We start from the raw sequence: 111035 nt of genomic DNA, 5'->3' as shown, positions 1-111035 counted from the left end.
CCAGACGGTCAACGATGGTTTGCGAGGCTTCGTTCATGCCGACGATCTCGACTTCGGCCCCTTCGCGGCGGAATTTGAGCACGGCCATGTCCAGAACCGCAACCGACGAAATGTCCCAGATATGGGCGTGGGTGACGTCGATGGTGACTTTTTCCAGTGCCTCACGGAAATCGAAGGACTTCATAAAGTCCTCGGCCGAGGCAAAGAACAGCTGCCCCTCGATGTGATAGGTGCGGGCGCGGCCATCTGCGGACAGTTCCGAGCGCACAGCAAACAGCTGCGAAATCTTCCACGCAAAGAAGATGCCCGACAGCAGAACGCCGGTCAGCACCCCGATGGCAAGGTTGTGGGTCCAGACCACGACCACCACGGTCGCGATCATCACGACCGAGGACGACGCGGGGTGTTCACGCAGGTCCTTGATGGACGACCAACTAAAGGTGCCCACGGAGACCATGATCATGATCGCCACCAGCGCGGGCATCGGGATCAGGCCGACCCAGTCCCCCAGCACCACGCAAAAGATCAGCAGCATCCCGCCGGCAAAGAACGTGGACAGGCGGCCACGGCCCCCCGATTTCACGTTGATCATCGACTGGCCGATCATCGCACAGCCCGCCATACCGCCGATAAAGCCGGTGCAGAAGTTCGCTACGCCTTGGCCGATGCACTCTTGATTGCGGCTTGAGGTGGTGTCGGTCAGGTCATCCACGAGGTTCTGGGTCATCAGCGATTCCAGCAGACCCACAGCGGCCACGGCGGCGGAGTAGGGGAAAATGATCTGCAGGGTCTCGAGGTTCAGCGGCACGTCAGGCAGCAGGAACACCGGCAGGGTGTCGGGCAGGGCGCCCATATCCGCCACGGTGTGCACGTCCCACCCAAAGAAGATGGTCGCTGCCGACAGGATCAGGATGTTCACCAGCGGCGATGGGATCGCCTTGGTCACGTAGGGGAAGAGGTAAATGATCGCCAGACCAGCCGCCACCAGCGGGAAGGTCAGGAAGGGGACTTTGGACGGGTCAAGCTCTGGGAGCTGCGCCATGAAAATCAGGATCGCCAGCGCGTTCACAAAGCCGGTCATGACCGAGCGCGACACGAAGCGCATCACATAGCCCAAGCGGGCCAAGCCCGCGATCACTTGCAGCACGCCCGCCAGAACGGTCGCGGCCAGCAGGTATTCCAGCCCGTGGTCACGCACCAACGTCACCATCAGAACAGCGGTCGCGGCGGTCGCGGCGCTGATCATACCGGGGCGGCCGCCCACGATGGCAGTGATACAGGCGATAGAGAAAGAGGCATAAAGACCCACTTTGGGGTCCACACCGGCGATAATCGAAAAGGCGATCGCTTCGGGGATCAGCGCAAGGGCAACGACAAGGCCCGACAAAAGGTCGGCGCGCACATTGCCGAACCATTGCTGGCGGTAGGCGGTCAAGTTCATCTCGTGTCCGATTGTTCTGGTCCGGCCCGTTGCGGGGCCAGAGCGGTGGCAGGAGGGGTTGGCGCTAACAAAGCCAACGGACTTGCCGCAGGGTTATAGACACTTAAGACAGGGGAACAACCGCCGCGCCGCTTATCCTTGGGTCGCGGGCGCGGAAATCGAGGCGTTTTCGGCGCTCAGGGGCCCTTCTGCACGGTCAAACCGCATATAGGCGATGGCCTGACCGCCCGACTGGGTGAACAGGGTGCCAGCGGTTTTGCCATCAGCGGTCAGGATATCGGTGCCCACAGGCGCGGTGCCGTCGATGGCCACGGTCATCAGACCTTTGCGCAGTTCGGTCTTGTGTTTCATGCGGGCGGTGACCTCTTGGCCGACATAGCAGCCCTTGCGGAAATCCACGCCATTCAGGCGCTCGAACCCGGCCTCGAGGATATAGGTGTCGGGGGTCAGCTCGATGCCCGTTTCGGGGATGCAATGGGCCACGCGGATCGCATCCCAATCGCTCCCGTCATCGACCGCTACATCGCTGTACAGTCGCCAGCCCATTGCCGCATGACGCGGGTCCATCACCGCGCCCTCGGGGGCGTCACCCGTGCCGCGAGACAGTTGCAGGGCACTTTCGTTGATCTGGACGTTGGCCCGCAGTTTGTACATCGACAGGCGCTGCACCAGACCGGCGGCCAAGGGTTCGGCCACGTCCAGCAGGATCGTGTCCCCGTGTGGGACCAGCAGGAAATCGGCCAGATACTTGCCCTGCGGGTTCAAGAGGGCGGCGTACATCGCGCCGTCCTTCAGCCGGTTCATGTCATTGCTGACAAGGTTCTGCAAAAAGTCGCGGGCGTCGGGGCCGGTGATCTCGTAAATCTTGCGGGCGTGCTCGGGCATGGGAACTCCTTTGCGCCAGAGGTAGGCGCAAAGCTGCCTCAGGAAAAGACCTTAGCGCTGGAACATGGGGGTTGCTTTGAACTTCTTTTGCAAGCCCTTGTAATCGTACTCGGTCTGGACCCACTCGCGAAAGGGAATGTGGCCTTTCGCGTTGATGCGGTCCTCATAGGCGTCCAGCACGTGGTCCAGAATGCCGGTCTGGGTGTAGCGCTGGTGGAAGTGTTTCCAGCACAGCTGCTTCTTGGCCTCGGAGACCGGCACGTTTTCCTGATCCAGCAGATACAGCGCACTGGCGAACCCCGCGCGGTCCGCGCCCGATTTGCAGTGCATCACGAAGGGCTTCTGGATCGTGTCGAAGGTTTCCAGAACTTCCATGATCCGCTCGGGGCGGGGCGCCTTGCGGGCATAGAGCTTGCGGTCGATCAGTGTCATTCCCAGCGCGTCGGTCGCCTCTTTTTCAAAGAGGTAATGGGCATAGGTGTCCACGCCGCGCAGGTTCAGCACGGTGTTGATGCCCCGCTTTTTGAATTTGCGCAGACGGTACGGATCAGGCTGGTTCGAACGCCACACACCGGGGGCGATCTCTTCTTCGTTGGTCCACAGGTAGCGCAGGAACATGTGGTCGATGAACTGGAAATGCAGATGCGCCATGAACCGTTTGGACGGCGTGGAAATGTCATCCCCGAAGGAATTGCGGAACTGCACCTCGAGGTCGAAGATCCAGTCTTTGATCTTTTTCAACATTCTACCCGTCCCGAAATTTAAGCCACGTTGCCCTATCCCCTAAGTCGTGTCGAGGCAAGAGGGCAGGGGGAATTGACCTCGCCTCCGCTGCGACTAAGGTCGCGGGACAATTACACGGAGCCTGTCATGAGTCTTGCGAACGGTCGTTCCCACCTTGCTATCCCTGGTCCTTCGATCATGCCGGATCGCGTTTTGCAGGCCATGCACCAGCCCGCTCCGAATATTTACGAGGGCGCGCTGGTCGAACTGACCGCCGGTCTGGTCCCTGATCTGAAGTGGGTCGCCGGCACCCAGCACCACGTTGCCATGTATATATGTAACGGTCATGGCGTTTGGGAGGCCGCGCTGGCGAATGCTATCGCACCGGGGGAAAAGGTGCTGGTCCCGTCTTGCGGGCGGTTCGGCCACGGTTGGGCGGATTTCGCCACCCGCATGGGGATCGAGGTCGAGCTGATCGATTTCGGCAAACGCGCCCCCATGGACCTGGAGGTCGTGGGCCGCGCGCTGGAGGCCGACAAGGATCACAAGATCAAAGCCGTGCTGGCGACCCACGTGGACACCTCGTCCTCGGTGCTGAATGATATTCCGGCCCTGCGCAAACTGATGGACGATCTGGGCCATCCCGCGATGTTGTGGGCCGATTGCGTGGCATCTATGGGCTGCGACCGGTTCGAGATGGACGCGTGGGGTGTCGATCTGGCGATCACCGCCAGCCAGAAGGGCCTGATGACCCCGCCGGGCATGGCGTTCGTCTTCTTCTCGCCCAAGGCGCAGGCCGCCCACGAGGCGATGAAATCTGTATCGCCCTATTGGGACTGGAGCGCGCGGGCCTTCCCCGAGGCGTTCTATGAATTCTTTGGCGGCACCGCGCCGACCCACCATCTGTTCGCCCTGCGCGAAGCACTGAACATGATGAAGGACGAAGGCCTAGAGGCGATCTGGCGTCGCCACGACGTGCTGGCTCGCGCCCTTTGGGCTGCTGCGGATGTCTGGGGGCAGGACGGCCCGATGGAGCTGAACATCGCCGATCCCGCGTGCCGGAGCCGCGCCGTGACCTCGCTGCGCCTTGGCAGCCCGAATGCGACCGCCCTGCGCGACTGGACGGCAGCGAATGCGGGCGTGACCCTTGGCATCGGTCTGGGGATGGTCGAGATGGGCGATCCCGCGTGGCACGGGTTCTTCCGTGTGGGTCACATGGGCCACTTGAACGCCCACGGGATGATGGGCGTGATCGGGGTGATGGAAGCGGGCCTTCAGGCCCTGCAAATCCCCCACACCGGCGGGGCCGTGGCCGCCGCCGCAGGTGTCATCGCCAAAGGCTAAAGGAGTGGGTTATTCCCACTCCATCTCCTCGTAAACGCGGCCTGCGTTCTTGGTGGCTAGCTCCTCGAAGGTATCGAGGTGCTTCCACCGCTCCTGATCCACGTAATAGGCACCGGCCAGATCGCCGCCCTCATCAATATGGGCGCCGATCTTTTCCCGAAGGTCCACGAGGTAGTCATGGGTATAGCGGCGCACTTGGGCCAAGTTGGTCGGGTGCCCGTGGCCGGGGATCACATAGGTGGGGGCCAGCGGCTCCAGCTTGGTTTCCCATGTCTCGATCCAGCATTTGGTGCAGGTCCCTTGGAAGATCGGCAGCATCCGTTCGTGGAACGCGATGTCCCCCGCGATCATGATGCCCCACTGGGGAATCCAGACCTGCGTGTCGCCCGGATCATGGGCGGGACCCAAATGCAGAACCTCTATGTCCACACCCCCCAATGACACGACCTCGCGGTCGGTAAAGCTGCGGGTGGGCAGGGCGATGGTGGTCCCTTCGGCCTTGTCCTTGTTGTAGCGCTCCATGCCCTGAAGGATAAAGTCCGCCTCTTTCTTGAAGGCCTCAATGGCGTCCACATGGGCCAGAATGTCCACGCCTTGCTCGGCCCAATAGGAGTTGCCTAGCATCGCGTGGCCTTGGCCATTCTCGTTGATCACCAGCACGACGGGCTGATCGGTGATTGTCTTGATCTCGTCATGCAAAGCCTTGGCAAGGCGATAGGACGCGCCGCCATTGATCACCACAACGCCTGCGTCCGTCACGATGAAGGACAGGTTGTTGTTGTGGCCCGAGTTTTCATAGGTCGGCGGCGCCGTCGCCCCGATCGCCGAAAAGACATGAGGGATCACCTCGACCGGCTTCGAATACAGCTCGGACTGGGGGTACTGGTCGGGGATGTCCTCGCTGGACAGGGCTGCGGTGGCGCAGGCGGTCAGGGCCGCTGCGATGAAAAATCTGGTCATGTGAAATCCTCCCAGACGAATAGAAACATATGAATGTTTATTCGTAAATCGGAGAAACGCAGGGTCACTTGGGAAAACGGTTGCGGAATTAAGTGAACATGTGTTCAATTACCCGCATCCAGGGGGCTCGGGGGAGGGGCGGAATGGAACAGGTTGAAATCTTCGAGGTCGCGCCTCGGGACGGATTGCAGAACGAAAAGCGGCTGATCCCGACGGCAGAGAAGATCGCGCTGGTGGATTTGCTGTCGCAAGCAGGGTTCCGGCGGATCGAAGTTGCCAGCTTTGTCAGCCCCAAGTGGGTGCCGCAGATGGCGGACAGCGCCGAGGTGCTAGCGGGGATCACGCGGGGGCAGGGTATTTCCTATGCCGCGCTGACCCCCAACATGAAGGGGCTCGAGGGCGCCATCGCCGCCCGCGCCGATGAGATCGCCATTTTCGCCTCGGCCTCCGAGGGGTTTTCCAAGGCCAACCTGAATTGCACCATCGACGAAAGCTTTGATCGCTTCGCGCCCGTGGCCGCTGCCGCGCGCGAGGCGGGCCTGCCGGTGCGAGGCTATGTCAGTTGCGTGACGGACTGTCCCTATGATGGACAAATTGACCCAGCCGATGTGGCGCGGGTGGCCGAGCGGCTGGCCGAACTGGGGTGCTACGAGGTGTCCTTGGGGGACACGATCGGGCAGGCAGAGCCGGTGCGGCTGGGGCAGATGCTGGACACAGTACTGACCGTTTTGCCGGCGGACAAACTGGCGGGCCATTACCATGACACGGCGGGGCGCGCGCTGGCGAATATCGAGGTGTCCTTGGATAAGGGGCTGAGGGTGTTCGACGCGGCGGTGGGCGGTTTGGGCGGCTGCCCCTATGCGCCCGGTGCGGCGGGGAATGTGGCGACCGAGGCCGTCCATGCCCGTCTGACCGAACTGGGTTTCGCCACCGGCCTGAACCCTGACATCCTGACCAAAGCCGCCACCTATGCCCGCCAGATCAGAGGAGCCCCGAATGCCTGAGACCCTTCGCATCGACCGTGACGACCGCGGTGTGGCCACCATCTGGTTGACCCGCACTGACAAGCATAATGCCATGTCGGCCCTCATGATGGATGAATTGCGCCATGCGGCCGAAACGCTGGGGGCCGATGATTCCGTCCGCGTTGTGATTCTGGCTGCCGAGGGGAAATCCTTTTGCGCGGGCGGGGATTTGGGCTGGATGCGGGAACAGATGGCCGCGGACTCTGCCACTAGAATGAGCGAAGCGCGCAGGTTGGCCGATATGCTGATGGCGCTGGACCGTTTGCCGAGACCGCTGATCGGGCGGCTTCAGGGGAACGCTTTTGGCGGCGGCGTGGGCTTGGCTTCGGTCTGTGACTGTGCGATCGGGGCGGATCACATCCAAATGGGGCTTACCGAAGTCAAGCTGGGTTTGATCCCCGCGACCATCGGTCCGTATGTGATTGCCCGCATGGGCGCGGCCCGCGCGCGGCAGGTTTTCTTTCAGGGCAGGGTCTTTGGCGCAGCCGAGGCAGAGCGTCTGGGCCTGCTTGCCAGAGTGGTTTCCCCTGAAAACCTTGATGCGGCGGTCGAAGCAGAGGTCGCCCCGTACCTGCTGGCAGCCCCCGGCGCAGTGGCCCGTGCCAAGCTCTTGGTGCGGCAGCTTGGGGGCGGCGCGGATCAGGCGCAAATCGATGTTTCCGTTACAGCTTTGGCCGAGGTTTGGGAGGCAGATGAGTCGCCCGAGGGAATCGCGGCGTTCTTTGATCGCCGTCCGGCGGCGTGGACAAAGTGACCACATCCACAACGTGTGCAGGATTTTCCAGTGTACATAGGTACACAAAGGCTTTTTTCAACATTCGGCTTTATGAATAAGTGCCTGTCTGTGTTGACCCTTTGAGGGGGCAGGCGTAAGAAGCAGGCCAAGCATAGCAGCCAGTGAATGCGTCTATCGCAGGAAAGGAGCCACGCGTGGAAGAGATGCTACGGGAATACCTCCCCATTATCATCTTTCTGGCGGTCGCAATCGGCCTCGGGATCGTACTGATCCTCGCCGCAGCCATTATCGCCGTCCGCAACCCCGACCCCGAAAAGGTCAGCGCATACGAGTGTGGCTTCAACGCCTTTGACGATGCGCGTATGAAGTTCGACGTCCGGTTCTACCTCGTGTCGATCCTTTTCATCATTTTCGACCTCGAAATCGCTTTCCTGTTCCCTTGGGCCGTCGCGTTCAAGGACCTGAGCATGGCCGGTTTCTGGTCGATGATGCTGTTCCTTGGCGTGCTGACCGTCGGCTTTGCCTATGAATGGAAGAAGGGAGCACTCGAATGGGAGTGATGACCGGAGCCAACACCGCAGGTTTCGACCGTGAGGTCGCAACCCAGCAGTTGAACAAAGAGCTGCAGGACAAGGGTTTCCTGCTGACCTCGACCGAGGATATCATCAACTGGGCCCGTACCGGTTCGCTGCACTGGATGACCTTTGGTCTGGCGTGCTGCGCGGTCGAGATGATGCACACCTCGATGCCCCGCTACGACCTCGAGCGTTTCGGTACCGCACCTCGCGCGTCCCCGCGCCAGTCGGACCTGATGATCGTTGCAGGCACCCTGACCAACAAAATGGCGCCCGCGCTTCGCAAGGTTTACGACCAGATGCCCGAGCCCCGTTATGTGATCTCGATGGGCAGCTGTGCGAACGGCGGCGGCTACTACCACTACAGCTATTCGGTTGTGCGTGGCTGTGACCGCATCGTTCCCGTAGACGTCTATGTTCCCGGGTGCCCCCCGACTGCAGAAGCGCTGGTTTACGGCATCCTGCAGCTGCAGCGCAAAATCCGCCGCACCGGTACGATCGAAAGGTAAGGCCCCATGTCCGACGCTTTGAAAGAACTTGGTGCGCACATCGAAATGCAGCGTCCCGACTGTGTCATCGGTTGGGATGTCGCCTATGGCGAGCTGAACGTTGATGTGGCGCTGGCGAACATCGTGGCCTTCGTGGACTTCTTGAAGACCGATGCGACCTGCAAATTCAGCACTCTGGTGGACATCACCGCAGTGGACTACCCCGAGCGTGCCAAGCGCTTTGACGTGGTTTACCACTTCCTGTCGATGTACCAGAACCACCGTATCCGCGTGCGTGTGGCCACCCGTGAAGAGGACATCGTTCCCTCGATCACGCCGGTGCACCCCAGCGCGAACTGGTTCGAGCGCGAAATCTTCGATATGTTCGGGATCCTGTTCTCGGGTCACCCCGACCTGCGCCGCCTGCTGACCGACTACGGTTTCCGTGGCCACCCGCTGCGCAAGGACTTCCCGACCACCGGTTACACCGAAGTGCGTTACGACGAAGAGCAGAAGCGCGTCGTCTACGAACCCGTGAAACTGGTTCAGGAATACCGCCAGTTCGACTTCATGTCTCCGTGGGAAGGTGCCGAGTACATCCTGCCCGGTGACGAGAAGTCCAAGGCGAACGGTTAAGGGAAGGCTTGTGACATGATGGATGGCGCAAAATTCGACGACGCCCTGACCGGCGAACAGAAAATCCGCAACTTCAATCTGAACTTCGGCCCGCAGCACCCTGCGGCGCACGGCGTTCTGCGTCTGGTTCTGGAACTGGACGGCGAGATTGTTGAGCGTGTGGACCCCCATATCGGCCTGCTGCACCGTGGCACCGAAAAGCTGATGGAAAGCCGCACCTACCTGCAGAACCTGCCGTATCTGGACCGCCTCGACTACGTGGCGCCCATGAACCAGGAACACGCATGGTGTCTGGCGATCGAAAAGCTGACCGGCACCGTGGTTCCCCGCCGTGCGAGCCTGATCCGCGTTCTGTTCTCGGAAATCGGCCGTATTCTGAACCACCTCTTGAACGTCACCACTCAGGCGATGGACGTTGGCGCGCTGACCCCGCCGCTGTGGGGCTTTGAAGAGCGCGAGAAGCTGATGATCTTCTACGAGCGCGCTTGCGGTGCTCGTCTTCACGCGAACTACTTCCGTCCCGGTGGTGTACACCAGGACCTGCCGAACAAGCTGCTCGATGATATCGAGGATTGGGCCAAGAACGAATTCCCCCAGTTCATGGAGGACATCGACGGCCTGCTGACCGAGAACCGTATTTTCAAACAGCGTAACGCCGACATCGGTGTCGTCACCGAGGAAGACATCCTCGAGTGGGGCTTCTCGGGCGTTATGGTGCGTGGTTCGGGTCTGGCATGGGACCTGCGTCGTGCGCAGCCCTACGAGTGCTACGACGAATTCGAATTCCAGATCCCCGTTGGCAAGAACGGCGACTGCTACGACCGCTACCTCGTCCGTATGGAAGAGATGCGTCAGTCGACCAGCATCATCCTTCAGGCGATCGAGAAGCTGCGTCTGCCCGAGAACCAGGGTGACGTGCTGGCCCGTGGCAAGATGACCCCGCCGAAGCGTGGCGAGATGAAGACCTCGATGGAGGCTCTGATCCACCACTTCAAACTTTACACCGAGGGCTTCCACGTCCCCGCTGGTGAGGTTTACGCGGCGGTCGAAGCGCCCAAGGGCGAATTCGGCGTTTACATCAAGTCGGACGGTTCGAACAAACCCTACCGCGCGAAACTGCGCGCACCGGGCTTCCTGCACCTGCAGGCGATGGACAAGCTGACCCGTGGTCACCAGCTGGCCGACGTGGCCGCGATCATCGGGACCATGGACATCGTGTTCGGCGAAATCGACCGCTGATCTTCTTCACGCCCGCTCGAACGGATCGAGCGGGCGACAAACTGCTTCATAGCGGCCGCGCTTGCCAGCCAGTCGCAAGAGACCCGTAAGGACCGTAAAGATATGCTTCGCCGTCTGCATCCTGAACAACCCGCGAGCTTTGCGTTCACTCCTGACAACCAGAAGTGGGCCGAGGCGCAGATCCAGAAGTATCCCGAAGGCCGTGCCGCCAGCGCGATCATCCCGCTGCTGTGGCGTGCCCAGGAACAGCACGGCTGGCTGACCCGTCCGGCGATCGAACACGTCGCTGACATGCTGGGGATGGCGTACATCCGCGCCCTCGAAGTGGCGACCTTCTACTTCATGTTCCAGCTGCAACCCGTTGGTTCCGTTGCGCACTTCCAGATCTGCGGCACCACCAGCTGCATGATCATGGGCGCCGAGGATCTGGTTGCGGTCTGTAAGAAAAAGATCGCTTCGAAGGCGCATCAGCTGTCCGAAGACGGCAAATTCAGCTGGGAAGAGGTCGAGTGCCTTGGTGCCTGCACCAATGCGCCCATGGCCCAGATCGGCAAAGACTACTACGAAGACCTTACCCCCGCGGGTCTGGAAAAGATGATCGACGACATGGCCAAGGGCGAAGTCCCGCTGCCCGGTCCTGCCAATGGCCGCTACACCTCGGAACCCAAGAGCGGCCTGACCGCCCTGACCGAAGGCGAGCGCGAGCACCAGTACAACGGCTCGGTCCAGCGCGCCCACGACATCGGCGACACCCTCAAGCGCATCGACGGCACCGAAGTTCCGTTCTGCGCGCCTTGGCTGGACAAAGCGGCTGACCACGGTTCGCGTCTGTCCTCTCAGGCCGAAGCGGCTGCCGAAGCGCCCGCAGTAAAGCCCGTGGCTGACGACAGCGTTGCCAAGCCCGAGACCGACATCAGCAAGCCTGTCGCCGAAGAGAACAAAGGCGACGTGGTTGTGTCTGACGCGGACAAGCCCGCCACTCTGGCAGCGGCCCGCGACGGTCAGGCAGACGATCTGAAGCTGATCAAAGGCGTTGGCCCCAAGCTGGAGCAGATGCTGAACGGCATGGGCTTCTTCCACTTTGATCAGGTTGCCGCCTGGACCGACAAGGAACTGGCATGGGTCGATCAGAACCTCGAAGGGTTCAAAGGCCGCGCCAGCCGGGACGAGTGGGTTTCGCAGGCCCAGAAGCTTGCCGCAGGCGAAGAGACCGAGTTCGCCGCCCGCGCCAAGAAAGACGGCATCTACGACAACTAAGACACAGACCGGGACACAGCCACCGCCATGACCGAAGAGACCAACAAACTGGACCACACCGCCGCATGCTGGGGCATTGCGGGCGTGCTGGCTGTTGTTGTCTTCGGCATGTCGCTGTGGATGGCCGAGTTTTCGGTGATCGTCTCGCTGGCATGGACCGGGATCATGTTTCTCAGCTCTGGCATCTACCTGATGTGGATGCTGTGCCCCGAGGAACTGGGCTTTGGCGCTGAAGAGCTGTCCAAGCTGCCCCAGTCGACTGTTCTAACCAGTGAGATGTCGCCTGTGTCGCCCGTTGGTACCTCGTTCCGCATGGACGCGGGGCAGGGGGCCAAGGGCTAAGACCCGTGCCGCAGGGGCAACTGCGGCGAGAACGTTGGGGGACACCCCCCGAGCAAGGAGAAGGTTGGCGCATGAGCAGCAACCAAGACCAACATACCGCCCGTCAGGGCCGGAACCTGGCCTTGATTGTTGCCGGCACCATGCTGGTTTGGATGGCGGCGCAGTGGGTTGGTCCCCGTATGGGATTGCCGGTGCGATACGTCTTCTTGTTTGATTTCGCTGCGTTGGCGGCCTTTTTCTGGGCCATCGTCGTGGCATTCCGGATCTGGCGTACCACGCGTCACGACAATGAAAGGTGATCTCTCATGCTGAAGGATCAGGACCGCATCTTTACCAACATCTACGGGATGCAAGACCGTAGCCTGAAGGGCGCCATGAAACGCGGCCATTGGGACAACACCGCCGAAATCATCGCGCTGGGTCGCGACACGATCATCGAGCGGATGAAGGCCTCGGGTCTTCGTGGCCGTGGTGGCGCAGGCTTCCCCACCGGTCTGAAGTGGTCCTTTATGCCCAAGCAGAGCGATGGCCGTCCGTCCTATCTGGTGATCAACGCGGACGAATCCGAGCCCGGCACCTGTAAAGACCGCGAAATCATGCGTCACGACCCGCACACCCTGATTGAGGGTGCGCTGATTGCGTCGTTCGCGATGAACGCAAACACCTGCTACATCTACATCCGTGGCGAATATATCCGCGAGCGTGAAGCCCTGCAGGCGGCCATCGACGAAGCCTATGACGCGGGCCTTCTGGGCAAGAACGCGGCGAAGTCGGGTTTTGACTTTGACCTCTATCTGCACCACGGCGCGGGCGCGTATATCTGCGGCGAAGAGACTGCTCTGATCGAAAGCCTTGAAGGCAAAAAGGGCATGCCCCGTATGAAGCCGCCGTTCCCCGCGATGGCTGGTCTCTATGGTTGCCCGACCACCGTGAACAACGTGGAATCGATCGCAGTGGTTCCCACCATTCTGCGCCGCGGTCCCGAGTGGTTCGCCAGCTTTGGACGCCCGAACAACGTGGGCACCAAGCTGTTCGCAATCTCGGGTCACGTGAACAATCCCTGCGTCGTCGAAGAAGCGATGTCGATCACTTTTGAAGAGCTGATCGAAAAGCATTGCGGCGGCATCCGTGGCGGTTGGGACAACCTGCTGGCAGTTATCCCCGGTGGTTCGTCGGTGCCTTGTGTGCGCGGCGAAAAGATGCGCGACGCGATCATGGACTTCGACTACCTGCGTGGCGAACTGGGCTCGGGCCTAGGCACCGCGGCGGTCATTGTCATGGACAAGCAGACCGACATCGTCAAAGCGATCTGGCGTCTGTCCAAGTTCTACAAACACGAGAGCTGCGGTCAGTGTACCCCTTGCCGCGAAGGCACCGGCTGGATGATGCGCGTCATGGACCGTCTGGTTCGCGGCGAGGCCGAGCTGGAAGAAATCGACATGCTGTTCCAAGTGACCAAGCAGGTCGAAGGCCACACCATCTGTGCTCTGGGTGACGCGGCTGCATGGCCGATCCAGGGTCTGATCCGCAACTTCCGCGAGGAGATCGAGGATCGCATCAAGGCCCAGAAAGCGGGCCGTATCAGCGCAGCGGTTGCGGCGGAGTAAGAGCCAGTGCAGCAGCCCCTCAACCACCATCTGGCAGAGCTGAACGTCGGGCGCCTCTTGGCGCCGACTGACGATCCGCGCGTGGCCGAGTTCATGGGTGCGATTGACCGCATCAATGGCCTTGGCAAGCGGATGCCCGGCTTTGTCTGGATGATGGAAGGGTCGGGCGCACCCGGCACCGGCAATACCGAAGCCAAGATTGGCGGCGACCCCCAGTACGTCAGTAACCTGACGGTCTGGGAAGATGTCGAGACGCTGGAGAACTTTGTCTGGAACACCGTGCATCGCCAGTTCTACGAGCGTCGGACCGAATGGTTCGAAGTTCTAGGCGAGATGCATTTCGTGATGTGGTGGGTGCCTCAGGGACACCAGCCCACGCTCGAAGAGGGGCTGGAAAAGCTGGCCCACCTGCGCAAGCACGGCCCCAGCGATTTTGCGTTTGATTGGGCTTGGCTTGAGCAGGCGAAACTATACAAGGCAGGGCGCTGCGGCGCCATTGCGGCGGAGTGACCGGAATGCGTGGTCTGACAGCAACTTTCCTGATCGCGGCACTGGCCCTGTCGGCCTGTGGCAAGTCGCCCTATGAATATGCGGGCTCGAACCACAAAGCCAAGGTCAAGACCGAGCGCAGCAACCGCGCTGTGATGGTCATCCCCACCAAGAAGGTGTCGGATGGTCTGGACGGTGCCCGCGCCGCCGCTCTGTTCGAGGCCACCCGTCACTGCGTGTATTACTTTGGCACCTCCGACATCATCTGGACCATCGGCCCGGACACCCCTGACGACCAGTTGCCCATCGACGGCGAGGTTGTGACCTTTAAAGGGGAGTGCGCGGCGTGAAGGCAGGTTTCTTCATAGCAGCGCTTTTTGCGGCGGGGGCGGCTCAGGCGCGCGTTCCGCTGGCAGAGGTGAAGCCCATCAATGACGGGCTGACTGCTGTGGCCATCGCAGACCATATCCGCATCAAGTGCGACGATATCTCGGCCCGCCTCGTGGTGGCGTGGCGCTATATCGGCCAGCTCGAGGATCAGGCCAAGGCGATGGGCTATACCGATGACGAGATCGAGCATTTCGTCACCGACAAGAAAGAAAAGAAACGGGTGGCCGCTCTGGCTGCCGATTACATCCGTGCCCACAACGCCGATCCCAAGGATCCCGCAACGCTCTGCGCGCTTGGCCGCGCCGAGATCGCCGCTGGCTCTTCGATCGGCCAGCTGTTGAGGGAGAATTGAGTATGCGCAAGGCTTTCGTGATTGCTCTCGCGCTGACTGTGCCCATGGCGGCGCAGGCCCGCGACATCACCGCAGACGAAACGGTCCGCGGTTTCATGACAACTTCTGTGGTGGCCGCAAAGGTCGCGCAGGGATGCAAGAAAATTTCTGTTTCGACCGAGGGGCTTCTGACCTTGCAGGTTGATGTGACCAAGCATATCGAAGCGGAAAATTACACGGTCGAAGAAGCAGCTGCCCTGCAGGACGCTGCCTTCAACAGCCAGATCGAAGAGGCCGCTGTGGCCCTGATCAAAGAACGTGGGTTCGACCCGCAGAAATCCAAGGATCTCTGCGCGTTCGGGGCCGAAGAGATGACGAAGGGCAGTGCTGTCGGCGCTGTTCTGGAAAGCAGGTGAGAAGATGACGGAACTTCGCAAGATCATCATTGACGACAAAGAGATCGAGGTCGATCCCGCCATGACCCTGATCCAGGCCTGTGAAGAGGCCGGGGTCGAAATTCCGCGTTTCTGCTACCACGAGCGCCTGTCGATCGCTGGTAACTGCCGCATGTGTCTGGTCGAGGTTGTTGGCGGCCCGCCGAAGCCCGCAGCCAGCTGTGCGATGCAGGTCCGCGACCTGCGCCCTGGCCCCGAAGGCCAGCCGCCCGTCGTGAAAACCAACTCGCCCATGGTCAAAAAGGCCCGTGAAGGCGTGATGGAATTCCTGCTGATCAACCACCCGCTGGATTGCCCGATCTGCGACCAGGGCGGTGAATGCGACCTGCAGGACCAGGCGATGGCGTATGGCGTCGACTTCTCGCGTTACCGCGAGCCCAAGCGCGCCAGCGACAACCTGAACCTGGGCCCGCTGGTCAGCACCGCGATGACCCGCTGCATCAGCTGCACCCGCTGCGTGCGCTTTACCACCGAAGTTGCCGGCATCACCCAGATGGGTCAGACCGGCCGCGGTGAGGACAGCGAGATCACCAGCTACCTGAACGAGACGCTGGACTCGAACCTGCAGGGTAACATCATCGACTTGTGCCCGGTTGGCGCACTGACCTCGAAGCCCTATGCGTTCTCGGCCCGCCCGTGGGAACTGACCAAGACCGAAACCATCGACGTGATGGACGCTCTGGGGTCGAACATCCGCGTGGACACCAAAGGCCGCGAAGTGATGCGCATTCTGCCGCGCAACAACGACGGCGTGAACGAAGAGTGGATTTCGGACAAGACCCGCTTTGTGTGGGACGGTCTGCGCCGCCAGCGTCTGGACCGCCCTTATGTCCGTGAAAACGGCAAGCTGCGTCCGGCAACCTGGGGCGAGGCTCTGTCCACCGTCGCAAACGCGATGAAGGGCAAGAAAGTCGCCGGTCTGATCGGTGATCTGGTCTCGACCGAAGCCGCCTTTGCTTTGAAGCAACTAGTCACTGGTCTGGGTGGTTCGGTGGAATGCCGTACCGACAACGCGCGTCTGCCCATCGGCAACCGCAGCGCCTATGTCGGCACCGCCGCGATCGAAGACATCGACAGCGCGGACATGATCCTGCTGATCGGCACCAACCCCCGTAACGAAGCGCCCGTTTTGAACGCGCGTATTCGCAAAGCGTGGGCCCGCGGTGCAAACATCGGCCTGATCGGCGAAGCCGCTGACCTGACCTACGACTACGCACACATGGGCACCGACCGCGCCACCCTGGCCGATCTGGTTGCCAAGGGCGTCTCGGACGAGACCCGCGACAACAAAAAAACCCTGATCATCGTGGGGCAGGGCGCTCTGGTCGAGGCGGACGGCGAAGCCGTTCTGGCCAAGATCCAGCAGTTCGCTGCCGCGTCGAACTCGGGCGTTCTGGTTCTGCACACCGCAGCCAGCCGCGTGGGCGCGATGGACATCGGCGCAGTCACCGAGGGCGGCATGAAGGCCGCTCTGGAAGGTGCCGAAGTGATCTACAACCTCGGCGCGGACGAAGTGGAAATCGACGCAGGTGCGTTCGTGATCTATCAGGGCAGCCACGGCGACCGCGGTGCTCACCGCGCGGACGTGATCCTGCCGGGTGCCGCCTATGTTGAGGAAACCGGTCTGTTCGTGAACACCGAAGGTCGTCCGCAGCTGGCGCTGCGCGCCGCCTTCGCCCCCGGCGAGGCCAAGGAAAACTGGGCCATCCTGCGTGCTCTGTCTGCGGAACTGGGGGCAACCCAGCCTTGGGACACCATCGCGCAGCTGCGTCAGGCTCTGGTCGCCGAGGTTCCGCACCTGGCCCAGATCGACGAACTTGTTGCGAATGAACTGGTTGCACTGGAAGACAAGCCGCTGGGTAAAGCTGAAGCTGGCTTCCTGAGCGCGGTCAAGGACTTCTACCTGACCAACCCGATCGCCCGCTCGAGCGCACTGATGGCCGAACTGTCGGCCAACGCCAAAGCGCGCCGCGAACAGAAGATCGCCGCAGAATAATGCGCGGTTCGGTCGCCATATCCTGCGGCCTGATGGCCCTGTCGGTCGCGGCCTGTGCCTCGACCGAACAGGCCGAGTCTGCCCCTTTTACCCCCGAGTATGCTGGTGTTCGCACCGCGCTGCTCGAGGGCGATCTGGTTAATTTCTTGGTCGAGATGAAGGGCGCGCGGGATGCGCAGGATGTGGAAGACTATGCAGAATGTGCGGCGGCGCAATATGCGCTGATCCGCGGATACGGTTTTGCCCGCCACGTGCGGACGAATGTGGATAATCAGGGTAGCCTTTGGCGAGCAGATGCGGTTTACACCATCTCGCCGGCGCTGCCGCGCGGCCTTGCTACGATTGACGCCGAAGTCATCGTGCAGAACTGCGCAGAAAACGGAATACCGACGGTGTGAGGACCCATGGCAGACTTTTTCACCACCCCTTTGGGCGTCTTCGTCATTATCCTTGCTCAGTGCCTTGCGGTGCTGGGTTTCGTGATGATCTCGCTGCTCTTTCTGGTTTACGGCGACCGTAAAATCTGGGCAGCCGTCCAGATGCGCCGCGGCCCCAACGTGGTTGGCGTATTCGGCCTGCTGCAGTCGGTGGCTGACGCGCTGAAATACGTCACCAAAGAGATAGTTATCCCCGCAGGCTCGGACAAGGTCGTCTTCATGATGGCGCCCATGACCAGCTTTGTTCTGGCGGTTGTCGCCTGGGCCGTGATCCCCTTTGCGGACGGCTGGGTGATCTCGGACATCAACGTTGCGATCCTTTATGTCTTCGCGGTTTCCTCGCTCGAGGTTTACGGCGTGATCATGGGTGGTTGGGCGTCGAACTCGAAATACCCCTTCCTTGGCTCGCTGCGCTCGGCGGCTCAAATGATTTCGTACGAAGTCTCGATCGGTTTGATCATCATCGGCGTGATCATCTCGACCGGCTCGATGAACTTTGGTGACATCGTTCGCGCTCAGGACGGGAACTTCGGTTTCTTCAACTGGTACTGGCTGCCGCACCTGCCGATGGTCTTCCTGTTCTTCATCTCGGCGCTGGCGGAAACCAACCGTCCTCCGTTCGACCTTCCCGAAGCGGAATCGGAACTGGTTGCCGGTTATCAGGTGGAATACAGCTCGACCCCGTTCCTGCTGTTCATGGCCGGTGAATACATCGCGATCTTCCTGATGTGCGCGCTGACCTCGCTGCTGTTCTTCGGTGGCTGGCTGTCGCCGATCCCCGGTCTGCCCGATGGCGTTCTGTGGATGGTTGCGAAGATGGCGTTCTTCTTCTTCCTCTTTGCGATGGTCAAAGCGATCACCCCCCGTTACCGCTACGACCAGCTGATGCGTCTGGGCTGGAAAGTGTTCCTGCCGATGTCACTGGGTTGGGTGGTTCTGGTGTCGTTCTTTGCCAAGTTCGAACTGTTCTGGGGCGCCTATGCCCGCTGGACTGTCGGCGGCTAAGCGGACCGATTTACGCCCTGATATCAGGGCGTTATGAGACAAACTTCGGGTGGTCCCCACGGGGACAACCCAAACCGAACGAAACTTGCCGGCCTGCGCCATTCCGACTGTGGAATGGCCGGACCTCACGGAGAGAACCATGGCTGACATCGACTATACCCGCGCGGCCAAGTACTTCCTGCTCGCGGACTTTTTCAAAGGGTTCAAACTGGGCATGAAGTATTTCTTCGCGCCCAAGCCGACCGTGAACTATCCGCACGAAAAGGGCCCGCTGTCGCCCCGTTTCCGTGGTGAACACGCCCTGCGCCGTTACCCCAACGGCGAGGAACGCTGCATCGCATGTAAACTGTGCGAAGCGATCTGCCCCGCGCAGGCGATCACCATCGACGCAGAGCCCCGCGATGACGGTAGCCGCCGCACCACGCGCTATGACATCGACATGACCAAGTGCATCTACTGCGGTTTCTGCCAGGAAGCCTGCCCGGTGGACGCCATCGTCGAAGGCCCGAACTTCGAATTCGCGACCGAAACCCGCGAGGAACTGTTCTACACCAAGGAAAAACTCCTTGAGAACGGCGCCCGTTGGGAGGCCGAAATCGCCCGTAACCTTGAGCTGGACGCACCGTACCGATGACCGACGCCAAGAATATCTTCGAGCAGATGATGGCTCAGTCGCTGGAGATGGCCAAGGCCATCAATCCGGCGCTGGAAAACTTCACGCCGAAGGGCTTCGAGGCGATGTGGCCGACGGTCCCGCGGGAGATGATGGAGTTTGCCTTCGGCAAGACCATGAACCCCGAAGGTCTGGACAGCAAAACGCGGCTTCTGCTGACACTGGCGGGTTTGACCTGTCAGGGCGCGGTGGCCGAACCGCAAATCCGCCTGACCGTGCGCCACGCGCTCGAGGCAGGCGCCACCAAACAGGAGATCGCCGAGGCTATTGGCCAGATGGCGATGTTCGCGGGTATTCCCGCCATGTCCAAAGCGGCTGCAATTGCCCAAGAGGTCATGGCTGAGACAAAGGACGAACCGAAATGAGCGTAGCTGCACTATCCTTCTACCTCTTTGCGCTGAGCACCGTGATCGGTGGTCTGATGACCGTGCTTGGCCGCAACCCTGTCCACTCGGTGCTCTGGCTCATTCTGGCGTTCATTTCGTCGGCTGGCCTGTTCGTGCTGATGGGCGCGGAATTCGTGGCGATGCTGCTGGTCATCGTCTATGTGGGCGCGGTTGCCGTGCTCTTCCTTTTCGTTGTGATGATGCTGGACGTCGATTTCGCAGAGCTGAAGGCCGGTATGGCCAAGTATCTGCCGATGGCGCTTCTGATCGCTGTCATCCTGCTGATGCAGTTCGCTCTGGCGTTCGGCGCGTGGGACAGCAGCGAAATGGCCGAAGGCCTGCGTCAGGCACCGGTTGCTGCGGATGTCCAGAACACTGCGCAGCTTGGCGCTCTGATCTACGACCGCTTCTTCCTGTTGTTCCAGCTGGCCGGTCTGATCCTGCTGGTTGCGATGATCGGTGCGATTGTTCTGACCCTGCGTCACCGTCCGGATGTCAAACGCCAGAACGTTCTGGCACAGATGTACCGCGACCCGGCAAAGGCAATGGAACTCAAGGATGTGAAGCCCGGTCAGGGGCTCTGATAAATGCACGAGCTTTTGCTGTTGCTCGAGCGCTTCTGGACCACGTTCGGACTGGTTGGGGTGACAGCACTGTGGGCTCTGAAGGCGGGCGCGACCTGGATTTGCGTGCGCTGGTTTAGAAACAGACGGCGCGTCGGCTGAGGCCGGCCGCCACCAAAACGTAAACGCCCGCCGCAACGCACGGCGGGTTCACCAAGGACAAAGACCCGAGGGACGACATGATTGGTTTGGAACATTACCTGGTGGTCGCGGCGACGCTGTTCGTCATCGGCATCTTCGGCCTCTTCCTGAACCGGAAGAACGTCATCATCCTGCTGATGTCGATCGAACTGATGCTGCTGGCCGTGAACATCAACATGGTGGCTTTCTCCAGCCACTTGGGCGATCTCGTCGGTCAGGTCTTCACTCTCTTCATTCTCACGGTTGCTGCAGCAGAGGCCGCCATCGGTCTGGCCATTCTGGTCTGCTTCTTCCGGAACCGCGGCACCATCGCCGTGGAAGACGTCAACGTGATGAAAGGCTAAGGGGCCATGGAAACCATCATTCTTTTTGCCCCGCTTGTGGGGGCGCTTGTCGCCGGCTTCGGCTGGCGCTTTATCGGCGAGCAAATCGCCTGCTATCTGGCCACGGGCGTGCTGTTCTTCACTGCGCTTCTGTCGTGGATTGTATTCCTCAGCTTTGATGGCACCACTGAAACGATCAACGTGATGCGCTGGATCCAGTCCGGCGCGCTGGACACCTCTTGGGCGATCCGTCTGGACCGTCTGACCGCGATCATGCTGATCGTCATCACCAGCGTCTCGTCGCTCGTGCACCTATATAGCCTTGGCTACATGGCGCATGACGAGAACTTCCACCACGAGCACTACAAGGCGCGCTTCTTTGCGTACCTGTCGCTGTTCACCTTTGCGATGCTGATGCTCGTAACCGCCTCGAACCTCGTTCAGATGTTCTTTGGCTGGGAAGGCGTGGGTCTGGCTTCGTACCTGCTGATCGGTTTCTACTTCCGCAAGCCTTCGGCAAACGCGGCAGCGATGAAAGCGTTCGTTGTGAACCGCGTTGGTGACTTTGGCTTCGCGCTGGGGATCTTTGGTCTGTTCATGCTGACCGACAGCATCAACTTCAACGATATCTTCGCAAACGCTGAAACCATCTCGCAGACCACCATCCACTTCCTGTGGAAGGATTGGAACGCGGCTGAAATCATTGCCTTCCTGCTGTTCATCGGTGCGATGGGTAAATCGGCTCAGCTGCTGCTGCACACCTGGCTGCCCGACGCGATGGAAGGCCCGACCCCTGTGTCGGCTCTGATCCACGCGGCAACCATGGTGACCGCGGGTGTTTTCCTGGTCTGCCGTATGTCGCCGATCATGGAATTCGCACCGCACGCGACGGCCTTCATCACCGTTCTGGGTGGCACCACCGCGTTCTTTGCGGCGACCATCGGTCTGGTGCAAACCGACATCAAACGTGTGATCGCTTATTCGACCTGTTCGCAGCTTGGCTACATGTTCGTGGCTGCGGGTCTGGGTGCCTACGGTCCCGCGATGTTCCACCTGTTCACGCACGCCTTCTTCAAAGCGATGCTGTTCCTTGGTGCCGGCTCGGTCATCCACGCGATGCACCACGAGCAGGACATGATGAACTACGGTGGTCTCCGTAAGAAGATCCCGCTGACCTTTGCTGCGATGATGATCGGTACTCTGGCCATCACCGGCGTTGGCATCCCGTTCACTCACATCGGTTTCGCTGGCTTCCTGTCGAAAGACGCGATCATCGAGAGCGCCTATGCTGGTGGCAACACCTATGCCTTCTGGATGCTGGTTATCGCTGCTGCGTTCACCTCGTTCTACAGCTGGCGTCTGATCTTCCTGACCTTCTTTGGCAAACCGCGCGGCGACAAGCACGCCCATGATCATGCGCACGAAAGCCCGATGGTCATGCTGATCCCGCTGGGTGTCCTGAGCCTTGGTGCCATCTTCGCAGGTATGATCTGGCTGAACAGCTTCTTTGGCCACGCCGATCAGGTTGGCAAATTCTTCGGCATCCCTGTCGCAGAAGCTGCTGCCCACGGTGAAGAGCACGCTGCCGCAGCCACCGAAGGTCACGGCGAAGCCGCTGCCCACGGTGAAGAGGCTGCGCACACCGAAATGCCCGCAGCCGAAGGCGAGCACCACGTTGCGTTCGCTGGCAAGCCGGGCGAGGGCGCGATCTACATCGGTGCCGACAACCATGTTCTGGAAGACGCGCACGCGGTTCCGGGTTGGGTCAAGGTCAGCCCCTTCATCGCGATGCTGGGTGGTCTGATCATGTCGATCTGGTTCTACCTGATCAATCCGTCGCTGCCGGGTCGTCTGGCTGCAAACCAGCGTCCTCTGTACCTGTTCCTGCTGAACAAATGGTACTTCGACGAAATCTACGACTTCGTCTTCGTCCAGCCCGCCAAAGCCATCGGCCGCTTCTTCTGGAAGAAGGGTGACGGAGCTGTCATCGACGGAGCCATCAACGGTCTGGCAATGGGTGTTGTACCCTTCTTCACCCGCCTCGCTGGCCGCGCTCAGTCTGGCTACATCTTTGGCTATGCCTTCGCGATGGTGCTGGGTATCGCCGTACTAATCACCTGGATGACGCTCACCGGGGGAGCGAACTAATGGGAAACCTGATCTCAATCGTAACCTTCTTGCCTTTGGTGGCGGCAATTGTTCTGGCCGTCTTCCTGCGGGGCAATGACGAGGCGGCTCAGCGCAATGCCAAATGGCTGGCGCTGGTTGCCACTGCTGTCACCTTCCTGATCTCGCTCTTTATTCTGGCGGAATTCGACTCTGCGAACACCGGGTTCCAGTATGTCGAAGAGCGCGACTGGATCCTGAACCTGAAATACAAAGTGGGCGTGGACGGGATCTCGGTTCTGTTTGTCCTGCTGACCACCTTTATCATGCCGCTGGTTATTGCCTGCAGCTGGGAAATTTCGAAGCGCGTCAAGGAATACATGATTGCATTCCTTGTGCTGGAAACCCTGATGATCGGCGTGTTCGTTTCGCTGGACCTGGTTCTGTTCTACCTGTTCTTCGAAGCCTCGCTGATCCCCATGTTCCTGATCATCGGGATCTGGGGTGGCGCGAACCGCATCTACGCATCGTTCAAGTTCTTCCTCTACACCTTCTTCGGCTCGGTGCTGATGCTGGTGGCGATGGTTGCGATGTACACCGACGCGGGCACCACCGACATTCCGACCCTGCTGAACCACACCTTTGCCTCTGAAACGCTGAACCTCTTCGGCTTCCAGATCATTGGCGGTATGCAGACCCTGATGTTCCTGGCGTTCTTTGCCTCGTTCGCGGTGAAAATGCCGATGTGGCCCGTCCACACCTGGCTGCCCGACGCGCACGTTCAGGCGCCGACCGCTGGCTCGGTTGTTCTGGCGGCAATCCTGCTGAAGATGGGTGGCTACGGCTTCCTGCGCTTCAGCCTGCCGATGTTCCCCATCGGCTCGGAAATCCTGACCCCCGTGGTCTTCTGGATGTCGGCCATCGCGATTGTCTACACCTCGCTGGTTGCGCTGGTGCAGGAAGACATGAAGAAGCTGATCGCGTACTCGTCGGTCGCCCACATGGGCTACGTGACCATGGGTATCTTCACCATGAACCAGCAGGGCGTTGACGGCGCGATCTTCCAGATGCTGTCGCACGGCTTCATCTCGGGCGCGCTCTTCCTCTGCGTTGGTGTGATCTACGACCGTATGCACACCCGCGAGATCGACGCTTACGGCGGTCTGGTAAACCGTATGCCCAAATACGCGCTGGTGTTCATGCTGTTCACCATGGCCAACGTTGGTCTGCCGGGCACTTCGGGCTTCATCGGTGAATTCCTGGTCCTGATGGGCATCTTCCAAGAGAACACCTGGGTCGCTGCTGTGGCCGCATCGGGCGTGATCTTCTCGGCAGCTTATGCGCTGTGGCTCTATCGCCGCGTCGTTATGGGTGCCCTGATCAAGGAAAGCCTGAAGGCGATCACCGACATGACCACCCGCGAGCGTGCCATTTTCGCGCCGCTGATCATCATGACCCTTCTGCTGGGGGTATATCCCTCGCTGATCACCGACATCATCGGGCCGAGCGTTTCGGCTCTGATCCACAACTACGATGCGGCACTGGCGTCGGTCTCGGTAGAGACCGTCAGCCAAGTGGCCCAACACTGAGGAGGGTGGCCCGATGCAGGCTGACCTAGCAATCCTTCTGCCCGAAATCCTCTTGTCGGCTTTCGCACTGGTGGCGCTGCTTGGCGCCGTCTACACCGGCAAGGACAAACTGGCCTCGGCGCTGGTTTGGGTGACCAGCATCGTGATGCTGGTACTGGCCGCGATGATCGGTCTGGGTGATGCAACCACCCAGGTCGCTTTCGACGGTACCTTCGTGAACGACGGCTTTGCCCGCTTTGCCAAAGTCGTCATTATGGTTGCGGCCGCAGTCGTCCTGATCATGAGCCAGGAATACATGCAGCGTCGCGGCATCCTGCGCTTTGAATACCCGATCCTCGTCTGTCTGGCGTCGGTAGGGATGATGGTCATGGTTTCCGCTGGCGACCTGATCTCGCTCTACATGGGTCTCGAACTGCAATCGCTGTCGCTCTATGTCGTCGCGTCGCTGCGTCGTGACAGCGTGAAGTCGACCGAAGCCGGTATGAAGTACTTCGTGCTTGGCGCGCTCAGCTCGGGTCTGCTGCTCTATGGTGCATCGCTGACCTACGGCTTCTCGGGCACCACTTCGTTCTCGGGCATCATCCAAGCGGTTCAGGGCGAGCATCTGTCGCTCGGCGTTCTGTTCGGTCTGGTGTTCATCGTGTCCGGTCTGGCGTTCAAAGTGTCTGCGGTTCCGTTCCACATGTGGACCCCTGACGTTTACGAAGGCTCTCCGACCCCCGTCACCGCGTTCTTCGCCACCGCGCCCAAGATGGCTGCGATGGGTCTGTTCGCCCGCGTCATGCACGATGCCTTTGGCGGTGCCGTTGGCGACTGGCAGCAGGTCATCGCGTTCCTCGCGGTTCTGTCGATGTTCCTTGGTTCGATCGCTGCGATCGGTCAGTCGAACATCAAGCGTCTGATGGCATACTCGTCGATCGCCCACATGGGTTACGCTCTGATGGGTCTGGCGTCGGGTACCGCGCTGGGTGTGGAATCGATGCTGGTTTACATGGCGATCTACGTCACCATGAACGTCGGCACCTTTGCCTTCATCCTGTCGATGGAGCGTAACGGCCAGCCTGTCACCGACATCCTGTCGCTGAGCAGCCTGTCGAAATACGCGCCCGGTCGTGCCTTTGCCCTGCTGGTGCTGATGTTCAGCCTTGCTGGCGTGCCCCCGATGCTAGGCTTCTTCGGTAAACTGTACGTTCTGCGTGCCGCTTACGAAGGTGGTCTGGCGTGGCTGGCAGTTGCCGGTGTGGTCGCCTCGGTGATCGGTGCGTTCTACTACATCCGCATCGTTTACTACATGTACTTCGGCGAAGAGACCGAGGAACTGGACACCCCCCGCAACCCCGTTCTGTCGGGTTTGCTGGTGGCGTCGGCTGTGATCATGATCGCGGCAGTTGTTCTGAACCTCTTTGGCATCGACGGTGCCGCAGCGTCTGCTGCCGCGTCGCTGGTCAACTGATGATCGCGGGCCAGAGTGCATGAGCGGCTGGCCCGTTGAATACGCAAGGCGGGTGCTGTCCCGAGTGGACAGCACCAACGCCGAAGCGGCGCGGATCGCGCCCGAACTGATCCAACCCACATGGATATTGGCCCTAGAGCAGACCGCAGGTCGCGGACGGCGGGGCAGGGTGTGGGAAAATCCCAAAGGTAATTTCGCAGCGACTCTGCTGCTCAGGCCGAACGAGGCGCCGCATCTAATGGCACTGCGTTCGTTTGTGGCGGCCCTTGCCCTGCACGAGGCCTTTGTCACCGTTTCCGGCCGCCCCGAGGCCTTTGCGCTGAAGTGGCCCAATGACGTGCTGCTGAACGGCGGCAAGGTGGCGGGCATCCTCTTGGAGTCCGTTGGTGTCTTTCACGGGGTCAGCTATCTGGCGGTGGGCATTGGCGTGAACCTGATCGGCGCACCTGATCCCGCGGTGCTGGAAGAGCGCGCTGTGCGCCCCGTATCGCTGCTGTCCGAGACCGGCGCCCACGTCACCCCCGAGGAATTTCTGGACGTTCTGGCGGGTGCCTACGCGGCCTTTGAAACCCAATTCACAACCTATGGCTTCGAGCCCATCCGGCAGGCGTGGCTGGCCCGCGCGGCCAAGCTTGGCGAAGTCATCACCGCTCGCACCGGCAACACCGAGCGGGTCGGCACATTCGAGACTTTGGACGAACACGGCAATCTGGTGCTGCGCACCGCGCGGGGCCGCGAAGCGATCCCTGCCGCCGACGTCTTTTTCTAAGAGGAACAGGATATGCTCCTTGCGATCGACTGCGGGAACACGAACACCGTGTTCTCGATCTGGGATGGCACTGAATTCATTGCCACCTGGCGCACCGCCACCGAACACCAGCGCACCGCTGACCAGTATTACGTCTGGCTGACCACCCTGATGAAGCATCGCGGGATCGAGGCTGACATCACCGATGTCATCATCTCGACCACGGTGCCGCGCGTGGTGTTCAACCTGCGCGTCTTTGCGGATCGGTATTTCAACACCCGTCCGCTGGTTGTCGGCAAACCCGGCTGCGATCTGCCCGTTGACGTGCGCGTCGATCCGGGCACGCAGGTCGGCCCCGACCGTCTGGTGAACACCGTGGCCGGTTTCGACAAATTCGGCGGCGATCTGATTGTGGTGGATTTCGGCACCGCGACCACCTTTGACGTGGTGGATACGGACGGCGCCTATATCGGCGGCGTCATCGCCCCCGGCGTGAACCTGAGCCTCGAGGCGCTGCACCAGGCGGCTGCGGCATTGCCCCACGTGGACGTGTCCAAGCCCGATCGTGTAATCGGGACCAACACAGTGGCGTGTATGCAGTCGGGCGTGTTCTGGGGCTATGTTGGTCTGGTTGCGGGCATCACCCAACGGATCAAGGCAGAAAGAGACCGTCCGATGAAGGTTATTGCCACTGGCGGGCTTGCGCCCTTGTTCCAGCAAGGCGATACGCTATTTGACGCTTTCGACGAATTTCTGACGATGCACGGCCTGACCGTCATCCACGAGTACAACAAGGATAAGACGCTTGAGCAGTGAGAGACTGATCTACCTTCCCCTCGGTGGCGCGGGGGAGATCGGGATGAACGCCTATGTGTACGGCTACGGCCCCAAGGATAACGAGCGCTTTATCCTCGTGGACCTTGGCGTGACGTTCCCCGACATGGACACGACCCCCGGCGTGGATCTGATCATGCCGGACATCGCGTGGCTCGAAGAGCGCAAGAACCAGCTCGAGGCGATCATTGTCACCCACGCCCACGAGGACCACGTGGGCGCGGTCGGTCACCTCTATAACCGCCTTGGCGCGCCGATCTATGCGCGCGCCTTTACCGCCGCGATTGCCCGCCACAAGGTCGCTGAATATGGCATCCACGAAGGTGCGGTGCGCACCGTTTCCGCGTGGCCCGAGCAGATCGAACTTGGGCCGTTCAAGGTTGGCTTCGTGCCGCTGTCGCACTCGATCCCCGAAAGCTCTGCTTTGGTGATCGACACGCCTGCGGGCCGGATTTTCCACTCGGGCGATTTCAAGATCGACGCGACCCCCGTGGTCGGCGAACCCTTCGACGCCGAGATGCTGGCCGAAATCGGCGCTTCGGGCGTGCGCGCTCTGATGTGCGACTCGACCAACGTGTTCAGCACCGCTCAGGGGCGCTCCGAAGCAACCCTGAAGCCCAACCTCGAAGAGCTGATCCGTTCCCAGAAGGGGATGGTGGTTGCCACGACCTTTGCCTCGAACATCGCGCGCCTGCAGTCGCTGGCCGAGGCTGGTCAAGCCGCTGGTCGCTCGATCTGTCTGCTCGGCCGTGCCATGCGCCGTATGGTAGAAACCGCGGTTACCACGGGCATTCTGACCAACTTCCCCACGACCATTCCCGCCGAGGATGCCGTCAGTATTCCGCGCGATAACCTGATGCTGATCGTGACCGGTTCGCAGGGCGAACGCCGTGCCGCGACCGCTCAGTTGGCGCAGGGCAAGTATCTGGGTCTGACCATGAAAGAGGGCGACACGTTCCTGTTCTCCTCGAAAACCATTCCGGGGAACGAGCGTGGCGTGATCCGCATCATGAACCAGTTCTCGGAAATGGGTGTGGATGTTGTCGATGACGCGGGTGGTCTGTATCACGTGTCCGGTCACGCCAACCGTCCCGACCTGATGACCATGCACGATCTGATCAAGCCGCAGATGCTGGTCCCTATGCACGGCGAACACCGTCACCTGCGCGAGCACGCCAAACTGGCGACCGAGCGTGGTTATCAGGGCATCGTCGCCGTGAACGGCATGATGATCGACCTGACCGGCGATCAGCCCAAGGTGGTCGAGTACATCGAAACCGGCCGCACCTATCTGGATGGCTCGGTTCAGATCGGCGCGATGGACGGCATCGTCCGCGACCGTATCCGCATGGCGCTGAACGGCCACGTGACCGTCACCGTCATTCTGGACGAAGAGGATGATCCGCTGGGGGAACCCTGGTGCGAGCTGAAGGGCCTACCCGAGATGGGCCGCAGCGGCGCGCCCTTGGCCGATGTTCTGGAAGAGGATCTGTCCCAGTTCATCGGGCGGGCAGGGGCCAAAACCCTGACCGACGACGACGCCCTCGAAGAGGGGCTGCGCCGCGTGGCTCGCAAGACAGCGCTGGACGAGATCGGCAAAAAGCCCGAGGTCACCGTGGTGATCAGCCGTCTGGCCTAAGATTTCGGGTCGCCTTCGGGCGGCCCTTTTCATTTCCGGTGATCCGGCCATGAAAAAAGCGCCTCCTTTCGGGGGCGCTTTGTCATTTTCAGCGGTAGCTCTGGATCAGAGGCCGGCTGCGCGGCGCTCGTCAAAGCTGAGGGCGATAAAGCTGGGCAGGTGGTCGCCCATGCCGACGATCACGCCGCGGCCCTTGTTGCTTTCGCCCACGTGGTCAGCGGGGCTGTCGCCACGCTTGCGGCCACGGCTCGAGGACGAGCGGCTGCTGGAGCTGCTGCGCTTCTCTTCGGGCTTGGCGGCGCGCTCTTCGGGGGCCTCGCGGGGCTCGGCCGAGGCCTTGCTGCGGCTCGACGACGAACGGCTGGAGCGACGGCTGCTGCTTTCGCGGGGCTCGGGCTCGGGTTCGTTGGCGATCGGGTTCTCGAGGCGGTCGATCTGTTTCTGGATCAGTGCTTCGATTGCGGCCAGGTTCTTTTCATCGCGGGGTTCGCAGATCATCACGGCCTTGCCGTCACGGCCCGCGCGGCCGGTCCGGCCAATGCGGTGAACATAGTCCTCGGCGTGGGTGGGCACGTCGAAGTTGAACACGTGGGTTACGCTGGGAACGTCCAGACCACGGGCGGCCACATCGGACGCCACCAGGAATTTCAGCTTGCCCTCGCGGAAATCGTCCAGAGTGCGGTTACGCTGGGACTGGTCCAGATCGCCGTGGATCGGAGCCGCGTCATAGCCGTACTTTTTCAGCGACTTCGACACGATATCCACGTCGGTCTTGCGGTTACAGAAGATCACGGCGTTCTGCACGGTCTCGCCTTCGGCGTCGATCAGACGGCGCAGCAGCAGACGCTTGCGGGTACCGGTCTTGTCGCGCTTGGCGCCTTCGAAGATGCAGACGCTCTGGGCAATACGCTCGGACGCGGTGGCCTGACGGGCAACCTCGATCTTGGCGGGGGCCGACAGGAAGGTGTTGGTGATGCGCTCGATCTCGGGGGCCATGGTCGCCGAGAAGAACAGGGTCTGACGGGTAAAGGGCGTCAGGCTGAAGATACGCTCGATATCGGGGATAAAGCCCATGTCCAGCATACGGTCGGCTTCGTCCACCACCATGATCTGCACGCCGGTCAGCAGCAGTTTACCGCGCTCGAAATGGTCCAGAAGGCGGCCGGGGGTGGCGATCAGAACGTCTACACCCTTGTCGATCAGGGCTTCCTGTTCCTTGAACGAGACGCCGCCGATCAGCAGGGCCTTGGTCAGTTTCAGGTGCTTAGTATAGGTGTCAAAGTTCTCGGCCACCTGAGCCGCCAGTTCGCGGGTCGGTGCCAGAACCAGAGAGCGCGGCATCCGCGCCCGTGCACGGCCTTTGGCCAGCATGGTGATCATCGGCAGCGTGAAGCTGGCGGTTTTGCCTGTGCCCGTTTGGGCGATACCCAAAACGTCGCGCCCTTCGAGGGCGGGGGGAATCGCTCCGGCCTGAATGGGGGTCGGCGTTTCGTATCCGGCCTCTTCGATGGCTTTCAGGACTTTGGGGTCGAGCGACAGGTCAGAAAATTTCGTCATGTGTATCCGTGGTTTACGGACGCGATCTGGCCCGTAGCGGTTAAAGGGGGTGCAACGTCGCACCGACGCCCCCCGGTAGGGGCAGTTTCCGAGGGCGGGATAGCCGAAAAAGCCTTTGCGGTCAATGAGAGCGGCGTTTTACGCCCAATCTGGCCCGAATTGGCGCTTTCGGGCGCCCCTCAGGTCCAGTTTACGCATCTGTAGGCGGCCGTATCGCTCCAGCCGTTCCCGCAGGGCGGGGGTGGCCAGACAGACCTCTTCGAAGAAGCCGCGCAGGGCCTCGTCGCCGCCGTGTTCCTCGATCATGTCGAAAAGCTGGTTCAGGTTCAGCGCGTCTGGATCGGGCTTGGTGCCGGGGGGCGCAACGGGCGGCGCCAGTTCCGCGCGGTACGATCCCTTGCGGCGGCGATAGGTCAGGCTTTTGCGCCACTGGTCCCACGTGTGGGCATGCATGTGGCACAGGGTCAGGTCGGGCAGCTCGGCCTCTCCGGGGTTGAGGGTGCCGTTCTGTTCGACGTTGTGGATTTTGACCATCATGTCGGGCTGGCCCGTGCGCACAGCCATTTTCCCCGCCAGATGGGACAGGAAGCCGCCGTTCAGAAAATCCCCGTAGGTGGGGTAAATATCCCGAGTCTCGCGGCGGCGCTGATCCCATTCCAGCGCGGCAGATTTAAAGGGGGTCACGCCCTTGGGCAAATCCTGCCCTTCGGTGGACAGGGCCTCTAGCGGGCGAATGCGGGCACAGAGCGCCGCGTCGGGCAGGGCGGCCAGTTGATCACGCACGTCCCGCTCTGCCCACAGGAATTCGTCCACGTCGATATGGATCAGCCAGTCGACGTTGTTGTGCATATAGGCCCATTTCGCGTTGGCGAACTGGCGGGCCTGATGCATGGGCGGGCGCTGGTGTTCCTCTCGGGGGCGGCGCATCCGCCAGTATTTCTCGTCGCACTGGATGATCTTGACGCGGGGATTGCCGGCCAAGGCCTCTTCGGCGCGGGGGCAGGGGGTGTCCAGGTAAATGTGCAGTTCGTCCACCCCCAGTTCCAGATGATGGGCGGCAAAGCTGATGATCTCTTTGGCGTTGGCCTTGATCGTGGCGACGATGCCCCAGCGGGTCATGTTCCGCGCTCCTCTCGGCGGGCAATGCGTTCGCGCATCGTCTGGATGCGGCGGAAGACGGTGCCATTGTCTCCGTTCAGCATCTCCAGCAGATGGCAGGCCAACGGCGCGGTCACCGGATCGGCCCCCGCATCGCGCCAGAGCGGCGCCAGCATGTTGAAATCCAGCCCCCCGGATTTGAGCGAGAAATCGTCCATTTCCATCGGCAGGGGCACCTTGGCCCGTTTGCCCATGCGGTAGGGCTCGGCGGGGTCTGTGCCGCCAAAGGTGCGCTCGAATTCATATAGCTTCATCATCGAAAACAGCAGGCCAAGGGTCGCGCCCGTGCGCCGCTGCGCCTCGGTCTGGCCATGATCGGCAAAGGTCTGGAGCGAGGATACCAGCCAGCGGGCATTCAACTCGGCGATCAGGTGATCCGCGTGCTCTGCCCAAATCCGGCAGAAGAGGGCCGGCGCATGGTCCGGCCAACTGCGCCGCCGCAAATGGGCGATAAGCAGGGCGTTCAGATGCGCCAGTTTCGAGGCCCCCGCCAGTTCGACCGCCAGCGCATGGGCCTTGAACCCGAAGCTGGAGGCAGGCTTGACCAAGGGCGCGGCCGGATCGGGCATCCGCCGCGCGGCCAAGTCCGCCAGATCGCAGTCCAGCGGCGGCAGGCCTTCGCCCTCGCGCGCGGTCAGGGGATCGCGGCGCTCTTCCCAGCGGGCGTTAACCCCTTCGAAACCATCAGGATATGTAAGCTGTTTGACCATGTCCGCATCGTGCTGCGGGCCGCAAGGCGGCGCAAGCCCTCGTTTGCAGTGGGGGCCGATTTTCCCGCCCTCAGACCAGAGACACCAGCATTTCGCAGAATGCCTTCTCGTCATAAAGCTGCCCGCTGCCCTCGGCCAAGGGCAACCGCACACAAGGAATCCCGTAGTCCAAGGTAACCGCCGCACAATCGCTGACAGGCACCGAAACATCGCAGATCACATGGGTCATCAGCGCCTTGGCGGGCACCTCATGGCCCGCATCTGCACGCAACACCTTGATCAGCGCGCCGACCTGATCGCTCAGGGTCATGCCGTGGCATTCGGGGTCATTCCCCAGACTCGGGACATAAATCTTGGGCACGTTGGTTTCGGCAATCTCTTGGCCCACCCGCGCGGGCAGCAGGTTCGCCGCCACACTGGAATAGAGGCTACCGGGCGGATAGCAGATCAGATCGGCCTTGCGGATCAGGCGCTGGTTGCGCAGGGGCAAAACCACCTCTTCGGGGGGAACCTCGCCCGTGTCGTCCGCCAGAAACAGACGGCGAATGCGGGCCTTGGGGGCAGGAACCTCTTTGCCGGTGATCTCCTTTTGGCCGATCACGACACTGCCGTCCTCGTATTCCGCGCCGATATGCAGGTTCACATCGACCACAGATCGTACGGTGCCCAACACGTCCATCATCTTGGACATCATGAACAGCACGGGCTCCAGCAGACGCTCGTTCCCCAGATAGCCCCCCGCCAGCACCAGATTGCCGACACTGCCCTTGGCATAGTCGAAATCCACCGGCGCATTCTGCGCAAAGGTCTGCAAATGGGACACCACCAACATCCGCATGGGCTGGGGCACCGCCCGCACCAAGGGATGCTCGCCCGAAAGCACTTGCTCGACCTCGCATTCCAGCGCGTCAGGGCACCCCTCCAGCCCGAAGCGGTGCGAGAACAGGCGCACGATATCGGGCTGCCCCAGATCGGTCTCCTCGGCCAAGGCCATGAGCCTGCTCCGCAAATCCCCCACCGCAGGCATGCCAAAGGCCTTGCGCAACACCTCGGAACTGCCGCCGCTGTCAAATGGCGTGATCAGATGCGCCGAGTTGTGGGTATAGCGCTTCAGCTGCCGCGAAATCCCGTTCAGCGCACTGCCGCCGCTGAAAAACAGCAGCCTTGGCCCACGGTGCGGCGCACTCAGACAGCGCGCGACCCGCAGCTCGTCCGGCACGGACGCCCTACGCTGGATGGTGATGGTTTGCATGAAGCGACGAACCCGTATTCAAAGTAACAAAACAATCCCGAAACCCTAAAGCCGCCCCGCGCACCGCGCAAGTGCCGGAAAGCCAGCAAAAAGCCCGCCCCGAAGAACTCGGATGCGGGCTTCATCTTGGTCCAAATACCCTCGCCGAAGGCATCGTGGCGCCGCAAGGCGCCGCGACATCAGACCATCATTTCCTTGGTGGCGGTCAGCTTCAGCTCGGGGTGGTCGCGGACCACGCGGTCGATGTCCCACTGCATACGGGTCAGGTACACAACGTCCCCATCGTGGTCGTACGCGATGTGCTGCTTGTTCACGTTCACAAACTTTTCGACATCGGCCTTCTCACCGGCAACCCAGCGGGCGCTGGTGAACTGGCTGGCCTCGAAACGCACGGGCAGGCCGTATTCCAGCTCGATCCGGCTGGCCAGAACCTCGAACTGCAGGGCGCCCACAACGCCGACGATAAAGCCCGAGCCGATGTTCGGCTTGAACACCTTGGCCGCGCCTTCTTCGGCGAACTGCATCAGCGCCTTTTCCAGGTGCTTGGCCTTCATCGGGTCGCCCGCGCGGACACCTTGCAGAAGTTCCGGCGCAAAGCTGGGGATGCCGGTCACGCGCAGGGCTTCGCCCTCGGTCAGGGTGTCGCCGATGCGCAGCTGGCCGTGGTTCGGAATACCGATGATATCGCCGGCCCAAGCCTCTTCGGCCAGTTCGCGGTCAGCGGCCAGAAACAGCACAGGGTTCGAGATCGCCATCGGCTTTTTCGAACGCACGTGGGTCAGTTTCATCCCGCGCTTGAAGTGCCCGGAGGCCAAGCGGATGAACGCCACGCGGTCGCGGTGCTTGGGGTCCATGTTGGCCTGCACCTTGAACACGAAACCGGCGACTTTGTCCTCGTCGGGGCCGATCTGGCGGGGTTCGGCGGACTGGGGCTGGGGCTCGGGGCCGTAGGTGCCGATCCCGTCCATCAGTTCCTTGACGCCAAAGCTGTTGATCGCCGAGCCGAACCAGATCGGGGTCATGTGCCCCTCGAGCACCGCTTGGGGGTCCAAGGCAGGCAGCAGTTCACGGGCCATCTCGACCTCTTCGCGCAGCTTCTCTAGCAGCGCGGCGGGGATGTGCTGGTCCAGCAGCGGATCGTCCAGCCCCTGAATGTTGATCGACTCGGCGACCTTGTTCCGGTCGGCGCGGTCCATCAGTTCCAGACGGTCGTTCAGCATGTCATAGCAGCCCAGAAAATCCCGACCCATCCCGATCGGCCAGCTGGCAGGCGTCACGTCGATGGCAAGGTTTTCCTGAATCTCGTCAATGATTTCAAAGGTGTCGCGGCTTTCCCGGTCCATCTTGTTACAGAAGGTCAGGATGGGCAGGTCGCGCAGGCGGCACACTTCGAACAGCTTCTGGGTCTGGCTTTCCACACCCTTGGCTCCGTCGATCACCATCACGGCCGCGTCCACGGCTGTCAGGGTGCGATAGGTGTCCTCGGAGAAGTCCGAGTGACCGGGAGTATCCACCAGATTGAAGCGGAAGGTCTTGAAATCGAACGACATCGCCGATGCGCTGACCGAGATCCCGCGATCCTGTTCCATCTTCATAAAGTCGGAACGGGTGCGGCGCGCTTCGCCCTTGGCGCGGACCTGACCGGCCATCTGGATCGCACCGCCGTACAGCAGGAATTTTTCCGTCAGAGTCGTCTTGCCGGCGTCGGGGTGCGAGATGATCGCAAAGGTCCGGCGGCGGGCAATTTCAGGGGGCAGGGCGGGGCGGTTCGATGATGTATCCAGCATGGCCTGCGCATACAGCGCCGCCGTGGTTTCGGCAAGCCTGCCTTGGATATCCTAGCCCGATGAAGCGCTGCGGATCAGTTTCAGGATGTCGGGGTTGCGCAGGACGCTTTCGGGGACTTCCATCGACTGGGTGGCGCTGGCCGCATTGGTCGCGGCGTCGCCCACGCTCTGGATGATGTCCTCGGGCAGGGCGGCCTCGGTCCGCAGATCCAAAAGCAGGGTCTCGGCGGCGATGCCTTCGGCATAGATGATCTGGTGTTCGTCAAAGAGCAGCTGGAAATAATCCACAAAGCCGCCCTCGCGCCAATGGATGGTGTCGCCGTTCACCAGATGCCGCGCCTTGATCAGCACTTCGGAGCGGCCGGTCCCAAGACGGTCTTGCCGCTGATAGATAAAGAGCCGGTGTTCAGGGCTGACGATCAGGTCGTGTTCGTTGTTCAGGGTGCCCGCGGTGATCACGATGGGCGCAAAGGCCCCCGCTGCGCGCACAGTGGTCTGGCCGATCCAGCGGATCTGCTGGATGCCGCTGTCGCGTGTCAGAACGCGGTCGCCGACCTTCAGGGTTTCGATCGGGGCCTGCTTGCCCGATGCCAAGGTGATATGGGTGCCGCGCGAAAACGCCACACAGGCCACTTGGGCCAGTTTTTGGGCAGCATCGTCCTTGGAGATACCAACCAGCGTGTAATCATCCCCCGGAACCAGTCGCGCCAGCGGCAACAGGTACACCTCTTGCACGTCCGAGTCGGGGTCCAGTTCCACCAGAATCAACGCCTCGGTCGTGTCGCCACGGGGGGACATCAGGGTGATGCAGCTGTCCAGAACCGTCAGATTTCCGGCGGTCCCGACCTCGGTATCCGGGGCGATGGTGGCGCGGGCGCGTTCCTGCGGCAGGATCGACAGACGCTGCGGCGCCCCTTTTTCAAGGCAATATACATCGTCCAGCGTCAGATCATCGGCAAAGGACAGCGTGTCGCCCATGTTCGCACCGGACACCACGAGGAACTGTTCGCTCCGGAAGACGGGCAAACTCTGCGGGGGCAGGGACGTGGCGCGGGGCGTATTGCCCATGGGTGGTTTCCTTTGTCGTTCTTGTGATTACTTATTCAAGGAATGAGGGCGAATCTAGGTCAGCTTTAGGATGGAAGCGGACAGTTTCAGCCCCGTTCGTTAATAAACGACCGAAAGTCCGGTCAAATAAGCTCAAGGGGAGAGAATTTATGGATCTGGGTATCGCAGGAAAGCGGGCGCTGGTGTGCGCCTCGTCTAAGGGCTTGGGCCGTGGCTGCGCCGAGGCGCTGGCAGAGGCAGGCGTAAATTTGGTGCTGAACGCTCGCGGGTCCGAGGCGCTGGAAGCCACCGCCGCCGAAATCCGTGAAACCTATGGCGTGACCGTGGAAACCGTCGCCTGTGACATCACCACCGAAGAGGGCCGCGCTCAGGTTCTGGAAGTGGCCGGTCAGGTGGACATTCTGGTCAACAACGCAGGCGGCCCGCCCCCCGGCAGCTGGAAAGACTGGGACCGCGAGGATTTCATCAAGGCGCTCGATGCCAACATGCTGGCCCCCATCGCCCTGATCAAAGCCTTGGTCCCCGGCATGGAAGAGCGCGGCTGGGGCCGTGTGGTCAACATCACCAGCGTGTCGGTCAAATCGCCGATTGCGGCTTTGGGTCTGTCGAACTCGGCCCGTGCAGGTCTGACCGGCTATGTGGGCGGCACCTCGCGTCAGGTGGCGCCCAAGGGTGTGATCATGAACAACCTGCTGCCGGGCATTCACGCAACCGATCGCATGATCTCGCTGGATGGAAACACCGCCAAGACCGAAGGCATCACCGTCGAAGAGGCGCGCTCGCGCCGTCTGGCGGGCATTCCGACCGGCACCTATGGCGACGCCCGTGATTTCGGCGCGACTTGCGCGTTCATGTGTTCGCAGTACGCCAAGTTCATGGTGGGCCAGAACATCCTGCTGGATGGCGGCGCGACCAACACCACGATGTAATCCGGCAAACCTGCCCTGATTGGCCGCACCCCTTCGGTGCGGCCGTTTTCGTCGCTTTACTTGCAGGGCGGGGAAGGGCTTGCTATCAGCCCATGACCCGACAGAAATTGTCGGAAACCGATGAGGCCCGCATTGACCAGTACTGCCCCGATCCCGCGCCTGGAAATCCGCAACCTGATCCGCAGTTTCGAAGGGCGTCAGGTGGTCAAAGGCGTGTCGCTTCGGGTGATGCCGGGGCAGGTGACCTGTCTGCTTGGGCCTTCGGGCTGCGGGAAATCCACGACCCTGCGCATGATCGCAGGGGTAGAGATGCAGGACAGCGGCGAAATCTATGTGGATGGCAACCTGATCTGCGACACGGTGTTTCGCGTGCCGCCAGAGCGCCGCTCCATTGGCCTGATGTTTCAGGACTTTGCCCTGTTTCCGCACCTGAGCGTGGCCGAAAACGTGGCCTTTGGCCTGAAGGGCGACAAAGACGCCAAGCGCGCCCGCGTCGAGGAACTGCTCGAAAAGGTCGCGATGGCCCGCTACATCGACGCCTATCCGCACGAGCTGTCAGGCGGCGAACAGCAGCGTGTGGCGCTGGCCCGCGCCTTGGCCCCCCGTCCGCGCATCATGCTGATGGACGAGCCGTTTTCGGGTCTTGATAACCGTCTGCGCGATGACATCCGCGACGAAACGCTGGCTGTTCTGAAAGACGAGGATACCGCCGTTCTCCTGGTGACCCACGAGCCCGAAGAAGCCATGCGCATGGCCGACGAGATCGCCTTGATGCGGGACGGGCGGATCGTGCAGCAGGGCGCGCCCTATAACATATACAACAATCCCGTGGACAAGAAGGCGGTCGCTTTCTTTAGCGATATCAACGTGATCCGTGGCACTGTTAAGGGCGCCCTGACCGAAACGCCCTTTGGCCAGTTTCTGGCGCCGGGTGTGCCGGACGGGGCCGAAGTGGATATCGTGATCCGTCCCCAGCACATCCGCATCGATCTGGATCGCGGCGGCCGCGGCCCCAACCCCACGGTCGAGGACGGCACCCCCGCCCGCGGCGTCGTGGAACGTGCCCGTTTTATGGGCAAAGAAAGCCTGGTCGAGTTTCGCATGGATTATGACGGCTCGATCCTGCGCGCCACGGTTCCCGGTGTTTTCCTACCCAAACCGGGCAAACCCCTGTGGCTGATGCTGCGCCGCGACCGTTGTTTTGTGTACCCCGCAAGCCGCCAATAGGACTGTAACATCACAGTAAATTGTTGCCGATTTTCGGGGTGCGACGAAACTTCTGAAAAAAATCGGCGGTTTTGGTCTGTTTCACGCTTTTAACCCTTGGCGTGACCCCATACATATATTCTCGATGTTTGTGCGAGGCCCGGCACATCAACAGATCGGGCCCCTGCAAGGGAGAGAATACATGCTTAATAACATCGGGCTTCCTGGTCTTCTGCTGATTGCGGTCGTTGTTCTGGTGCTTTTCGGCCGTGGCAAGATCAGCTCGCTCATGGGCGAAGTCGGCAAGGGCATCACCGCCTTCAAGAAGGGCGTGAAAGACGGTTCCGACGAGATCGAGAACGATCGTCAGGTCCGCGACGTCACCCCCGCCGAAGAAAAAGACAAGGCCTAAGCCCAAATGCTTGACCTTGGCTGGAGCGAGCTGCTGCTGATCGGGATCGTGGCGTTGATCGTCGTTGGTCCCAAGGATTTGCCGATCCTGTTCCGCAATGTCGGTCAATTCGTGGGCAAGGCCAAAGGTATGGCCCGCGAGTTTTCCCGTGCGATGGAACAGGCTGCCGATGAGGCAGGGGTCAAGGACGCGGCCAACAGCTTCAAGAACGCGGCCAATTACAAGGACCTCGGTCTGGACAGCGTGAAAGACGCGGCCAAGAGCTTTGCCGACTGGAACCCTGACGCCAAGGCGAACGGCATGGACGAGGATCGCGCGGCAACCGCCCGCAAAATCCACGAGGCCACCGCCCGTTCCGCCAAAACCCGTCAGGAAGCCGAAGCCAAGGCTGCTGCCGATGCCGCCGCGCCCGCGGCCGCAACCGACAGCGCCCCCGCTGCACCGGCTGCCGCTGGCGACAGGGAATAACGGACCCCTTACATGACCAAAACCGACGAGATCGACGATACCTCGGCCCCGCTGATCGAGCATCTGGCCGAGCTTCGCACACGATTGATACACGCCATGCTGGCCTTTGTGGTTGGCATGGTGATTTGTTTCACGTTCTGGAACCCGATCTTCAACTTCCTGACCGAACCTCTGTGTTCGGCGCTTGCCGCGCGCGGGCAGGAGGATTGCGGACTGGTGCTGATCAAGCTGCAAGAAGGCTTCTTTGTTGCGGTGTCGATCTCGCTGGTGGGGGGGCTTGTGCTGTCCTTCCCCTATATCAGCTTCCAGCTGTGGCGCTTTGTGGCCCCCGGCCTCTATAAATCCGAGAAGGGGGCGTTCCTGCCTTTTCTGATCGCTTCGCCCTTTATGTTTATTCTGGGGGCGTCGTTCGCCTATTTCGTTGTGACGCCGATGGCGTTCGACTTCTTCCTTGGGTTCCAGCAACCCGGAAGCCTGATCACCGAAGATGGCGCAACCCAGCACAGCGCGATCGCCTTTATGGGCTCGGCGCAGGAATACCTGAACCTGACGATCAAGTTCATCGTCGCGTTTGGTCTGTGTTTCCAGCTGCCGGTTCTGCTGACCCTTCTGGGCAAAGCAGGCATCGTCTCGTCCGAGGGTCTGGCCGCGGTGCGCAAATATGCGGTCGTCGCGATCCTGATCCTAGCTGCTGTGGTGACCCCGCCGGACGTTATCACTCAGGTGATCCTGTTCTCGGTGGTTTACGCCCTCTACGAGGTCTCGATCTTTACCGTCCGCCGCGTCGAGAAAAAGCGCGAGGAACGTCTGCGGGCCGAAGGCTACTATGACGACGAAGAAGAGGAAGCGGACGTAGCAGAAGATCCACTGCTCAAGAACGATCCTCTGATGAAAGAGTTCGACGAGGACGAAGAGGACCGCAAGTGACCGATCCTTTGGAAAGAATTGCAGCGGCGCTGGAGCGGATAGCTCCGGCGCCGCTTGCCGCACCGAACTTTACCGCAGCGCATGCGTTCCTGTGGCAGACCAATCCGGAACGGCTGACACCGGTACACCGCGTTTCTGCGGTGAATCTGGACCTGCTCGTCGGGATCAACCGTAGCCGCGATACCCTTCTGGCCAACACCAAGCAGTTCGCACAGGGCTATCCGGCGAACAACGCGCTGCTCTGGGGCGCGCGGGGCATGGGGAAATCCAGTGTGGTCAAGGCGATCCACCAGCGGCTCGTCTCTCAGGGGATGCCGCTGAAGATCGTGGAACTGTCCCGAGAGGACCTGCCCACGGTCGCGCGCCTGCTGGACCTGTTGCGCGATGCGCCGAAATTCCGGTTTATCCTCTATTGCGATGACCTGAGTTTTTCCCACGATGATCAGCACTACAAATCGCTCAAGGCGGTTCTAGATGGCGGCATTGCGGGGCGGCCCGACAACGTGATCTTCTACGCCACCTCGAACCGCCGGCACCTGATGCCGCGCGACATGATCGAGAACGAACGCTCCAGCGCCATCAACCCCGCCGAAGCGGTCGAGGAAAAGGTGTCCCTGTCGGATCGTTTCGGTCTGTGGCTGGGCTTCCATCCCTGTTCGCAGGACGAGTTCCTCGAGATGATCTACGGCTATATCCACGCTTACGGGCTGCATGTGGACGACGAAGTGGTCCGCGCCGAGGCGATCGAATGGCAGGCTACCCGTGGGGCCCGCTCGGGCCGTGTGGCTTGGCAGTTCTTTACCGATCTGGCAGGGCGGCACGGGGCCTTCCTGTAACGCGCGACCAAGGCTTGAAACGACAAAGGCCCCTTCGATCCGAAGGGGCCTTTTCTATCGCGGGCCTTTTGCGGGGCCGGGGGGCTATCAGTTCAGATAGCCCGTGGGATCCACGCTCTCGAAACCGTCGCGCACTTCGAAGTGCAGGATCGCGGGGCTGCCCGAACGCACTTTGGCGATGGTCTGGCCGCGCTTGACGGTGTCGCCCTTCTTGACGCTGAGCGCGTCGATATAGGCATAGACGGTCAGCAGGTTGCCAGCGTGCTTGATCACAAGGATCGGCACCTGATTGGCGTCTGCGGTGATCGCAGCCACGGTGCCGTCTGCAGCGGCCTGTACCGGCGCGCCAGCGGTCGAGGCGATGTCGATGCCCTCGTTCTTGCCCTTGGCATAGTCGCGGACGATGTTGCCGTTGACGGGCCAGCCCAGACGGCCACCGGATTTTGCGGTCTGCTCGACCTTGGGTGCGGCAGGAGCGGCGACGGGGGCCGAAGCGGCCTTGGTCTCTTCCTTGGGAAGCGGCTTGGTCGAGGACGGCGGGGTCGGGGTCGGCGAGCCGTTACCGGGCGACTGCGGCTTGGCAGCGGGCGCGGTCACGGCGGGGCGCGATGCGGCGGCCTGTTCGCTGACGGGGATCAGCAGGACCTGACCTTCGCGGACGGTAAAGTTGCTGTCCAACCCGTTCCATTCGCCAAGGCTGCGCACCGACACGTTGTACTGACGGGCGATGATGAACGCGGTTTCGCCGCGAACAACCTTGTGGCGGACGGGGGTATCGCCCGCAGCCACCGCAGGCGCGGGCGCCGGAGTGGACTGCGATACGGGCGGCGAGATGGTGGTCGGCGAGTTGTCGATCGCATTGCCCGCCAGCGTGGTGATGTCCACCTGGCTGGTCGGCGCGCCAGAGCCGCCACCCAGCGTGGTGGTCTGGATGCCCGAGGGCGCGGCCAGCGTTTCGTCGATCTTGCGGGGCAGGGCCAGCAGCTCTTCGCGCTGCAGGTGATCGCCCGCGTTCAGGCCGTTATAGGCGGCCAGTTCCTGACCGCTGATGCCCAGACGGTCGGCGACCTGCTGTACGGTCTCGCCCTGACGGGCCAGCGCCACCTGATAGCTGGGATAGGAAATCACACCGCGCGCATCGGGCGTCGGGCGGGACATAGATGTCGCAACCGCGTCAGAGGTGTCGAACCCCTTGCCATAGCTGCGCATGTCCAGATCCATGCTGTTGGGGTCACACGCGGCCAGCAATCCGATACCGAACACGGCGGTCATCGCCTTGGGCAAGCGCTTATACGGGGAACGGGTCATCTCGATCATCCTCTCGTGCGGGCTCTTGTGGTCTGCGGCCAAAAAGCAGGGCCCTTGTGTACTAAAAAATCAGTTAAACCTAGTCTTTTCCGAGCCCCTCGACGAGAGGCACAAAGCGCACAGGGCGCAATTCGTCATAGTGCAGGCCGTCTTCGTCTTTGGTGACGCGGATCAGGCTCTGGACAGCGTCCGACTGACCCACGGGCAGCACCATGATACCGCCGACCTTGAGCTGCGCCAAGAGCGGGCCGGGCGGGTCCTCGGCGGCGGCGGTCAGGATGATGCGGTCAAAGGGGGCCTGTTCGGGCAGGCCAAAGCTGCCATCGGCGGTCAGGGCGGTGATGTTGTTCAGGTCCAGCCGCCGAAACAGGGCAGTGGCCTCTTTGACCAGCTTGGCGTGGCGGTCGATGGTGTAGACGCGGCGGGCCAGCTGCGACAGGATCGCGGCCTGATAGCCAGAGCCGGTGCCGACCTCCAGCACCTTGTCCCGTGGGGACAGCTTCAGGGCCTGGGTCATCAGACCGACCACCGAAGGCTGGGAAATCGTTTGCCCGCAGGCGATGGGCAGGGGCGTATCCTCGTAGGCGCGGGCCGAGAAGATGCCCTTGACGAAGTAGGAGCGGTCGATCGCCTCCATCGCGGACAGAACGCGCATGTCCGTCACCCCGTGCGAGCGCAGGGCGTACATGAACTGCATCTTCTGCTGGGCAATGTGGTCCATCGTCATCCTTGTTCGAACGCCTGTGCCAGAGGGGCCATCACATCATGGGCCGTCAGATCGGCGCGCATGGGCGTGACCGAGATATAGCCGCGCAGGTTCATATCCGCATCGCACCCTTCTTGGGTCACGGCGCGCTGGTCGCCGCCACGGGCCCACAGGAACATCCGCCCCGAGGGGGCCTTGTGAGGCTCGACCGCGAAGCAGGTGCCAAGGCGCAGGCCCTGAACAGCAGCGCGAGTGCCCTTGACCCCAGATGCGGGGACGGGCGGGAAGTTGACGTTGTAGAACATCCGGTAGGTCGGCCCCTCGGGGATTTGGGCGGCCAGCACTTTGCGGATCACTTCGGCGCCGAAAACGCGCGATGCCTCGAACGGGTCTTCGATGTCATAGTTTTCCGGCCCCAGATACTGGGACAGCGCGAACGAGGGGATGCCCTGCAGCGCCCCCTCAAGAGCGCCGCCAAGGGTGCCCGAATAGAGCGCATTTTCTGCCGAGTTGTTACCACGGTTGACGCCCGACAGGATCAGATCGGGGGGCGTGTCTTTCAGGACGTGGTGCACACCGGCCAGCACGCAATCGGCGGGGCTGCCCTCGGCCGCGAAACGGCGGGGGCCCATCTGGGCGATCATCGTGGGATGGGTGTAGCTGATGCAGTGGGCGACGCCCGACTGTTCGAACGCGGGCGCGACCACCCAGACTTCGCCATCGGGGCCAGCCAGTTCGGTCGCGATCTGTTCCAGAGCGGCCAAACCGGGCGCATTGATGCCGTCATCGTTGGTTATGAGAATGCGCATTGCCTGCCCCCGAACTTTTCCTCTGTTTGTGAATAGTTCAGGCAAGGGGGCAGGTCCAGCGTGGTCAGCCGAAAAGCTGCTCGATCAGCGTTTTGGCCACATCCATGGTGGGTGTTAGCGCTGCGCGGTCCTCGCCGGGGTGGAAACGGGCGCGGGTGGCGGTGGGCATCGGCGCGGGTTCGGCGATGACAACGCGGGGGCCCATACGCTCGGTCTCTTTCTGCCAGCTGCGGGCCAGTGCGATCTGGGTCGCCTTGGTCGCGCCGTAAACGCCGTACAGCTTCTCGCCAGCCTTGGGATCGTCAAAGAAAACGGCGGTGCCGCTCTGACCTAAAAGGGGGGAGATGTAAGGGATCAGGATGCCGGTCGCAATCGCATTGGTGGCCAGCGATTTGTCCCAGTCCTTGGGCATGATGTGATCGGCGGGGGTCAGCGCGGTGGCGTGCACGGCGGTGTGGACCCACAGGTCGATCTTGCCCCAACGCTCATAGATGCTGCGGCACAGTTGGGCCATCGCATCGCGGTTGGTGATGTCCATCGGCGCCAGCGTGGCGCTGCCGCCACGGGCCTGAATGCGGTCGTCCAGCTCTTCCAGAGCGCCGGTGGTGCGGGCCACCGCGACGATATGATAGTCCGAGGACAAAAGCTCGGACAGGGCGGCCCCGAGGCCGCGCGAGGCGCCGGTCACAAGGGCGATCTTGGGTGCGTTGGTCTGTTCCATGGGCGATCAGATTTCAGGCTTTGGCGGCGGGATCAAGATGGCATCGCTGCAATTCGGGCGGCCTGCGTCGAAAAAGAGCGGCTCTGGCAAACGCGAAACATCTATCCCGTTGACAGGATTGGAACATCGCGATGAACGTTGGGCACGTTACTTTGGGAAATTTCCGATGACCGAGATTGTACTATACGGCCACCCTGATTCCGGCCACGCCTGCAAGGTCGCTTTGGCCCTGTCGCTGGCGGGCCTGCCGCACCGCACGGTGTGGGTCGATATCTGGGCCGATCCTTCCACCCGTCCGGCCGAGTTTCTGGCCGTTAGCCCCTTGGCCGAGGTGCCGGTGCTGGTGATTGACGGCACCCCCTATTTCCAGTCGGGCGCGATCCTGATGCAAATCGCCGAGCGTTTCGGCGTTCTGGGGGGCGACACCGCCGAGGGCACCGCCCGTGGCCGCAGCATCCTGATGTGGGAGGCTAACCGGATCGGCATGTGCCTGCCCCAGCTAAAGCAGGCCAAGGTCGACAACATGGAGGGCTGGGATCCCGCCGTTATCGCGTGGCTCAAGATGCGGTACGGCGTGGATTCGGCGAACTTTACCAAGCTTCTGGGGGACAAGCCGTTCCTGCACGGCGATCAGCCCGGTTTCGGCGATTGTCAGGTCTGGGGCTATGTCCAGTGGGTCCGCGAGGCGGGCGTTGAGCCGACCGAGGTGATGCAGGGCTGGATCGACCGGATGCGCGCATTGCCCGGTATGAAAACCCCGGCCGAGTTCTTTCCGAACTAAGCGCCGCGATGCAAATCGGCTAGGGCTGTCTTGCACAGCCCCAGCTCCAGCCATTTGCAGCCTGAACACAGGGTATCCAGATCATCGGGTTGGACCCGCTGCCGGATGCGCATTTTGGCCTGACCCCATGTCAGAACCTGCCCGTTATGCAGGTCCAGCGCCGCCGCGTGGCGGGCATCCAGGGCATCGATTTCGGCTTGGTTGGTGCAGCCCTCGTCGCGCCGCTTGGGGCAGGGGGCGCAGAGCGAATCCGCAGCCTTGCGCACGCGGATCAGGGTGTGGTCGCCACCATTGGCCATAAGCCCGTTGGTGACGATCGCTGTCATGTTGGCGGTGAAACTGTCCGAATACCCTTTGCCACGATAGCCGAGGGCGCACAGGAAATGGTGGGGCCTGAAAGTCAGGCCCCGTGTCATTCCGCTGCCTTGAGCTGGAAGCCCTTTTCGATCATGTCGCGCGGGCGCACGGGATATTCCCCCGAGAAGCACGCATCGCAGAACTGCGGGCAGCTGTTGTTGCGGCCGTCTTCCTGACCGGCGGCGCGGTACAGACCATCCAGCGAGATGAACTTGAGGCTGTCTACGCCAAGGTATTCGCGCATTTCCTCTTCGCTCATGCGGGCGGCCAGCAGCTTTTCGCGGTCGGGGGTGTCCACACCGTAGAAGCAGGGCCACGCAGTCGGCGGCGACGCGATGCGGAAGTGCACCTCGGCGGCGCCAGCGTCCAGCAGCATGTCCTTGATCTTGCGGCTGGTGGTGCCGCGCACAACCGAGTCGTCGACCAGAATGACGCGCTTGCCCTTGATCAGGGCGCGGTTCACGTTCAGCTTCAGACGCACACCCATGTTCCGGATCTGCTCGGTCGGCTCGATAAAGGTCCGGCCCATGTACTGGTTGCGGATGATGCCCATGCCGTAGGGAATGCCGGATTCGTGGCTGAAGCCGATCGCAGCAGGGGTGCCGCTGTCCGGAACGGGGCAGACCAGATCCGCATCGACGGGCGCTTCGCGGGCCAGTTCGATCCCGATCTGACGGCGGGTCTCATAGACCGAGCGGCCCGACAGGATCGAGTCCGGACGCGAGAAATACACCTGTTCAAAGATGCAGAAGCGGGGCTTTGCAGCTTCGAAGGGACGGTGCGATTTCAGGTGGCCGTGTTCGATCACAACCATCTCGCCGGGCTCGACTTCGCGGATGAATTCCGCGCCGATGATGTCCAGCGCACAGGTTTCCGAGCTAAGGCAGAAGCCGTCATCGCCGATACGGCCGATGACCAGCGGGCGCACACCCAGCGGGTCACGAACGCCGATCAGCTTGGTGCGGGTCATCGCAACCACGCTGAACGCGCCCTCGACGCGGCGCAGGGCATCTTTCATACGCTCGGGTACGTTCTGCTGCAGCGAACGGGCCATCAGGTGGATGATGCATTCCGAATCCGAGCTGGACTGGAAGATCGATCCACGCTCGATCAGTTCACGGCGCAGGGCGTTGGCGTTGGTGATGTTGCCGTTGTGGGCAATGGCGGCGCCGCCCATCGAAAACTCGCCAAAGAAGGGCTGCACGTCGCGGATCGCGGTGTTCCCTTTGGAGCCGGCGGTGGAATACCGCACGTGGCCGATCGCAAGCGGACCGGGCAGCGTTTCCATCAGGCTCTGTTTGGTGAAGTTGTCGCGGACATAGCCGAAACGGCGGGCAGAGTTGAACCCTTGCTCCGGATCGTGGCTGACAATACCGCCTGCTTCCTGACCACGGTGTTGCAGCGCGTGAAGGCCAAGAGCGACAAAGTTTGCAGCGTCCTGAACTCCGACGACACCGAAGACACCGCACTCTTCGCGCAGTTTGTCATCATCGAACGGATGGGCGGGGGGCATCTGGGCGGTCAAGAGGGGTCTCCGAATCCAAGAATGGCCTAGCACGGCCCCATATAGTGGCCGCGCTCAAAAGTGTCACGAAAGGATTACATTCGTGAATGGAAGTTTATTGTTTCGTGTTCAGTTACCCGAAGGCTGACCGCAACGGCCAACCAGACCTTCGTACTGCTGGGTCACCCAGCCAAGAGCCTGCTCGGGGTTTTTGTCTTCGATCTGCTGGGCCATCTTGCTGAAAACCACCGCAGAGCGCGAATTGTTCACAACCTCGATGGTTTGCGTGGTCATGATGGTGTTGTAGAGGAAGAACGCGATCCCAACCAGCAGGATGCCGCGGATCACGCCGAACAGGAACCCTGCCGCCTGATCAATCCCGCCAAGGGCCGATTCCTGCACCAGGCTCGAGAAAACCGGCGTGAACAGGGAAACAATCACCAGTGCCAGCGCGAACACGATCGCAAAGGCGGTGATGATCGACAGCTCGCAGCTGTCCGACAGGAAGCCGCCAACCACAGGAATTTCGGTGACCAGTGGCTCTACCGCCGGGGCGAAGATGAACGCCAGCACCGCTGCAGCGATCCAGCCGGCGATGGCCAGCGCCTCGCGGACGATCCCACGAGAGAACGCCAGCAGTGCCGATAGGACAACAACGCCCGCGACCACTGCGTCAATAATCGTGAAACCTTCCATGCGTATTCCCCGCCTTGGGCGCTATCCCGCGCCGAACATGTCACCAACAAAACCGGTCAGGTCCGCAAAGCTGCGGGTTTGCATTCCGGCCGTGTCCCCGTCCTTTTTTGCTTCAGGAACGATCGCCGTTGAAAAACCAAGTTTTTGGGCTTCTTTCAACCTGTTTTCGGTCTGACCGACAGGACGTATCGCCCCAGACAGGCTAATTTCGCCAAAAACCACAGTGTCGGCGGGTAGGGCGGCATCTTCGCGGGCAGAAAGCAGGGCTGCCGCGACCGCCAGATCGGCGGCGGGTTCGGAAATCTTCATGCCGCCGGCGACGTTCAGGTACACATCAAGGCCCGTAAAGGCGATCCCGCACCGCGCCTCGAGCACCGCAAGGATCATCGCAAGGCGCGCCGAATCCCAACCGACCACCGCGCGGCGGGGCTGGGAGTGGGGGCTAGGGGCCACAAGGGCTTGTAATTCCACCAGAACAGGGCGCGTCCCCTCGATCCCCGAGAACACCACAGAGCCCGGCGTGGGCTTGCCGCGTTCCGACAAAAATAGCGCCGAGGGATTCGATACCTCGGACAGCCCGCCGCCGGTCATCTCGAACACGCCGATCTCGTCCGCGGGGCCAAAGCGGTTCTTAACGCTGCGCAGGATGCGGAACTGGTGGCCACGCTCGCCCTCGAAATAGAGGACCGTATCAACCATGTGCTCGACCACGCGGGGGCCAGCGATCTGGCCTTCTTTGGTGACGTGACCGACCAGGACGACCGCCATGCTGCGCTGCTTGGCAAAGGTGGTCAATTCATGGGCGGCAGCGCGCACCTGACTGACGCTGCCGGGGGCGCTTTCGACATGGTCGGCCCACATGGTCTGGATCGAGTCGATGATCGCCAGATCGGGCTTTTCGGTCTCCAGTGTGGTCAGGATGTCCCGCAGGTTGGTCTCGGCCCCCAGTAGAACCGGCGCATGTGACAGCCCCAGACGTTGCGCCCGCATACGAACCTGAGCGCTGGCTTCCTCGCCCGAGATATAGACGACCTTCAGCCCCGCTTCGGCAAAGCGTGCGGCGGCCTGAAGCAGCAAGGTCGATTTCCCGATCCCCGGATCACCGCCCACCAGAATCGCCGAGGCATCCACCAAGCCGCCCCCAAGCACGCGGTCGAGCTCGCCCATCCCGCTCATGGTGCGGGGCGGGGGGGCTTCGGTCGTGCCCAGATCGGTCAGGGGAATGCTGCGCCCCTTCATCGCGCCAAGGGTTTTCTTGGCGGGGCCAGCGGTCGACAGCGGGACCTCTTCCTCGATCGAGTTCCACGCGCCGCAGCCATCGCAGCGGCCAGACCATTTTGTGAAGGAGGCCCCACATTCGGAGCATTTGAAGATCGCGTTTTTTGCCATGCCCCTGATTTGATCTGTCAGCGGCCAAGATGCAAGTGTTCTTTTAATGTTCTCGTTTAGTCAGGCTAAGAAGCAGCTGCAAAATTACCAGCGTTGTAAACAGATAGAGGCCCCAAGCGGTCTCGACCCGCCCGACGCCGATCCCCTTGGCCAGCGTGATATAAAGGGCGATCAGGAACACATCCGCCATTGCCAGCCGTCCCATCACGGCCACCCATTTCAGAATGTGGCGGGGGGCGCGGCCGAAATCGACCAACGCCATGGCCACGGATTTCGCCACCGGCGCGACCATGGCAAAGAACGCCACGACCAGCGCCAGAGCCACATCCGTTTCCCACAGGGATCGGATGCCCGACAGAACCGAGATTTCCGACAGCCCGAACAAGGGCAGCACCCCCGCGCGGGCCAAAGGCGCCCACCACGCGAGGGGATAGAGGATCAGGCAGGCCAGATTGGCCCACCGGCGGATCAGCTCCATGTGCTCCAGGCCCAGAGGGCCAGCCAGACGATGAAACCCGCCCCATGCAGGTAGTCCAGCCACGGCCAGCGCGATCCGCGCGCGGTGCCGCAGGCCAGCATCATCAAAGAGGCAAAGAGGGGCAGCATCACCCCGCCGCCATAGGTCTTGACCGAAGAGGCCCAGACCGCGATCGGCGCGGTATAAAGGCCCAGCGCGGGCACCACGTAATAGGCGACAGCGCTGACCAGACAGACGATCAGGGCCGCAATGGCCCAGAGGCGGGCAGGGCTGCGGCAGACAATTGCCTTGGCCAGTGCGATGGGCAAAAGACCCGCCAGATAGAGCCCGTTGCGCAGGGCAAAGAAAATAAGAACTGGATAACTGGGCTCTAGAAACATGCGCCCTCCTGCGAAATTATCGTACCGCTGCGATCGGGCCCTCGGCACGGCCATGAATGAACTGATCCACGTATGGATCACCCGACGTATCCATATCGTTAACGGGTCCTGTCCATTTCACAACTCCATCGTGGAGCATTGCAACATTGTCGGCAATCGCCCGCACACTGGTCATGTCGTGGGTGATGGTCAGCGCGGTGGCACCCATCTCGGTCACGATTTCTCGGATCAGGTCGTTGATGACGCCGGACATGATCGGATCAAGGCCCGTGGTCGGCTCGTCAAAGAAGATGATCTCGGGGTCGGCGGCGATCGCGCGGGCCAGACCCACGCGCTTTTGCATGCCGCCCGACAGTTCGGCGGGGAACTTGTCCGCCACTTCGGGCTTCAGGCCCACGCGGCGCAGCTTTTCGATGGCGATTTCGCGGGCCTCAGCCTTGGGGCGTTTGAGCGCGCCGCGCATCAGGCGAAAGGCGACGTTCTGCCAAACGGGCAAACTGTCGAACAGGGCGGCGCCCTGAAACAGCATCCCGAAACGGGCAAGGAAAGGATCGCGGCTCACGTCCTCGACATTCTGGCCAGAGACAAAGATCTGGCCCTGATCAGGGGTGACCAGACCCAGAATGCATTTCAGCGTCACCGATTTGCCGGTGCCCGAGCCGCCGATGATGACCATCGAACTGCCCTTGGGAACAGTCAGGTTGACGCCCCGCAGCACGTGGTTCGACCCGAAGGTTTTGTGGATATCACGAAGCTCGATCATGCGGCGAAAAACAGTTCTGTCAGGATGTAGTTAGCGGCGAAAATCAGAACCGAGGCAGAGACCACGGCCGATTTGGTGGCACGGCCTACGCCTTGGGCCCCGCGGCCCGAATTCATGCCGTGATAGCAGCCCATGGTCGCCACGATAAAGCCGAACGCCGCGCCCTTGAACAGGCCGCTGACCACGTCCCACTGCTCTAGGAAATCGACGGTGTTCTTCAGGTAAACCGCGCCATTGAAGCCCAGACGGTTCACACCAACCAAGTAGCCACCAAAGATGCCGACGGAATCACCGACCGCCACCAGAACCGGCACGGCCAAAGTGGCCGCCAGAACGCGGGGCAGGGTCAGGTACTTCATCGGGTTGGTGGACAGGGTGACCAGAGCGTCGATCTGCTCGGTCACTTTCATGGTGCCGATTTCAGCCGCGATCGAGCTGGCCACGCGGGCAGCCACCATCAGGCCCCCCAGCACAGGGCCCAGTTCGCGCACCATACCGATGGCTACGATGGACGGCACCACTGCTTCGGCCCCGTAACGTGAGCCGCCCGCAAAGATTTGCAGGGCCAGCGCACCGCCGGTGAAGAACGCTGTCAGGCCAACCACGGGCAAGGACAGCCAGCCGATCTGGATCAGCGCCTGCCAGAACTCGCGCCAGTAGAACGGCGGGCGCAGCAGGTGGCTGACGGTTTCCAGCGCGAACAGCGCGACCGAGCCGACCATGGCCAGCGCGGACAGTACCGTGCGGCCGACAGATGCCAGAAAGCGGGTCATGCGCCGATATATTCCCGTGCGTACCGCGCCCCGAGCGAGGTCAGAATTTCATAGCCGATGGTGCCCGCGAACTTGGCGACGGCGTCGGCGTTCTGATGCGCCCCCAGCAGGTCAACAGAGGCAGGGGTGTGGTCCAGATCGGTGATGTCGATCCCGATCAGGTCCATCGACACGCGGCCAAGGATGTTGCACGGCACATCGCCCGCCCACATCTGGCCCTTGCCCGATTGGGCGCGAATGATGCCGTCGGCGTAACCGGCCGCGATGGTCGCCACGCGGGTGGGGCGCTCGGCGATCCACGAATTGCCATAACCGACGCTCTCGCCCACGGCGACATCGCGGGTCTGTATCACGGGGATCGACAGCTGCGTCACGGTGCGTCCCTGCATGAAGGGATCGCAGCCATACATGCCGATACCGGGGCGGGTCACGTCGAAATGATAGTCGGGGCCCAGCAGGATGCCACCGGTGGCCGACAGCGAACGGGGCACGTCAATGCCATCGGTCATCCGGCGGAAGGCGGCCAGCTGCTGGCTGTTCATGGCGTGATCCGGCTCGTCCGCGCAGGCGAGGTGGCTCATGATCAGCGCAGGTTTCGCGGCCAGAACGGCATCGCGGACAGCGGCCCAGTCGGCCGGCTCGAGGCCCAGACGGTTCATGCCGGTGTCCAGCTGGATGCCAAAGGGCAGGTTGGGGCATTCGCTCTGGTGACGTTGCCACTGCTCGGCCGAGTTCAGCATGGGGATCAGGGCGTTCTCGCGCAGGACTGCTGCGTCACCCGCCATGTGGCCGCCGAAAACGTGGATCAAGGCGTCCGGCCCAACGGCCTGACGGACAGCGATGCCTTCTTCGGCGATGGCCACAAAGAAGCGCTTCACGCCTTCGCGGGCCAGACGGGCGGCGACCGGACCGGCCCCCAACCCATATGCGTCGGCTTTGACCACTGCGCCCGCTTCGGCCTTGCCAGAAGCGGTCGCCAGATCGCGCCAGTTCGCCACTAGGGCGTCGAGATCAATTTTCAGTACAGAGCGTGCCATAGCGCCTAGATGCCATGACGCCCCGTAGGGTCAAGTGAAATCGCGGGTTACCCCTGCCACAAAGATGTGTGGCGATCAGTAATCGGCCTGCTGGTTCTGCTGCCACGGCTTCACAAGGTTGCCAAAGCGGGTGAACTGGCTTTCGAAGGACAGCTCGACCGTGCCGATGGGACCGTGACGCTGCTTGCCCAGAATGACTTCGGCCTTGCCGTGCAGGCGCTCCATCTCTTCTTGCCAGACCTGCAAGCGTTCCAGATCGTGTTCACCGGGTTTCTCACGTTCTTTGTAGTATTCCTCGCGGAACACGAACATCACCACGTCGGCGTCCTGTTCGATTGAGCCCGATTCACGAAGGTCCGACAGCTGCGGGCGTTTATCTTCGCGGTTTTCCACCTGACGCGACAGCTGCGACAGGGCGATCACAGGGATCTGGAGTTCTTTGGCGATTGCCTTGAGGCCCTGCGTGATCTCCGAGATTTCGTTCACGCGGTTTTCCGACTGCGAGCCGCGCAGAAGCTGCAAATAGTCGACCATCAGCACGTCCAGACCGTGGGTCCGCTTCAGGCGGCGGGCACGGGCGGCGACCTGTGAAATGGGCAGCGCGGGGGTGTCGTCGATGAACAGCGGGCAGGATTCGAGGCTTTTTGCGGCCTCGACGAACCGGCGGAACTCTTCTTCGGTAAAGTCACCCTGACGGATTTTGTGAGAGCTGATTTCCGACGCTTCGGCCAGAATACGGCCCGCCAGCTGGTCGGCGCTCATTTCGAGGCTGAAGAAGCCCACAACGCCGCCATCCAAGGTGCCTTCGGTCCCGTCGGGGCGGGTGCCGCGGCGGAACGCTTTGGCCACGTTGAACGCGATGTTCGTCGCGAGCGAGGTTTTCCCCATCGAGGGACGACCCGCCAGAATGATAAGGTCCGATTTGTGCAGACCGCCCATTTTGCCGTCCAGATCGATCAGACCGGTCGAGATACCGGCCAGCTGACCTTCGCGCTGGTAGGCAATGTTCGCGGTGTTCACAGCCTCGGTCACGGCGCGCAGGAAGGACTGGAAGCCGGTTTCCGATTTGCCCTGTTCGCCAAGTTTATAGAGCTTCTGCTCGGCCTCGGTGATTTGCTGGCGGGGGTCGGATTCGACCTCAACGCGCGAGGCTTTGCCTTTGATCTCTTCGCCCAAGGTGATCAGTTCGCGGCGGATCGCCATGTCATAGATCATCTGCGCATAGTCGCGGGCCGCATAGGCGGCCACGGCGCTGCCCGCCAGACGGGCCAGATAGGCGGCGCCCCCCAGTTCCTTGAGCCCTTCGTCGTTCTCCATGAACGCCTTCAGCGTCACGGGCGAGGCAAGGGTGTTTTTCGCGATGCGCGCGGCGGCGACCTCCCAGATGCGGGCGTGCACGGGGTCGTGGAAGTGGTGGGGTTTGATCAGGGTCGCGACCCGATCGTAAATCTCGTTATTCGTCAGGATCGCCCCAAGGAGCTGCTGCTCTGCCTCGATCGAGTGGGGCAGGCCTTTGGAATCGTCGACTTGCGCTTTGATGGCTGCAATCTCGTTCATCTGGATCCTCGAATGGTAGTGAGGCCCCGTGATAGCCGAGGCCGGACCTGTCAGGCAAACTGTATAAGTCTGTGGATAGGTTGTGAATAGAACCCTACCATATGTGGTGGGCTTCTGTCCCTATGGGCCAAATGGTGGGCGGACCGTTAAGGGGCAATGAAAAAGACCGGCGGGTGTCCGCCGGTCCGGTGATTTTGCCTGGCGCCGCGGGGGCGCGGCGGAATCATTTCTTGTTGGCTTCCTGCCATTCGCGGGGCGCGTTCAGGAATTTCTCGACCTCGGTCAGGGTTTCCTCGTCAAAGGCGCCGCTTTCCTTGGCTTCGGCCAGAACGTCCCACCATGTGCAGAGGTAGTGCAGGTCAACCCCGTGATCGCCGAGGGTTTTCTCGGTCTCGGGGAAGATGCCGTAGTAGAAGATCACCGCAGTGTGGCCGCAGGTCGCGCCGGTTTCACGGATCGCATCCACGAACGACAGCTTGGAGCCGCCGTCGGTGGTCAGATCCTCGACCAGCAGAACGCGCTCGCCTTCGGTCATGGCGCCCTCGATGCGGGCGTTGCGGCCGTAACCCTTGGGCTTCTTGCGCACGTAGGTCATGGGCAGGGCCATGCGTTCTGCGACCAGAGCCGCGAACGGGATGCCTGCGGTTTCACCGCCAGCGATGTTGTCGAACGCCTCGAACCCCGCGTTGCGCATGACGGTGACAGTCAGGAAGTCCATCAGGGTCGAGCGGATGCGGGGGAAGCTGATCAGCTTGCGGCAGTCGATATAGGTCGGCGAGGGCAGGCCGGACGCCAGAGTAAAGGGCTCGCGCGCATTGAAGTGGACGGCCTTGATCTCGAGCAGCATGCGGGCGGTCAGGCGGGCGATCTCTTCGCGGGTGGGGTAGGAGGTGGGGATCATCGGTGTGGTTCCTTGTGGCTGCGGAGGGGGGGCTGTCTGCCCCCCGGCGCTCGCGCGCCTCCCCCCGAGGGTATTTTCGCCAAGATGAAGTTAGCTGGCGGCCCAGAAGACCGGGAAGCCGGGCTGGAAGACGGTGACGGGGCCTGCGCCGGTGACGATTTTGTCCGCGAACTCGACGGGGGCGTCCTGTTTGGTCAGGGTAAGCGTCGCGTCGTTGGGTTTCAGGCCGTAGAAGGCCGGACCGTTCAGCGAAGCGAAGGCTTCGAGTTTGTCCAGCGCGCCATCCTCTTCGAAGACATGGGCCAGCAGGGACATGGTGTTGGTGGCCGTGAAGCAGCCTGCGCAGCCGCAGGCGGATTCTTTGGCCGCGTCCGCGTGGGGCGCGCTGTCGGTGCCAAGGAAGAAGCTGGCCTCGCCGCTGGTGGCGGCTTCGCGCAGGGCGATGCGGTGCTCTTCGCGTTTGGCGACGGGCAAGCAGTAGTAGTGCGGCTTGATCCCGCCCACGAGGATGTGGTTGCGATTGATGATCAGGTGGTGCGTGGTGATCGTCGCGCCGAGGTTATCGCCACCCGAACGCACGTAATCGACGCCGTTCTTGGTGGTGATGTGTTCCATGATCACACGCAGGCCGGGGGTGGCCTTGCGGATCGGGTCCAGAACGCGGTCGATGAACACGGCCTCGCGGTCAAAGATGTCGATGGCGGGGTCGGTGACTTCGCCGTGGACGCACAGGGGCAGGCCGATCTCGGCCATCTTTTCCAGAACGGGGCGGACTTTGTCGAAGTCGGTCACGCCGCTGGCCGAGTTGGTGGTCGCGCCGGCGGGGTAGAGCTTGACCGCGGTGATGATGCCGTCCGCGTGGGCCTGCGCCAGATCATTGGCATCAGTGTCCTCGGTCAGGTAGCAGGTCATCAGCGGTTTGAAATCCGCGCCCGCAGGGATCGCTGCCATGATCCGCTCGCGGTAGGCGGCGGCCTGAGCGCCCGTGACCACAGGGGGCACGAGGTTGGGCATGATGATCGCCCGACCGAAGTGGCGGGCGCTTTCGGGTGCGATGCCCTGCAGCATAGCGCCATCGCGCAGGTGCAGGTGCCAGTCGTCGGGGCGACGGATCGTGATGCTCTGGGTCATGTGCGGGCCTTAGCCCAAGATGCGGCTTTGCGCCAGTCCCAAGAGAGGCTTAGGCGTGCTCACCGGGGATGTGCAGGCGTCCCTTTTCGGCCTCTGCTTCCAACTCGCGCAGGCGTTGGGCCAGACGGGGGGCACGCATCCTGCGGGTGATGTTGCGCAGAACCAGAGCCTCGTAGGCGGGGCGGTCGCGGTGGCGCAGGTTCAGCGCAAGGGTGCGCAGATAGACCAGATATTCGCGGCGGGCCCGCAGCAGTTTGAACATCGCGCCGGGGGTCAGCTTGCGCGACATCGCCTTTGCCAGCATCCGGTACAGGATCTGCATCTCGACGAGGTGAGTCTCCAGATCCTCGCCCATGTGGTGCAGGCGGACGGGCGTTACGTTCGGCCGGCGATAAAGCGCGGCGTGCATCGAATCAAACGTGTCTGCCGGATCGTAGATGACAAAGGCGCGCTCAGCGGCCTCGAGCATGTCGGGGGCAAAGCCGTAACGGTCGGTGAACGATGTCATGCGGATCGGGTGGAACCGTTCGTCCCAATGGGTCAGGCGGGGTTCCAGCGTGGCTTGGGGCTGGATGGCGATCACGGTCGAGCCGGGGCAGGCCACCGAATAGGCCGCCGCCGCATAGCCGCAGCTGCCCTTGCCATAGAAAACGACGTTGTCGAATTCCTCGAAGAAGCCATCGTCGATCAGCCGGTCAAAGAAGCCGTAGACGTGATCGCGGCGGAACCATGTGTCACCGTCGCTGATCAGCGCCAGATGCGACCACCCCAGCGCCCGCACCAGATCAAAGCCCATGGGCTGACCCAGATCGGTCGAGGTTTGCGCACTTGTCAGGGTTTCGAATGTCACCAGAAGTTGCGGTTTCTGGTCGATGAAGACAGCGCAATGCTGGTCGCCGAGAGGCTGGAAATATCCATGTTCCTCACCGATTTGCGACAGCCGTTCCAGCCATTCGTCATCGGACAGGTCGAGCATTGAATCGTCAAATGCATTCGCCGTGTCTTGCATCGCGCTCTCCTGGGCCTTGGTGGTTACTGTTAACGGTCGAGGTATCCGGGGAATGAGGCGGAATTGCGAAAATCGAAGGTAATTTCAAAGGCTGACTTACAAATAAAGTGTAGGGTTAATGTCCGTTAGGCCCAGTAAATGCGGCGTTAATGATATGACCAACCCCAAAAGGCCGTAAGGCCAATACCTTTGGGTGTTTCGCATTTTTATGTGCCTACTGTTTCCCGATTTGCAATAGTCCCCGCCACTAAAGTCCCGAAAAAGCAGGCTTGACCGGTGCTGTGTCCCGTGCAGCAATGGCATCGGTGAGGGAGGACATCGATGGGATTACCAGGCAGTATCGACGCGGTGCAGGATTTGCTCGCGCGCGAGGATTATGTGTGTGGCCGCGCTCTGGCGACGGTTGTGTTTTTGTCGCTCAAGCTGGGTCGTCCCCTGTTTCTGGAAGGCGAGGCGGGCACCGGCAAGACCGAGATCGCCAAGACACTGGCCCGCGCCTTGGGCCGCCCCCTGATCCGCCTGCAATGCTACGAGGGGCTCGATGCCTCGAGCGCGGTCTATGACTGGAACTTCCCCGCGCAGATGATCGCCATCCGCACCGCCGAGGCCACCGGTGCCTCGACCCGCGAAGGGCTGCAAGAGGAACTCTTTGGTCCCGATTTCCTGATCGAACGCCCGCTCCTGCAGGCCATGCGCCCCCACGCCAGCGGCGCGCCGGTCCTGCTGATTGACGAACTCGACCGCACGGACGAACCGTTCGAGGCTTTCCTCCTCGAAGCCCTTTCCGATTTTCAGGTCACGATCCCCGAACTGGGCACGATCAAAGCCCCCGAACCCCCGATCGTCATCCTGACCTCCAACCGCACCCGAGAGGTCCACGACGCCCTCAAACGCCGTTGCCTTTATCATTGGGTCGATTACCCCGATGTGCAGCGCGAACTCGATATCCTGCAGGCCCGCGTCCCCGAAGCCTCGCTGCAACTCTCCAAAGAGGTCATCGCCTTCGTCCAATCCTTACGCACCGAAGACGTGTTCAAGAAGCCGGGCGTGGCCGAAACCATCGACTGGGCGAAGTGCCTTCTTGCGCTTGACGTGATCGCCCTGACCCCCGAGGTCATCTCGGACACCCTCGGCGCGCTCCTGAAATATCAGGACGACATCCAGCGCATCCAAGGCTCCGAAGCATCGCGCCTGCTGGAAGAGGCCCGCACCCAAGCCAAAGAAATGCTCTGATGTTTCTTCTTGGCTCAAATACTCCCGGGGGGACTCGCCAGAATGGCGAGGGGGGGCAGGCAGCCCCCCTGCAACGTCGGCCCTAAGCGATGGCCGAATATATCCCGCTCCTACTGCCGGAAAACCCGAAACTGGCGCAGAACATTGCCCATTTTGCGCGGGCCCTGCGCCATGCGGGCCTGCCCGTGGGGCCGGGCCGCGTGGTCGATGCCATTCAGGCGATCAGCGCAGCCGGCTTCACCAACCGCACCGATTTCTACCACGCCCTCGCGGCCTGCTTCATCTCGCGCCCCGAGCACCGCTTGGTCTTTGCCCAAACCTTCCGGCTGTTCTGGCGCGACCCCCGTTACCTCGAACATATGATGAGCCTGATGCTCCCGTCCGTCCGCGGCGTGTCAGAGGAACGCAAGGCGCAGGCCGCCGAACGCCGCGCCGCGCAGGCCCTGCTTCAGGACCAGATCCCCGAAATCCCCGAAAGCCAGCAAGAAGAGGGCGGCGAAGAGGTCGAGATCAAATCCACCCTCACCATGTCGATGGAAGAGCGCCTGCGCACCCTCGACTTCGAACAGATGACCGCCGCCGAACTGGCCGAGGCCAAGCGCCGGATCGCGGCCCTGCGCCTGCCGGTGCCGCCGCTGATCTCGCGCCGCCTTAGTCCTTCGGTCAACGGATCGCGGATTGATGCACGCAAGTCCCTCAGGGCCGCCCTGCGCAACGGGGGCGAGCTGCGCCAACTGCCCCGATCCGCGCCCCGCACACGGCCACCGACGCTGGTGGCGCTCTGTGATATCTCTGGCTCCATGAGCCAGTATTCCCGCGCCATGCTGCATTTCCTGCACGCGATCAGCAACGATGCCAGCGCAGGGTGGGGCAAGGTGCACGCCTTTACCTTTGGCACCCGCTTGACCAACATCACCCGCCACCTCAAGGCCCGCGATGTGGATGCCGCCCTTGCCGCCGCAGGGGCCGAGGCGCAGGACTGGCAGGGCGGCACCCGCATTGGCGAGACACTCGCCCGCTTTAACCGCGACTGGTCACGGCGCGTATTGGGGCAGGGGGCAGTGGTGCTGCTGATCACCGACGGGTTGGAGCGGGGCGACCCGCATCTGTTGCAGGTAGAGGCTGGCCGATTGGGACGCTCTGCCCGCAAGCTTATCTGGATCAACCCCCTGCTGCGGTGGGAGGAGTTCGCCCCCAAAGCCGCCGGTATTCAGGCGATCCTGCCCCATGTGGATGTCTTCCGCACGGGCCATAACATCGCCTCGATCGAGGGGCTGGCGCAGGCCCTTTCCGGCGATAGCGGCGAAAAGGACCGGATGCTGATGGCCATGCGGGCCCAGAGCGCCAAATGATCAGCGGCGCTTTGATCCGCCGTTGAACATCCCCTGAATGGCGGTCTTGTCCGCCTGCAGGGCTTGCCGTTTGTCCAGATGCAGCGCCATACCGCGCTGCACGGCGGGACGGGCGGCCAGATCATCCAGCCAGAGCTTCATGTGTGGCTTGTCGTCCAGCGTTTGCTGCTGGCCTTCCCACAGGCTGGCCCACGGATAGATCGCCATGTCGGCAATCGAATAGAAATCCCCCGCCACATAGCCATGTTTCCCAAGCTGCTCGTCCAGCACGCCATACAGACGCGCGACCTCTTTGCGGTAGCGGGCCTTGGCATAGGGGATCACTTGGGGCGGCTGCATCTGGGGCGCATATTTCAGAAAGTGGTGCGCTTGGCCTGCCATCGGCCCTACGCCGCCCATCTGCCACATCAGCCATTGGTCCACTGCGATCCGGTCCCGCTCGGACCCGCCATAGAACTGCCCCGTCTTGCGGGCCAGATATTGCAGGATCGCGCCGGATTCAAAGATGCTGATGGGGGTGCTATCGGGTCCTTCAGGGTCCGTAATGGCTGGCATCTTGCCGTTGGGGGACACGGCCTTGAACGCATCGGTGTGCTGGTCGCCCGCACCGATATTGATCAGGTGCACCGTGTAGGGCAGTCCCAACTCCTCGAGCAGGACCGAGATTTTCCAGCCGTTCGGCGTGGGCCAATAATACAGGTCGATCGGGGCGGACATCGGGTTCCTCCGGCTGGGGTCGCCATCAGAAGGTGGCCATTGCCGCGCATCCGTCAACCCCGCCATGCTACACGGATATCTTGACGCATATGGCCAAGGGGCGTATTCGGGCGAAAAGTGGCGCTTTGTTACCGGATTGCGGGCCACGTTAAACAAGCCGCTAAAGAGGTCAGACTGGGTACCCCCCGTTGCTGACCGCGACCGGGGGTTTTTTATTGCCTCGCGTTTAACCCCCGCGGGGCCGAAGGAGAGACGGTATGAAAAAGGACACCTCGAATTGGAGCGCGCGCACTAAGGCCGTGCACGCAGGCACCCGCCGCAGCCAGTACAACGAAGTCTCCGAGGCCATTTTCATGACCCAGGGCTTTGTCTACGAGACCGCTGAAAGCGCCGAGCAGCGCTTTATCAAGCTGGGTGAGGACGAGTTCATCTATGCCCGCTACGGCAACCCCACCGTCGCGATGTTCGAAGAGCGTTGCGCCGCGCTGGAAGGCGCCGAAGACGCCTTTGCTTGTGGCAGCGGCATGGCGGCCGTGAACGCGGCGCTGGTGTCGATGCTGCGCGCGGGCGACCACGTGGTTTCGGCCAAGGCGCTGTTCGGCTCGTGTCTCTATATCCTCGAGGAAATTCTGGGCCGTTATGGCGTCGAGACCACCTTTGTGGACGGCACCGATCTGGAGCAGTGGAAGGCCGCGATCCGTCCGAACACCAAAGCCGTGTTCTTTGAGTCCGTGTCGAACCCTACGCTGGAGGTCATCGACATCAAAGCGGTCGCCGAGATGGCCCATGCTGTCGGCGCCAAGGTCGTTGTCGATAACGTCTTCGCGACCCCCGTCTATTCCAAGGCCATCGAGCTGGGTGTTGACGTGGTTGTCTACTCGACCACCAAGCACATCGACGGTCAGGGCCGTGCGCTGGGCGGCGTCGTTCTGGGCACCCGTGAATTCATCCGCGGCACGCTGGAACCCTACATGAAGCACACCGGCGCTGCGATGAGCCCCTTTACCGCGTGGATCATGCTCAAGGGTCTGGAAACGCTGGAACTGCGCGTCAAAGCGCAAACCGCCACCGCCGAAGCCATCGCCAAGGCGCTGGAAGGTCACCCCAAGCTCGAGCGCGTGATCTATCCGGGTCTGGCCAGCCACGCGCAGCATGACCTGTGCATGGCGCAGATGGGCGCGGGCGGCACCATGGTCGGTTACGAGATCAAGGGCGGCCGTGATGCGGCGTTCCGCTTTATGAACGCGCTGAAAATCTGCGTGATTTCGAACAACTTGGGCGATGCGAAAACCATCATCACCCACCCGTTCACCACCACGCACCAGCGTCTGCCGCAGGAACAAAAGGATCATCTGGGGATTACCACTGGACTGATCCGTATGAGCGCCGGCCTCGAAGACAGTCAGGATCTGGTGAACGACGTGCTTCAGGCTCTGGAGCAGGCGTAAACTGATCCGGTATGACGGTCGGGGCGTATAATGGGTCGATCGTGGCAATGTAGGGACGCCGTTCCTACATTGTACTAGGCACCAGAATGCGAGGGACAAAGTCCATGAATATCCATACTCCGGAGCTGGACCAGCAACCAACCGACCGTCAAGCCGCCGAGGCTTTGGCGGTCTTGCGCCGTTGGGCCGTGCGCGCGACGGACACCGAGATCGCCTCGCTGGACCCCGAGTTGCGCGCCCTGCTGCCCGAGGCGCGCCCCGTGGATTACCCCGTTCTGTCGCGCATTTACCCCAGCGATTTTGCGGTGGATGACGAGTATCGCGCCGATCTGCCCGATTTGCAGAACGGCCCCGCCAGCCTGATCAAGGGCGCCAAGAAGCAGATCCAGCACGTGGGGATATCGAACTTCCGCCTGCCGATCCGCTACCGCACCCGTGGCAAGGGCGAGATGACGCTGGAAACCAGCGTGACCGGCACCGTCAGCCTTGATGCCGACAAAAAGGGCATCAACATGTCCCGCATCATGCGCAGCTTCTACAAGCACGCCGATGCGACCTTCAGCTTCGAAGTGATCGAGGCCGCGCTGGACGATTACAAGACCGACCTCGAAAGCTTTGACGCCCGCATCCAGATGCGCCTCAGCTATCCTGTGCGGGTAGAAAGTCTGCGCTCGGGCCTGTCGGGCTATCAGTACTATGACATCGCGCTGGAACTGATCGAACAGAACGGTGTCCGCCGCAAGATCGTGCATCTGGACTATGTCTATAGCTCCACGTGCCCCTGTTCGCTGGAACTGTCCGAGCACGCCCGCATGATGCGCGGCCAGCTTGCGACGCCCCATTCCCAACGCTCGGTTGCCCGTGTGTCGGCGGTGCTGGAGCCGGGGCAGGGCTGCCTGTGGTTCGAGGACCTGATCGCCCTCTGCCGTGCCGCTGTCCCCACCGAAACGCAGGTGATGGTCAAACGCGAGGATGAACAGGCCTTTGCCGAGTTGAACGCCGCCAACCCGATCTTTGTCGAGGATGCCGCGCGCCTGTTCTGCCAGCAGATGCAGAACGACCCCCGTATCGGTGATTTCCGCGTCATCGCCAGCCATCAGGAAAGCCTGCACAGCCATGATGCGGTCAGCGTCCTGACCGAAGGGCCGACCTTTGCGAATGCGTCGCTTGACCCGCGCCTCTTTGCATCGCTGTTCCACGTCGGCTGACAGTTTGCTTGACACCCAGCGGGTCTAAAGCCAAGGGTCGCAGTCATGTTTGATCTGCGACCCGTCGGATATGTTATCGGCCTTCTGCTGCTAGCCCTTGGCGTGACCATGCTGCCGTCCTTTGCCGTCGATCTGGCCGAAGGGGTGGGGCACCGCTACGTTTTTCTGGAAAGCTCTTTGATCACAATGGCCTTTGGGGGCCTGATGGCGCTGGCCTGCGCCAATGCGGTCGACGAGGGGCTGAGCCTTCAACAGACATTCCTGCTGACCGTGATGGTCTGGGTGGTGCTACCGCTGTTCGGGGCGATCCCGTTCATGCTGGGGGCGACCGAGGCGCGGTTCGTTGATGCGTTCTTCGAGGCGATGTCGGGCATGACGACCACCGGATCGACGGTGTTCACAGGGCTCGACGACATGCCGATGGGCATTCTGCTGTGGCGGGGCACCCTGCAATGGCTGGGGGGCATCGGGATCATTGTGGTGGCGATGGTGTTCCTGCCCGAATTGCGCGTGGGCGGTATGCAGATTTTCCGCGCCGAAGCGTTTGACACCATGGGGAAAATCCTGCCGCGGGCCAGTGCGATTGCGGGGCAGATTTTCGTGATCTATCTGGGCCTGACCCTGATCTGCGGCCTGTGCTACCTGATGCTGGGGATGAGCCCCTTTGACGCCACGGTGCATTCGCTGACCACGCTGTCGACGGGCGGGTTTGCAAATTATGACGCCAGCTTCGGGGCCTTTTCCGGTGCGCCGGAATATGTGGCCTCGGTGTTCATGATCCTCGCGGCGCTGCCGTTCGTGCGCTATGTGCAAATCCTGAACGGGGACAGCCGGGCGATCTTCAAGGATAGTCAGGTCCGTGGCTTCTTGCTGGTGATCTTGGTGCTGACCGTGACCACGACGCTGGTGCTGACCAGCATCTTTCCCCACCACTGGCAGGATGCCTTCCGCGAGGGTCTGTTCAACATCACCTCGATCATCAGCGGCACCGGCTATGCCAGCGTCGATTACATGGAGTGGGGCCCGTTCCTGATCACGATGTTCTTTTTCATCGGGCTGATCGGGGGCTGTGCGGGCTCTACCGCCTGTTCGATCAAGATTTTCCGCTATCAGCTGCTGCTTGCCTCGCTCAAGGTGCAGATCCAGCAGATCTATGCGCCCAACGGCGTGTTCATCCCGCGCTATGACGGGCGGCCTGTGTCCGAGGATGTTCTGAACTCGGTCATGGCGTATTTCGTGATGTTCGTGGTGTCGCTGGGGGCGTTTACCGTGATGCTGTCCCTGACGGGGCTTGATCTGGTGACCTCGATTTCCGGCGCGGCGACGGCGCTGGCCAATATCGGGCCGGGTCTAGGGGACGAGATCGGGCCTTCGGGGAACTTCCAGAACGTGAATGATCCGGCGAAGTGGCTCTTGTGCTTCGGGATGCTGGCGGGGCGGCTGGAACTGCTGGCCGTTTACACCCTGTTCACCCTGCGGTTCTGGCGCGCCTGAACCGGCGCGCCAAAGGGTTCTTTATTTCCAGCATTCCACCAAGGTGGTCAGGTCGCTGGCGGCGTGGCGCAGGTCCTCGGCCTCCATCCGGCCGACATCGGTGGTGGTGCCAGCGGTGATGCCTTGGGTCGCCAGAAACGCCTCGAGGCCGCCTTCCTTGATGGCGAAACGCACATCGTCCGGCAGGGCGCGGCTGCTGTCCTTTTGCGGAGCCAGAAGGCCGATCACAGCGCCGCTCATGTCCAGAACGGGGCCGCCGAAATCGGCGTCGGTGGTGTGGGCGGACAGGCGCATCCGAGTGTTGTCGCCGCTCAGGTCCTGCATATCCTCGACCGTCCCAAAGGTGACCGAGGGCGCGCCCAACTGGCCGCCAAAGCTGTAGCCAGCCACAGCGATCTCGGTCTGAAGGCGGGGCATGGACTTTTGCAGCAGGGGCTGCGCCAGCGGGGCCAAGGCATCCTTGGGGGCCAGCAGGGCCAGACCGCTGGCATCGACGGCGGCCACGGTGGCCTCATGCTCGCTTTCCAAGAGGATGCTCGAGCAGGTATCCAGCCCCTCGGCCAAGGTCAGCACGCGCCCCGCGCCATCCGCCCACATGCCCGAGCGGGTAAAGGACGGTTTGCGCACATCTAGGCCCGCGACCATGTCGATGCTTTGCTGCACATCCAGATCCGCGCCACCCGACAGCAGGCCCGGAATGCGGGTAAAGCTGGCAGACATGCGGTCGATCACGCGGGTGCGGCGGCCTTCGTCACCGGCGGGCCAGACAAGGGTGTAGCCCTTGATCTGGTTATCCACGAGCGAAACCTCGGTATAGGACACGATCTCGTCGTTGGCACCCTCGATCACAAAGCCGGTGCGGGTCAGTTTGCGCGCCCCATCCAAGGGGATGATCTGCAGGGTCTGCATAATCTCGTAAAGACCGCCAAGGGTCGCCGCATCGCCCGGTTCGCTGATCAGGTGGACCTGAACGGGCAGATCGCCGCTGGGCATATAGCGCGCGAAGGGGGCGGTGTAGCCATCGAACTTCAGCGCGGCCATGGGCAGCTCGATCTGGATGCCTGCTTCGGAATCCGCGACCGTCTCGAAACCAAGCCCGTCGAACACGGCGTTATACTTGGCCAGCAGTTCCGAGCGTTGGAAGGTGGTCAGGATGCCGGTCGGCTCGAACCCGTTCGCGGCCTGCCAGTTGGCCATCGAGGCACGGGTGCCCTGACCATAAGCGCCATCAATGCGGCCGTCGTAGAAACCAGCCCATTTCAGCGCCACTTGCAGCATGTAGCGTTCGTCCGCGGTGAGCAAAGACTCGCTTGCGCGGGCCTCGTAGGGGGTCTCTTCGATGAAAACGGGGGCAACATCGGGCAGCGGGGGCAGTTCGGCCACCGGTTCGGGGCTGGCGGTGTCGACCACGGGCGGTTCGTCCAGCGGGGTAACTTCGACCACCGGAGCAGGGGGTTCGCCTGTAACCGGAGGTTCAGCAAGCGGGGCGGTCACGGCGCCCACGGGCCAGTACTGCTGCTGATATTCCCGACCGTCGGTAATGTAAGCGTCCCGCGGGATCTGCCCGCTGCGCAGGTATTCGCGGCGAAGTAGTTCCGCCTGATCACGATCGAACGGCCCCAACGTAATCGCGTACCACCCTGATCCCAAAGCATAACCGCTGACTTGGGGCAGGGCGCCCGCATAGGCCTGTGCGCGGAATTGCGCTTCGTTCAGGGTGGGCTGGGCTTCGATCTGGATATAGGCAACCTCTTGGGCAATCGCCGCCGAAGCAGCGAAAACCGAAACAGTGGTCAGCAACGAAAGATACCGATTCATACAGATTCCTTGAAAAGTCTTTTGTTAAGCCAGCTTGCGGCCCTGTTGGCCCCAACAAATCTGCGTTCGGGGCATAGGTCAATAATGCCGGTCATATAATTGACCCTGAGGCCCGACGCGACTAGAGAGTGTTGCGCACGAGCCCTAGAGGAATGAGCATGTCTGCACCGCTTGAAAAACCCCGTAGCTTTCAGGAAATCATCCTTCGTCTCCAGTCGTACTGGGGCAGCAAGGGATGCGCCGTCCTGCAACCCTACGACATGGAGGTCGGTGCCGGTACGTTCCACCCCGCGACCACCCTGCGTTCGCTGGGCTCCAAGCCCTGGGCTGCGGCCTATGTCCAGCCCTCGCGCCGTCCCACCGATGGCCGCTATGGCGAGAATCCGAACCGCCTGCAGCACTACTACCAGTATCAGGTGCTGATCAAACCGTCGCCCGCCAACCTGCAAGAGCTGTATCTGGGCTCGCTGGCGGCGATCGGCATCGACATGGACCTGCACGACATCCGCTTTGTCGAGGATGATTGGGAAAGCCCCACCTTGGGCGCTTGGGGTCTGGGTTGGGAAGTCTGGTGTGACGGCATGGAAGTGTCGCAGTTCACCTATTTCCAGCAGGTCGGCGGCCATGACTGCCACCCCGTGTCCGGCGAGCTGACCTATGGTCTGGAGCGTCTGGCCATGTACGTTCTGGGCATCGATCACGTGATGGACATGCCCTACAGCGATCCCGACAGCCCGATCCCGCTGAAATACGGTGACGTGTTCCAGCAGACCGAGCAGGAATATTCGCGCTGGAACTTCGATGTCGCGGACACCGAGGTTTTGCTGCGCCACTTCGAAGAGGCCGAAGCCGAATGCGCCCGCATTCTGGCAGAGCCCCACGTGGACCCCAAAACCGGCAAGCGCATCATCATGGCGCACCCTGCCTATGACCAGACCATCAAGGCCAGCCACATCTTCAACCTGTTGGACGCGCGCGGCGTGATCTCGGTCACCGAGCGTCAGGCCTATATCGGCCGCGTCCGTGCACTGGCCAAGATGTGTGCAGATGCCTTTGTCCAGACCGAGGCGGGCGGCTACACGCCTGAAACCGCATGAGGATCGGACAACTGATCGTGGGTGGTATCGCTGTTACGGCGCTGGCGGCAGGCGCATTGCTGTATTACCAGCAGGTCTATGCCTATTACGGACCTGTCGAGGCCAAAGGCACCGACGACGTGATGGTCACGACCTTTGCCAGCAACCAGCCCGAAGGCATCCTCTATGATGACTTCAAGTCCATTGATGCGGACAGCAGCCCGCTGCGCTATCGCGCGTGTTTCCACACGCCCATGTCGCAGGCGATGATGACCGAAACCTATGTCGACTACCCCAAGGCCGAGCCGCTGGTCGGTCCCGGCTGGTTCGACTGCTTTGACGCGACCGCCATCGGCAACGCGCTGGAAACCGGCGAGGCTGTGGCCTTTCTCGGTCAGCGCGACTTTATCTATGGCATCGACCGCGTTGTGGCCGTGCTGCCCGATGGCCGCGGCTTTGTCTGGCACCAGATGAACCATTGCGGCGAAGTCGTCTATGACGGCGATCCCGTTCCCGAAGATTGCCCCGAACCCCCGAAGAGCGTGAAATAATGCCCGATCTGCTGATTGAACTCTTTTCCGAAGAGATCCCCGCGCGCATGCAAGCCCGTGCCGCCGAGGACCTGAAAAAGAAGATGACCGACGGCATGGTCGAGGCCGGCCTGACCTATGCCCACGCCAAAGCCTTTGCGACCCCGCGCCGTCTGGTGCTGGCGGTCGAGGGCGTTCTGGACCAGTCCCCGACCCTGAAAGAAGAGCGCAAAGGCCCCCGTGTGGACGCCCCCGAGAAAGCTCTGGAAGGGTTCCTGCGCGGCGTTGGTCTGACCAAAGACCAGCTGGAAATCCGCGACGAGAAAAAGGGTCAGGTCTACTTTGCCATGATCGAGACCCCCGGCCGCGAGGCCGCCGCGATCATCGCCGAGGTTCTGGAACACACCATCCGCACCTTCCCTTGGCCGAAATCCATGCGCTGGGGCGCGGGCAGCCTGCGTTGGGTGCGTCCGCTGCACTCGATCATCTGCCTGCTGACCCGCGAGGACGGCGCAGAGGTCGTTGATCTGGACATCGACGGCATCAAATCAGGCCGCGCGACCCGTGGTCACCGCTTCATGGGCGGCGATGCCTTCGAGGTGAACAGCTTTGACGACTATGTTGCCAAGCTGAAGAAGGCCAAGGTCATTCTGGACCCCGAGGAACGCGCCGAAAGCATTTGGCACGACGCGACCAACATGGCCTTTGCCCAAGGCATGGAAGTGGTCGAGGATCGCGGTCTCTTGGCCGAAGTGGCCGGTCTGGTCGAATGGCCCGTCGTCCTGATGGGCGAGATCGGCGCAGACTTCCTGAACCTGCCGCCCGAAGTTCTGCAGACCTCGATGAAAGAGCACCAGAAGTTCTTCTCGGTTAAGAACCCGAAAACCGGCCGGATCGAAAAGTTCGTCACCGTCGCGAACATCGAAACCCGCGATAACGGCGCGACCATCCTGAAGGGCAACCAGAAGGTTCTGGCCGCCCGTCTGTCGGACGCGAAATTCTTTTGGGAGAACGACCTGCGCACCGCCAAAGCGGGCATCGACAAGTGGGTTGATGGCTTGGGCAATGTGACCTTCCACAACAAGCTTGGCTCGCAAAAAGAGCGGATCGAACGCATCGTTGCTATGGCCGCAGAACTGGCCCCCGTGGCTGGTGCCGAGGTTGAGGCCGCGCAAACCGCTGCCCGTATCGCCAAGGCTGACCTGCAGTCCGAGATGGTCTTTGAATTCCCCGAACTTCAGGGGCTTATGGGCCGCTATTATGCCGAAGCAGCGGGCTATGACGCCGATGTGGCGCGCGTGTGCCAAGAGCATTACTCGCCCCTCGGTCCGTCGGACGACGTGCCCACCGCGCCTCTGTCGGTGACCGTCGCGCTGGCGGACAAGCTGGATACGCTGACCGGTTTCTGGGCCATCGACGAGAAGCCCACTGGCTCCAAAGACCCCTTCGCCCTGCGCCGCGCGGCACTGGGTGTGATCCGTCTGCTGCTGGAGAATGATCTGCGCATGTCGCTGCTGGATCACCTTTCTGCGGCAGGCGAGGCCAAGGGCGATCTGCTGTCCTTCTTCCACGACCGACTGAAGGTTTACCTGAAGGATCAGGGCATCCGTCACGACATCATCGACGCCTGTCTGGCGATGGACGGTGCGGACGATCTGACCCTGCTGGTCAAGCGCGTGCGGGCTCTGTCCGATGTGCTGGGGACCGAGGACGGTGTGAACCTTGTTCAGGGTTACAAGCGCGCCGCCAACATTCTGGCGCAGGCCGAGGCGAAGGACGGGGTCGAGTATTCGTTCGGTGCCGATCCGAAGTTCGCCGAAGTGGACGAGGAAAAGGCCCTGTTCGATGCGCTGACCGCTGCGAGCGGTTCGATCAAAGAGGCCTTGGCATCCGAAGATTTCGCCGGTGCGATGGGCCAGATGGCGGCGCTGCGCGGGCCGATCGACGGCTTCTTTACTGCCGTTCAGGTGAACACCGACAACGAGATCGTGCGCCGGAACCGCTTGAACCTGCTGAGCCAGATCCGCTCGACTTGTGGTCAGGTAGCCGATCTGGGCCGGATCGAAGGGTAAGCTGTAAGTCCCGCTATCGCGGGGCGGACAGGTGCGTGGGGGCACTGCCCCCACACCCCCGGAGTATTTTTGCAAAGAAGACTGAAGAGGCGCTTGCTCGGGGAGAGTTAGCGCCTATTCTGTGCGCAGCGAATGAGGTGCTGCAGTGCAGAATTTTGATGAGAACGTCACCCTGATTACTCCTTCGGCGCCGGTGGCAGTGGCCACCCATGGCGGTCGGGCGAAGTGTTTGCAGCGGCTGGTCCGGATGGATCTGCCGGTGCCCGACACGGTGGCGTTGTCGTTCAAGGCTGTCAAAGACATCGCGGGCGGGCGTTTGCCCGATCTGGACCGAATTCTGGAGCCGTTCGGGGAAGGCGCGCTGATGTGTGTGCGTCCGTCGTCCGAGGACCCCGATTGGGGCGGGCCGGGCGCGGTTCTGAACATCGGGATGAACGACGCCACCTATGTGGAGCTGTCCGACAAGATCGGGCACGAGGCTGCGGCCGAGCTGTATTTGCGGTTTGTAAAGAACTTTGCGGTGCACGTGGCGCGTCTGGACCCCGATGTGTTCGACGAGATCACCGAAGAGGGGTCTGTGGGCCTTGGGGCGGCGCTGGCGGCCTATGAGGACGAGACGGACGAGCCGTTCCCTCAGGACGTGGGGCAGCAGTTGACCGAGGTTCTGCGGTCCATGGCCCGTGCGTGGGAGGGAACCAGCGCGCGGCTCTTGCGGCAGGCCAAAGGCGCGCCTGCGGATGCGGGGCTGGGGCTGGTCGTGCAGCGGATGGCTTTGGGTCTGGGGGCAGGTGAATGCGGGTCCGGTGTGATCCAGTTCATCGATTCGTCCACCGGCGAGCCCAAGGTCAAAGGGCGCTATCTGAGCCAGAGTCAGGGGCGCGAGGCGCTCTTGCAGGCCGAGGCGATCTATCTTGAGAAAGACACCCGCGGGCCATCGCTGCAGGAGCAGGCGCCTGAAGCCTTTGAAATGCTAAAGGATTATGGCGCGCGGATGCGGGTCCGCCTGCGCGAGGAAATGCAGATCGAGTTCACCATCGAGAATGGCGAAGTGCACATTCTGGACGGGGTTCGGGTGGGGCGCAGCAACCGTGCGGCCCTGCGGATCGCTGTGGATCTGGCCGAGAGCGGCGTGATTAGCCGCGAAGAGGCCGTGCTGCGGATTGCGCCCGGTGCCTTGTCCGAATTGCTCCACCGTCAGGTGGACCCGACCGCGCCCCGCGACCGGATTGCGCGCGGTGTGGCCGCCAGCCCCGGTGCGGCGACCGGCAAGATCGTGTTCAGCGCGGCAGACGCTCAGGCCAGTGCCGCGCGGGGGGAGCCTTGCGTTCTGGTGCGGCGCGAGACTCAGCCCGAGGATATTCGCGGGATGCACGCGGCCGTGGCCGTGGTGACCGAGCGGGGCGGGATGACCAGCCACGCGGCGGTAATCGGGCGCGGCCTTGGTCTGCCTTGTGTGGTGGGCGTGGACGGGCTGCGGTTCAGTATGCGCAAGAAGCAGCTTCAGACCCGCGATGACCGCATTTTCCGCGAGGGGGACGTGATCACCGTCGACGGGACGACCGGTGATGTTCTGGCAGGTGAACCGGCGATGCTGGAGCCCGCGCTGGATGATGGTCTTCAGACCCTGATGGATTGGGCGGACGAGTTCCGCGACATCCAGATCCGTGCCAACGCTGATACGCCCGCCGACGCGCAGGTGGCGCGCAACTTCAAGGCGCAGGGAATCGGCCTTGCTCGGACCGAGCACATGTTCTTTGAGGCCGATCGCCTGACCGCCATGCGCGAGATGATCTTTGCCAATGCCGAAGAGGACCGCCGCGCCGCGCTGGAGCGTATTCTGCCCATGCAGCGGGCTGACTTTATCGATCTGTTCCGGATCATGGCCGGTCTGCCGGTGTGCATCCGTCTGTTCGATCCGCCGCTGCACGAATTCCTGCCCTCGGACCGGAACGGCCTGTTGAACCTGGCCGAGGCCTTGGACCTGCCGCTGTCCGACGTGACCCGCCGCGCCGAGGAGCTGGAGGAGTACAACCCCATGCTCGGTCTGCGGGGCGTGCGTCTGGGTGTGACGGTCCCTGAAATCTATGAAATGCAGGCTCGCGCCATTTTCGAGGCCACCGTGGCTACCGTCCGCTCGGGCGCGATTGTGGTGCCAGAGATCATGATCCCGCTGGTTTCCGCCAAGCGCGAGGTCGAGCTGGTCAAAACCCGTGTGGATGCCGTGGCAGCCGCTGTGCGGAACGAGACGGGCAGGGACTTTACCTACCGCCTTGGCGTGATGGTCGAGACCCCCCGCGCCTGTCTGCGGGCAGGGGACATTGCCAGCCACGCGGCCTTCTTCAGCTTCGGGACGAACGACCTGACGCAGATGACCTATGGTCTGTCCCGCGACGATGCGGGCCGATTTATGTCAAATTATGTAACAGAAGGCGTCTTTCCCGAGGATCCTTTCCATAGGCTGGACACTGAAGGTGTGGGCGAGTTGCTCGACTTGGCGGCAACCCGCGCACGAGAGGCGCGCCCAAATATTGTGCTTTCCATCTGCGGCGAACACGGCGGCAACCCCGAATCAATTGCCTTCTGTCGAAAGGCAGGATTCAACTATGTATCGTGTTCACCGTTCCGTGTGCCGGGTGCGAGGCTGGCCGCCGCGCAGTTCGCTTTGCGTGACCGTGGGATCGGCTAAGCGTTTGTAAAAAAACTGTAAAACACTGCCCTGCGAAAGATTTTACATACGCACCAAAAGGTTACATGCTTTTAAGACTCTTCTGTGAGTATTGAAATAGTGGTCCGTTGTCGTTTACGAACACCGCCGGACCGCTAGACGGTTCCAGCAGCGAGGATACGGCATGCGATTAGGCATCTTAAAAGTAGCAGCTATCGTTCTGGCGGCAGTTATGCCGGCGGTTGCGTTTTCTGATACTTTGAACGAACGCCTGACCGATCTGCTTGGTCAAGAAAAGGAAGCTCTGGCTGCAGTTTCTTCGAGCCATCTGGGCAGCCTGACCCGATTGCCTGTGGAGGCGCAAAACGCCTCCCCGCCGAAGACCGAGGTGACATACTCGGCGCAGTGGCTGGCGACACAGCCCAAGGCCAACGGGAACTCCGAATTCGAATGCCTCGCAGAGGCGCTGTACTTCGAAGCGCGTGGCGAGACGGTCAAAGGCCAGTTTGCTGTGGCCGAGGTTATCCTGAACCGCGTGGACAGCAAGAAATTCCCGAACACGGTGTGCGGCGTCGTGAACCAGGGAACCGGCAAGCGCTATGCCTGCCAATTCACCTACACCTGTGACGGCTACGCCGAGGTGATCGCCGAACCCAAAGCCTACGAGCGCGTTGCCAAGGTTGCCCGCCTGATGCTGGACGGTGCGGACCGCAAACTGACCAACGGCGCTACCTTCTATCACACGAACGCTGTGCGCCCCCGCTGGGCCAACAAGTTCCACAAGACCGCGACCATCGGCGTACACCAGTTCTACAGCCCGACCTCGCGTCTGACACAGCGCTAATCCCCTATCTGTCGCCGCTGGCCCCCGATGTGCCGCCTCAAGGTTGGCTTTTCCGGCTCCAGCGCTTAGGGTCGCCGAAAATTCCGGTAAGAGTGTAGCGACATGACCAACGAAGTACGGCTGGCCTTTTCCCACCCCGACGAACGCGCCCAAGCCACCCCGATGCCCGGCATCGCGGGGCCTTTGGATCGGATCAGCCTGCGCGACCACATTGTCGAGGTCGAGATCGGCGCCTTTCAGGCCGAGCGGGGCACCACCCAGCGCGTGTGCTTCAACGTCGTGGTCGAGGTCGAGCCCATCACCGGTGTTGTCGATGACGATGTGGACCGCATCCTGTCCTATGACCGCGTGACCGAGGCGATCGCGGACTCTTTGGCCGAAGAGCGTCTGAACCTTCTGGAAACTCTGGCCGACCGCGTCGCGAGCCGCATTCTGGCCGAACCTCAGGCCGTGCGCGCCTTTGTCCGGATCGAGAAGCTGGATCGTGGCCCCGGTGCGCTGGGGGTCGAGATTGTACGCAACCGTCAGGACTATGGCCACGGGCTGACTGTGGCGCACAATGCCGCCCGTGATCCGCGTGTGATCTACCTGACCAACGAAGCCATCTCCTCTGACCACCTGAGCGCGTGGCTGGACCAGCTGGCCAAGGGCGACCGTCCCGCAATCCTGTGCGTCGGTCTGCCCGATGTGGCGGGCCCTGTGGCCGCTGTTCCGCTGGCGCAGCGCCGCATTGACCTCTTGTCGATCGAGCAGAACGCTTGGGGGCTGGCAGGCCGTGACCGCCGCTGTGTGGTCGTCGGCACCCGCACCGAGCTGGACTGGGGCATGAAGCATGGCCAGATCAGCGTCTGGGCTCCGTCCAAGATCGTTCTGGACGCGGTGGACGGCCCCCATGTGGCCGTGCGCGACACCCTTGGCCTGACCCGCTGGTTCGCCGCCGAGATGGACGCGGCCGAGATCATCGTCGTCAGCAGCGATGAAATCGCGGGGCAGGGCGGCAAGGTCGAGGAACGCCAACATCGGGTGGAGGAATCTCTGCTCTTGTCAAACGTCGGCTGATCCAGCATCCACGCACCATGCGTGATTATTTTCGCCCACTTTTGCAATCCGGTCCGGCCCGTCCCGAAGGCGCTCTGACGCTTGGCGGGGGCTGGACGTGGTTCACCCATGTCGAGGTCCTGCGCCGCGGGGCCGCGCCAGAGGTCATTCCTGCCAGCTCCATGCCGCAGGACGCCATGCAAACGCTGGTCACCCCGCGCCCCGCGATGGCCCGTCTGGACATGACGCGCCCGACGATCATGGGCATCCTGAACACCACGCCCGACAGCTTTTCCGATGGCGGGCAGTTTTCCGACGCGGACCGCGCGCTGACCCATGCGCGCCAGATGATCGCAGACGGCGCCGATATGCTGGACGTGGGGGGCGAATCCACCCGCCCGGGCGCCGCTGACGTGGACTTGGCCGAGGAAACCCGCCGCACGGCCCCCGTCATTCAGGCGATCCGCGCCGAGAGCGCCATTCCCATCTCGATCGACACCCGCAAATCCGTGGTGGCCAAGGCCGCGCTCGAGGCAGGTGCCGATCTGGTGAACGACGTCGCCGCCATGATCTATGATCCGGCCATTGGCGATGTGACTGCCGCAGCGCAGGCCCCCATCTGCCTGATGCATGCCCGAGGCGACCCGCAAACCATGCAGGACGCACCGCGCTATGACGATGTGGTGCTGGACGTCTATGACTTCCTGCAGGAACGGGTTCAGGCCGCGATGGCCGCAGGCATCCCGCTGGACCGCATCATGGTGGACCCCGGTATCGGCTTTGGCAAAACGCTGGAGCATAATCTGGCGCTGCTGCAGCGCCTTTCGATCCTGCATTCCTTGGGCTGCCCGATTTTGCTGGGGGTGTCCCGCAAACGCTTTATCGGGACGCTGGCGAATGAACCGCAGGCGCAGGCCCGCATGCCCGGCTCGGTCGCTGTGGCATTGGCGGGCGTGGCCCAAGGTGCACAAATCCTTCGTGTTCACGATGTTAAAGAAACACGGCAGGCCCTCACATTATTCCGGGCCGTGACTGGAGAATAAACTATGGTCAGACAGCTTTTTGGAACCGATGGCGTTCGCGGCAAGGCGAACATCTATCCCATGACCGCAGATATGGCGCTGCGTATTGGTGCAGCGGCTGGCCGGTACTTCCGCCGCGACGCAGGCACCGCCCACCGCGTGGTGATCGGCAAGGACACCCGCCTCTCGGGCTATATGTTCGAAAACGCGCTGACCGCGGGCTTTACCTCGACTGGGATGAACGTGCTGCTGCTGGGTCCGGTTCCGACCCCCGCCGTGGGTCTGTTGACCACCTCCATGCGGGCGGATGTGGGCGTTATGATCTCGGCCAGCCACAACCCGCACCACGACAACGGCATCAAGTTCTTTGGACCTGACGGGTTCAAGCTGTCGGACGAGGCCGAGGCAGAAATCGAAGCCATGGTGATGGGCGACATCCAGCCCGCCAAGGCTGAGAACATCGGCCGCGCCACTCGCATCGACGACGGCCGCTTCCGCTATATCGAGCGCCTCAAATCCACCTTCCCCCATGGCAAGCGCCTTGATGGCCTGAAGGTCGTGATCGACTGCGCGAATGGTGCTGCCTATCGCGCCGCGCCCGAAGCCCTGTGGGAACTCGGCGCCGACGTGATCAAGATCGGCACGAACCCCGATGGTAAGAACATCAACCTGAACTGCGGCTCGACCCACCCCGAAACCGCCGCCAAAGCGGTGCTGGAACACGGTGCCGATATTGGCATCTGTCTGGACGGTGACGCTGACCGCATCATGATCATCGACGAAAAGGGTCAGATCGCTGACGGTGACCAGCTCATGGCGCTGATCGCCGCCCGCTGGGCCGAAGAGCAGCGCCTCAAGGGCAACGCCCTTGTCGCGACCGTCATGTCGAACCTTGGGCTCGAACGGTTCCTCGCCGCCCGCGGCGTGGACCTGAAGCGCACCAAAGTCGGCGACCGCTACGTGGTCGAGGAAATGCGCAAAAACGGCTTCAACCTTGGCGGCGAACAGTCGGGCCACATCGTGATGACCGACTACGCCACCACCGGCGACGGCCTGTTGGCGGGGCTCCAGTTCCTCGCGGAAATGGTCCTGACCGGCAAAAAGGCCAGCGAGCTTGCCACCAGCTTCGAAGCGGTGCCGCAACTCCTGAAAAACGTCCGCTACAGCGCAGGCCAGACCCCGCTGGAAACGCTGGCTGTTCAACAGGCGATCGCCGCCGCCGAATCGGACCTCAAGGGCCAAGGCCGCCTTCTGATCCGCAAATCGGGCACCGAGCCGTTGATCCGTGTCATGGCCGAATGCGAAGACCCGATCCTCTTGGAAAAAGTCGTCGATTCCATCGTGGCCGAGGTCGAAACCGCCAGCCGCGCCTAAGACTTCTTTTTGCCAAAAAATACTCAAACGGCGCGCCGGTCCCCAACGCGTGCCGTTTATGCTTGGCCAAACAGCCGCTTCAAATGGCTCCACTGGCTCAGGGCCATGCCGGTCAGGATCAGCCCCAAGGCAACAAGCAGCCCTGCAGGCAGCGCCTCTCCCAGCACGACAGCGCCAAAGATCATCGACCAGAACGGCACCTGATAGTTGGTCAGGGACATGAAGGTCGAGCCAGCGCTCCGGATCACCAGAATGCGCAGCAGGTTTGCACCGGCCGTCTGCACCAGACCCAAGCCGCACAGAACCGCGATGGTCTGATGGTCGGGTAGGGGCGGCGGCCCCTCGACAGCCCACGCCATCGGCAGGCCCACTCCGGCCGCGATGATCATCACCACCGCCGACATCGCATAGGGATCAATAGGCGGGCAGTTGCGCGTAGTGACCGAACTGATCGCATAGCACCCGGCGGCGGACAGACAGGCCAGACGTCCCCAACCCTCCATCGCCGAGCCGCTGCTTTGCATCAGCCCGTCCCCCAGCAGCACGAGTACCCCGCAGAACCCGATCACAAGGCCCAGCAGCTTCATCGGGGTCACGCGCTCGCCCACGGAAAAGAAATGCGCCAACGGCATGACCAGCAGCGGCACGCCCGCCATGGACACGCCCGCGGTGGCAGAGGTCACATGGGTCTGACCCCAGCTTAGCAGGAAAAACGGCACGACCGAACTGAACAGCCCCACCACCACCAGATAGGGCCAGCGGTTCCGCCCGTCATCGGCTGCATTGATCCGCCCGCCAAGGGCCCACCACACGCCGGTCAGCAAAAGCGCCGCAAAGAACAGCCGCGCCTCGGCCAGCCAGAACGGGGTGATCCCGCGCAGCGCGACTTCGATCCCCAGAAAACTGGCCCCCCAGACGCAACCAAGGGTCAGCACCATGATCCAGCTTTTCAGGGTGACTTCGGGCATTTCGCGACCTGCAAATGAAAAAGGCTCCGACCACGCGGATCGGAGCCTTTAGATGAGGTGGTGGCCGCCTTGTCAACGGCCACCGGCCAGCGGAAAAACCGCCGTTGCCGAATTAGTTCTTCGACTTGTCGACCATCTTGCCGGCCGAGATCCAGGGCATCATTTCGCGCAGTTTCGCACCGGTCGCTTCGATCAGGTGCTCGTCGTTTGCACGGCGCGATGCTTTCAGGGTGGGCTGGCCAACAGCGTTTTCCAGCATGAAGTCGCGAACGAACTTGCCCTGCTGAATGTCGGTCAGAACAGCTTTCATCGCCGCTTTGGTCTGCTCGTAGGGCAGGATGCGCGGGCCGGTGACATACTGGCCGTACTCTGCGGTGTTCGAGATCGAGTAGTCCATGTTCGCGATGCCGCCTTCGTAGATCAGGTCGACGATCAGCTTCACTTCGTGCAGACACTCAAAGTACGCCATTTCGGGCGCGTAGCCAGCTTCGACCAGGGTCTCGAAGCCGCAACGGATCAGCTCAACCAGACCGCCGCACAGAACAGCCTGCTCGCCGAACAGGTCGGTTTCGCACTCTTCGCGGAAGTTGGTTTCGATGATGCCCGAGCGGCCGCCACCGATGGCCGAGCAGTACGACAGACCGATTTCCAGCGCTTTGCCGGTTGCGTCCTGGTGTACAGCAACGAGGCAGGGCACGCCGCCGCCTTTGGTGTATTCGCCGCGCACGGTGTGGCCGGGGCCCTTGGGTGCCATCATGATGACGTCAACGCCTTCGGGCGCTTCGATCAGGCCGAAGTGCACGTTCAGACCGTGAGCGAATGCGATCGCTGCGCCGGGCTTCAGGTTGTCTTTCACGTATTTCTTGTAGGTCTCTGCCTGAAGTTCGTCGGGCATGGTGAACATGATGACATCGCACCATGCTGCCGCTTCGGCGATACCCATGACCTGCAGGCCTTCGGCTTCACATTTCTTGGCCGAGGGCGAGCCTTCGCGCAGAGCGATAGCAACGTTCTTGGCGCCCGAGTCGCGCAGGTTCAGCGCGTGTGCGTGGCCCTGGCTGCCGTAGCCCAGAATCGCCACTTTCTTTTCTTTGATCAGGTTAACGTCGCAATCGCGGTCGTAGTAAACGCGCATCGGAATTCTCCTCGCTAAGGTGTTCGTTGGCGACCTTATCGCATGAAAGATTTGTGAATGCGCTTTTAATTTCGCGCTAATTTTGCGATATGGTGAAAAAACTATTCGTCATATTTCGGGATAAGCGAGTAATTCATGCTTGATGACACGGACAGACGCATTTTGCGCCTTTTTCAGGCAGACCCGTCCATTTCGACGGCGGACCTTGCAGAAAGAGCGGGGGTCAGCACCGGTGCCTGCTGGCGCAGGCTTGAAAAAATGCGCAGCACAGGGGTCATCAAGGGCGTCGAGGCCGTGATCGACTGGCGCGCCTTGGGCTATGAGGTCGAGGTGTCCTTGCGCATCGTTCTGGACAAAACCGTGCCGCTTGCCTTTGACGAATTCAGCGCCGCTGCCCGGCACGTCCCCGAGGTGCTGGAAATCCAGAGTTTCCTTGGCCGCGTGGACCTGCGCCTGTCGTTGATCGCGCGGGACATGCCCCATTACCAGCAGCTCTACCGCGACCGTATCCTGACCCTGCCGCATATCGTGGACATCGAAGCCCTGATGCACGTCGCCCGCATCCAGAGCAAAGGGACCCTGCCCATATGATCGACCTTGATGAGCTGGACTTCAAAATCCTGCACGCCCTGTCCCAGGACGCGACCCTCAGCGCAGGGGCCTTGGGGCGCCGGTTCGGCCTGTCCCAACCGGCGGCATGGCGCCGCATCAAGCGCCTCTGGACCGAAGGGGCGTTCTCTCACCGCCGCCTCGTGCTGGACCACGAGGCGCTGGGCTTTGGCGTGACCGTCTTTCTCGGCGTCAAGTTGGCCACCAAAGGCCGCGTCAGCCTAGAGGATTTCGAGCGCGCCGTAACCGCCATCCCCGAAGTCCAAACTGTCGAGCATATTTTGGGCGTCTACGACTACCGTTTGCGCATTGTTGCCCGTGATATCAGTGACTTCGAGCGTGTTCTTCGTAGGCGGATCATGGCCTTGCCCGGGGTCGGTGATGTCGAAGCCAACGTCCTGCTGAGCGAGGAACGACTGCCGGGGCCGCTTGGGGGATAGACCTGAATTTTGAGTATTTGGGCAAAGAAGAAGGCGCAGGTTGGTCTTCATCTTGGCCCAAATACCCATTGTCCTGTGGGCCGCCACACGCCTTGCATTCCGGCAAGGGCCGAACTGCATGCCAAAGTATTCCTCGCCACAGGGCGTGGGGCTGGTTACTCCTTTGGGCAATGGAAGTAGAAGGAGAGAGCCGTGGCTTTGCTTGATAACGTTGATCCGACCGGTCTGGACGAATTCTCGGTGGTGTTCACCGACCGGTCCCTGAACCATATGTCAGCGACCTTTCAGGCGGTTATGCGGGACATTTCGTCCTTGCTCAAAGAGGCTTACAAGGCCGATGGCGTGGCGATCGTGCCCGGTGGCGGCACCTACGGGATGGAGGCTGTGGCCCGACAGTTCGCCAAGGGCGCCAAGGTTCTGGTGGTGCGCAACGGATGGTTCTCGTTCCGTTGGAGCCAGATCATTGATGCGGGCGCTTTGGCCGCCGAGACCACGGTGATGAAGGCCCGCCAGCAGGGGAACGAGCCCACCGCGCCCTTTGCCCCCGCGCCGATCGACGAGGTGGTCGCTAAAATCCGTGAGGAAAAGCCTGATGTGGTGTTTGCGCCCCATGTGGAAACTTCGGCAGGGGTGATCCTGCCGGACAGCTATATCACCGCTCTGGCGGAGGCCGCCCATGAGGTTGGTGCCCTGATGGTGCTGGACTGCATCGCCAGTGGCTGCATCTGGGTGGATATGAAGGCCACCGGTGTAGATGTGCTGATCTCGGCCCCGCAAAAGGGGTGGTCCTCGACCCCGTCTGCCGGTCTGGTCATGCTGGGAGAGCGGGCGATCAAGCGGCTTGAGGCGACCCAGTCCGACAGCTTTGCCGTGGACCTGAAGAAGTGGTTCCAGATCATGCAGGCCTACGAAAACGGTGGCCATGCCTATCACGCGACGATGCCGACGGATTCGCTGCGGGCGTTCCGGGATACCATGGCCGAAACCCGAGCCTATGGCTTCGAGCGTCTGCGCGAGGCGCAGTGGGCGCTGGGGAATGGTGTGCGCGAGTTGCTGGCCAAGCGGGGGATCAAATCCGTCGCGGCAGAGGGCTTTGGCGCGCCGGGTGTGGTGGTCAGCTATACGGACAACCCCGAGGTCCAGTCGGGCCGGGCATTTGCCGCCAATGGTACCCAGATTGCGGCAGGTGTGCCGCTGCAGTGTGACGAGCCGCAGGGGTTCTCGACCTTCCGTCTGGGGCTGTTCGGTCTGGACAAGCTGTATGATGTGCCCGCGACGATTGCGCGTCTGACACGGGCACTGGACGCGGCGCTGTAAAGGCGCCGCGCTGGGGGCTTAGCGCATGCCGAGCCCCAATTGCATCAGCGTCTTACGCACGGGCGCCAGAGAATAGAGCGCGTTCAGTCCCGCCGCGCGCAGGTCGCGCAGGGGCTGGGCCGACAACTGCGATGTGCGGTTTAGCAGATCGATGCCGGTGACGCGGGCCAGCACCTCTGGGTGGCGGCGGCGGTGATAGCGTTGCAGCATCTCGGGTGCGCCGATGTTGGCGGGGTCGGCCTTGGCCAAATCCAGCAGGCAGCGCTGATCGGCCAGCGACATGTTCAGACCTTGGGCGCCGATGGGGGGCACGACGTGGGCGGCCTCGGCCACCAGCGCGGTGCGAGCGCCGTACATGGTATCGACCCACTGGCTGATGATCGGCCACACGGTCCGGCGCGAGGCCAGCGTCAGCGGGCCAAGAATCTGACAGGACCGTTCGTTCATCGCCGCTTCGAACTCGGCTTCGGGCAGGGCCATCAGGCGCATCGCCTCGGGGCCATCTTCCATCCAAACAACCGCAGAGCTGGGACGACCCTGATAGTCGGGCAGGGGCACCAAGGTGAACGGCCCGCCGGTGCGGTGAATCTCGGTCGAGACATTCTCGTGCGGCAGGGGGTGTGTGACCGCAAAGGCCAGCGCCTTTTGCCCGTAGGTGCGGGTTTTAACGGGGATATTCAGGGCCTTGCGCACGGGCGAGTTGCGGCCATCGGCAGCGACCAGCAGGCGGCACTGGGCCACGGTGCCATCGCTCAGGCGCACGCGGGCGTGGTCGGTGCGGGCCAGAACGCCAGCGGTGCCGACGCCTGGGCGGAAGGTCACGGTTTCCATCCCCTGCAAATGCGCGACCAGTTCGCGGCGCAAGAGCCAGTTGGGCAGGTTCCACCCGAAGGGCTGATCGGAAATCTCGGAGGCGACGAAATCCTTGGTCACGCGGGGCTCGGCCACTTCGCCGCCCGCGTCGATGATCCGCATGATGTCCAAGGGCATCGCTTCGGCATCCAGACGCGCCCACAGACCGGCTTCCTCTAGCAGCAGGCGGCCGGGTTGCAGGATCGCCGTGGTCCGCAGGTCGGACCCTTCGGCATCGCGTTCAGTGACGGGGGGCTGAGGGTCCACGCATAGAACGGTGAAGCCCGCTGATCCGAAGGCCGCCGCGGCGCTCAGGCCGGCAACGCCGCCTCCGGATACGATGATGTCATAGCTTTGGAATGTCGTCATGGGATCTCTCCTTGGCCCATGACATAGGGCGTTTCCGCCCGAAGGTCCAAGCGACAGTTTATCCGCGCGTGATGAAGAGCAGGATCACGAACATCACGGGCACAAAGCAGACCGCGGGCAGGTACAGCGCGGGCACGCCCCAGGTCATCACAGCCGCCGCCCACAGGCTGAGGATCGCGACCAGCAGGTACCAGATGTTGTCCTTGTCCCCGTGCAGCAGGTCCTTGGCGATCCAGCCGATCACCGGAACCGACAGAATCAAGCGCATGACAGAGCCGGGCTGCGAGGGGGTGCTGGTGATATCAGTCATAAGGAGGGGTCCTTCGGTTAATGGTTCGGCCCCTAGTTAGGTTTTCCAAAAGAGATGCGCGATGGGCATCTTTGACGCAGTGCGGCTATTTGATCTGCGACAAAAAGTCTGTCAGATCAACGGTGTGGTGGTGGATGTGGTCGGCGGTATGGGCCTCGGGGGCCACATGGATGGTGCGCATCCCGATGGCATGGGGAACGGCCAGATTGCGCTGGTCATCCTCGAACATGGCAGCGGTTTCGGGGCGCAGGTTGTCCCGTTTGAACACCGCGTCAAAGGCCGCAGCTTCGGGTTTCGGACGGTAATTGGCGTGCTCGATCCCGTAGACAGCGTCGAACAGGCCTGACAGCCCGCGCGCCTGTAGCACTTGTTCGGCATAGGGGGCAGAGCCGTTGGTATAAACGATCTTGCGGCCGGGCAGGTCGCGGATGTGACCGGCCAGCGCGGCGTCCGGTTCCAGCACCGTAAAGTCGATGTCGTGCACATGCTCCAGAAAGGGGTCCGGCTCGATATTATGTTCGGCCATTAGGCCGGCCAGCGTGGTCCCGTGCAGCGCCCAATAGGTGCTGCGCAGGCGGTCGGCTTCGGCCTTGGATACGCCAAGCGTCCCCATGACCCAATCGACCATCCGCTTCTCGATCTGGTCGAACAGGCGAAAGCGGGGCGGGTACAGGGTGTTGTCCAGATCGAACACCCACGTATCGATATGACTGAAATTCTGACGTGGCATGGTTTTGTCCTAGCCCAACTGGGGCACTTTGCCCATAAGCACTAGAACACAACGGGTTGATCCCCGATAGAGTGCCAGCTTAACGTGGCGCAAAGACCTGTAAGGGAGGCTGCACGTGCCTGAGGACAAGACCCAGAACAAGGACGCCTATACGCTGATTCTGGATGCCATCGACACGGGCATTTACCGGCCCGGCGATCGTCTGGTGGAAAGCGAACTGGCCGAACGGTTCGGCGTGTCCCGCACCCCCATCCGCGAGGCGTTGCAGCGTCTTGAGACCCAGTCCCTGCTGACCCGCGACGGGCGTTCGATGATCGTGGCCTCACTGGATCACAACCAGTTGGCCGAACTATATGTGGTTCGGTCGGAGCTGGAGGCCTTGGCCGCCCGTCTGGCCGCCCGTCACGCCACCGAAGAGGAAATCAACGTCCTGCGCGATATGGTCGAGGCTGACCGCGCCCTGATCGGTAATCCTGCGGCCTTGTCCCGTGCGAACCGCCGGTTCCACCGTCAGGTGCATCTGGCCTCGCACAACCGCTATCTGTTCCAGCAGCTTGATCTGGTCTACCGGACCATGGCCCTGATGGCGACCACGTCGCTGGCCGCCGAGGGGCGTTCGGAAACCGCGATCAAAGAGCATGACCAGATCGTGGACGCGATTGCCGCAGGGGATGGGGACGCGGCCTATGCGGCGCTAAAGTCCCATATTTCCAAGGCGTTTGTCACCCGTCTGAAGGCTGACGCGGCAGCGGCCGAGAAGAAAGCCTAATCCTCGGACCCGGATATGCCATGAGCGGTCTTGTCCCAGTAGAACGGGCGCAAGGCCAGCTCGTAGGCCGCCTTGAACGCGGCAGGCGTCGCGAGCGGGAAATAGAGCGGCATAAAGATCGCCCAAGGCACCAGATGCCGCAAATGCTGCCCCGTCAGCGCGACAAAACTGGTCAGCAGGTTCACAACCTCGCAGGTTAGGAACAGGACGATCAGGGCAATGGTCCCTTCGTGCCCCAAAATGCCGATCACCGGATGGTTCACCCCAAAGGGCAAGAGCCAGAAGCTCCAGATCAGGGGGGCCAGTAGGAACTGGCTGATCGAGGCGACGAAGAACACCTGAAATCCGATGAACTGCCAGAGGCCCAATTCGCGCACCAGCCGGAACGGGTTCCGCATGTGGACCAGATAGGTGACCATGTAGCCCTTGATCCAGCGGGAACGCTGCTTGATCCACGGCCACGTGCGGCAGTTGGCCTCTTCCATCGTGGTGGTGGGGATCAGTTCGGTGCGCCAACCGCGGCGGGCCAGACGGATACCCAGATCGGCATCCTCGGTCACGTTGTGGGCGTCCCACGCGCCCAATTCCTCTAGCGCGTGGCGGCGGACGAACAGGGTTGTACCCCCCAAGGGGACCGCCAATCGTAGGGCCGACAGGCCGGGCAGGATCAGACGGAACCAAGCGGCGTATTCTGTTGTAAAACAACGGGATAGCCAGTTGTCGCGGGGGTTGTAGTAATCAAGCCGTCCTTGCAGGCAGACCACTTCGGGCGGGGCAGCGGCAAAGGCGGCGGCGACCTTGCGCAGCTGGTCGGCTTCGGGGGCGTCCTCGGCGTCGTAGACCCCGACGATGCTGCCCCGACAGAAATCCAGCGCATAGTTCAAGGCGCGGGGTTTGGTTTTCGGGTGGCCATCGGGGACGACGATAATCCGGAACCCCTCGGGCAGGGGCTGGGCGCGGTCCAACGCCTCTCGGGTTTTGGTGTCGTTTTCTTCGGTCACAAACAGAATGTCGCGCTTGTCTGCGGGGTAATCGAGGCGCGTCATCCGCCGGACCAGACGTTCGGCGATCTGCGCCTCGCGGTGAAGGGGGACCATGATCGACAGGATCGGCAGCTCGTCCTCGGCCAAGGGCGTGGGCTGGACGGTTTTCCGGCGTGAAATCAATGAGGCGGTGACGCAGGACAGCTTCAGCAAGGTCACGCAGAGCAAGGTGAAAATGCACCAAGCGGTCAGGGCAACGGCAGCCTTGGACGGGGCTGCGACCGAGAACATGATCCCCGACAGCGTCAGCAATGGCATTTGCAGACGGTCGCGGGAAATGCGCTGTCCAAACCCGCGGGAACTGAGCCACAGGGGCACGCGGGTTTCGGCGCGCCGTGCCAGAGCGGCGCCAAAGTGCTGGTGATGCAGGGCTTCGATCGCGGTGGGGACGGCCAGAATGGCGCGCCAACCACGCTTGCCCGTCAGGGCAACGGCGAGACGGGTGATCATTTCGGGGTCGGACAGGGCGATCAGCCCGCCCTGAACCGGAACCGCGCCGAAACGCACCCAGTCCTGCGGCAAAAGCCAGTCCGTCCGATCGGGATCTATGGTTAACGGGGCGTCGCTGGTCAGGGCAGGGCCGGTGGGCCCGTTTAACCCGCCCGCAGGCGGTGCCGTATCGACTGTCGCCTTGTGCCCGTTGCCGAACATGAAAATGCTCTCCTCACCAAGTGAGAAGAGCATCCTCTGATTTTCTTAATTTCGCGTTAATGGGGCCTTAATTTTCAGGCCTTACGCGCGTCCATGGCTTCGGCGAAACGCTCGAACAGGTAGAAGCTGTCCTGCGGGCCGGGGCTGGCTTCGGGGTGGTGCTGAACGCTGAAAACAGGGCGACCGACCATCTCGATACCGCAGTTCGAGCCGTCGAACAGCGACACGTGGCTTTCGACCACGCCCTCGGGCAGGGTCTGGGTGTCAACGGTGAAGCCGTGGTTCATCGAAGTGATCTCGACCTTGCCGGTCTTGACCTCTTTGACGGGGTGGTTCGCGCCGTGGTGGCCGTGGTTCATCTTGATGGTCTTGGCACCAAGGGCCAGAGCCAGCATCTGGTGGCCTAGGCAGATACCAAAGACGGGCAGGTCAGCCTCGAGCACCTTTTTAATCGCGGGCACGGCGTATTCGCCGGTTGCTGCCGGATCGCCGGGGCCGTTCGACAGGAAGACGCCATCGGGGTTGTGAGCCAGGATTTCTTCGCCGGTTGCGGTGGCGGGCAGGACGGTCACGTCACAGCCAGCGGAGGCAAGGCAGCGCAGGATGTTGCGCTTGGCGCCGAAATCGACCGCGACAACCTTGTGCTTGGGGGCCTCTTGCTTGGCGTAGCCTTCGGGCCATGCCCAACGCATCTCGTCCCAGCGGTAGGACTGCGCGCAGGTCACGTCTTTGGCCAGATCAAGGCCAACGAGGCCTTTGAACGCACGAGCTTTGGCGACCAGAGCTTCAATGTCGAAGTTGCCTTCGGGATCGTGGGCCAGAGCAACGTGGGGCGCGCCTTGCTGGCGGATCGCGCGGGTCAGGCGACGGGTGTCGATGCCACCGATCGCGATGCGACCACGCTTGGACAGCCACTCGGTCAGGGTTTCAACGGAACGCCAGTTGCTGGGTTCGGTCGGGTCCCATTTTACAACCATACCCGCGGCAACCGGATCACCGGTTTCGTCGTCCTCGGGGGTGGCGCCGGTGTTCCCGATATGGGGGAAGGTAAAGGTCACGATCTGGCCCGCATAGGAGGGGTCAGTCATGATTTCCTGATAACCGGTCATGGCAGTGTTGAAGCACAGTTCTGCTTCGGTCACTCCGGTCGCGCCGAAGCCTTTGCCATAGAAAATGGTCCCGTCTGCAAGGGCCAGACAGGCGGTCGGGCGGGCAGGGGCATGTGCGCTGCTGGGCATCGGCTCTCTCCTTGGGGACAAATCGGGCGAGACATAGGCCCGCAGGAAGGTAGGGTCAAGCACAATGGCGTCAATTTGGGCGCTATGCACAGCGCTAACAGACAGTGTAGACATTTCGCGGTGCGGCAAGTATAGGCATGCACTTGTGCAGAACCCTGGGATGGGATGTATCTAATGGAATTGCGAAATCGGATTGGCTCCGCCCTCAAGGAAGCCATGAAGGCAAAAGATGCAGCGCGCCTGTCGACGCTGCGACTGATCAATGCCGCAATCAAGGACCGTGAAATCGCACTGCGTGTCGATGGCGAGGAAACCGAGCTGTCCGAAGGCGAAGTACAGGCGATTCTGGCCAAGATGGTGAAACAGCGTCAGGAAAGCGCCAAGACCTACGAAGAAGGCGGGCGTCTGGATCTGGCTCAGGCCGAAGAGGCCGAAATCGCGATCATCGAAGAATTTCTGCCCCGTCAGCTGGACGAGGAAGAAACCAGTGCTGCCATCGACGCTGCCATTGTCGAGAGCGCGGCCACCTCGATCCGCGACATGGGCAAGGTCATGGGCCTGCTCAAAGAGAAATACATGGGTCAGATGGACTTCGGTCTGGCTGGTCCCGCTGTGAAGGCCCGTCTGTCGGCCTGATCCGGTTTGAGGGATTTGCGCGGCAAATCCCTCAGCGCCTCCGGCGAGAGGGTATTTTTCCCAAGATGAAGTTAGAGCGCCCGTGAACCCCCCGAGGGATTCGCGGATTTTTGCGTTTTGTGTCAGCGGGTTTGCGGGCCCGTTGCGGGAGTTGGGTTCTGTGCTAGTGTTCCCTTCGGGGAGCGAGGAAAACCGATTGCTAGCATTCACTCACGATCTATGGATGGTCGCGGCGGCGTTCGCGATTGCGCTATTTGCAGGCTTCAGCGGCATGTCCTTGTTGCGGGGGGCATCCAGATTGGATGTGGGCCGCAGGAAGTTTCTGGTGGCGGTGGCGGCCTTTGTGCTGGGGGGCGGCATCTGGTCCATGCACTTTGTGGCGATGCTGGGGCTGCAGCTGCCGGTGGCGTTTTACTATGACGGGCTGACGACGCTGGTGTCGGTGCTGGTGGCGATCCTGATGGTGGGATTGGCGCTGCTGGTGCTGCATTTCCCGCGCCGCACGCCAGTGACCATGACCATCGCGGGGGTGATCATGGGGGCGGGGATCGCCGCCATGCATTATGTCGGCATGTCCGGGATGGAGATTTGCGGACCGGTGTTCCGCCCGATGGGCGTGGTGGTGGCGCTGGTGGCCTCGCTCTTGTTGTCCAATCTGGCGATCTGGGTGGGGTATGGCGCGCGGACGCGGGGGAACATCCTGCTGGGGACCCTGTGTTTTGCGGTCGCCGTCGTGTCGATGCATTTCATCGCAATGCTGGGGACGGATTTCTATCTGGATGATGTGTCCGTGACCACGGGACCCGCCCTGAGCAACGCGACACTGGCGATGATGGTGGCGGTGTCGTCCTTTGTGATCAGCGGGGTGTCTTTGCTGAGCGGGGTGTCGTTCTTTGTCCCCTTGCCGCAAGAGCAAGAGATTGCGCTGCCCGAGATGCCCTTGGTGGTGGACGCCCCAGAGGCGCCGACTGCTGCGCCCGTGGCCTCGGTCCGCGTGCCCTATGACCGCGAGGGGCGCACCCAGTATGCGGAGTCCGCGGACATCGCCGCCATCCGCGCCGAGGGACACTATACCGTGGTCTATCGCGGGCCCGACAAGATCTTCTGCTCGTGGTCCATTTCCGACGCCGACCGGCGGCTGGAACCCTTGGGGTTCTTGCGCGTTCACCGATCTTGGCTGGTCAATCCGGCGTTCGTGGCGGACTTCCAGCGGACAAAGGACACCGGCTTTTGCCTGTTCCGCGACACCGAGTCCCTGACCATGGTTCCTGTCGCCCGATCGCGCCTGCAAGAGGTTCGCGAACTCTTGGGGATGTGAAGGCGCATTTCGTGCGCGCCTTTCGCATTTCGTGCAGCGCCCCCGTATTTCATGAAGAAAACAACGACATTCGCTAGGCGCTGATTGGCGGCTTGGCGGCGCATTCTAACCTCCGACTTCGAGGAACGGCATCTTTGCCGAAGGGAGGAGAGAAGCATGATACCAGCAGGGTTCGAGTACCATCGGCCCGCCGATCTGTCGTCGGCGATCGGCATTCTACTAGAGCACGGGGACGAAGCGCGCGTGGTCGCGGGCGGTCACAGCCTGATCCCCATGATGAAGCTGCGCATGGCCGAACTGGCCCATGTGATCGACCTTCAGGACATCGGAGAGCTGAAGGGCATCGAACTGGGGGCCAGCACGGTGACCCTTGGGGCGATGGTCACCCAGCACGAGCTGATCACCCACGAAGGGCTGGCCAAAGCGATCCCCGTGATCCGCGAGGCGGCGCTGCAGATTGCGGACCCGCAGGTGCGTTATGTGGGCACCATTGGCGGGAACGTGGCGAACGGCGATCCGGGGAACGATATGCCCGGCTTGATGCAGTGTCTGGATGCGACCTTTACCCTGTTTGGTCCCGATGGCACCCGCGATGTGCCCGCGCGGGATTTCTATCAGGCGGCCTATTTTACCTCGCGCAGCGATGACGAGATTCTGACCCGCATCACCATTCCGGTGCCCGCTGCAGGGACCGGCCAAGCCTATGTCAAACAGAAGCGAAAGATCGGGGACTATGCCACCGCCGCCGCCGCTGTGCTGATCGGCAACGGCACCGCATCGGTGGCCATGACCAACCTGTCGGACACCCCCGTTTATTCCGCCGAGGCCAGCGAAGCCCTTGCCAACGGGGACATCGACGGCTGTGTCGCGGCGATGCTGGCCTCGATCGATCCGCAAGAGGATATGCGCGGGCCCATCCCCTTTAAACGCCACGTTGCGGCCGTGATCCTGCGCCGCGCCATCGACAGCGCCCTGTCGCGCAAGTCCTGAGGAGCGTCACCATGAGCAACAAGATGCACGTCAAACTGACCGTCAACGGCGAAGAGGTCGAAGGGCTGGCCGAACCGCGCACCCTGCTGATCCACTTTCTGCGCGAGAACCTGAAAATCACCGGCCCCCATATCGGCTGTGAAACCAGCCATTGCGGCGCCTGCACCGTGGACCTGAACGGCAAGTCGGTGAAATCCTGCACCGTCTTTGTGGCGCAGGCCAACGGGTCGGACATCACAACCGTCGAAGGTCTGGTGAATGCCGATGGCTCGCTCGGGGTCATTCAAGAGATGTTCCGCGAGCACCACGGCCTTCAGTGCGGGTTCTGTACGCCGGGCATGATCACCCGCGCGCACCGTCTGCTGCAGGAAAACCCGAACCCCACCGAAGAGGAAGTCCGCTTCGGCATGGCGGGGAACCTGTGCCGCTGCACCGGCTACCAGAATATCGTCAAGGCGATCCTTGCCTCGGCGGCGCAACTGAACGCTGTCAAGGAGGCCGCGGAATGAAAGACGAGGTTCAATCCCCCGAGGACCGCAGCGCCAAGCTGAAAGGCATGGGCTGCTCGCGCAAGCGGGTCGAGGATGTGCGCTTTACCCAGGGGCGCGGCAACTATGTGGACGACATCAAGCTGGACGGTATGCTGGTGGGCGACTTTGTGCGTTCCCCCTATGCCCATGCGCGGGTGGCGTCGATCAACGCCGAGGCCGCGCTGGCCATTCCGGGCGTGCTGGCGGTGATCACGGCCAAGGATCTGGAGCCGCTTGGCCTGCACTGGATGCCCACGCTGGCCGGTGACAAGCAGATGGTTCTGGCGGACGGCAAAGTGCTGTTCCAAGGGCAGGAAGTGGCCTTTGTGGTGGCCAAGGACCGCTATGCGGCCGCCGATGGCGTCGCCGCGGTCGAGGTTGACTACGAGGAACTGCCAGTCGTCACCGATCCCTTCAAGGCGATGGAACCCGATGCCCCCGTCCTGCGCGAAGATCTGGCAGGCAAGACCGAGGGTGCCCATGGCCCCCGCCGCCATCACAACCACATCTTCACTTGGGAAGTCGGCGACAAGGACGCCACCGAAAAGGTTCTGGCCGAGGCCGACGTGGTCGCGGACGAAATGGTCTATTACCACCGCACGCACCCGATGCCGTTGGAAACCTGCGGGGCCGTGGCCTCGATGGACAAGGTGACGGGCAAGCTGACCCTGTGGGGCACGTTTCAGGCGCCGCACGCGGTGCGCACCGTGGCCTCGCTGATCTCGGGGATTGCGGAGCACAACATCCGCGTCATCAGCCCCGATATCGGCGGCGGTTTCGGCAACAAGGTCGGCGTCTATCCCGGCTATATCTGCGCGATCGTGGCCTCGATCGTGACAGGCAAGCCGGTGAAGTGGGTCGAAAGCCGGATGGACAACCTGATGTCCACCGCCTTTGCCCGTGACTACTGGATGCACGGCAAGATCAGCGCCACCAAAGAGGGCAAGATCACCGGCCTGTGGTGCCACACCACTGCGGATCACGGCGGCTTTGACGCCTGCGCGGACCCGACCAAGTTCCCCGCCGGTTTCATGAACATCTGCACGGGGTCCTATGACATCCCCGTCGCGTTCCTGTCCGTGGACGGCGTCTATACCAACAAGGCACCGGGCGGCGTGGCGTATCGCTGTTCCTTCCGCGTGACCGAGGCTGCCTATTTCATCGAACGCATGATCGAGGTTCTCGCGATCAAGCTGGGGATGGACGCGGCTGAACTGCGGCGCATCAACTTTATCCGCAAGGACCAGTTCCCCTATCAGTCGGCATTGGGCTGGGAATATGACTCGGGCGATTACCACACCGCGTGGGACAAGGCCCTGAAGGCCGTGGACTATGACGGTCTGCGCGCCGAACAGGCCCAGCGGATCGAGGATTTCAAAGCAGGCAAAACCCGCAAGCTCCTTGGTATCGGTCTGACCCACTTTACCGAGATCGTGGGCGCAGGGCCGGTCAAGAACTGCGATATCCTTGGCTTGGGGATGTTCGACAGCTGCGAAATCCGCATTCACCCGACCGGATCGGCGATCGCCCGTCTGGGCACCATCAGCCAAGGGCAGGGGCACGCCACGACCTTTGCCCAGATCATCGCCAGTGAAATCGGCATCCCCGCCGATGACATCACGCTAGAAGAGGGCGACACCGACACCGCCCCCTATGGTCTGGGGACCTATGGCTCACGCTCGACGCCGGTTGCGGGGGCTGCCACCGCTATGGCCGCCCGTAAAATCCGCGCCAAGGCCCAGATGATCGCGGCCTACCTGCTGGAGGTTCACGACGACGACGTGGAATTCGAGGTCGACCGCTTTGTGGTCAAGGGCGCGCCGGAACGGTTCAAGACGATGAAGGAAATCGCCTTTGCGTCCTATAACCAGGCGATCCCCGGCGTCGAGCCGGGCCTCGAGGCCGTCAGCTACTATGACCCGCCGAACATGACCTATCCCTTTGGCGCCTATATCTGCGTCATGGAGATCGACGTGGACACCGGCGAGCACAAGGTCCGGACCTTCTATGCGCTGGACGATTGCGGCACCCGCATCAACCCGATGATCATCGAAGGGCAGGTGCACGGCGGCGCAACCGAGGGCTATGCCATCGCGATGGGTCAGGAGATTGCCTATGACGACATGGGCAACCACAAGACCGCGACCCTGATGGACTTCTTCGTGCCGACCGCATGGGAAACGCCGCACTACACCACCGACCACACCGTCACCCCCAGCCCGCATCACCCGATCGGCGCCAAGGGTGTGGGCGAAAGCCCGAACGTGGGTTCGGTTCCGGCGTTCTCGAATGCGGTGCACGATGCGTTCCGCGCCTTTGGTCTGGTCCAGAGCCATATGCCCCACGATCAGTGGCGCATCTGGCGGATCGCCGAAAATCTGGGCCTGCATAGCTAAGGCCCTGACAGGCCGCCCGTGGACATGGGGATGGGCGGGCGGCCCCCTAATTCAGGCAGAGTTGCGATGAGCAGAACCTATACCGACATGAAAATGGCGCTGGGGCAGGTCGGCTATGTGGCCGATGACAGTCTGGCGATGGCGCTGCATCTTGCGCTGGCTTTGGGCCGCCCCCTGCTGCTGGAGGGACCCGCCGGTGTGGGCAAGACCGAGGTCGCCAAAGCCATGGCCGCCCATCTGCAAACCCGTCTGATCCGCCTGCAATGTTACGAAGGGCTGGATGCCAGCCACGCGATTTACGAGTGGAACTACCAGCGCCAGCTTCTGGCGATCCGCAGCGAAGGCACGGGTGAAGAGGCGCTGTTTTCCGACAAATATCTGCTGAAGCGCCCCTTGCTCGAGGCGATCTCGCAGGACACGCCGCCCGTCTTGTTGATCGACGAAATTGACCGTGCCGATGAGGAATTCGAGGCTTATCTTCTGGAAATCCTGTCCGATTTCCAGATCACAATCCCCGAGATCGGCACCATCACCGCGCACTCCCGCCCGGTGGTCATCCTGACTGCGAACGGCACGCGGGACCTGTCCGATGCGCTGCGGCGCCGGTGCCTTTATTCCTATGTGGATTATCCCGACCGAGACACCGAACTGGCGATCCTGCGCGCCCGCGGTCCGCAGATCGAGCCGCGCTTGGCCCGTCAGATCATCGGCACCGTGCAGGCGCTGCGCCGCGAAGAGCTGGAGAAGAAACCCGGTATCGCCGAGATGCTGGACTGGGCGGCGGCGCTGGCGGGCCTTGGGATCAATGACCTGACCGAGGATCGTGTGGCGCTCCAGGCCACGCTGGTCTGCCTGCTGAAAACCGCCGCCGACCGCGATGCCGCCCCGCCCGAAGTGCTGGACCGCATTATCGGCAAGGTGGCGTGATGGCTGTCACCCGCTTTCCCGCCCGCGCCGAAGGTATCGCCGACCGGATTACCGGTTTCATGGCCCATCTGCGCATGAACGGCCTGAAGCTGGGCCCTGCGGAGACCTCGGACGCGATGGCGGTTCTGGGGGCGGTGGATGCCACCGATACAGGCCAAGCGCGGCTGGCGCTAAAGGCCTTGATCGCCCCTGACGCGGACGGTTGGCGCAAATTCGACGAACTGTTCGATGCCTACTGGTTCAACGCGGGCAAGACCCGTACCGGCGCGGCCTCTGCCCATGTGCGGGTCCAGTCCGCTCGTCCCACGCTGTGGCAATCCCATCTGGATCAGGACGGCGGCGGCGCGGATGCGGACGGTCAGACCACCCCCGGCGACGGGCAGGGCGAAGCCGAGGGGATCGACGGTCGCCTGATCGCCACCCGCACGGACAACTTGCGTAAACGCGACCTGCGCGAGTTGCTGGACGAGGACACCCTGCGCGCCGCCGAACGGGCCGCGCAGCAACTGGCCCGCGCCATCCGCGACCGCCGTTCCCGCCGCCGCATTCAGGCACGGCGCGGGGCGATGCTGGACCTGCGCCGGACCTTGCGCGCCAGCCTGCCCCGTGGGGGCGAGCCGCTGGACTTGTTCCGCCGCACGCGCCCTGAACGCCCGATGCGGATTGTGGCCCTGTGCGATGTGTCGGGATCGATGCAGCACTATGCCCGCGTCTTTCTGGCCTTTGTCAAAGGGCTGATCGATGCGGACACCACCGCTGACGCCTACTTGTTTCACACCCGCCTGATGCGGGTCACGGCGGCAATGCGCGACCACGACACCCTGCGCGCCGCCGGCCGCCTGAGCCTGATGGCCGAGGGGTTCGGCGGGGGCACCGACATCGGCGCATCCCTGACCGCCTTTGCCGAAACCTATGCCGCCAAGGCCCTGTCGGGACGCACCATCGTGATCATCCTGTCCGATGGCTATTGCACCGGGGCGCCTGCGGAATTGGCCGCTGCCCTTGGCCGGATGCGCCGCAAATCGGGGCGGATCGTGTGGCTGAACCCCCTGAAAGGCTGGCGGGACTATGCGCCTGTGTCGGCCTCGATCACCGCTGCGCTGCCCTATCTGGACGCGCATCTGCCCGCCAACACCATCGAGGCGCTGGCCGCCCTCGAACCCGAATTCGCTCGGCTCTGAAAGGAGAGCTTTATGGGACAACTCGATATCTTTGATGTGATCGACCAGCAGCGGCGCACGGGGCGTCCGTTCTGTGTGGCGACGGTGGTGCGGACGGCGGATGTGACCTCGGCCAAGGCAGGGGCCAAGGCGGTCATCACCGAAACCGGCGAGATCATCGGCCATCTTGGCGGGGCCTGTGTAAAGCGCGCCGTGACCAGCGCCGTGTCCGAGGCGATTGCCAGCGGCGAGACGCGCCTGATCCGCGTCAAACCCTCGGACAAGGTGGTGTCGCTGACCGATACGGATGGCGCGCAGCTCTACAAGAGCGGCTGCCCCTCGGGCGGGACGGTGGACATTCTGATCGAACCATTCGAGCTGCCGCCGATGCTGGTGGTGTTCGGGGACACGCCGATCAGCCGCGCGATTGCGGCCCATGGGGCGCTGGCGGGATACCGGCTGGCTTTGCCCGAGGGTGTTTCAAGCCATCTGGAGGCTGCGCGGTTCAGCGACAACGCGATTGCGGACCTGCCCCTTGGGCCCCGTGATTTTGTGGTCGTTGCGACCCAAGGCAATCAGGACGGCGTGTGTTTGCGGGCGGCTTTGGAAAGCCCTGCGCATCGGGTGTCCATGGTGGCCTCGCGCCGCAAGGCCGACACCCTGAGCGCCAAGCTGGTCACCGCTGGCATGGACGCGGCGCAGGTGGGGCGGCTGAAATCCCCCGCGGGCCTTCATATCCACGCCATCGACCCGCAAGAGATCGCGATCTCGGTCATGGCAGAGATCATCCAATGGCGGAACACCGACCGCAAAACATCAGGAGGCGCCCATGAAGCGACTGCGTAACTGGCTGGCCCGCCGCCGTGCGGCCCCCAAGCCTCCGCCTCTGACGCCTGAACAAAAGGCGGCGATCCTGCTGAATTCCCACCCCAGATGCTGTTGAGGAAAGGCACCGAGTGAATGGAACTGAGTGACGAGATTATCATTAACGCCCCCAAGGACGCAGTCTATCGGGCACTGAACGACCCCGAGATTTTGCGCCGCTGTATCCCCGGATGCGAGGAACTGATCCAGCATTCCCCCACCGATCTGGAGGCCAAGGTGGTGCTGCGGATCGGGCCGGTGAAGGCAAGCTTTGGCGGCGTTGTCACGCTGGACACTGCAGTCGCGCCCGATGCGTTTTCCCTGATGGGCGAGGGCAAAGGCGGCGCGGCGGGCTTTGCCAAGGGCGGTGCCGAAGTGACCCTGACCGAGGTCGAGGGCGGCACCCTTCTGGCCTATGACGCCAAGGCCGAAGTGGGCGGCAAGATTGCCCAGTTGGGCAGCCGCCTGATCATGGGCACGGCGCGAAAGCTGTCGGCGGCGTTCTTTGAGAAGTTCGCGGCCGAGATGGAAGGCGCTCGGGTCGAGTGACCCCGTGCTTGTGGCGCGGTGGGGCCTATGGGCTGCGCCGCGCGATTGGCGGTTGGACCGCCGTGGGTATTTTTCCCAAGATGAAGATCAATCGAGCGCGAAGTCCTGACGGATTTGGGTCAGGGTTGCGGCATCGGTGATCTGGAACCGTTCGGCAAAGCGCTGTTTGAAGCTGACGCGGCCACGGCGGGCGCCGAAGTTTTCCCCGTGATTGAGGAGATAGAGCGCCTTTGGGCCCGAGAGCGGCATCAGGGGGCGACCAGCGAGCTGCGCCAGATAGGGGAACATCCGGTGTTCGTGCTGGGTGGATTCCGCGATGCGGGCGATCTCGGCCTCTGGATTGTGGGTCAGGTCAAAGGCCAGCGCGGCGCAGCTGCCGCAGAGCTTCCAGAACGGTTTACACAGGGGCTGCGCAGGGCTGGCGGGCTGCGCCAGCGCGATGCGGTTGTTGCCGACATCATAGACGTAGCCTTGGGTCATCAGGTAACCGCCCGCGCTGCGGCGGTCGTGCATTTCCTGAACCAAAGAGGGATGCGCCAGATCGTCGGCATCAAAGCTCATGGCGTAGCCTTGGGGGATGCCGAGGGTCGGGATGGTGTCCGCCAGTTGGCGCAGTTTGAGCCATTTGTCGTTGCCTTCGACCGGCGTGGTAAAGGGGACAAAGGTGATGCGCGGATCGTCGGGCAGATCGGGGCTGGCCTGGCCGCAGATCAGGACGCGCCAGTTCGGGTTCGTTTGCGCGACGAAGCTGCGGAGCGTGGCATCAAGGCGTGCGCAGACCGCAGCCCAGTCGCCCACGTGGTGCGGGCCGACCAGCGGGATCAGAAAAACCGAAACGGGGTTTTCAGGGGCTTTGGCCGGTTTGGCCGCGCGAAGGGCCAAGGCCGCCCGCTCCGATGCTTGCAGGTCCGAATTCTTGAGCAGCAATTCGGGGCCGAACAGGCGTGCGGCCGTCAGCAGGCTGAAGCGGCGCATTTTCGGGGTGGCGGGGACCTGGGCCATGAACGGGCTTTCTATTGTTTGCGGGCAGCGCGGGGCAGGGCGAGCACCAGCTCGCTATGCAGTTCCTTGCGCTCGTCTTCGCTCAGAAATGCGCCGATCTCAACCTCTCTGCTGTTGCCTTTGAGGGTGACGTAGTTCGGAACGGGTCCGCCGGTCGGATAAAGGCTGACCTTGGCCCAGTAGATGTTGCATTCCCATGTGTGGGTTTTGCCCTTCTGGTCGCGGCGCAGCAGGTGGATGCGGTCGGGCCAGAGGGTCAACGTTTCGATGACATCGCCGTCGCGGTAGCTGCGTTCCAGCATGTACCACATCAGGCCCATGACAAGCACGATAAACGGCAGGAGGCCCCAGAGGACTTTGGACCCGATGACGGCGACCAAGGGCAGCGCGATGAAGAGAGAGGTGATGGCAAAGAACGCCACGAACCCCTTGCGCGGCAAAGAGCGATAGGGCCAGAGGTGCAGTTCGGCCACGGGGTCCGATCCGTCCTCGGGGACGTCGGGCAGGTTTTTGACCCATTCATAAGGCATAGGGGGGACTACCTGAAAAAGGGGGCGGAAGAAAAAGGCCCGAGGTTTCCCCCGGGCCTTTGGATTATTCGGGATTGGAGCCCGGGATTAGTGCGCGTGGCCCTTGTCCCAGTCTTCCTGCTTCGGCAGCTGCTCGAAGGTGTGCTCGGGCGGCGGCGAGGGCAGGGTCCATTCCAGAGTATCTGCGTACTCGTTCCAGTAGTTGGCGCGGGTCTCTTTCTTGCCGTAGAGCAGCGAGTAGATCATGACGCCAAAGAAGAACAGGAACGATGCGAAGGCGATGAATGCGCCGATCGACGAGATGGTGTTCCAGAAGGCAAATGCTTCGGGGTAGTCGATGTAACGACGGGGCATGCCCTGACGGCCCAGGAAGTGCTGGGGGAAGAAGGTCAGGTTTGCGCCGACGAACATCGCCCAGAAGTGCAGCTTGCCGGCCCACTCGGGGTACTGACGGCCAGTGACTTTGCCGAAGTAGTAGTAGATGCCCGAGAAGATACAGAAGATCGCACCCAGCGACATCACGTAGTGGAAGTGAGCAACCACGTAGTAGGTGTCATGGTATGCGCGGTCCAGACCTGCTTGCGACAGGACAACGCCGGTCACGCCGCCAACGGTGAACAGGAACAGGAAGCCCAGAGCCCACAGCATGGGGGTTTTGAACTCGATCGAGCCGCCCCACATGGTTGCCAGCCAGCTGAAGACCTTCACGCCGGTGGGAACCGCGATAACCATGGTGGCCATCATGAAGTACGACTGCTGACGCAGGCTCATGCCGACGGTGTACATGTGGTGTGCCCACACGACGAAGCCCAGAACACCGATCGCAACCATCGCGTAGACCATCGGCAGGTAGCCGAAGACGGGCTTGCGCGAGAAGGTGGCGATCACGTGGCTGACCAGACCGAAGCCGGGCAGAATGATGATGTACACTTCGGGGTGACCGAAGAACCACAGGATGTGCTGGTACAGGATCGGGTCGCCGCCACCAGCAGGCTGGAAGAAGGCGGTGCCGAAGTTACGGTCGGTCAGCAGCATGGTGATCGCGCCGGCCAGTACGGGCAGCGACAGAAGGATCAGCCACGCGGTGACGAACACCGACCATGCGAACAGCGGAACCTTGTGCAGGGTCATGCCGGGGGTACGCATGTTCAGGAAAGTGGTGATGATGTTGATCGCACCCAGGATCGACGAAGCACCCGAAACGTGAACCGCAAAGATCGCGAGGTCCATCGAGTAGCCTGCTTCGTTGGTCGACAGAGGCGCATAAAGAACCCAGCCAACACCCGAGCCCAGCTGGTCGTTACCACCGGGGGACAGCAGCGAAGCAACACCCAGCGCGGTACCGGCAACATAGAGCCAGTAGCTGAGGTTGTTCAGACGGGGGAACGCCATGTCCGGAGCACCGATCTGCAGCGGCATGAAGTAGTTGCCGAAGCCGCCGAACAGTGCGGGGATCACCACGAAGAACATCATCAGGATGCCGTGGTAGGTGATCATCACGTTCCACAGGTGACCGTTGGGGGTACAGGTTTCATCGGATGCGATGAAACGAGCCCCTTCAAGGCACATGTACTGAACGCCGGGATGCATGAGCTCCAGGCGCATATAAACGGTGAAGGCGACCGAGATCAGACCTACAAACGCCGCGGTGATGACGTAGAGGATCCCGATGTCCTTGTGGTTAGTGGACATGAACCACCGGGTAAAGAAACTCCGGTTGTCTTCGTGCCCGTGGCCGTGAATGGCTGCGTCCGCCATACTCTTGCCTCCTGCTGGTTAGATTTAGGGCGCAGAGGAGACTCCGCGCCCGGATTCATTTTCGGGTTTTAGATTGCACCTTTACCTTGAGCAATGCACGACTTTGACGCAGATCAAAAAAATGTGCCCAGAGGTATGGTGAAATGTCGCACCCGTGGCTTACTTCACAACCGAAGCGAGATAAGCAGCGATATCTTCGGCGCTTTTGACGCGCTGAGCGGCCATTTTCGACTTGGCGGCATCATTGCCGGTCAGGCCAGCCAGATACTTGGACGGATCGGGCAGGTACTGTTCCAGGTGCTCGGCGTCCCAGACGGTGCCGGTGGCAGCGGCAGCAGCCATGTCAGAGCTGTAGGTGTAACCGTCGTAGGTGCCGATCACGCGGCCGATCACGCCATAGAGGTTCGGGCCAACGGTGCTTTTGGCGCCTTCTTCCAGCTTGTGGCAGGCTTTGCACTTCTTGAATTCTTTTTCGCCCTTGGCGGCATCGCCCTCGGCCAGAACAGGGGCGGCCAGCGCCAGAAGGGTTGCGGCTGCGGTAAGGATGGTCTTCATGTCTCTTCCCTTTCGTTGCTTGCGCGACTAAAGCACAAATCCCCCCAGATGTGCCAATTATATAGTGGAAAGCAAATGCGACCTTTCGCTTAATTGCTTACCACCGGAGGGAAATGGTCCTCGAAGGTACGTTTCAGAGCGACGTCCAGATCATCCATCGTGACAGGTAAGCCCAGATCAACCAGACTGGTCACCCCATGCTCGGTAATTCCGCAGGGGACGATGCCGCCGAAATGGCTCAGATCGGGTTCGACGTTGATGGAAATCCCGTGGAAGCTCACCCATTTACGCAGACGGATGCCGATCGCGGCGATCTTGTCCTCGGGCGGGGTGCCAAGGGCGGTCTGCCCTTTGTCATTTCGCACAACCCAGACGCCTACGCGGCCCTCGCGAATCTCGCCTCGGACGTTGAACTCGGCCAGCGTGGCGATGACCCACTCCTCAAGGCTCTGGACAAAAGCACGCACATCGTGGCCGCGCTTGCCCACATCCAGCATCACATAGGCCACGCGCTGCCCCGGCCCGTGATAGGTATACTGGCCCCCGCGTTTGGTCGGATAGACCGGAAAGCGGTCGGGATCGGTCAGATCCTCGATCTTGGCCGAGGTCCCGGCCGTGTACAGAGGAGGGTGCTCGACCAGCCAGATGGCCTCGTCAGCTTGGCCGGCCGCGATTCGTGCGGCGCGCTCCTCCATAAAGGTTTCTGCCTCGCGATAGTCGGTCAGACCTTCGCTGATGATCCATTCCACCATGCCGGTATCCCCTTGTTCCGCAGTAGGGTGTGCCCCTTTGCCAAGGAATTGTCAAAAGGCGCATTTTGGCTCTTGGCTTCCCCGCGCGGCCCCGCTATATCGCCCCTCACCAAGTCATTGACAGTGCGGTCGTGGCGGAATTGGTAGACGCGCAGCGTTGAGGTCGCTGTGGGGTAACTCCCGTGGAAGTTCGAGTCTTCTCGACCGCACCATTTCACCGAAGAGGGTGAAGCAAACTCCCAAAAAAATAGTTACGTTGTGTCTCTTCTTTGGGACTCCACGCTTTTGCTGTTTTGCCTTTTGGCTGGTTGGCGCTATTTTACAAAAAACTAAACAATAGCAGGTGTCTATGCTGCACAGCCAAGGCCAGCCTCCGTTGCGCGCTGTATCTATTGCGGCCACGCTCGAGGCGGAAATCATTACGGGCACAATTCCGGGCGGAACAAAACTGGACGAGCAGAGCCTTTCCCAGCGGTTCGACGTGTCCCGCACCCCTGTCCGCGAGGCGCTGCATTTGCTGGCGGCGCGGTCCTTGGTAGAGCGGGTGCCCTATCGCGGGGTGGTGGTGCTGGAGATCACCCGCGAGCGGATCGAACAGATGTTCGAAACCATGGCCGAGGTCGAAGCCCTCTGTGCCCGTTTTGCCGCCGAGCGGATGACCTTGGGCGAACGGGCCGCGCTGCAATCCATGCATCGGACCATGCAGGCGCTGGCTGTTTCCGGCGACACGGGGGCCTATGAGACCGCGAATACCGAATTTCACCAGATGATCTATCGCGGCACCCACAACACCGACATGTTCGAACTGGCCGAGGGGATGCGCATCAAGCTGTCCGCGTTCCGGCGCAATCAGCTCAAGTCCGTCTCGCGGATGGAGCAGTCGAACGGCGAACACGACGGCATCGTCACCGCCATCGTCGATCGCAAATCCGCCGAGGCCGAGACCGCCCTGCGCCGCCACCTACTGAGCGCGGCGCAAGAGGTTCTGTCCCGGATCGGGTGATTACCCGAACACTGACATCAGCATCCGGATCGCGGTGATCGCCAGAAACAGGGCGAAGGCGCGCTTGATCCATTTGGGATCGACACTGTGGGCGATTTTCGCACCCACAGGAGCAAAGCTGACCGTAAATGGCAGGATCAGGCCCGCCGCCAGCAGGTTCACATAGCCCAGCGACAGGGGCGGGCGTCCTTCGATCCCCCAACCGGCGCTGATGAACCCGATCACCGCAGGCACCGCGATCAGAATGCCAAAGGCCGAGGCCGTGCCGACCGCCCGCCGCACCTCGACCGAGAAGGCCACCAGCAGGGGCACCGACAGCGTGCCGCCGCCAATCCCCATAAGCGCCGAGAAGAAGCCCGTGACATAGGAGATCAGGCCGTTCACCAGCTTGGAGCCCGGCAGCTTGTCCGAGATAACCAGCGTTTTCGGTGTCGCCATGTTGATCGCGACCAACAGGGCGATGGCCCCGAAAATCCCGCGCAGCCCGTCACCGTTGATGTATTTCGCCGCCAGACCGCCAGACAGGGCCCCCAGAATGATCCCAGGCGCCCAAAGCTTGAGTAGGGATTTGTCAACGCCGCCACGCTTGTGGTGCGCGCGTGCCGAGGACACCGAGGTAAAGATGATCGTCGCCAAGGAGGTCGCCACCGCCATGTGCATCGACAGATCCGGCGGAAAGTCCGTCAGGGACAGGATCCAGAACAGCACCGGCACCAGTACGATGCCGCCTCCAACCCCCAACAGACCCGCAAGAATACCGGCAATGATCGCGGTGCCGATCACGCCAACCAGAATCATGGCTAGTTCGGGGGTGGACAAGTGTTCCATGGGGGCTCCTATGATGGTGCAAAGGTGGTGAATACAAAAAGACAGAAATCCTGCAAGATTGTATACAAAGATTTTGCGCAGAACCTGTGCGCGCCTCCGCATTTTCCGTCGCGTCACATCGGAACGGCGGCTAGGCTGACCCCAGAGGCAGGAAAAAGGGAGGCACTCATGCCCGTCGGGATCAAAGAACTTATGGCCGAGGCCGAGGCGCAGGTGCGGTCGGTGACACCGGCCGAGGCAGCGGATTTGCTGGCGGACGAGGGGACCGTTTTCGTCGATATCCGCGATGTGCGTGAATTACAGCGGGACGGTCTGGTGCAAGGGGCGCGGCACGCCCCGCGCGGGATGCTGGAATTCTGGATCGACCCGGAAAGCCCCTATCACAAACCCTATTTTGCTGAGGACAAGACGTTTGTGTTCTACTGCGCCTCTGGCTGGCGGTCGCTGCTGGCGACGCAGGTGGCGCAGCGGATGGGGCTGAAATGCGCGTCCCTTCGCGGCGGTTTCACCGCGTGGCGAGAGGCTGCGCTACCGATTGAGACCCGCGATTAAGGCAGGACCGACAGCCAACCCCAGACGGTGATGATCGAACCCGCGGTCGCCAGCAACACGCTGGAGGCCGCAACGCGCCGCGCCCGCCCATACATGTTCGCGAACAGATAGGCGTTCACTCCCGGCGCCATAGAGGCCGTCAGGATCAGCGAACGGGTTTGTTCCACGGTCAGGTTCTGCAGGTGGCCAAGGGTCCACGAAATCGACGGGTGCACCACCAGCGAGACAAAGCAGACAAAGAAGATCGTCTTGAGGTCGCCCTCGGGGCGGTAACGGTACAGAACCCCGCCAAGGCCGAACAGTGCCACCGGAATGGCCGAGCGGATCATCATGTCGATCGCGTCGTTCAGGGGCATGGGCAGGGTGATGCCGGTCAGGTTCACGAACAGACCCACGCTGATGCCAAGGATCAGGGGGTTGCGGAACATCGCCTTCAGCACCTTGGGCGCGATGGTGGTGGGGCTGGCCCCTTGGGCGCGCACGATCTCCATCGCGGTGATGCCGATCGCGTAGCAGAACGGCGAGTGCATCGCGATGATCGCGTAGTTGTTGGTCAGGGCCTCGGGGCCATAGGCGCGCTCGGTGATCGGAATCCCCAGCAGGAGCGAGTTCGAAAACAGGCAGCAAAAGCCGATGGCGACCGCATCCTCCCAGTCGCGCTTGAACACATAGCGCGCCGCCAGAAGGCCGATCACAAACCCGCTGACCGCGCCGCCGTAAAAGCTGCTGAGCAGGTTGAAGTCAAAGTTCGCCCCCAGATCCAGCCGTGAAATCCCGCGGAACAGCAGGCAAGGCACGGCAAAGTTCTGGGCAAAGCGCATGATCCCGTCGACCGCATTGTCCGAGAACAGTTTGCGCCAGGTGACCAGATACCCGAAGCCAATGACGATAAAAACGGGGACAATGACTTCGAGAAGGATTTGCATTTAATCGGGATACCTTAGGACCATGCCATCATATGCAGGGGATACATGTTCTGGCGTCTCGGCTGCAACGTCCTCGTAATCAAGGTCGATATGCATATTGGTCAAAACGGCTGTGCGCGGCTGCATCCGCTCGATCCATTCCAGCGCCTTGGCAAGGTGGGCATGGGTCGGGTGCGGCTTGCGGCGCAGGGCGTCGACGATCCAGCAGTCCAGCTGTTTCAGCGTGGCCCACGCATCGTCATAAATCTCTGATACATCAGGTAGATAGGCGACGTCTTTGATGCGGAAGCCCAGCGCGTCGATGCTGCCGTGCTCGACTTTGAACGGGGTAAAGGTGATGTCCCCGCCCGCGCCGGTGATGGTGATCGGCCCGCGAATGGTGTGCATGTTCAGGATCGACGGATAGGGCGACCCTTCGGGCTGCACAAACGCATAGCTAAAGCGCCCCAGCAGGCTGTCCTGCGTGTCCCCGTCGGCCCAGACATCCAGTTGGCGGCCGATGTTAAAGACCACTTGGCGCAGGTCGTCGATCCCGTGGGTGTGGTCCGCGTGGGCGTGGGTATAGACCACGCCGTCCAGTTCCCCGACACCGGCGCTGACCAACTGCGCCCGCATATCGGGGGTGGTGTCGATCAGCACACGGGTGATGCCGTAATCGGTCTCGCGCTCGACCAAGAGGGAGCAGCGGCGGCGGATGTTCTTGGGGTTCTTGGGGTCGCATTCGCCCCAATGCCCGCCAATCCGCGGCACGCCGCCCGATGATCCACAGCCCAGAATGGTAAAGCGCAGCTCGGCCATTTACGCGGCCTCTTGATAGGCCACGACCTTGGAGAACAGGCGCTCGAAATTGGCCTGCGTCGCGGCGGCGAATTCTTCATAGCTCAGGCCGAACACATCGGCGCCTTTTTGGGCGGTGTGTACGGTATAGGACGGCTCGTTGCGTTTGCCGCGATAGGGCGGCGGCGCCAGATAGGGGCTGTCGGTTTCCAGCAAAATCCGGTCCAGCGGGGCAGAGGCAAAGATATCGCGCAGCTCTTGGCTCTTGGGGAAGGCCGCGATGCCAGACATCGACAGATAGAAGCCCAGATCCAGCGCGGCACGGCCCAGTTCCGCAGAGCTGGAGAAGCAGTGCATCACGCAGTTATAGGCGCCGTTCTTGTATTCCTCGGTCAGTATGCGGGCCATGTCATCGTCCGCCGAACGGGCGTGGATGATCAGGGGCAGGCCGCTCTGACGGGCCGCGGCGATGTGGATGCGCAGGCTGTCCTGCTGCACCTGCGCGCTTTCGGCGGTGTAGTAGTAGTCCAGACCGGTCTCGCCGATGCCCACCATTTTCGGGTGCTTGGTCAGCTCTAGCAGCTGGTCCACGGTCACGGCGGGGTGTTCGGCCGCGCTCATGGGGTGGACGCCAAAGGTGTAGAACACCTGCGGATAGGTTTCAGCGATCTGGCGAACGCGGGGCTCCTGATGGAGTTTGGTGCAAATCGACACCATCCGGGTGACCCCGGCCGCAAGGGCGCGTTCGACGATCTGGTCCAGCTCACCGTCGAAATCGGGGAAATCCAGATGGCAGTGACTGTCGGTGATTTCTGCTTTAGCGCTCATGCTCCACCCGCTGCCGTACTGTTCATACGAAACAGCGTATCTAGGATGAGCGCGGAAGGGTCAAGGTTCACCGCCCGTCCATGTCGGAAACGTGCCAACAGGTCCTGTGCGTTATCAGCCCATTTGCGCGCTGCCCAAGGATCGGGCGCCAGTTTGTCGAACACTTGGGATTCGTGGCCGGTGGCGGGCAGGGCGGCGGCCATGCCGATGCTGCCCTGACGGGCCATGCGGGCCAGCGCCAGATCCAGCAGGGTTTCAAACAGCTCCAGCTTTGCCTCGTTGCCGCGGGCGGCCAGATGGTCGGCCAGCTTGATCGCGGCGCCGTGGTCCAAGCGGGGCATGGTGCCCATCAGGGTGATCAGCTGCTCATAGAGCTTCAGCCCGTCCAACCGGATCAGACGCATCGCCCCGCCCACGGACCCGCCAGACAGGGTGGCCAGAGCGGCTGCCTCATCCTCGGGTTCCGCGCCAGCCTGATACAGGGCGGCAGACATATCGCCAGCTTCCAGCGGGCGCAGGCGCAGTTCGCGGCAGCGCGACCGGATCGTAGGCAACAGCCGAGAGGGCTGGTGCGCGATCAGCAGGATCGTGGTGCGGGCGGGCGGTTCCTCGAGCATTTTCAGGATCGCGTTGGCGGCCTGCACGTTCATTTCGTCGGCGGCGTCCACGATGACCACGCGGCGGCGGCCATCCACGGCGGACATGCCAAAGAACCCGTGCAGCTTGCGCACTTCGTCCACGGTGATCATGGACTTGAGCTTCTTGGTCTTGTCGTTCCAGCCCCGGCGCAGCAGGAACAGGCCCGGCTCGGACAGGGCGATGACCTGTTGCGCGACCGGATGATCCGGCGCGTTGCGCAGACTGGTGGGGGGCGGCGGCGCGCCGAAAAGCCCACCGTCATCGTCCAAGGGCTGGGACAGCAGGAACTTGGCGATCTGCCACGCGAAGGTGGCCTTGCCGACCCCTTGGGGGCCGCTGATCAGCCAGCCGTGGTGCAGACGTCCGCTGTTGAACGAATCCAGAAAGGCTTGCTCGGCCTCGGGGTGGCCAATCAGAATGGGGGTTTCGCGCGGGTGCGGGGCCCCTTCGACGCGGTCGGCCTCGGGGATCAGGTCGTCCTCGGGAACCTCGACCGCCCTCATGCGCGGGCCTCGTCATAGAGGGCGCGGATGTCGGCGCTGACCGCCTCGATCGGTTGGTCGCCGTTCACCACGCGGAAGCGGGCGGGGAATTCGGCGGCCAGCGCCAGAAACCCATCGCGCATCTTCTGCTGTAGTTCTAGCCCCATGCTTTCAAAGCGTTCCTCGACCCCTTGGCGGCCTAAGGCGCGGCTCAGGCCCACTTCGGGCGGCATGTCCACGAGAATGGTCAGGTCCGGTTCGCGGCCGATCATCAGCGCGTGCAGGGTGTCCACCTTGGCGCGTAGGTCGCCACGGCTCAGGCCCTGATACATGCGGGTGCTGTCGGCAAAGCGGTCGCAGATTACCGTTGCGCCCCGTTCGGTCACGGGATTGATCACGCGCTCCAGATGATCGCGGCGGGCGGCGGTAAAGAGCAGCAGTTCGGTCTCGGCGCTCCAGCGGTCTTTGTCCCCTTGCAGGACAAGGGCGCGGATTTCCTCGGCGCCGGGGCTGCCGCCGGGTTCGCGGGTCAGGACCACATCGCAGCCCTCGGCCCGCAGGGCCTCGGCCAGCAAACGGGCCTGAGTGGATTTCCCAGACCCGTCAATGCCCTCGAAGGTGACGAAGAGCCCCTTCGGGGCGATGTCCTGTGCCATCAGTTCGCGGCAGCCTCGGCTTGTTCGTTCAGCTTGCGCATCAGCACCTGAGCGGCCGTGCGCACGCGGCCGACGAAACCGGCACGGGCGACACTGCGGTCAGCGACCAAGGGCAGGCGGCGTTCGGGCAGACCTTCGGGGTGCAGGACCAGCTCGGCCAGTTGCTGGCCAGCGGTGATCGGTGCCTCGACGGGGCTGTCATAGATGACTTCTGCAGGGATTTCATTGCCCGAGAGGATCGGCAGCAGCAAAAGCACATCCTCTCGCGGTACGAGGTTAACGGTTGTTTCGTTGCCCATCCATACCTTGGCTGTGGCCAAAGGGTTTTTGGGGTCCGCGATATGACGTTCGGCAAACTGGCGGAAGGCCCAAGTGGCAACGCGCTCGGCCTCTTCGGCGCGGGCTTGCTGGCTGGCCAGACCGCTCATGGCAAAGATCACACGGCGTTCACCCTGTTTGGCCGACCCGACCAAGCCATAACCGGCCTCTTCGGTGTGGCCGGTCTTCAGGCCATCCGCGCCGATGTTCAGCGCCAGAAGCGGGTTGCGGTTGCGGGTGTTCTGTGGCGCACGGCCATCAAAGGCGAATTCGCGCTGCGAGAACAGCGCATAGTACTGCGGGAAGTCCTGCATCAGATGATCGGCCAGCACGACCAGATCCTTCATGCTCATGCGGTGACCGGGCGCGGGCCAACCGTTCGAGTTCGCAAAGGTCGATTGGGTCAGGCCGATCTGCTTGGCGCGTTCGGTCATCATGCGGGCGAACCCGGCCTCGGTTCCGTCGGGGGACAGAGCCTCGGCCAGAACGGCGCAGGCGTCGTTGCCCGACAGGACGATCACGCCCTTGATCAGGTCCTCGACGGCGACGCGGTCGGTGGTGTCCAGAAACATGGTCGAGCCGCCATAGCTCATGGCGTGTTCGGACACCGGCAGGCGTTCGTTCAGGGTCAGGCGGCCATCCCCGAGCGCCTCGAAGGTCATATACAGCGTCATCAGCTTGGACATGGACGCCGGCGGCAGGGATTGGTCGGCGTTTTTCGACAGCAGCACCGTGCCCGTGGTCTGGTCATAGACATAGGCCGCCCGCGCCTGGGTATCAAAGGCAAACGCGGGCAGGGCGGTCGAGGCCACAAGGGCTGCGATCATTAGCAGATTACGCATGTATCATTTCCTCCGGGCTGGGGTCAGTCCGTTACAGAATAGGCGTCGGCGAAACCTTCGGCCTTAACCTTGGCCAGAATGTCCGCGCGTTCCGCTGCGGTCATGGCAGGGCCGACAACCACGCGCCAGAAGGTTTTCCCCTTGATCGAGGATTCGTGAACCTCGGGGGTCAGGCCGATCTTGCGCATCTTGTCGGCGGTGCGGTCAGCGTTCGCCTGAACGCTGAAGATGCCGAGCTGGACATAGGGTTTGCTGATGTCGCTCTTGGCCGGAACGGGCGCGGCGGCCACGGGGGCAGGGGCGTCGATCGCGGCTTCGGCAGCGGCAATCGGGTCCAGCGTTGCGGTTTCCACCGCTTCGGGGGCTGCGATTTCCGATCCTTCGGCCATGGGCGCATCGGCGATTACGGCTTCTGCTTCGGGCTCGGCGTTCTCTTCGCGGCGCAGGGCGGTCACGGTGATATCCGCGGGCGCACCGGCCAGCAGACCCAGCGCAGCGGCCGCATCAGACGACACCTCGAGGCGAGGTCCGGCATTGGCGCGTTCGCGGCGGAACAGGGCGCCGATCACGAACGAGCCGTTGCTTTCGTTACGGATGATCACACGCTCGGGCTCTTTGACGTCGGGATGGGCAACCCACACACCCCCGAGAGAGGGGCGTCCGTCCCACAGGCCTTTTTCGCTGACCTGAAAGACATCGGGCGCTTCGACATCACGCTCTACCCGACGCGACGTCTGGCCCGAGGCGATGGCGGCAGCGCCCTCTCCCTTTTTGGACAGGGGGTTGACCCCTTCCATGCATCCCGCAACCAGCGAAAGTGCGGCTATCCCCACCAAGGTGCGTTTCACCAAAATCCGAGCCATTCAGAACTGCCCTCTGCCTGCGGCGTCTTTTGCGCCGCCGTTATTTGTTACGCGCCTGCCATTCGACCAAGGCAAAGCTGGCTTAACTTTAATGAAAGCTCCCGCTGTTGGGAAGTGCGCCGCGCCGGATGGGCAGAAATTCACCAACCTTTTGGTGCGGAACGGGTCTTTCCGAATCGAACGCGGCGGGGTAACCCCTGCGAACCACGGAGGTTTGGCAGAGTGGTCGATTGCGGCGGTCTTGAAAACCGTTGGGCGTGAGAGCGTCCCCAGGGTTCGAATCCCTGAGCCTCCGCCACTAAACGTGGCTTAAAAATTTATATACCCATACATATCAATAAGTTACACTGCGCTGCCGTTCATCCGGTCCGCCGGTAGCCTTGTTTTGCCACACATTTTGCCACACAATCTGCATCACAGAACTGGTGTGGAGGGCGCGGAATGTCGGTCGTCAAACGCGGTGGTGTGTATCATTTGCGGCGGCGTGTTCCCGTCAGATTCCAGAGCGTCGAGGACCGGACCTCGGTCTATGTGAGCCTCAAGACA

General features: G+C 62.1%; 112 protein-coding genes, 2 tRNA genes, 1 pseudogene and 1 riboswitch (1 of these 116 running past the window's edge). Of the genes and pseudogenes, 66 read left to right on the top strand and 49 right to left on the bottom strand.

The window, feature by feature from the left end:
- From HJ536_RS11085 to HJ536_RS11075, 3 genes are all read right to left on the bottom strand, one after another.
- A protein-coding gene (locus tag HJ536_RS11085; protein WP_177157741.1) for a SulP family inorganic anion transporter crosses the window boundary here: on the bottom strand, positions 1-1441 show its 5' portion. The gene continues 47 nt to the left of window position 1, outside the view; the window shows 1441 of its 1488 coding nt (coding positions 1-1441); it begins with the start codon at positions 1439-1441; its stop codon lies off the left edge, out of view.
- Positions 1442-1573: 132 nt separating this feature from the next.
- On the bottom strand, positions 1574-2326 hold the full coding sequence (gene ygfZ / locus HJ536_RS11080) for a CAF17-like 4Fe-4S cluster assembly/insertion protein YgfZ (RefSeq protein WP_177157740.1): 753 nt from the start codon (positions 2324-2326) through the stop codon (positions 1574-1576).
- 51 nt (positions 2327-2377) lie between these two features.
- Entirely contained in the window at positions 2378-3070 is a 693-nt protein-coding gene (locus HJ536_RS11075) for a tyrosine-protein phosphatase (RefSeq protein ID WP_177157739.1), read from the bottom strand.
- A 126-nt stretch (positions 3071-3196) separates the two neighbouring features.
- On the opposite strand from HJ536_RS11075, the gene HJ536_RS11070 reads away from it, so the two are divergent.
- On the top strand, positions 3197-4393 hold the full coding sequence (locus HJ536_RS11070; RefSeq protein ID WP_177157738.1) for a pyridoxal-phosphate-dependent aminotransferase family protein: 1197 nt from the start codon (positions 3197-3199) through the stop codon (positions 4391-4393).
- Between the two features lie 9 nt (positions 4394-4402).
- On the opposite strand, the gene HJ536_RS11065 is transcribed toward HJ536_RS11070, so the two are convergent.
- Positions 4403-5353, bottom strand: a complete 951-nt coding sequence (locus HJ536_RS11065; protein WP_177157737.1) for an MBL fold metallo-hydrolase — start codon at positions 5351-5353, stop codon at positions 4403-4405.
- A gap of 143 nt (positions 5354-5496) precedes the next feature.
- On the opposite strand from HJ536_RS11065, the gene HJ536_RS11060 reads away from it, so the two are divergent.
- The 27 genes from HJ536_RS11060 (at position 5497) to HJ536_RS10930 (ending at position 28876) form a co-directional block, all read left to right on the top strand.
- Positions 5497-6357: a hydroxymethylglutaryl-CoA lyase gene (locus HJ536_RS11060; RefSeq protein WP_177157736.1), complete on the top strand. Its 861-nt coding sequence runs from the start codon at positions 5497-5499 to the stop codon at positions 6355-6357.
- On the top strand, positions 6350-7132 hold the full coding sequence (locus HJ536_RS11055) for a crotonase/enoyl-CoA hydratase family protein (protein WP_177157735.1): 783 nt from the start codon (positions 6350-6352) through the stop codon (positions 7130-7132). Before HJ536_RS11060 ends, HJ536_RS11055 begins: the two co-directional genes overlap by 8 nt.
- 176 nt (positions 7133-7308) lie before the next feature.
- Complete coding sequence (locus HJ536_RS11050) at positions 7309-7674, top strand: NADH-quinone oxidoreductase subunit A (protein WP_176853834.1); 366 nt, start codon at positions 7309-7311, stop codon at positions 7672-7674.
- Positions 7665-8198, top strand: coding sequence for a NuoB/complex I 20 kDa subunit family protein (locus HJ536_RS11045; RefSeq protein ID WP_176853833.1), 534 nt, complete (start codon positions 7665-7667; stop codon positions 8196-8198). The genes HJ536_RS11050 and HJ536_RS11045 overlap by 10 nt, the downstream gene beginning before the upstream one ends.
- A gap of 6 nt (positions 8199-8204) precedes the next feature.
- Entirely contained in the window at positions 8205-8813 is a 609-nt protein-coding gene (locus HJ536_RS11040; protein ID WP_177157734.1) for an NADH-quinone oxidoreductase subunit C, read from the top strand.
- A gap of 18 nt (positions 8814-8831) precedes the next feature.
- Positions 8832-10052: an NADH-quinone oxidoreductase subunit D gene (locus HJ536_RS11035; RefSeq protein ID WP_176853987.1), complete on the top strand. Its 1221-nt coding sequence runs from the start codon at positions 8832-8834 to the stop codon at positions 10050-10052.
- A gap of 102 nt (positions 10053-10154) precedes the next feature.
- Positions 10155-11309, top strand: coding sequence for an NADH-quinone oxidoreductase subunit E (locus HJ536_RS11030; protein ID WP_177157733.1), 1155 nt, complete (start codon positions 10155-10157; stop codon positions 11307-11309).
- Between the two features lie 27 nt (positions 11310-11336).
- Entirely contained in the window at positions 11337-11651 is a 315-nt protein-coding gene (locus tag HJ536_RS11025; protein ID WP_176853830.1) for a hypothetical protein, read from the top strand.
- A gap of 71 nt (positions 11652-11722) precedes the next feature.
- Positions 11723-11950 (top strand): DUF5337 family protein, encoded by a 228-nt coding sequence (locus HJ536_RS11020; protein WP_176853829.1) that lies wholly within the window; start codon positions 11723-11725, stop codon positions 11948-11950.
- A 6-nt stretch (positions 11951-11956) separates the two neighbouring features.
- On the top strand, positions 11957-13258 hold the full coding sequence (gene nuoF, locus HJ536_RS11015) for an NADH-quinone oxidoreductase subunit NuoF (RefSeq protein WP_176853828.1): 1302 nt from the start codon (positions 11957-11959) through the stop codon (positions 13256-13258).
- Positions 13259-13264: 6 nt separating this feature from the next.
- On the top strand, positions 13265-13768 hold the full coding sequence (locus tag HJ536_RS11010; protein ID WP_177157732.1) for a DUF3291 domain-containing protein: 504 nt from the start codon (positions 13265-13267) through the stop codon (positions 13766-13768).
- 5 nt (positions 13769-13773) lie between these two features.
- Positions 13774-14097, top strand: a complete 324-nt coding sequence (locus tag HJ536_RS11005; RefSeq protein ID WP_177157731.1) for a hypothetical protein — start codon at positions 13774-13776, stop codon at positions 14095-14097.
- Positions 14094-14489: a DUF5333 domain-containing protein gene (locus HJ536_RS11000; RefSeq protein ID WP_338081973.1), complete on the top strand. Its 396-nt coding sequence runs from the start codon at positions 14094-14096 to the stop codon at positions 14487-14489. Before HJ536_RS11005 ends, HJ536_RS11000 begins: the two co-directional genes overlap by 4 nt.
- 2 nt (positions 14490-14491) lie before the next feature.
- Positions 14492-14884 carry a DUF5333 family protein gene (locus tag HJ536_RS10995; protein ID WP_176853824.1) on the top strand — a complete coding sequence of 131 codons (393 nt, stop codon included), beginning with the start codon at positions 14492-14494 and terminating at the stop codon, positions 14882-14884.
- A 4-nt stretch (positions 14885-14888) separates the two neighbouring features.
- On the top strand, positions 14889-16919 hold the full coding sequence (gene nuoG / locus HJ536_RS10990; RefSeq protein ID WP_177157730.1) for an NADH-quinone oxidoreductase subunit NuoG: 2031 nt from the start codon (positions 14889-14891) through the stop codon (positions 16917-16919).
- Positions 16919-17317 carry a hypothetical protein gene (locus tag HJ536_RS10985; RefSeq protein WP_176853822.1) on the top strand — a complete coding sequence of 133 codons (399 nt, stop codon included), beginning with the start codon at positions 16919-16921 and terminating at the stop codon, positions 17315-17317. Before nuoG ends, HJ536_RS10985 begins: the two co-directional genes overlap by 1 nt.
- A 6-nt stretch (positions 17318-17323) precedes the next feature.
- A complete protein-coding gene (gene nuoH / locus HJ536_RS10980; protein WP_176853821.1) occupies positions 17324-18361 on the top strand; it encodes an NADH-quinone oxidoreductase subunit NuoH in 1038 nt (345 codons plus the stop codon).
- Positions 18362-18500: 139 nt separating this feature from the next.
- Positions 18501-18995: an NADH-quinone oxidoreductase subunit NuoI gene (gene nuoI, locus HJ536_RS10975; RefSeq protein WP_106263761.1), complete on the top strand. Its 495-nt coding sequence runs from the start codon at positions 18501-18503 to the stop codon at positions 18993-18995.
- Positions 18992-19399 carry a carboxymuconolactone decarboxylase family protein gene (locus tag HJ536_RS10970; protein WP_177157729.1) on the top strand — a complete coding sequence of 136 codons (408 nt, stop codon included), beginning with the start codon at positions 18992-18994 and terminating at the stop codon, positions 19397-19399. Before nuoI ends, HJ536_RS10970 begins: the two co-directional genes overlap by 4 nt.
- Entirely contained in the window at positions 19396-20004 is a 609-nt protein-coding gene (locus tag HJ536_RS10965; protein WP_176853819.1) for an NADH-quinone oxidoreductase subunit J, read from the top strand. The genes HJ536_RS10970 and HJ536_RS10965 overlap by 4 nt, the downstream gene beginning before the upstream one ends.
- A gap of 218 nt (positions 20005-20222) precedes the next feature.
- On the top strand, positions 20223-20528 hold the full coding sequence (gene nuoK, locus HJ536_RS10960; protein WP_072706103.1) for an NADH-quinone oxidoreductase subunit NuoK: 306 nt from the start codon (positions 20223-20225) through the stop codon (positions 20526-20528).
- Between the two features lie 6 nt (positions 20529-20534).
- A complete protein-coding gene (gene nuoL / locus HJ536_RS10955) occupies positions 20535-22655 on the top strand; it encodes an NADH-quinone oxidoreductase subunit L (protein ID WP_177157728.1) in 2121 nt (706 codons plus the stop codon).
- Positions 22655-24202, top strand: coding sequence for an NADH-quinone oxidoreductase subunit M (locus tag HJ536_RS10950; RefSeq protein ID WP_176853817.1), 1548 nt, complete (start codon positions 22655-22657; stop codon positions 24200-24202). The genes nuoL and HJ536_RS10950 overlap by 1 nt, the downstream gene beginning before the upstream one ends.
- Positions 24203-24215: 13 nt before the next feature.
- Positions 24216-25655, top strand: a complete 1440-nt coding sequence (gene nuoN / locus HJ536_RS10945; protein WP_177157727.1) for an NADH-quinone oxidoreductase subunit NuoN — start codon at positions 24216-24218, stop codon at positions 25653-25655.
- A 19-nt stretch (positions 25656-25674) separates the two neighbouring features.
- Positions 25675-26424, top strand: coding sequence for a biotin--[acetyl-CoA-carboxylase] ligase (locus tag HJ536_RS10940; protein ID WP_177157726.1), 750 nt, complete (start codon positions 25675-25677; stop codon positions 26422-26424).
- A 12-nt stretch (positions 26425-26436) separates the two neighbouring features.
- On the top strand, positions 26437-27219 hold the full coding sequence (locus HJ536_RS10935) for a type III pantothenate kinase (protein ID WP_177157725.1): 783 nt from the start codon (positions 26437-26439) through the stop codon (positions 27217-27219).
- Positions 27209-28876 (top strand): ribonuclease J, encoded by a 1668-nt coding sequence (locus tag HJ536_RS10930; RefSeq protein ID WP_177157724.1) that lies wholly within the window; start codon positions 27209-27211, stop codon positions 28874-28876. Before HJ536_RS10935 ends, HJ536_RS10930 begins: the two co-directional genes overlap by 11 nt.
- A gap of 105 nt (positions 28877-28981) precedes the next feature.
- On the opposite strand, the gene HJ536_RS10925 is transcribed toward HJ536_RS10930, so the two are convergent.
- From HJ536_RS10925 to HJ536_RS10900, 6 genes are all read right to left on the bottom strand, one after another.
- Positions 28982-30433 carry a DEAD/DEAH box helicase gene (locus HJ536_RS10925; protein WP_177157723.1) on the bottom strand — a complete coding sequence of 484 codons (1452 nt, stop codon included), beginning with the start codon at positions 30431-30433 and terminating at the stop codon, positions 28982-28984.
- A 138-nt stretch (positions 30434-30571) separates the two neighbouring features.
- Positions 30572-31552 (bottom strand): glycosyltransferase family 2 protein, encoded by a 981-nt coding sequence (locus tag HJ536_RS10920; protein WP_177157722.1) that lies wholly within the window; start codon positions 31550-31552, stop codon positions 30572-30574.
- The gene (locus HJ536_RS10915) at positions 31549-32301 is read right to left on the bottom strand and encodes a hypothetical protein (protein ID WP_177157721.1); all 753 of its coding nucleotides are present in this window, start codon (positions 32299-32301) and stop codon (positions 31549-31551) included. The genes HJ536_RS10920 and HJ536_RS10915 overlap by 4 nt, the downstream gene beginning before the upstream one ends.
- Positions 32302-32371: 70 nt before the next feature.
- Positions 32372-33553 carry a GAK system CofD-like protein gene (locus HJ536_RS10910; protein ID WP_177157720.1) on the bottom strand — a complete coding sequence of 394 codons (1182 nt, stop codon included), beginning with the start codon at positions 33551-33553 and terminating at the stop codon, positions 32372-32374.
- A 179-nt stretch (positions 33554-33732) separates the two neighbouring features.
- A complete protein-coding gene (locus tag HJ536_RS10905; RefSeq protein ID WP_176853808.1) occupies positions 33733-35340 on the bottom strand; it encodes a peptide chain release factor 3 in 1608 nt (535 codons plus the stop codon).
- Positions 35341-35391: 51 nt separating this feature from the next.
- Positions 35392-36408 carry a Hint domain-containing protein gene (locus tag HJ536_RS10900; RefSeq protein WP_176853807.1) on the bottom strand — a complete coding sequence of 339 codons (1017 nt, stop codon included), beginning with the start codon at positions 36406-36408 and terminating at the stop codon, positions 35392-35394.
- Positions 36409-36557: 149 nt separating this feature from the next.
- On the opposite strand from HJ536_RS10900, the gene HJ536_RS10895 reads away from it, so the two are divergent.
- The 6 genes from HJ536_RS10895 to HJ536_RS10870 all read left to right on the top strand — a co-directional run bounded on the left by HJ536_RS10895 (position 36558) and on the right by HJ536_RS10870 (position 41186).
- Positions 36558-37337: an SDR family oxidoreductase gene (locus HJ536_RS10895; protein ID WP_177157719.1), complete on the top strand. Its 780-nt coding sequence runs from the start codon at positions 36558-36560 to the stop codon at positions 37335-37337.
- A 120-nt stretch (positions 37338-37457) separates the two neighbouring features.
- Complete coding sequence (locus HJ536_RS10890) at positions 37458-38564, top strand: ABC transporter ATP-binding protein (protein WP_177157718.1); 1107 nt, start codon at positions 37458-37460, stop codon at positions 38562-38564.
- 181 nt (positions 38565-38745) lie between these two features.
- Positions 38746-38955: a twin-arginine translocase TatA/TatE family subunit gene (tatA, locus tag HJ536_RS10885; RefSeq protein ID WP_176853804.1), complete on the top strand. Its 210-nt coding sequence runs from the start codon at positions 38746-38748 to the stop codon at positions 38953-38955.
- A gap of 6 nt (positions 38956-38961) precedes the next feature.
- Positions 38962-39423 carry a Sec-independent protein translocase protein TatB gene (tatB, locus tag HJ536_RS10880; protein WP_176853803.1) on the top strand — a complete coding sequence of 154 codons (462 nt, stop codon included), beginning with the start codon at positions 38962-38964 and terminating at the stop codon, positions 39421-39423.
- Positions 39424-39435: 12 nt separating this feature from the next.
- The gene (gene tatC / locus HJ536_RS10875; protein ID WP_177157717.1) at positions 39436-40350 is read left to right on the top strand and encodes a twin-arginine translocase subunit TatC; all 915 of its coding nucleotides are present in this window, start codon (positions 39436-39438) and stop codon (positions 40348-40350) included.
- Positions 40347-41186, top strand: a complete 840-nt coding sequence (locus HJ536_RS10870; protein WP_177157716.1) for a DUF815 domain-containing protein — start codon at positions 40347-40349, stop codon at positions 41184-41186. Before tatC ends, HJ536_RS10870 begins: the two co-directional genes overlap by 4 nt.
- A gap of 87 nt (positions 41187-41273) precedes the next feature.
- Here HJ536_RS10870 and HJ536_RS10865 read toward each other — a convergent pair whose 3' ends face one another.
- The 4 genes from HJ536_RS10865 to HJ536_RS10850 form a co-directional block, all read right to left on the bottom strand.
- Positions 41274-42494, bottom strand: coding sequence for a peptidoglycan DD-metalloendopeptidase family protein (locus HJ536_RS10865; RefSeq protein ID WP_228028410.1), 1221 nt, complete (start codon positions 42492-42494; stop codon positions 41274-41276).
- A gap of 79 nt (positions 42495-42573) precedes the next feature.
- Positions 42574-43221: a protein-L-isoaspartate(D-aspartate) O-methyltransferase gene (locus HJ536_RS10860; RefSeq protein ID WP_176853799.1), complete on the bottom strand. Its 648-nt coding sequence runs from the start codon at positions 43219-43221 to the stop codon at positions 42574-42576.
- Positions 43218-44009 (bottom strand): 5'/3'-nucleotidase SurE, encoded by a 792-nt coding sequence (gene surE, locus HJ536_RS10855; protein WP_176853798.1) that lies wholly within the window; start codon positions 44007-44009, stop codon positions 43218-43220. Before surE ends, HJ536_RS10860 begins: the two co-directional genes overlap by 4 nt.
- A 64-nt stretch (positions 44010-44073) precedes the next feature.
- Positions 44074-44730, bottom strand: a complete 657-nt coding sequence (locus tag HJ536_RS10850) for an SDR family NAD(P)-dependent oxidoreductase (protein ID WP_176853797.1) — start codon at positions 44728-44730, stop codon at positions 44074-44076.
- 166 nt (positions 44731-44896) lie between these two features.
- On the opposite strand from HJ536_RS10850, the gene HJ536_RS10845 reads away from it, so the two are divergent.
- A complete protein-coding gene (locus HJ536_RS10845) occupies positions 44897-45511 on the top strand; it encodes a glutathione S-transferase family protein (RefSeq protein WP_177157715.1) in 615 nt (204 codons plus the stop codon).
- Here HJ536_RS10845 and HJ536_RS10840 read toward each other — a convergent pair.
- The 13 genes from HJ536_RS10840 to HJ536_RS10780 all read right to left on the bottom strand — a co-directional run bounded on the left by HJ536_RS10840 (position 45508) and on the right by HJ536_RS10780 (position 57486).
- Positions 45508-45927: a DUF1284 domain-containing protein gene (locus HJ536_RS10840; protein ID WP_177157714.1), complete on the bottom strand. Its 420-nt coding sequence runs from the start codon at positions 45925-45927 to the stop codon at positions 45508-45510. The two genes, HJ536_RS10845 and HJ536_RS10840, sit on opposite strands and share 4 nt — an antisense overlap.
- Positions 45924-47381 (bottom strand): amidophosphoribosyltransferase, encoded by a 1458-nt coding sequence (gene purF / locus HJ536_RS10835; RefSeq protein WP_177157858.1) that lies wholly within the window; start codon positions 47379-47381, stop codon positions 45924-45926. The genes HJ536_RS10840 and purF overlap by 4 nt, the downstream gene beginning before the upstream one ends.
- Before the next feature lie 120 nt (positions 47382-47501).
- Positions 47502-48068 carry a CvpA family protein gene (locus HJ536_RS10830; protein WP_176853794.1) on the bottom strand — a complete coding sequence of 189 codons (567 nt, stop codon included), beginning with the start codon at positions 48066-48068 and terminating at the stop codon, positions 47502-47504.
- A 21-nt stretch (positions 48069-48089) separates the two neighbouring features.
- Complete coding sequence (radA, locus tag HJ536_RS10825; RefSeq protein WP_176853793.1) at positions 48090-49457, bottom strand: DNA repair protein RadA; 1368 nt, start codon at positions 49455-49457, stop codon at positions 48090-48092.
- 43 nt (positions 49458-49500) lie between these two features.
- Positions 49501-49935: a paraquat-inducible protein A gene (locus tag HJ536_RS10820; protein ID WP_176853792.1), complete on the bottom strand. Its 435-nt coding sequence runs from the start codon at positions 49933-49935 to the stop codon at positions 49501-49503.
- Positions 49926-50315: a hypothetical protein gene (locus HJ536_RS10815; RefSeq protein ID WP_177157713.1), complete on the bottom strand. Its 390-nt coding sequence runs from the start codon at positions 50313-50315 to the stop codon at positions 49926-49928. Before HJ536_RS10815 ends, HJ536_RS10820 begins: the two co-directional genes overlap by 10 nt.
- Before the next feature lie 16 nt (positions 50316-50331).
- Positions 50332-51078, bottom strand: a complete 747-nt coding sequence (locus tag HJ536_RS10810) for an ABC transporter ATP-binding protein (protein ID WP_177157712.1) — start codon at positions 51076-51078, stop codon at positions 50332-50334.
- Positions 51075-51851 carry an MlaE family ABC transporter permease gene (locus tag HJ536_RS10805; RefSeq protein ID WP_176853789.1) on the bottom strand — a complete coding sequence of 259 codons (777 nt, stop codon included), beginning with the start codon at positions 51849-51851 and terminating at the stop codon, positions 51075-51077. Before HJ536_RS10805 ends, HJ536_RS10810 begins: the two co-directional genes overlap by 4 nt.
- Complete coding sequence (gene alr, locus HJ536_RS10800) at positions 51848-52888, bottom strand: alanine racemase (RefSeq protein ID WP_177157711.1); 1041 nt, start codon at positions 52886-52888, stop codon at positions 51848-51850. The genes HJ536_RS10805 and alr overlap by 4 nt, the downstream gene beginning before the upstream one ends.
- 75 nt (positions 52889-52963) lie before the next feature.
- Entirely contained in the window at positions 52964-54445 is a 1482-nt protein-coding gene (locus HJ536_RS10795; RefSeq protein WP_176853787.1) for a replicative DNA helicase, read from the bottom strand.
- 223 nt (positions 54446-54668) lie between these two features.
- Positions 54669-55346 (bottom strand): orotate phosphoribosyltransferase, encoded by a 678-nt coding sequence (locus HJ536_RS10790; protein WP_072706867.1) that lies wholly within the window; start codon positions 55344-55346, stop codon positions 54669-54671.
- A 90-nt stretch (positions 55347-55436) separates the two neighbouring features.
- Complete coding sequence (gene pyrC, locus HJ536_RS10785; protein WP_177157710.1) at positions 55437-56477, bottom strand: dihydroorotase; 1041 nt, start codon at positions 56475-56477, stop codon at positions 55437-55439.
- Between the two features lie 49 nt (positions 56478-56526).
- Complete coding sequence (locus HJ536_RS10780) at positions 56527-57486, bottom strand: phosphoadenosine phosphosulfate reductase (protein ID WP_176853785.1); 960 nt, start codon at positions 57484-57486, stop codon at positions 56527-56529.
- 321 nt (positions 57487-57807) lie between these two features.
- Between HJ536_RS10780 and HJ536_RS10775 the strand changes: the two genes are divergently transcribed.
- Together HJ536_RS10775 and HJ536_RS10770 are read left to right on the top strand one after the other, a co-directional pair.
- On the top strand, positions 57808-58719 hold the full coding sequence (locus tag HJ536_RS10775; RefSeq protein WP_176853784.1) for an AAA family ATPase: 912 nt from the start codon (positions 57808-57810) through the stop codon (positions 58717-58719).
- 89 nt (positions 58720-58808) lie between these two features.
- A complete protein-coding gene (locus HJ536_RS10770; RefSeq protein ID WP_177157709.1) occupies positions 58809-60071 on the top strand; it encodes a vWA domain-containing protein in 1263 nt (420 codons plus the stop codon).
- On the opposite strand, the gene HJ536_RS10765 is transcribed toward HJ536_RS10770, so the two are convergent.
- Positions 60072-60788: a glutathione S-transferase family protein gene (locus HJ536_RS10765; RefSeq protein ID WP_177157708.1), complete on the bottom strand. Its 717-nt coding sequence runs from the start codon at positions 60786-60788 to the stop codon at positions 60072-60074. It abuts the gene before it with no gap.
- 107 nt (positions 60789-60895) lie between these two features.
- A riboswitch (SAM riboswitch) is annotated at positions 60896-60973 on the top strand.
- Positions 60974-61045: 72 nt separating this feature from the next.
- Between HJ536_RS10765 and metZ the strand changes: the two genes are divergently transcribed.
- The 3 genes from metZ (at position 61046) to HJ536_RS10750 (ending at position 64938) form a co-directional block, all read left to right on the top strand.
- Positions 61046-62236 carry an O-succinylhomoserine sulfhydrylase gene (gene metZ, locus HJ536_RS10760; protein ID WP_176853781.1) on the top strand — a complete coding sequence of 397 codons (1191 nt, stop codon included), beginning with the start codon at positions 61046-61048 and terminating at the stop codon, positions 62234-62236.
- Positions 62237-62340: 104 nt separating this feature from the next.
- Entirely contained in the window at positions 62341-63444 is a 1104-nt protein-coding gene (folE2, locus tag HJ536_RS10755) for a GTP cyclohydrolase FolE2 (RefSeq protein WP_177157707.1), read from the top strand.
- A gap of 45 nt (positions 63445-63489) precedes the next feature.
- Positions 63490-64938, top strand: coding sequence for a TrkH family potassium uptake protein (locus HJ536_RS10750; RefSeq protein WP_177157706.1), 1449 nt, complete (start codon positions 63490-63492; stop codon positions 64936-64938).
- Between the two features lie 21 nt (positions 64939-64959).
- Here HJ536_RS10750 and HJ536_RS10745 read toward each other — a convergent pair whose 3' ends face one another.
- The gene (locus HJ536_RS10745) at positions 64960-66756 is read right to left on the bottom strand and encodes a serine protease (protein ID WP_177157705.1); all 1797 of its coding nucleotides are present in this window, start codon (positions 66754-66756) and stop codon (positions 64960-64962) included.
- Positions 66757-66914: 158 nt separating this feature from the next.
- Here HJ536_RS10745 and HJ536_RS10740 point away from each other — a divergent pair, with 158 nt between their 5' ends.
- The 8 genes from HJ536_RS10740 to glmM all read left to right on the top strand — a co-directional run bounded on the left by HJ536_RS10740 (position 66915) and on the right by glmM (position 77377).
- Positions 66915-67853 (top strand): glycine--tRNA ligase subunit alpha, encoded by a 939-nt coding sequence (locus HJ536_RS10740; RefSeq protein ID WP_176853777.1) that lies wholly within the window; start codon positions 66915-66917, stop codon positions 67851-67853.
- Positions 67850-68383, top strand: coding sequence for a DUF6446 family protein (locus HJ536_RS10735; RefSeq protein WP_177157704.1), 534 nt, complete (start codon positions 67850-67852; stop codon positions 68381-68383). The genes HJ536_RS10740 and HJ536_RS10735 overlap by 4 nt, the downstream gene beginning before the upstream one ends.
- The gene (gene glyS, locus HJ536_RS10730; RefSeq protein WP_177157703.1) at positions 68383-70434 is read left to right on the top strand and encodes a glycine--tRNA ligase subunit beta; all 2052 of its coding nucleotides are present in this window, start codon (positions 68383-68385) and stop codon (positions 70432-70434) included. The genes HJ536_RS10735 and glyS overlap by 1 nt, the downstream gene beginning before the upstream one ends.
- A gap of 145 nt (positions 70435-70579) precedes the next feature.
- Positions 70580-73120 carry a putative PEP-binding protein gene (locus HJ536_RS10725; protein ID WP_177157702.1) on the top strand — a complete coding sequence of 847 codons (2541 nt, stop codon included), beginning with the start codon at positions 70580-70582 and terminating at the stop codon, positions 73118-73120.
- A gap of 163 nt (positions 73121-73283) precedes the next feature.
- Entirely contained in the window at positions 73284-73943 is a 660-nt protein-coding gene (locus HJ536_RS10720) for a cell wall hydrolase (protein WP_176853773.1), read from the top strand.
- Between the two features lie 102 nt (positions 73944-74045).
- A complete protein-coding gene (locus tag HJ536_RS10715; protein WP_176853772.1) occupies positions 74046-75002 on the top strand; it encodes a dihydroneopterin aldolase in 957 nt (318 codons plus the stop codon).
- A 17-nt stretch (positions 75003-75019) separates the two neighbouring features.
- On the top strand, positions 75020-76024 hold the full coding sequence (gene folP, locus HJ536_RS10710) for a dihydropteroate synthase (protein WP_177157701.1): 1005 nt from the start codon (positions 75020-75022) through the stop codon (positions 76022-76024).
- 3 nt (positions 76025-76027) lie between these two features.
- Complete coding sequence (glmM, locus tag HJ536_RS10705) at positions 76028-77377, top strand: phosphoglucosamine mutase (RefSeq protein WP_177157700.1); 1350 nt, start codon at positions 76028-76030, stop codon at positions 77375-77377.
- Positions 77378-77433: 56 nt separating this feature from the next.
- Here glmM and HJ536_RS10700 read toward each other — a convergent pair whose 3' ends face one another.
- A complete protein-coding gene (locus HJ536_RS10700) occupies positions 77434-78345 on the bottom strand; it encodes a DMT family transporter (RefSeq protein ID WP_177157699.1) in 912 nt (303 codons plus the stop codon).
- A 112-nt stretch (positions 78346-78457) separates the two neighbouring features.
- On the bottom strand, positions 78458-79480 hold the full coding sequence (gene ilvC / locus HJ536_RS10695; RefSeq protein ID WP_177157698.1) for a ketol-acid reductoisomerase: 1023 nt from the start codon (positions 79478-79480) through the stop codon (positions 78458-78460).
- A 135-nt stretch (positions 79481-79615) separates the two neighbouring features.
- Between ilvC and HJ536_RS10690 the strand changes: the two genes are divergently transcribed.
- From HJ536_RS10690 to HJ536_RS10680, 3 genes are all read left to right on the top strand, one after another.
- Positions 79616-80071 carry an Lrp/AsnC family transcriptional regulator gene (locus tag HJ536_RS10690; protein ID WP_176853767.1) on the top strand — a complete coding sequence of 152 codons (456 nt, stop codon included), beginning with the start codon at positions 79616-79618 and terminating at the stop codon, positions 80069-80071.
- Positions 80068-80529, top strand: a complete 462-nt coding sequence (locus tag HJ536_RS10685; RefSeq protein WP_176853766.1) for an Lrp/AsnC family transcriptional regulator — start codon at positions 80068-80070, stop codon at positions 80527-80529. Before HJ536_RS10690 ends, HJ536_RS10685 begins: the two co-directional genes overlap by 4 nt.
- 192 nt (positions 80530-80721) lie before the next feature.
- Positions 80722-81846 (top strand): aminotransferase class V-fold PLP-dependent enzyme, encoded by a 1125-nt coding sequence (locus tag HJ536_RS10680; RefSeq protein WP_177157697.1) that lies wholly within the window; start codon positions 80722-80724, stop codon positions 81844-81846.
- A gap of 18 nt (positions 81847-81864) precedes the next feature.
- On the opposite strand, the gene HJ536_RS10675 is transcribed toward HJ536_RS10680, so the two are convergent.
- The 3 genes from HJ536_RS10675 to HJ536_RS10665 form a co-directional block, all read right to left on the bottom strand.
- Positions 81865-83067, bottom strand: coding sequence for a UbiH/UbiF family hydroxylase (locus HJ536_RS10675; RefSeq protein WP_177157696.1), 1203 nt, complete (start codon positions 83065-83067; stop codon positions 81865-81867).
- Between the two features lie 58 nt (positions 83068-83125).
- Positions 83126-83377, bottom strand: a complete 252-nt coding sequence (locus HJ536_RS10670) for a hypothetical protein (RefSeq protein ID WP_228028409.1) — start codon at positions 83375-83377, stop codon at positions 83126-83128.
- A gap of 85 nt (positions 83378-83462) precedes the next feature.
- A complete protein-coding gene (locus HJ536_RS10665; RefSeq protein ID WP_177157695.1) occupies positions 83463-84107 on the bottom strand; it encodes a pyrimidine 5'-nucleotidase in 645 nt (214 codons plus the stop codon).
- 115 nt (positions 84108-84222) lie between these two features.
- Between HJ536_RS10665 and HJ536_RS10660 the strand changes: the two genes are divergently transcribed.
- Positions 84223-84876, top strand: a complete 654-nt coding sequence (locus tag HJ536_RS10660; RefSeq protein WP_176853762.1) for an FCD domain-containing protein — start codon at positions 84223-84225, stop codon at positions 84874-84876.
- Here HJ536_RS10660 and HJ536_RS10655 read toward each other — a convergent pair.
- A complete protein-coding gene (locus tag HJ536_RS10655) occupies positions 84873-86570 on the bottom strand; it encodes a glycosyltransferase (protein WP_228028698.1) in 1698 nt (565 codons plus the stop codon). The two genes, HJ536_RS10660 and HJ536_RS10655, sit on opposite strands and share 4 nt — an antisense overlap.
- A gap of 74 nt (positions 86571-86644) precedes the next feature.
- Positions 86645-87808: a glutamine-hydrolyzing carbamoyl-phosphate synthase small subunit gene (carA, locus tag HJ536_RS10650; RefSeq protein ID WP_176853760.1), complete on the bottom strand. Its 1164-nt coding sequence runs from the start codon at positions 87806-87808 to the stop codon at positions 86645-86647.
- Positions 87809-87982: 174 nt separating this feature from the next.
- On the opposite strand from carA, the gene HJ536_RS10645 reads away from it, so the two are divergent.
- The 9 genes from HJ536_RS10645 to HJ536_RS10605 all read left to right on the top strand — a co-directional run bounded on the left by HJ536_RS10645 (position 87983) and on the right by HJ536_RS10605 (position 97178).
- Positions 87983-88444 carry a GatB/YqeY domain-containing protein gene (locus HJ536_RS10645; protein ID WP_176853759.1) on the top strand — a complete coding sequence of 154 codons (462 nt, stop codon included), beginning with the start codon at positions 87983-87985 and terminating at the stop codon, positions 88442-88444.
- A 196-nt stretch (positions 88445-88640) separates the two neighbouring features.
- Complete coding sequence (locus HJ536_RS10640; RefSeq protein ID WP_177157693.1) at positions 88641-89762, top strand: MHYT domain-containing protein; 1122 nt, start codon at positions 88641-88643, stop codon at positions 89760-89762.
- 156 nt (positions 89763-89918) lie between these two features.
- Positions 89919-90752: an FAD binding domain-containing protein gene (locus tag HJ536_RS10635; RefSeq protein ID WP_177157692.1), complete on the top strand. Its 834-nt coding sequence runs from the start codon at positions 89919-89921 to the stop codon at positions 90750-90752.
- 11 nt (positions 90753-90763) lie between these two features.
- Positions 90764-91261, top strand: coding sequence for a (2Fe-2S)-binding protein (locus HJ536_RS10630; protein ID WP_176853756.1), 498 nt, complete (start codon positions 90764-90766; stop codon positions 91259-91261).
- Positions 91258-93678, top strand: coding sequence for an aerobic carbon-monoxide dehydrogenase large subunit (locus HJ536_RS10625; protein ID WP_176853755.1), 2421 nt, complete (start codon positions 91258-91260; stop codon positions 93676-93678). Before HJ536_RS10630 ends, HJ536_RS10625 begins: the two co-directional genes overlap by 4 nt.
- Before the next feature lie 66 nt (positions 93679-93744).
- The gene (locus HJ536_RS10620; RefSeq protein WP_177157691.1) at positions 93745-94605 is read left to right on the top strand and encodes an AAA family ATPase; all 861 of its coding nucleotides are present in this window, start codon (positions 93745-93747) and stop codon (positions 94603-94605) included.
- Entirely contained in the window at positions 94605-95786 is a 1182-nt protein-coding gene (locus tag HJ536_RS10615; protein WP_177157690.1) for a vWA domain-containing protein, read from the top strand. Before HJ536_RS10620 ends, HJ536_RS10615 begins: the two co-directional genes overlap by 1 nt.
- 12 nt (positions 95787-95798) lie before the next feature.
- Positions 95799-96611, top strand: coding sequence for an XdhC family protein (locus HJ536_RS10610; RefSeq protein WP_177157689.1), 813 nt, complete (start codon positions 95799-95801; stop codon positions 96609-96611).
- Positions 96612-96725: 114 nt separating this feature from the next.
- Positions 96726-97178 (top strand): SRPBCC family protein, encoded by a 453-nt coding sequence (locus HJ536_RS10605; RefSeq protein ID WP_177157688.1) that lies wholly within the window; start codon positions 96726-96728, stop codon positions 97176-97178.
- Between the two features lie 87 nt (positions 97179-97265).
- On the opposite strand, the gene HJ536_RS10600 is transcribed toward HJ536_RS10605, so the two are convergent.
- From HJ536_RS10600 to lipB, 5 genes and pseudogenes are all read right to left on the bottom strand, one after another.
- The gene (locus tag HJ536_RS10600; RefSeq protein WP_177157687.1) at positions 97266-98180 is read right to left on the bottom strand and encodes a hypothetical protein; all 915 of its coding nucleotides are present in this window, start codon (positions 98178-98180) and stop codon (positions 97266-97268) included.
- A gap of 11 nt (positions 98181-98191) precedes the next feature.
- Positions 98192-98710 carry a DUF2244 domain-containing protein gene (locus tag HJ536_RS10595; RefSeq protein WP_177157686.1) on the bottom strand — a complete coding sequence of 173 codons (519 nt, stop codon included), beginning with the start codon at positions 98708-98710 and terminating at the stop codon, positions 98192-98194.
- Between the two features lie 87 nt (positions 98711-98797).
- On the bottom strand, positions 98798-100468 hold the full coding sequence (ctaD, locus tag HJ536_RS10590) for a cytochrome c oxidase subunit I (protein WP_176853748.1): 1671 nt from the start codon (positions 100466-100468) through the stop codon (positions 98798-98800).
- Positions 100469-100627: 159 nt separating this feature from the next.
- Positions 100628-101023 carry a c-type cytochrome gene (locus HJ536_RS10585; RefSeq protein WP_176853747.1) on the bottom strand — a complete coding sequence of 132 codons (396 nt, stop codon included), beginning with the start codon at positions 101021-101023 and terminating at the stop codon, positions 100628-100630.
- Positions 101024-101112: 89 nt separating this feature from the next.
- A pseudogene (lipB, locus tag HJ536_RS10580) lies at positions 101113-101784 on the bottom strand (lipoyl(octanoyl) transferase LipB); the annotation flags it as partial.
- Between the two features lie 116 nt (positions 101785-101900).
- Here lipB and HJ536_RS10575 point away from each other — a divergent pair.
- Both HJ536_RS10575 and HJ536_RS10570 read left to right on the top strand, forming a co-directional pair.
- Positions 101901-101987: transfer RNA gene (locus HJ536_RS10575), tRNA-Leu, on the top strand.
- A 137-nt stretch (positions 101988-102124) separates the two neighbouring features.
- Positions 102125-102778, top strand: a complete 654-nt coding sequence (locus tag HJ536_RS10570) for a GntR family transcriptional regulator (RefSeq protein WP_177157684.1) — start codon at positions 102125-102127, stop codon at positions 102776-102778.
- Here the strand turns inward: HJ536_RS10570 and HJ536_RS10565 are convergent, their stop codons facing one another.
- Positions 102779-103606 carry a sulfite exporter TauE/SafE family protein gene (locus HJ536_RS10565; protein WP_177157683.1) on the bottom strand — a complete coding sequence of 276 codons (828 nt, stop codon included), beginning with the start codon at positions 103604-103606 and terminating at the stop codon, positions 102779-102781. It lies immediately after the preceding gene.
- 168 nt (positions 103607-103774) lie between these two features.
- Here HJ536_RS10565 and HJ536_RS10560 point away from each other — a divergent pair, with 168 nt between their 5' ends.
- Positions 103775-104158, top strand: a complete 384-nt coding sequence (locus HJ536_RS10560) for a rhodanese-like domain-containing protein (RefSeq protein WP_177157682.1) — start codon at positions 103775-103777, stop codon at positions 104156-104158.
- Here the strand turns inward: HJ536_RS10560 and HJ536_RS10555 are convergent.
- The 7 genes from HJ536_RS10555 to HJ536_RS10525 are packed head-to-tail and all read right to left on the bottom strand — an operon-like array spanning position 104155 to position 110489.
- The gene (locus HJ536_RS10555) at positions 104155-105084 is read right to left on the bottom strand and encodes an AEC family transporter (protein WP_177157681.1); all 930 of its coding nucleotides are present in this window, start codon (positions 105082-105084) and stop codon (positions 104155-104157) included. The two genes, HJ536_RS10560 and HJ536_RS10555, sit on opposite strands and share 4 nt — an antisense overlap.
- Positions 105085-105882, bottom strand: a complete 798-nt coding sequence (locus HJ536_RS10550; protein ID WP_177157680.1) for an MBL fold metallo-hydrolase — start codon at positions 105880-105882, stop codon at positions 105085-105087. It lies immediately after the preceding gene.
- Positions 105883-106689 (bottom strand): TatD family hydrolase, encoded by an 807-nt coding sequence (locus tag HJ536_RS10545; protein ID WP_176853739.1) that lies wholly within the window; start codon positions 106687-106689, stop codon positions 105883-105885. It lies immediately after the preceding gene.
- On the bottom strand, positions 106686-107831 hold the full coding sequence (locus HJ536_RS10540) for a DNA polymerase III subunit delta' (RefSeq protein ID WP_177157679.1): 1146 nt from the start codon (positions 107829-107831) through the stop codon (positions 106686-106688). The genes HJ536_RS10545 and HJ536_RS10540 overlap by 4 nt, the downstream gene beginning before the upstream one ends.
- Positions 107828-108466 (bottom strand): dTMP kinase, encoded by a 639-nt coding sequence (gene tmk, locus HJ536_RS10535; protein ID WP_177157678.1) that lies wholly within the window; start codon positions 108464-108466, stop codon positions 107828-107830. The genes HJ536_RS10540 and tmk overlap by 4 nt, the downstream gene beginning before the upstream one ends.
- A complete protein-coding gene (locus HJ536_RS10530; RefSeq protein ID WP_176853736.1) occupies positions 108466-109626 on the bottom strand; it encodes a D-alanyl-D-alanine carboxypeptidase family protein in 1161 nt (386 codons plus the stop codon). Before HJ536_RS10530 ends, tmk begins: the two co-directional genes overlap by 1 nt.
- Before the next feature lie 23 nt (positions 109627-109649).
- Positions 109650-110489, bottom strand: coding sequence for an SPOR domain-containing protein (locus HJ536_RS10525; RefSeq protein WP_177157677.1), 840 nt, complete (start codon positions 110487-110489; stop codon positions 109650-109652).
- A 208-nt stretch (positions 110490-110697) separates the two neighbouring features.
- Here HJ536_RS10525 and HJ536_RS10520 point away from each other — a divergent pair.
- Both HJ536_RS10520 and HJ536_RS21210 read left to right on the top strand, forming a co-directional pair.
- Positions 110698-110787: transfer RNA gene (locus HJ536_RS10520), tRNA-Ser, on the top strand.
- A gap of 143 nt (positions 110788-110930) precedes the next feature.
- Positions 110931-111035 (top strand): DUF6538 domain-containing protein (locus tag HJ536_RS21210; protein ID WP_338082435.1); only part of this gene is annotated, 105 nt, incomplete at its 3' end.

The sequence above is a fragment of the Donghicola mangrovi genome (assembly GCF_013377535.1).
GTDB classification, from domain to species: domain Bacteria; phylum Pseudomonadota; class Alphaproteobacteria; order Rhodobacterales; family Rhodobacteraceae; genus Donghicola; species Donghicola mangrovi.
The sequence above is the reverse complement of the archived record's forward strand: the minus strand, read 5'-3'. Positions and strand labels throughout refer to the sequence as shown.

Excerpts from the sequence above, each read along its gene's own strand:
- HJ536_RS10545 (WP_176853739.1), bottom strand. The coding sequence starts at position 106,689 with ATGAGCGCTAAAGCAGAAATCACCGACAGTCACTGCCATCTGGATTTC.
- HJ536_RS11045 (WP_176853833.1), top strand. The coding sequence starts at position 7,665 with ATGGGAGTGATGACCGGAGCCAACACCGCAGGTTTCGACCGTGAGGTC.
- ygfZ (WP_177157740.1), bottom strand. The coding sequence starts at position 2,326 with ATGCCCGAGCACGCCCGCAAGATTTACGAGATCACCGGCCCCGACGCC.
- HJ536_RS10625 (WP_176853755.1), top strand. The coding sequence starts at position 91,258 with ATGAAAGACGAGGTTCAATCCCCCGAGGACCGCAGCGCCAAGCTGAAA.
- purF (WP_177157858.1), bottom strand. The coding sequence starts at position 47,381 with ATGCCCCCCGCCCATCCGTTCGATGATGACAAACTGCGCGAAGAGTGC.
- HJ536_RS10565 (WP_177157683.1), bottom strand. The coding sequence starts at position 103,606 with ATGGAACACTTGTCCACCCCCGAACTAGCCATGATTCTGGTTGGCGTG.
- HJ536_RS10555 (WP_177157681.1), bottom strand. The coding sequence starts at position 105,084 with ATGCAAATCCTTCTCGAAGTCATTGTCCCCGTTTTTATCGTCATTGGC.
- HJ536_RS10985 (WP_176853822.1), top strand. The coding sequence starts at position 16,919 with ATGCGCGGTTCGGTCGCCATATCCTGCGGCCTGATGGCCCTGTCGGTC.
- HJ536_RS10550 (WP_177157680.1), bottom strand. The coding sequence starts at position 105,882 with ATGGCCGAGCTGCGCTTTACCATTCTGGGCTGTGGATCATCGGGCGGC.
- tatB (WP_176853803.1), top strand. The coding sequence starts at position 38,962 with ATGCTTGACCTTGGCTGGAGCGAGCTGCTGCTGATCGGGATCGTGGCG.
- glyS (WP_177157703.1), top strand. The coding sequence starts at position 68,383 with ATGCCCGATCTGCTGATTGAACTCTTTTCCGAAGAGATCCCCGCGCGC.
- HJ536_RS10665 (WP_177157695.1), bottom strand. The coding sequence starts at position 84,107 with ATGCCACGTCAGAATTTCAGTCATATCGATACGTGGGTGTTCGATCTG.
- HJ536_RS10675 (WP_177157696.1), bottom strand. The coding sequence starts at position 83,067 with ATGACGACATTCCAAAGCTATGACATCATCGTATCCGGAGGCGGCGTT.
- tatA (WP_176853804.1), top strand. The coding sequence starts at position 38,746 with ATGCTTAATAACATCGGGCTTCCTGGTCTTCTGCTGATTGCGGTCGTT.
- HJ536_RS10600 (WP_177157687.1), bottom strand. The coding sequence starts at position 98,180 with ATGGCCCAGGTCCCCGCCACCCCGAAAATGCGCCGCTTCAGCCTGCTG.
- carA (WP_176853760.1), bottom strand. The coding sequence starts at position 87,808 with ATGCCCAGCAGCGCACATGCCCCTGCCCGCCCGACCGCCTGTCTGGCC.
- radA (WP_176853793.1), bottom strand. The coding sequence starts at position 49,457 with ATGGCAAAAAACGCGATCTTCAAATGCTCCGAATGTGGGGCCTCCTTC.
- HJ536_RS10995 (WP_176853824.1), top strand. The coding sequence starts at position 14,492 with ATGCGCAAGGCTTTCGTGATTGCTCTCGCGCTGACTGTGCCCATGGCG.
- HJ536_RS10920 (WP_177157722.1), bottom strand. The coding sequence starts at position 31,552 with ATGACCCGCTGGGGCATCGTCGCCACGATCAAGGCCAACGCCAAAGAG.
- HJ536_RS10745 (WP_177157705.1), bottom strand. The coding sequence starts at position 66,756 with ATGAATCGGTATCTTTCGTTGCTGACCACTGTTTCGGTTTTCGCTGCT.
- folE2 (WP_177157707.1), top strand. The coding sequence starts at position 62,341 with ATGAATATCCATACTCCGGAGCTGGACCAGCAACCAACCGACCGTCAA.
- HJ536_RS10630 (WP_176853756.1), top strand. The coding sequence starts at position 90,764 with ATGAGCAACAAGATGCACGTCAAACTGACCGTCAACGGCGAAGAGGTC.
- HJ536_RS10850 (WP_176853797.1), bottom strand. The coding sequence starts at position 44,730 with ATGGAACAGACCAACGCACCCAAGATCGCCCTTGTGACCGGCGCCTCG.
- HJ536_RS10540 (WP_177157679.1), bottom strand. The coding sequence starts at position 107,831 with ATGAGGGCGGTCGAGGTTCCCGAGGACGACCTGATCCCCGAGGCCGAC.
- HJ536_RS11025 (WP_176853830.1), top strand. The coding sequence starts at position 11,337 with ATGACCGAAGAGACCAACAAACTGGACCACACCGCCGCATGCTGGGGC.
- nuoI (WP_106263761.1), top strand. The coding sequence starts at position 18,501 with ATGGCTGACATCGACTATACCCGCGCGGCCAAGTACTTCCTGCTCGCG.
- HJ536_RS11030 (WP_177157733.1), top strand. The coding sequence starts at position 10,155 with ATGCTTCGCCGTCTGCATCCTGAACAACCCGCGAGCTTTGCGTTCACT.
- nuoN (WP_177157727.1), top strand. The coding sequence starts at position 24,216 with ATGCAGGCTGACCTAGCAATCCTTCTGCCCGAAATCCTCTTGTCGGCT.
- HJ536_RS10970 (WP_177157729.1), top strand. The coding sequence starts at position 18,992 with ATGACCGACGCCAAGAATATCTTCGAGCAGATGATGGCTCAGTCGCTG.
- HJ536_RS10915 (WP_177157721.1), bottom strand. The coding sequence starts at position 32,301 with ATGGTCAAACAGCTTACATATCCTGATGGTTTCGAAGGGGTTAACGCC.
- HJ536_RS10715 (WP_176853772.1), top strand. The coding sequence starts at position 74,046 with ATGACCAACGAAGTACGGCTGGCCTTTTCCCACCCCGACGAACGCGCC.
- HJ536_RS10750 (WP_177157706.1), top strand. The coding sequence starts at position 63,490 with ATGTTTGATCTGCGACCCGTCGGATATGTTATCGGCCTTCTGCTGCTA.
- HJ536_RS11040 (WP_177157734.1), top strand. The coding sequence starts at position 8,205 with ATGTCCGACGCTTTGAAAGAACTTGGTGCGCACATCGAAATGCAGCGT.
- HJ536_RS10775 (WP_176853784.1), top strand. The coding sequence starts at position 57,808 with ATGGGATTACCAGGCAGTATCGACGCGGTGCAGGATTTGCTCGCGCGC.
- metZ (WP_176853781.1), top strand. The coding sequence starts at position 61,046 with ATGAAAAAGGACACCTCGAATTGGAGCGCGCGCACTAAGGCCGTGCAC.
- HJ536_RS10780 (WP_176853785.1), bottom strand. The coding sequence starts at position 57,486 with ATGCAAGACACGGCGAATGCATTTGACGATTCAATGCTCGACCTGTCC.
- HJ536_RS10595 (WP_177157686.1), bottom strand. The coding sequence starts at position 98,710 with ATGCCTTATGAATGGGTCAAAAACCTGCCCGACGTCCCCGAGGACGGA.
- HJ536_RS10820 (WP_176853792.1), bottom strand. The coding sequence starts at position 49,935 with ATGGAGCTGATCCGCCGGTGGGCCAATCTGGCCTGCCTGATCCTCTAT.
- HJ536_RS10670 (WP_228028409.1), bottom strand. The coding sequence starts at position 83,377 with ATGACTGATATCACCAGCACCCCCTCGCAGCCCGGCTCTGTCATGCGC.
- HJ536_RS10765 (WP_177157708.1), bottom strand. The coding sequence starts at position 60,788 with ATGTCCGCCCCGATCGACCTGTATTATTGGCCCACGCCGAACGGCTGG.
- HJ536_RS10635 (WP_177157692.1), top strand. The coding sequence starts at position 89,919 with ATGATACCAGCAGGGTTCGAGTACCATCGGCCCGCCGATCTGTCGTCG.
- HJ536_RS11065 (WP_177157737.1), bottom strand. The coding sequence starts at position 5,353 with ATGACCAGATTTTTCATCGCAGCGGCCCTGACCGCCTGCGCCACCGCA.
- HJ536_RS10720 (WP_176853773.1), top strand. The coding sequence starts at position 73,284 with ATGCGATTAGGCATCTTAAAAGTAGCAGCTATCGTTCTGGCGGCAGTT.
- HJ536_RS10950 (WP_176853817.1), top strand. The coding sequence starts at position 22,655 with ATGGGAAACCTGATCTCAATCGTAACCTTCTTGCCTTTGGTGGCGGCA.
- ilvC (WP_177157698.1), bottom strand. The coding sequence starts at position 79,480 with ATGCGCGTTTACTACGACCGCGATTGCGACGTTAACCTGATCAAAGAA.
- nuoG (WP_177157730.1), top strand. The coding sequence starts at position 14,889 with ATGACGGAACTTCGCAAGATCATCATTGACGACAAAGAGATCGAGGTC.
- HJ536_RS11055 (WP_177157735.1), top strand. The coding sequence starts at position 6,350 with ATGCCTGAGACCCTTCGCATCGACCGTGACGACCGCGGTGTGGCCACC.
- alr (WP_177157711.1), bottom strand. The coding sequence starts at position 52,888 with ATGGCACGCTCTGTACTGAAAATTGATCTCGACGCCCTAGTGGCGAAC.
- HJ536_RS11070 (WP_177157738.1), top strand. The coding sequence starts at position 3,197 with ATGAGTCTTGCGAACGGTCGTTCCCACCTTGCTATCCCTGGTCCTTCG.
- nuoF (WP_176853828.1), top strand. The coding sequence starts at position 11,957 with ATGCTGAAGGATCAGGACCGCATCTTTACCAACATCTACGGGATGCAA.
- HJ536_RS10685 (WP_176853766.1), top strand. The coding sequence starts at position 80,068 with ATGATCGACCTTGATGAGCTGGACTTCAAAATCCTGCACGCCCTGTCC.
- HJ536_RS10840 (WP_177157714.1), bottom strand. The coding sequence starts at position 45,927 with ATGACACGGGGCCTGACTTTCAGGCCCCACCATTTCCTGTGCGCCCTC.
- HJ536_RS10560 (WP_177157682.1), top strand. The coding sequence starts at position 103,775 with ATGCCCGTCGGGATCAAAGAACTTATGGCCGAGGCCGAGGCGCAGGTG.
- nuoL (WP_177157728.1), top strand. The coding sequence starts at position 20,535 with ATGGAAACCATCATTCTTTTTGCCCCGCTTGTGGGGGCGCTTGTCGCC.
- HJ536_RS10735 (WP_177157704.1), top strand. The coding sequence starts at position 67,850 with ATGAGGATCGGACAACTGATCGTGGGTGGTATCGCTGTTACGGCGCTG.
- HJ536_RS10890 (WP_177157718.1), top strand. The coding sequence starts at position 37,458 with ATGAGGCCCGCATTGACCAGTACTGCCCCGATCCCGCGCCTGGAAATC.
- HJ536_RS11060 (WP_177157736.1), top strand. The coding sequence starts at position 5,497 with ATGGAACAGGTTGAAATCTTCGAGGTCGCGCCTCGGGACGGATTGCAG.
- surE (WP_176853798.1), bottom strand. The coding sequence starts at position 44,009 with ATGCGCATTCTCATAACCAACGATGACGGCATCAATGCGCCCGGTTTG.
- HJ536_RS10610 (WP_177157689.1), top strand. The coding sequence starts at position 95,799 with ATGGGACAACTCGATATCTTTGATGTGATCGACCAGCAGCGGCGCACG.
- HJ536_RS10795 (WP_176853787.1), bottom strand. The coding sequence starts at position 54,445 with ATGAACGAGATTGCAGCCATCAAAGCGCAAGTCGACGATTCCAAAGGC.
- HJ536_RS10615 (WP_177157690.1), top strand. The coding sequence starts at position 94,605 with ATGGCTGTCACCCGCTTTCCCGCCCGCGCCGAAGGTATCGCCGACCGG.
- nuoH (WP_176853821.1), top strand. The coding sequence starts at position 17,324 with ATGGCAGACTTTTTCACCACCCCTTTGGGCGTCTTCGTCATTATCCTT.
- HJ536_RS10620 (WP_177157691.1), top strand. The coding sequence starts at position 93,745 with ATGAGCAGAACCTATACCGACATGAAAATGGCGCTGGGGCAGGTCGGC.
- HJ536_RS10790 (WP_072706867.1), bottom strand. The coding sequence starts at position 55,346 with ATGATCCCCACCTCCTACCCCACCCGCGAAGAGATCGCCCGCCTGACC.
- HJ536_RS10900 (WP_176853807.1), bottom strand. The coding sequence starts at position 36,408 with ATGGGCAATACGCCCCGCGCCACGTCCCTGCCCCCGCAGAGTTTGCCC.
- nuoK (WP_072706103.1), top strand. The coding sequence starts at position 20,223 with ATGATTGGTTTGGAACATTACCTGGTGGTCGCGGCGACGCTGTTCGTC.
- HJ536_RS10525 (WP_177157677.1), bottom strand. The coding sequence starts at position 110,489 with ATGGCTCGGATTTTGGTGAAACGCACCTTGGTGGGGATAGCCGCACTT.
- HJ536_RS10815 (WP_177157713.1), bottom strand. The coding sequence starts at position 50,315 with ATGTTTCTAGAGCCCAGTTATCCAGTTCTTATTTTCTTTGCCCTGCGC.
- HJ536_RS10865 (WP_228028410.1), bottom strand. The coding sequence starts at position 42,494 with ATGACCCGTTCCCCGTATAAGCGCTTGCCCAAGGCGATGACCGCCGTG.
- pyrC (WP_177157710.1), bottom strand. The coding sequence starts at position 56,477 with ATGACCCAGAGCATCACGATCCGTCGCCCCGACGACTGGCACCTGCAC.
- HJ536_RS11020 (WP_176853829.1), top strand. The coding sequence starts at position 11,723 with ATGAGCAGCAACCAAGACCAACATACCGCCCGTCAGGGCCGGAACCTG.
- HJ536_RS10810 (WP_177157712.1), bottom strand. The coding sequence starts at position 51,078 with ATGATCGAGCTTCGTGATATCCACAAAACCTTCGGGTCGAACCACGTG.
- HJ536_RS10940 (WP_177157726.1), top strand. The coding sequence starts at position 25,675 with ATGAGCGGCTGGCCCGTTGAATACGCAAGGCGGGTGCTGTCCCGAGTG.
- HJ536_RS10910 (WP_177157720.1), bottom strand. The coding sequence starts at position 33,553 with ATGCAAACCATCACCATCCAGCGTAGGGCGTCCGTGCCGGACGAGCTG.
- glmM (WP_177157700.1), top strand. The coding sequence starts at position 76,028 with ATGGTCAGACAGCTTTTTGGAACCGATGGCGTTCGCGGCAAGGCGAAC.
- HJ536_RS10585 (WP_176853747.1), bottom strand. The coding sequence starts at position 101,023 with ATGAAGACCATCCTTACCGCAGCCGCAACCCTTCTGGCGCTGGCCGCC.
- HJ536_RS10655 (WP_228028698.1), bottom strand. The coding sequence starts at position 86,570 with ATGTTCGGCAACGGGCACAAGGCGACAGTCGATACGGCACCGCCTGCG.
- HJ536_RS10690 (WP_176853767.1), top strand. The coding sequence starts at position 79,616 with ATGCTTGATGACACGGACAGACGCATTTTGCGCCTTTTTCAGGCAGAC.
- ctaD (WP_176853748.1), bottom strand. The coding sequence starts at position 100,468 with ATGGCGGACGCAGCCATTCACGGCCACGGGCACGAAGACAACCGGAGT.
- HJ536_RS11005 (WP_177157731.1), top strand. The coding sequence starts at position 13,774 with ATGCGTGGTCTGACAGCAACTTTCCTGATCGCGGCACTGGCCCTGTCG.
- tatC (WP_177157717.1), top strand. The coding sequence starts at position 39,436 with ATGACCAAAACCGACGAGATCGACGATACCTCGGCCCCGCTGATCGAG.
- HJ536_RS11035 (WP_176853987.1), top strand. The coding sequence starts at position 8,832 with ATGGATGGCGCAAAATTCGACGACGCCCTGACCGGCGAACAGAAAATC.
- HJ536_RS10605 (WP_177157688.1), top strand. The coding sequence starts at position 96,726 with ATGGAACTGAGTGACGAGATTATCATTAACGCCCCCAAGGACGCAGTC.
- HJ536_RS10935 (WP_177157725.1), top strand. The coding sequence starts at position 26,437 with ATGCTCCTTGCGATCGACTGCGGGAACACGAACACCGTGTTCTCGATC.
- HJ536_RS10965 (WP_176853819.1), top strand. The coding sequence starts at position 19,396 with ATGAGCGTAGCTGCACTATCCTTCTACCTCTTTGCGCTGAGCACCGTG.
- HJ536_RS10770 (WP_177157709.1), top strand. The coding sequence starts at position 58,809 with ATGGCCGAATATATCCCGCTCCTACTGCCGGAAAACCCGAAACTGGCG.
- HJ536_RS10845 (WP_177157715.1), top strand. The coding sequence starts at position 44,897 with ATGACCGAGATTGTACTATACGGCCACCCTGATTCCGGCCACGCCTGC.
- HJ536_RS10530 (WP_176853736.1), bottom strand. The coding sequence starts at position 109,626 with ATGCGTAATCTGCTAATGATCGCAGCCCTTGTGGCCTCGACCGCCCTG.
- HJ536_RS10645 (WP_176853759.1), top strand. The coding sequence starts at position 87,983 with ATGGAATTGCGAAATCGGATTGGCTCCGCCCTCAAGGAAGCCATGAAG.
- HJ536_RS10830 (WP_176853794.1), bottom strand. The coding sequence starts at position 48,068 with ATGGAAGGTTTCACGATTATTGACGCAGTGGTCGCGGGCGTTGTTGTC.
- HJ536_RS10740 (WP_176853777.1), top strand. The coding sequence starts at position 66,915 with ATGTCTGCACCGCTTGAAAAACCCCGTAGCTTTCAGGAAATCATCCTT.
- HJ536_RS10700 (WP_177157699.1), bottom strand. The coding sequence starts at position 78,345 with ATGCCCGAAGTCACCCTGAAAAGCTGGATCATGGTGCTGACCCTTGGT.
- tmk (WP_177157678.1), bottom strand. The coding sequence starts at position 108,466 with ATGGCACAGGACATCGCCCCGAAGGGGCTCTTCGTCACCTTCGAGGGC.
- HJ536_RS10570 (WP_177157684.1), top strand. The coding sequence starts at position 102,125 with ATGCTGCACAGCCAAGGCCAGCCTCCGTTGCGCGCTGTATCTATTGCG.
- HJ536_RS10805 (WP_176853789.1), bottom strand. The coding sequence starts at position 51,851 with ATGACCCGCTTTCTGGCATCTGTCGGCCGCACGGTACTGTCCGCGCTG.
- HJ536_RS10925 (WP_177157723.1), bottom strand. The coding sequence starts at position 30,433 with ATGACGAAATTTTCTGACCTGTCGCTCGACCCCAAAGTCCTGAAAGCC.
- HJ536_RS11075 (WP_177157739.1), bottom strand. The coding sequence starts at position 3,070 with ATGTTGAAAAAGATCAAAGACTGGATCTTCGACCTCGAGGTGCAGTTC.
- folP (WP_177157701.1), top strand. The coding sequence starts at position 75,020 with ATGCGTGATTATTTTCGCCCACTTTTGCAATCCGGTCCGGCCCGTCCC.
- HJ536_RS10860 (WP_176853799.1), bottom strand. The coding sequence starts at position 43,221 with ATGACGATGGACCACATTGCCCAGCAGAAGATGCAGTTCATGTACGCC.
- HJ536_RS10895 (WP_177157719.1), top strand. The coding sequence starts at position 36,558 with ATGGATCTGGGTATCGCAGGAAAGCGGGCGCTGGTGTGCGCCTCGTCT.
- HJ536_RS10905 (WP_176853808.1), bottom strand. The coding sequence starts at position 35,340 with ATGCTGGATACATCATCGAACCGCCCCGCCCTGCCCCCTGAAATTGCC.